This window comes from Pseudomonas sp. LPB4.O, assembly GCF_038383825.1.
Taxonomy (GTDB): domain Bacteria; phylum Pseudomonadota; class Gammaproteobacteria; order Pseudomonadales; family Pseudomonadaceae; genus Aquipseudomonas; species Aquipseudomonas putida.
In genome coordinates, this window is sequence record NZ_CP151298.1 from 4,439,714 (window position 1) to 4,553,318 (window position 113,605).

Annotated in this window: 109 protein-coding genes (2 of these 109 cut by a window edge); 18 read left to right on the top strand and 91 right to left on the bottom strand. The window is 62.5% G+C overall.

All coding sequences use genetic code 11. The features are described 5' to 3' along the window. Both MRBLPB4O_RS20110 and MRBLPB4O_RS20115 read left to right on the top strand, forming a co-directional pair. Positions 1–117, top strand: partial view of a sulfate ABC transporter substrate-binding protein gene (locus MRBLPB4O_RS20110; RefSeq protein ID WP_341796395.1) — the final stretch only. 882 nt of this gene lie to the left of the window's left edge; the window shows 117 of its 999 coding nt (coding positions 883–999); the start codon falls outside the window, past its left edge; the stop codon is at positions 115–117. 173 nt (positions 118–290) lie between these two features. Next, entirely contained in the window at positions 291–2,315 is a 2,025-nt protein-coding gene (locus MRBLPB4O_RS20115; RefSeq protein WP_341796396.1) for a mechanosensitive ion channel domain-containing protein, read from the top strand. Positions 2,316–2,434: 119 nt separating this feature from the next. Here MRBLPB4O_RS20115 and MRBLPB4O_RS20120 read toward each other — a convergent pair whose 3' ends face one another. Together MRBLPB4O_RS20120 and MRBLPB4O_RS20125 are read right to left on the bottom strand one after the other, a co-directional pair. Next, positions 2,435–3,361 carry a class I SAM-dependent methyltransferase gene (locus tag MRBLPB4O_RS20120; protein WP_341796397.1) on the bottom strand — a complete coding sequence of 309 codons (927 nt, stop codon included), beginning with the start codon at positions 3,359–3,361 and terminating at the stop codon, positions 2,435–2,437. 145 nt (positions 3,362–3,506) lie between these two features. Beyond that, entirely contained in the window at positions 3,507–4,403 is an 897-nt protein-coding gene (locus MRBLPB4O_RS20125; protein WP_341796398.1) for a DMT family transporter, read from the bottom strand. Between the two features lie 133 nt (positions 4,404–4,536). Here MRBLPB4O_RS20125 and MRBLPB4O_RS20130 point away from each other — a divergent pair, with 133 nt between their 5' ends. The 3 genes from MRBLPB4O_RS20130 (at position 4,537) to MRBLPB4O_RS20140 (ending at position 7,746) form a co-directional block, all read left to right on the top strand. Next, positions 4,537–4,974 (top strand): Lrp/AsnC family transcriptional regulator, encoded by a 438-nt coding sequence (locus MRBLPB4O_RS20130; RefSeq protein WP_043197208.1) that lies wholly within the window; start codon positions 4,537–4,539, stop codon positions 4,972–4,974. Positions 4,975–5,468: 494 nt separating this feature from the next. After that, positions 5,469–7,001 (top strand): NCS1 family nucleobase:cation symporter-1, encoded by a 1,533-nt coding sequence (locus tag MRBLPB4O_RS20135; RefSeq protein WP_341796399.1) that lies wholly within the window; start codon positions 5,469–5,471, stop codon positions 6,999–7,001. Between the two features lie 16 nt (positions 7,002–7,017). Continuing rightward, positions 7,018–7,746, top strand: a complete 729-nt coding sequence (locus MRBLPB4O_RS20140) for an aspartate/glutamate racemase family protein (protein ID WP_341796400.1) — start codon at positions 7,018–7,020, stop codon at positions 7,744–7,746. A gap of 58 nt (positions 7,747–7,804) precedes the next feature. Here MRBLPB4O_RS20140 and MRBLPB4O_RS20145 read toward each other — a convergent pair whose 3' ends face one another. The 17 genes from MRBLPB4O_RS20145 to ccmA form a co-directional block, all read right to left on the bottom strand. Continuing rightward, complete coding sequence (locus MRBLPB4O_RS20145) at positions 7,805–8,998, bottom strand: D-amino acid dehydrogenase (protein ID WP_341796401.1); 1,194 nt, start codon at positions 8,996–8,998, stop codon at positions 7,805–7,807. A gap of 44 nt (positions 8,999–9,042) precedes the next feature. After that, positions 9,043–9,705 carry a histidine phosphatase family protein gene (locus MRBLPB4O_RS20150; protein WP_341796402.1) on the bottom strand — a complete coding sequence of 221 codons (663 nt, stop codon included), beginning with the start codon at positions 9,703–9,705 and terminating at the stop codon, positions 9,043–9,045. A gap of 233 nt (positions 9,706–9,938) precedes the next feature. Further along, on the bottom strand, positions 9,939–10,172 hold the full coding sequence (locus MRBLPB4O_RS20155; protein WP_341796403.1) for a hypothetical protein: 234 nt from the start codon (positions 10,170–10,172) through the stop codon (positions 9,939–9,941). Between the two features lie 289 nt (positions 10,173–10,461). Next, positions 10,462–10,800, bottom strand: a complete 339-nt coding sequence (locus tag MRBLPB4O_RS20160; RefSeq protein ID WP_016488389.1) for an FKBP-type peptidyl-prolyl cis-trans isomerase — start codon at positions 10,798–10,800, stop codon at positions 10,462–10,464. Between the two features lie 81 nt (positions 10,801–10,881). Next, positions 10,882–11,289 carry a GFA family protein gene (locus MRBLPB4O_RS20165; protein ID WP_016498587.1) on the bottom strand — a complete coding sequence of 136 codons (408 nt, stop codon included), beginning with the start codon at positions 11,287–11,289 and terminating at the stop codon, positions 10,882–10,884. 79 nt (positions 11,290–11,368) lie between these two features. Further along, positions 11,369–12,157, bottom strand: coding sequence for a PhzF family phenazine biosynthesis protein (locus tag MRBLPB4O_RS20170; protein ID WP_341796404.1), 789 nt, complete (start codon positions 12,155–12,157; stop codon positions 11,369–11,371). Positions 12,158–12,206: 49 nt separating this feature from the next. Further along, entirely contained in the window at positions 12,207–13,145 is a 939-nt protein-coding gene (locus MRBLPB4O_RS20175) for a 2-hydroxyacid dehydrogenase (RefSeq protein ID WP_341796405.1), read from the bottom strand. A 415-nt stretch (positions 13,146–13,560) separates the two neighbouring features. Next, entirely contained in the window at positions 13,561–13,977 is a 417-nt protein-coding gene (locus MRBLPB4O_RS20180; RefSeq protein WP_016488394.1) for a hypothetical protein, read from the bottom strand. 12 nt (positions 13,978–13,989) lie between these two features. Continuing rightward, positions 13,990–15,186 (bottom strand): c-type cytochrome biogenesis protein CcmI, encoded by a 1,197-nt coding sequence (gene ccmI / locus MRBLPB4O_RS20185; RefSeq protein ID WP_341796406.1) that lies wholly within the window; start codon positions 15,184–15,186, stop codon positions 13,990–13,992. Further along, positions 15,179–15,655, bottom strand: a complete 477-nt coding sequence (locus tag MRBLPB4O_RS20190) for a cytochrome c-type biogenesis protein (RefSeq protein ID WP_341796407.1) — start codon at positions 15,653–15,655, stop codon at positions 15,179–15,181. The genes ccmI and MRBLPB4O_RS20190 overlap by 8 nt, the downstream gene beginning before the upstream one ends. Next, positions 15,652–16,188 (bottom strand): DsbE family thiol:disulfide interchange protein, encoded by a 537-nt coding sequence (locus tag MRBLPB4O_RS20195; RefSeq protein ID WP_341796408.1) that lies wholly within the window; start codon positions 16,186–16,188, stop codon positions 15,652–15,654. Before MRBLPB4O_RS20195 ends, MRBLPB4O_RS20190 begins: the two co-directional genes overlap by 4 nt. Further along, positions 16,185–18,173, bottom strand: a complete 1,989-nt coding sequence (locus MRBLPB4O_RS20200; protein ID WP_341796409.1) for a heme lyase CcmF/NrfE family subunit — start codon at positions 18,171–18,173, stop codon at positions 16,185–16,187. The genes MRBLPB4O_RS20195 and MRBLPB4O_RS20200 overlap by 4 nt, the downstream gene beginning before the upstream one ends. Further along, positions 18,170–18,625: a cytochrome c maturation protein CcmE gene (ccmE, locus tag MRBLPB4O_RS20205; protein WP_341796410.1), complete on the bottom strand. Its 456-nt coding sequence runs from the start codon at positions 18,623–18,625 to the stop codon at positions 18,170–18,172. Before ccmE ends, MRBLPB4O_RS20200 begins: the two co-directional genes overlap by 4 nt. Continuing rightward, positions 18,622–18,798 carry a heme exporter protein CcmD gene (gene ccmD / locus MRBLPB4O_RS20210; RefSeq protein WP_012273475.1) on the bottom strand — a complete coding sequence of 59 codons (177 nt, stop codon included), beginning with the start codon at positions 18,796–18,798 and terminating at the stop codon, positions 18,622–18,624. The genes ccmE and ccmD overlap by 4 nt, the downstream gene beginning before the upstream one ends. Further along, positions 18,795–19,562: a heme ABC transporter permease gene (locus MRBLPB4O_RS20215; RefSeq protein ID WP_016498579.1), complete on the bottom strand. Its 768-nt coding sequence runs from the start codon at positions 19,560–19,562 to the stop codon at positions 18,795–18,797. The genes ccmD and MRBLPB4O_RS20215 overlap by 4 nt, the downstream gene beginning before the upstream one ends. A 46-nt stretch (positions 19,563–19,608) precedes the next feature. After that, complete coding sequence (ccmB, locus tag MRBLPB4O_RS20220) at positions 19,609–20,277, bottom strand: heme exporter protein CcmB (RefSeq protein ID WP_341796411.1); 669 nt, start codon at positions 20,275–20,277, stop codon at positions 19,609–19,611. After that, entirely contained in the window at positions 20,274–20,906 is a 633-nt protein-coding gene (gene ccmA / locus MRBLPB4O_RS20225; protein WP_043197171.1) for a cytochrome c biogenesis heme-transporting ATPase CcmA, read from the bottom strand. Before ccmA ends, ccmB begins: the two co-directional genes overlap by 4 nt. 203 nt (positions 20,907–21,109) lie before the next feature. On the opposite strand from ccmA, the gene MRBLPB4O_RS20230 reads away from it, so the two are divergent. From MRBLPB4O_RS20230 to MRBLPB4O_RS20240, 3 genes are all read left to right on the top strand, one after another. Next, positions 21,110–22,666, top strand: coding sequence for a flagellar hook-length control protein FliK (locus tag MRBLPB4O_RS20230; protein ID WP_341796412.1), 1,557 nt, complete (start codon positions 21,110–21,112; stop codon positions 22,664–22,666). Beyond that, positions 22,663–23,004, top strand: coding sequence for an EscU/YscU/HrcU family type III secretion system export apparatus switch protein (locus tag MRBLPB4O_RS20235; RefSeq protein WP_341796413.1), 342 nt, complete (start codon positions 22,663–22,665; stop codon positions 23,002–23,004). The genes MRBLPB4O_RS20230 and MRBLPB4O_RS20235 overlap by 4 nt, the downstream gene beginning before the upstream one ends. Positions 23,005–23,073: 69 nt before the next feature. Then, on the top strand, positions 23,074–25,758 hold the full coding sequence (locus MRBLPB4O_RS20240; protein ID WP_341796414.1) for a DUF6543 domain-containing protein: 2,685 nt from the start codon (positions 23,074–23,076) through the stop codon (positions 25,756–25,758). Between the two features lie 85 nt (positions 25,759–25,843). On the opposite strand, the gene MRBLPB4O_RS20245 is transcribed toward MRBLPB4O_RS20240, so the two are convergent. The 68 genes from MRBLPB4O_RS20245 to MRBLPB4O_RS20580 form a co-directional block, all read right to left on the bottom strand. Next, a complete protein-coding gene (locus MRBLPB4O_RS20245) occupies positions 25,844–26,239 on the bottom strand; it encodes a DUF2802 domain-containing protein (protein WP_016498573.1) in 396 nt (131 codons plus the stop codon). A 1-nt stretch (position 26,240) separates the two neighbouring features. Continuing rightward, entirely contained in the window at positions 26,241–26,720 is a 480-nt protein-coding gene (locus tag MRBLPB4O_RS20250; RefSeq protein ID WP_003254393.1) for a chemotaxis protein CheW, read from the bottom strand. 43 nt (positions 26,721–26,763) lie between these two features. After that, positions 26,764–27,657 carry a chemotaxis protein CheW gene (locus tag MRBLPB4O_RS20255; RefSeq protein WP_341796415.1) on the bottom strand — a complete coding sequence of 298 codons (894 nt, stop codon included), beginning with the start codon at positions 27,655–27,657 and terminating at the stop codon, positions 26,764–26,766. Further along, the gene (locus tag MRBLPB4O_RS20260) at positions 27,657–28,445 is read right to left on the bottom strand and encodes a ParA family protein (RefSeq protein WP_016488407.1); all 789 of its coding nucleotides are present in this window, start codon (positions 28,443–28,445) and stop codon (positions 27,657–27,659) included. The genes MRBLPB4O_RS20255 and MRBLPB4O_RS20260 overlap by 1 nt, the downstream gene beginning before the upstream one ends. A 219-nt stretch (positions 28,446–28,664) precedes the next feature. Continuing rightward, entirely contained in the window at positions 28,665–29,522 is an 858-nt protein-coding gene (gene motD / locus MRBLPB4O_RS20265; protein WP_063423084.1) for a flagellar motor protein MotD, read from the bottom strand. Between the two features lie 3 nt (positions 29,523–29,525). After that, positions 29,526–30,266, bottom strand: coding sequence for a flagellar motor protein (locus MRBLPB4O_RS20270; RefSeq protein WP_043197155.1), 741 nt, complete (start codon positions 30,264–30,266; stop codon positions 29,526–29,528). After that, the gene (locus MRBLPB4O_RS20275) at positions 30,266–31,390 is read right to left on the bottom strand and encodes a chemotaxis response regulator protein-glutamate methylesterase (protein ID WP_063423083.1); all 1,125 of its coding nucleotides are present in this window, start codon (positions 31,388–31,390) and stop codon (positions 30,266–30,268) included. Before MRBLPB4O_RS20275 ends, MRBLPB4O_RS20270 begins: the two co-directional genes overlap by 1 nt. A 46-nt stretch (positions 31,391–31,436) precedes the next feature. After that, on the bottom strand, positions 31,437–33,680 hold the full coding sequence (locus MRBLPB4O_RS20280; protein ID WP_341796416.1) for a chemotaxis protein CheA: 2,244 nt from the start codon (positions 33,678–33,680) through the stop codon (positions 31,437–31,439). Between the two features lie 12 nt (positions 33,681–33,692). Further along, positions 33,693–34,481 (bottom strand): protein phosphatase CheZ, encoded by a 789-nt coding sequence (locus MRBLPB4O_RS20285; protein WP_016498567.1) that lies wholly within the window; start codon positions 34,479–34,481, stop codon positions 33,693–33,695. Between the two features lie 20 nt (positions 34,482–34,501). After that, on the bottom strand, positions 34,502–34,876 hold the full coding sequence (locus tag MRBLPB4O_RS20290) for a chemotaxis response regulator CheY (protein WP_162489843.1): 375 nt from the start codon (positions 34,874–34,876) through the stop codon (positions 34,502–34,504). Between the two features lie 120 nt (positions 34,877–34,996). Next, positions 34,997–35,737 (bottom strand): RNA polymerase sigma factor FliA, encoded by a 741-nt coding sequence (fliA, locus tag MRBLPB4O_RS20295; protein ID WP_019472908.1) that lies wholly within the window; start codon positions 35,735–35,737, stop codon positions 34,997–34,999. Then, on the bottom strand, positions 35,734–36,567 hold the full coding sequence (gene fleN, locus MRBLPB4O_RS20300; protein WP_012273492.1) for a flagellar synthesis regulator FleN: 834 nt from the start codon (positions 36,565–36,567) through the stop codon (positions 35,734–35,736). The genes fliA and fleN overlap by 4 nt, the downstream gene beginning before the upstream one ends. Before the next feature lie 93 nt (positions 36,568–36,660). Further along, positions 36,661–37,968 carry a flagellar biosynthesis protein FlhF gene (gene flhF, locus MRBLPB4O_RS20305; protein ID WP_059394800.1) on the bottom strand — a complete coding sequence of 436 codons (1,308 nt, stop codon included), beginning with the start codon at positions 37,966–37,968 and terminating at the stop codon, positions 36,661–36,663. Between the two features lie 11 nt (positions 37,969–37,979). Next, the gene (flhA, locus tag MRBLPB4O_RS20310) at positions 37,980–40,109 is read right to left on the bottom strand and encodes a flagellar biosynthesis protein FlhA (RefSeq protein ID WP_341796417.1); all 2,130 of its coding nucleotides are present in this window, start codon (positions 40,107–40,109) and stop codon (positions 37,980–37,982) included. Positions 40,110–40,332: 223 nt separating this feature from the next. Continuing rightward, positions 40,333–41,475 (bottom strand): flagellar biosynthesis protein FlhB, encoded by a 1,143-nt coding sequence (gene flhB / locus MRBLPB4O_RS20315; protein WP_016498562.1) that lies wholly within the window; start codon positions 41,473–41,475, stop codon positions 40,333–40,335. A 2-nt stretch (positions 41,476–41,477) separates the two neighbouring features. Further along, positions 41,478–42,254 carry a flagellar biosynthetic protein FliR gene (gene fliR, locus MRBLPB4O_RS20320; RefSeq protein ID WP_016498561.1) on the bottom strand — a complete coding sequence of 259 codons (777 nt, stop codon included), beginning with the start codon at positions 42,252–42,254 and terminating at the stop codon, positions 41,478–41,480. 7 nt (positions 42,255–42,261) lie between these two features. Next, positions 42,262–42,531, bottom strand: coding sequence for a flagellar biosynthesis protein FliQ (gene fliQ / locus MRBLPB4O_RS20325; RefSeq protein WP_012273497.1), 270 nt, complete (start codon positions 42,529–42,531; stop codon positions 42,262–42,264). Positions 42,532–42,552: 21 nt separating this feature from the next. Then, entirely contained in the window at positions 42,553–43,320 is a 768-nt protein-coding gene (gene fliP / locus MRBLPB4O_RS20330) for a flagellar type III secretion system pore protein FliP (protein ID WP_341796418.1), read from the bottom strand. After that, on the bottom strand, positions 43,320–43,754 hold the full coding sequence (gene fliO / locus MRBLPB4O_RS20335; RefSeq protein WP_264360260.1) for a flagellar biosynthetic protein FliO: 435 nt from the start codon (positions 43,752–43,754) through the stop codon (positions 43,320–43,322). The genes fliP and fliO overlap by 1 nt, the downstream gene beginning before the upstream one ends. A gap of 12 nt (positions 43,755–43,766) precedes the next feature. Further along, the gene (gene fliN / locus MRBLPB4O_RS20340; RefSeq protein WP_341796419.1) at positions 43,767–44,231 is read right to left on the bottom strand and encodes a flagellar motor switch protein FliN; all 465 of its coding nucleotides are present in this window, start codon (positions 44,229–44,231) and stop codon (positions 43,767–43,769) included. A 47-nt stretch (positions 44,232–44,278) separates the two neighbouring features. Next, the gene (gene fliM, locus MRBLPB4O_RS20345) at positions 44,279–45,247 is read right to left on the bottom strand and encodes a flagellar motor switch protein FliM (RefSeq protein WP_013973595.1); all 969 of its coding nucleotides are present in this window, start codon (positions 45,245–45,247) and stop codon (positions 44,279–44,281) included. 9 nt (positions 45,248–45,256) lie between these two features. Beyond that, entirely contained in the window at positions 45,257–45,754 is a 498-nt protein-coding gene (gene fliL / locus MRBLPB4O_RS20350) for a flagellar basal body-associated protein FliL (protein WP_341796420.1), read from the bottom strand. A gap of 185 nt (positions 45,755–45,939) precedes the next feature. After that, entirely contained in the window at positions 45,940–47,196 is a 1,257-nt protein-coding gene (locus MRBLPB4O_RS20355) for a flagellar hook-length control protein FliK (RefSeq protein WP_341796421.1), read from the bottom strand. 72 nt (positions 47,197–47,268) lie between these two features. Continuing rightward, positions 47,269–47,616, bottom strand: a complete 348-nt coding sequence (locus MRBLPB4O_RS20360) for an Hpt domain-containing protein (RefSeq protein ID WP_341796422.1) — start codon at positions 47,614–47,616, stop codon at positions 47,269–47,271. Between the two features lie 48 nt (positions 47,617–47,664). Beyond that, positions 47,665–49,356 carry a fused response regulator/phosphatase gene (locus tag MRBLPB4O_RS20365; RefSeq protein WP_341796423.1) on the bottom strand — a complete coding sequence of 564 codons (1,692 nt, stop codon included), beginning with the start codon at positions 49,354–49,356 and terminating at the stop codon, positions 47,665–47,667. An 8-nt stretch (positions 49,357–49,364) separates the two neighbouring features. Continuing rightward, positions 49,365–49,670 carry an STAS domain-containing protein gene (locus MRBLPB4O_RS20370; protein ID WP_016488428.1) on the bottom strand — a complete coding sequence of 102 codons (306 nt, stop codon included), beginning with the start codon at positions 49,668–49,670 and terminating at the stop codon, positions 49,365–49,367. Positions 49,671–49,902: 232 nt separating this feature from the next. Further along, entirely contained in the window at positions 49,903–50,355 is a 453-nt protein-coding gene (gene fliJ / locus MRBLPB4O_RS20375; protein WP_016498552.1) for a flagellar export protein FliJ, read from the bottom strand. Between the two features lie 6 nt (positions 50,356–50,361). Beyond that, positions 50,362–51,717, bottom strand: a complete 1,356-nt coding sequence (gene fliI / locus MRBLPB4O_RS20380) for a flagellar protein export ATPase FliI (protein ID WP_059394792.1) — start codon at positions 51,715–51,717, stop codon at positions 50,362–50,364. Next, positions 51,707–52,501 (bottom strand): flagellar assembly protein FliH, encoded by a 795-nt coding sequence (gene fliH / locus MRBLPB4O_RS20385; RefSeq protein ID WP_341796424.1) that lies wholly within the window; start codon positions 52,499–52,501, stop codon positions 51,707–51,709. The genes fliI and fliH overlap by 11 nt, the downstream gene beginning before the upstream one ends. A gap of 178 nt (positions 52,502–52,679) precedes the next feature. Next, positions 52,680–53,699, bottom strand: coding sequence for a flagellar motor switch protein FliG (fliG, locus tag MRBLPB4O_RS20390; protein WP_016488432.1), 1,020 nt, complete (start codon positions 53,697–53,699; stop codon positions 52,680–52,682). Further along, positions 53,692–55,470, bottom strand: coding sequence for a flagellar basal-body MS-ring/collar protein FliF (gene fliF / locus MRBLPB4O_RS20395; protein ID WP_341796425.1), 1,779 nt, complete (start codon positions 55,468–55,470; stop codon positions 53,692–53,694). Before fliF ends, fliG begins: the two co-directional genes overlap by 8 nt. 15 nt (positions 55,471–55,485) lie before the next feature. Then, the gene (gene fliE, locus MRBLPB4O_RS20400; RefSeq protein WP_341796426.1) at positions 55,486–55,818 is read right to left on the bottom strand and encodes a flagellar hook-basal body complex protein FliE; all 333 of its coding nucleotides are present in this window, start codon (positions 55,816–55,818) and stop codon (positions 55,486–55,488) included. A 194-nt stretch (positions 55,819–56,012) separates the two neighbouring features. Further along, positions 56,013–57,368 (bottom strand): sigma-54 dependent transcriptional regulator, encoded by a 1,356-nt coding sequence (locus MRBLPB4O_RS20405; protein ID WP_341796427.1) that lies wholly within the window; start codon positions 57,366–57,368, stop codon positions 56,013–56,015. Then, entirely contained in the window at positions 57,368–58,585 is a 1,218-nt protein-coding gene (locus MRBLPB4O_RS20410) for an ATP-binding protein (protein WP_341796428.1), read from the bottom strand. Before MRBLPB4O_RS20410 ends, MRBLPB4O_RS20405 begins: the two co-directional genes overlap by 1 nt. Positions 58,586–58,797: 212 nt before the next feature. After that, a complete protein-coding gene (locus MRBLPB4O_RS20415) occupies positions 58,798–63,660 on the bottom strand; it encodes a glycosyltransferase (RefSeq protein WP_341796429.1) in 4,863 nt (1,620 codons plus the stop codon). An 81-nt stretch (positions 63,661–63,741) separates the two neighbouring features. Continuing rightward, positions 63,742–65,148 carry a glycosyltransferase family A protein gene (locus MRBLPB4O_RS20420; RefSeq protein ID WP_341796430.1) on the bottom strand — a complete coding sequence of 469 codons (1,407 nt, stop codon included), beginning with the start codon at positions 65,146–65,148 and terminating at the stop codon, positions 63,742–63,744. Continuing rightward, the gene (locus MRBLPB4O_RS20425; protein ID WP_341796431.1) at positions 65,145–66,092 is read right to left on the bottom strand and encodes an FkbM family methyltransferase; all 948 of its coding nucleotides are present in this window, start codon (positions 66,090–66,092) and stop codon (positions 65,145–65,147) included. Before MRBLPB4O_RS20425 ends, MRBLPB4O_RS20420 begins: the two co-directional genes overlap by 4 nt. Next, positions 66,092–67,258 carry a class I SAM-dependent methyltransferase gene (locus tag MRBLPB4O_RS20430; protein ID WP_341796432.1) on the bottom strand — a complete coding sequence of 389 codons (1,167 nt, stop codon included), beginning with the start codon at positions 67,256–67,258 and terminating at the stop codon, positions 66,092–66,094. The genes MRBLPB4O_RS20425 and MRBLPB4O_RS20430 overlap by 1 nt, the downstream gene beginning before the upstream one ends. 74 nt (positions 67,259–67,332) lie before the next feature. Further along, positions 67,333–68,676 carry a polysaccharide pyruvyl transferase family protein gene (locus tag MRBLPB4O_RS20435; protein ID WP_341796433.1) on the bottom strand — a complete coding sequence of 448 codons (1,344 nt, stop codon included), beginning with the start codon at positions 68,674–68,676 and terminating at the stop codon, positions 67,333–67,335. Further along, positions 68,673–69,752, bottom strand: a complete 1,080-nt coding sequence (locus tag MRBLPB4O_RS20440; RefSeq protein WP_341796434.1) for an NAD-dependent epimerase/dehydratase family protein — start codon at positions 69,750–69,752, stop codon at positions 68,673–68,675. The genes MRBLPB4O_RS20435 and MRBLPB4O_RS20440 overlap by 4 nt, the downstream gene beginning before the upstream one ends. Next, complete coding sequence (locus MRBLPB4O_RS20445; RefSeq protein WP_341796435.1) at positions 69,703–70,686, bottom strand: class I SAM-dependent methyltransferase; 984 nt, start codon at positions 70,684–70,686, stop codon at positions 69,703–69,705. The genes MRBLPB4O_RS20440 and MRBLPB4O_RS20445 overlap by 50 nt, the downstream gene beginning before the upstream one ends. Before the next feature lie 47 nt (positions 70,687–70,733). Next, positions 70,734–71,369: an HAD hydrolase-like protein gene (locus tag MRBLPB4O_RS20450; protein WP_341796436.1), complete on the bottom strand. Its 636-nt coding sequence runs from the start codon at positions 71,367–71,369 to the stop codon at positions 70,734–70,736. Beyond that, the gene (locus MRBLPB4O_RS20455; RefSeq protein WP_341796437.1) at positions 71,369–73,198 is read right to left on the bottom strand and encodes a thiamine pyrophosphate-binding protein; all 1,830 of its coding nucleotides are present in this window, start codon (positions 73,196–73,198) and stop codon (positions 71,369–71,371) included. Before MRBLPB4O_RS20455 ends, MRBLPB4O_RS20450 begins: the two co-directional genes overlap by 1 nt. A 1-nt stretch (position 73,199) precedes the next feature. After that, complete coding sequence (locus tag MRBLPB4O_RS20460) at positions 73,200–74,726, bottom strand: N-acetylneuraminate synthase family protein (protein WP_341796438.1); 1,527 nt, start codon at positions 74,724–74,726, stop codon at positions 73,200–73,202. After that, positions 74,726–76,051, bottom strand: a complete 1,326-nt coding sequence (rfbH, locus tag MRBLPB4O_RS20465) for a lipopolysaccharide biosynthesis protein RfbH (RefSeq protein ID WP_016498536.1) — start codon at positions 76,049–76,051, stop codon at positions 74,726–74,728. The genes MRBLPB4O_RS20460 and rfbH overlap by 1 nt, the downstream gene beginning before the upstream one ends. Next, a complete protein-coding gene (gene rfbG / locus MRBLPB4O_RS20470; protein WP_341798917.1) occupies positions 76,044–77,111 on the bottom strand; it encodes a CDP-glucose 4,6-dehydratase in 1,068 nt (355 codons plus the stop codon). The genes rfbH and rfbG overlap by 8 nt, the downstream gene beginning before the upstream one ends. Then, the gene (gene rfbF, locus MRBLPB4O_RS20475; protein ID WP_341796439.1) at positions 77,102–77,872 is read right to left on the bottom strand and encodes a glucose-1-phosphate cytidylyltransferase; all 771 of its coding nucleotides are present in this window, start codon (positions 77,870–77,872) and stop codon (positions 77,102–77,104) included. Before rfbF ends, rfbG begins: the two co-directional genes overlap by 10 nt. Before the next feature lie 333 nt (positions 77,873–78,205). Continuing rightward, positions 78,206–79,681, bottom strand: a complete 1,476-nt coding sequence (gene fleQ, locus MRBLPB4O_RS20480) for a transcriptional regulator FleQ (RefSeq protein ID WP_016498533.1) — start codon at positions 79,679–79,681, stop codon at positions 78,206–78,208. Positions 79,682–79,849: 168 nt separating this feature from the next. Continuing rightward, positions 79,850–80,143 carry a flagellar protein FliT gene (locus MRBLPB4O_RS20485; RefSeq protein WP_341796440.1) on the bottom strand — a complete coding sequence of 98 codons (294 nt, stop codon included), beginning with the start codon at positions 80,141–80,143 and terminating at the stop codon, positions 79,850–79,852. Positions 80,144–80,159: 16 nt separating this feature from the next. Continuing rightward, the gene (gene fliS, locus MRBLPB4O_RS20490; RefSeq protein ID WP_016498531.1) at positions 80,160–80,561 is read right to left on the bottom strand and encodes a flagellar export chaperone FliS; all 402 of its coding nucleotides are present in this window, start codon (positions 80,559–80,561) and stop codon (positions 80,160–80,162) included. Positions 80,562–80,688: 127 nt separating this feature from the next. Then, entirely contained in the window at positions 80,689–82,077 is a 1,389-nt protein-coding gene (gene fliD, locus MRBLPB4O_RS20495; RefSeq protein WP_341796441.1) for a flagellar filament capping protein FliD, read from the bottom strand. 83 nt (positions 82,078–82,160) lie between these two features. Further along, complete coding sequence (locus MRBLPB4O_RS20500) at positions 82,161–82,517, bottom strand: flagellar protein FlaG (RefSeq protein ID WP_341796442.1); 357 nt, start codon at positions 82,515–82,517, stop codon at positions 82,161–82,163. 76 nt (positions 82,518–82,593) lie between these two features. Further along, positions 82,594–84,036, bottom strand: coding sequence for a flagellin (locus MRBLPB4O_RS20505; protein ID WP_341796443.1), 1,443 nt, complete (start codon positions 84,034–84,036; stop codon positions 82,594–82,596). 403 nt (positions 84,037–84,439) lie between these two features. Beyond that, positions 84,440–85,369 carry a ketoacyl-ACP synthase III gene (locus tag MRBLPB4O_RS20510; RefSeq protein ID WP_043197112.1) on the bottom strand — a complete coding sequence of 310 codons (930 nt, stop codon included), beginning with the start codon at positions 85,367–85,369 and terminating at the stop codon, positions 84,440–84,442. A gap of 280 nt (positions 85,370–85,649) precedes the next feature. Further along, a complete protein-coding gene (locus MRBLPB4O_RS20515; RefSeq protein ID WP_341796444.1) occupies positions 85,650–87,212 on the bottom strand; it encodes a flagellar hook-associated protein 3 in 1,563 nt (520 codons plus the stop codon). A gap of 13 nt (positions 87,213–87,225) precedes the next feature. After that, positions 87,226–89,268, bottom strand: a complete 2,043-nt coding sequence (gene flgK / locus MRBLPB4O_RS20520; RefSeq protein ID WP_341796445.1) for a flagellar hook-associated protein FlgK — start codon at positions 89,266–89,268, stop codon at positions 87,226–87,228. Positions 89,269–89,280: 12 nt separating this feature from the next. Then, positions 89,281–90,435 carry a flagellar assembly peptidoglycan hydrolase FlgJ gene (flgJ, locus tag MRBLPB4O_RS20525; RefSeq protein ID WP_341796446.1) on the bottom strand — a complete coding sequence of 385 codons (1,155 nt, stop codon included), beginning with the start codon at positions 90,433–90,435 and terminating at the stop codon, positions 89,281–89,283. Between the two features lie 11 nt (positions 90,436–90,446). Continuing rightward, the gene (locus MRBLPB4O_RS20530; RefSeq protein ID WP_016498524.1) at positions 90,447–91,562 is read right to left on the bottom strand and encodes a flagellar basal body P-ring protein FlgI; all 1,116 of its coding nucleotides are present in this window, start codon (positions 91,560–91,562) and stop codon (positions 90,447–90,449) included. A 6-nt stretch (positions 91,563–91,568) separates the two neighbouring features. After that, a complete protein-coding gene (flgH, locus tag MRBLPB4O_RS20535; protein ID WP_016488460.1) occupies positions 91,569–92,264 on the bottom strand; it encodes a flagellar basal body L-ring protein FlgH in 696 nt (231 codons plus the stop codon). A gap of 36 nt (positions 92,265–92,300) precedes the next feature. After that, complete coding sequence (gene flgG, locus MRBLPB4O_RS20540) at positions 92,301–93,086, bottom strand: flagellar basal-body rod protein FlgG (RefSeq protein ID WP_016498523.1); 786 nt, start codon at positions 93,084–93,086, stop codon at positions 92,301–92,303. Positions 93,087–93,133: 47 nt separating this feature from the next. Further along, a complete protein-coding gene (locus MRBLPB4O_RS20545; RefSeq protein ID WP_019471397.1) occupies positions 93,134–93,874 on the bottom strand; it encodes a flagellar basal body rod protein FlgF in 741 nt (246 codons plus the stop codon). 159 nt (positions 93,875–94,033) lie between these two features. Further along, entirely contained in the window at positions 94,034–94,216 is a 183-nt protein-coding gene (locus MRBLPB4O_RS20550) for a hypothetical protein (RefSeq protein WP_016498521.1), read from the bottom strand. Positions 94,217–94,371: 155 nt separating this feature from the next. Next, on the bottom strand, positions 94,372–95,694 hold the full coding sequence (flgE, locus tag MRBLPB4O_RS20555) for a flagellar hook protein FlgE (protein WP_341796447.1): 1,323 nt from the start codon (positions 95,692–95,694) through the stop codon (positions 94,372–94,374). Between the two features lie 28 nt (positions 95,695–95,722). Further along, positions 95,723–96,424 (bottom strand): flagellar hook assembly protein FlgD, encoded by a 702-nt coding sequence (gene flgD, locus MRBLPB4O_RS20560; protein WP_341796448.1) that lies wholly within the window; start codon positions 96,422–96,424, stop codon positions 95,723–95,725. A 12-nt stretch (positions 96,425–96,436) separates the two neighbouring features. After that, positions 96,437–96,880 (bottom strand): flagellar basal body rod protein FlgC, encoded by a 444-nt coding sequence (gene flgC / locus MRBLPB4O_RS20565; protein WP_016498518.1) that lies wholly within the window; start codon positions 96,878–96,880, stop codon positions 96,437–96,439. A 2-nt stretch (positions 96,881–96,882) separates the two neighbouring features. Continuing rightward, entirely contained in the window at positions 96,883–97,293 is a 411-nt protein-coding gene (flgB, locus tag MRBLPB4O_RS20570; protein ID WP_016498517.1) for a flagellar basal body rod protein FlgB, read from the bottom strand. 346 nt (positions 97,294–97,639) lie between these two features. Beyond that, positions 97,640–98,467 (bottom strand): protein-glutamate O-methyltransferase CheR, encoded by an 828-nt coding sequence (gene cheR, locus MRBLPB4O_RS20575; protein ID WP_016498516.1) that lies wholly within the window; start codon positions 98,465–98,467, stop codon positions 97,640–97,642. 50 nt (positions 98,468–98,517) lie between these two features. Continuing rightward, on the bottom strand, positions 98,518–99,447 hold the full coding sequence (locus tag MRBLPB4O_RS20580) for a chemotaxis protein CheV (RefSeq protein ID WP_016498515.1): 930 nt from the start codon (positions 99,445–99,447) through the stop codon (positions 98,518–98,520). Between the two features lie 77 nt (positions 99,448–99,524). Between MRBLPB4O_RS20580 and flgA the strand changes: the two genes are divergently transcribed. From flgA to MRBLPB4O_RS20600, 4 genes are all read left to right on the top strand, one after another. Next, a complete protein-coding gene (gene flgA, locus MRBLPB4O_RS20585; RefSeq protein WP_341796449.1) occupies positions 99,525–100,277 on the top strand; it encodes a flagellar basal body P-ring formation chaperone FlgA in 753 nt (250 codons plus the stop codon). Positions 100,278–100,439: 162 nt separating this feature from the next. Next, positions 100,440–100,754 (top strand): flagellar biosynthesis anti-sigma factor FlgM, encoded by a 315-nt coding sequence (flgM, locus tag MRBLPB4O_RS20590; RefSeq protein WP_059394767.1) that lies wholly within the window; start codon positions 100,440–100,442, stop codon positions 100,752–100,754. A gap of 49 nt (positions 100,755–100,803) precedes the next feature. Then, the gene (locus tag MRBLPB4O_RS20595) at positions 100,804–101,271 is read left to right on the top strand and encodes a flagellar protein FlgN (protein WP_019471387.1); all 468 of its coding nucleotides are present in this window, start codon (positions 100,804–100,806) and stop codon (positions 101,269–101,271) included. Positions 101,272–101,350: 79 nt separating this feature from the next. Continuing rightward, complete coding sequence (locus tag MRBLPB4O_RS20600) at positions 101,351–102,094, top strand: flagellar regulator YcgR PilZN domain-containing protein (RefSeq protein WP_341796450.1); 744 nt, start codon at positions 101,351–101,353, stop codon at positions 102,092–102,094. Between the two features lie 68 nt (positions 102,095–102,162). Here the strand turns inward: MRBLPB4O_RS20600 and MRBLPB4O_RS20605 are convergent, their stop codons facing one another. From MRBLPB4O_RS20605 to bkdR, 3 genes are all read right to left on the bottom strand, one after another. After that, on the bottom strand, positions 102,163–103,503 hold the full coding sequence (locus MRBLPB4O_RS20605) for an MFS transporter (protein WP_341796451.1): 1,341 nt from the start codon (positions 103,501–103,503) through the stop codon (positions 102,163–102,165). 128 nt (positions 103,504–103,631) lie between these two features. After that, positions 103,632–104,873 (bottom strand): glutamine synthetase family protein, encoded by a 1,242-nt coding sequence (locus MRBLPB4O_RS20610; protein WP_341798918.1) that lies wholly within the window; start codon positions 104,871–104,873, stop codon positions 103,632–103,634. A 267-nt stretch (positions 104,874–105,140) separates the two neighbouring features. Continuing rightward, a complete protein-coding gene (gene bkdR, locus MRBLPB4O_RS20615) occupies positions 105,141–105,626 on the bottom strand; it encodes a Bkd operon transcriptional regulator BkdR (RefSeq protein WP_012273540.1) in 486 nt (161 codons plus the stop codon). A gap of 198 nt (positions 105,627–105,824) precedes the next feature. Between bkdR and MRBLPB4O_RS20620 the strand changes: the two genes are divergently transcribed. From MRBLPB4O_RS20620 to lpdA, 4 genes are read left to right on the top strand one after another with little or no spacing between them, the layout of a single operon-like run. Continuing rightward, positions 105,825–107,057, top strand: a complete 1,233-nt coding sequence (locus tag MRBLPB4O_RS20620) for a 3-methyl-2-oxobutanoate dehydrogenase (2-methylpropanoyl-transferring) subunit alpha (protein ID WP_016498508.1) — start codon at positions 105,825–105,827, stop codon at positions 107,055–107,057. A gap of 1 nt (position 107,058) precedes the next feature. After that, entirely contained in the window at positions 107,059–108,117 is a 1,059-nt protein-coding gene (locus tag MRBLPB4O_RS20625) for an alpha-ketoacid dehydrogenase subunit beta (RefSeq protein WP_016488476.1), read from the top strand. After that, the gene (locus MRBLPB4O_RS20630) at positions 108,118–109,389 is read left to right on the top strand and encodes a dihydrolipoamide acetyltransferase family protein (RefSeq protein WP_341796452.1); all 1,272 of its coding nucleotides are present in this window, start codon (positions 108,118–108,120) and stop codon (positions 109,387–109,389) included. A gap of 2 nt (positions 109,390–109,391) precedes the next feature. Continuing rightward, on the top strand, positions 109,392–110,771 hold the full coding sequence (gene lpdA, locus MRBLPB4O_RS20635; RefSeq protein WP_341796453.1) for a dihydrolipoyl dehydrogenase: 1,380 nt from the start codon (positions 109,392–109,394) through the stop codon (positions 110,769–110,771). 114 nt (positions 110,772–110,885) lie between these two features. Here lpdA and MRBLPB4O_RS20640 read toward each other — a convergent pair whose 3' ends face one another. Next, positions 110,886–111,884, bottom strand: a complete 999-nt coding sequence (locus MRBLPB4O_RS20640; protein WP_341796454.1) for a diguanylate cyclase — start codon at positions 111,882–111,884, stop codon at positions 110,886–110,888. 215 nt (positions 111,885–112,099) lie between these two features. Here MRBLPB4O_RS20640 and MRBLPB4O_RS20645 point away from each other — a divergent pair, with 215 nt between their 5' ends. Together MRBLPB4O_RS20645 and MRBLPB4O_RS20650 are read left to right on the top strand one after the other, a co-directional pair. Beyond that, entirely contained in the window at positions 112,100–112,624 is a 525-nt protein-coding gene (locus MRBLPB4O_RS20645) for a hypothetical protein (protein WP_341796455.1), read from the top strand. A gap of 312 nt (positions 112,625–112,936) precedes the next feature. After that, on the top strand, positions 112,937–113,605 hold the start of the coding sequence (locus tag MRBLPB4O_RS20650; RefSeq protein ID WP_341796456.1) for an amino acid permease. Its footprint extends 744 nt past the window's final position; the window shows 669 of its 1,413 coding nt (coding positions 1–669); the start codon lies at positions 112,937–112,939; its stop codon lies off the right edge, out of view.

A 113,605-nucleotide genomic window follows, 5' to 3' on the forward strand; every position in this document is an offset into this window, starting at 1 on the left:
CGTTTCCCTAAAGTGGACTTCCTGTCGGTAGAGAAGACCTTTGGTGACTGGCGCACCGTGCAGAAGACCCACTTCAACGATGGTGGGGTGTTTGACCAGATCTATACCGGTCAATAACTGATGCAGGCAGGTACTGCACAATGCCCGAGGCGTGTGCAGTACCTGTGGGAGCTGGCTTGCCGGCGATAGCGCCAGTCGTTTTGACACACCTCTTCGAACTTTCTCCACCAACCTGCAATCAGTTCCTTGAGTAACCCTGCCCCGCTCACCCCGGCCCAAGGAGTACTCCAGTGCTGCGTTTTCTCTCTACCCTGCTGCTCGGCTGCCTGCTGAGCACCCACCTGTTGGCCGCTGACCCCACCCCTACTGAAGAACAACCCGCCGAACCCGAACCGGTATTGCAAGGCGGACTGCTTGGGGCCCTGGCCGACGGCCTGGACAGCGCCGCCCAGGAGCTGGACCTGGACGCCCACCTGGTGGATGCCTGGCGCCTGCGCACCGACCGCGCCGCCAAGGAAGTCGAGCGCCTGGTCGACCGGCACTCGTCCGACGATTCGCTGCAACTGGTCGGCAACTTCCTCCTGCTCACCCTGACCTGGGCCGCCAGCTTCGCGGCACTCACCAGCCTCGGCCGCTGGGTCGCCAAACGCACTTCCGGTACGCCCTGGCTACGCGAACGCAAACGCGCCAGCAGCCTGCTCGGCTACCTGCTGCCCTACACCCTGCCGGCGCTGGCCAGCCTGCCGCTGACGCTGTACGCCAGCCGCTTTCTCGACCCGTCAGTGGCCCGCGCCCTGGGCCTGAGCCTGGCTTACGCCACCAGCAGCGGCCTGTTCTCGACTTCGATCATCCTCTGCCTGGTGACCCTGTTCGATGCCGGGCACAAACGCGACGCCGTGGCGGTCATCAAACGCCTGGCCCCCCGTCCGCTGTTCATGATCGGCTTCCTCGCGGCCTGGAGCGACGCCCTGACCAGCCCACAGATCGCCCGCCAGCTGGGCGGCAACATCACCGCCAGCATCGCGGTGGCCACCGGCCTGATTGCCACCTTCATCTTCGCCAGCCTGGTGATCCGCCTGCGCCGCCCGGTGGCGCACCTGATCCGCAACCGCGCCTTCAAGGACCGCGTGCAGCATCGCGCCGTGCAGGAGACCCTGCGGATCTTTTCGGTGCTGTGGTATCTGCCGATCCTGCTGATGATCCTGGTGTCGGCCATTCACCTGATCGGCGCCGGCGAAGAAAGCCAGAAGGCCCTGCAGAAAGCCTTGCTGACCACTGTACTGCTGGTCTGTACCGTGTTCCTCAGCACCTTGCTGCAACACTTGCTGGCCCAGCGGGAAACCGACCCGGCACAGCGGGTACGCCCTTACAAGGAGCTGCTGCGTAGCCTCGCCCATGCGCTACTGCGCATCGCCATGGCGGTGACGTTCATCGAACTGCTGGGGCGCATCTGGGGCTTCTCGGTGGTCGATTTCGCCCTGAGCAACAGCCTGGGCCAGGCGATCAGCAATTCGCTGTCAAGCATTGGCCTGATCCTGCTGGTCACCTGGCTGCTGTGGGTGGTACTCGACACGGCCATCCAGGAAGCACTCAAGCCACCCGTCGGCCGCCGCAGCGCACGCCAGCCGAGCACCCGGGTACGGACCATCCTGCCGATGCTGCGCAATGCGATCAAAGTGATCCTGATCGTCATCTGCACCATCACCACCATGGCCAACCTGGGCATCAACGTCGCGCCACTGCTGGCCGGTGCCGGAGTGATCGGCCTGGCCATCGGCTTTGGCTCGCAGCAACTGGTGCAGGATGTGATTACCGGGCTGTTCATCCTGATCGAGGACACCATTTCAATCGGCGACTGGGTGGTGCTTGATTCCGGCCATGCCGGTACCGTCGAAAGCCTGACGATCCGTACCTTGCGCCTGCGCGATGGCAAAGGCTTTGTGCACTCGGTGCCGTTCGGCCAGATCAAGGCGGTTACCAACCAGTCGCGGCAGTTCGCCTATGCGTTCTTCTCGGTGCAGTTCACCTACGACAGTGATGTGGATGCGTCACTGGCGCTGATCCATGAGGTGGGCAAGTCGATCAGCGAAGACCCGCTGCTGCGCATCAACCTGCAAGGGCCGCTGCAAGTGTTCGGGGTGGACCGCATGGACTTGAACGGGTTTGTGCTGACGGCGCAGTTCCGCACCATCTCCGGCGGGCAATATGCGGTGAGCCGAGCGTTCAACGAGCGGCTGAAGAAGCGGGTGGACCAGACCGACAACGTGAGTTTTGCCCAGGTGTACCCGCTGCCGCTGCAGGCCCTGGGGGCTTGATGCTGTCAGCACCGGCCCTATCGCCGGCAAGCCAGCTCCCACAGGCCCCCACAACATTCAGGGTTGTGCTGAGCCCTGTGGGAGCTGGCTTGCCGGCGATAGGGCCGGTACTGGCAACCTCAGGTCTGACGGAATACCAAGGCTTTCAGCCCCCCGGCCGGGTCCACATCCGGAAACTCCGGCGGGTTCTCCAGCCGCTCGACAAACGCCAGCGACGGCGACTGCTCAGCCATCCCCTCGATCAGAAACTCCGGCCCGACACCCGGGTCGTTGACACAGGCCAGCACCGTCCCACCCGCGCTCAGCAACTCCGGCAAACGCCGCAGGATCTTCGCGTAATCCTGGGTCAGCACAAAGCTGCCACGCTGGAAGGTCGGCGGGTCGATGATGATCAGGTCGTAAGGCCCGTACTTGCGCACCTTGCCCCATGACTTGAACAGCTCATGCCCCAGGTAGGCCACACGCGATGCATCGTGGCCATTCAGGCGATGGTTATCGCGCCCGCGGGACAACGCCGATTTGGCCATGTCCAGGTTCACCACCTGCTCGGCGCCTCCGGCAATCGCTGCCACCGAGAAGCCGCAGGTGTAGGCGAACAGGTTCAGCACGCGCTTGCCCGCCGCCTGCTCGCGCACCCAGCGCCGGCCGTAGCGCATGTCGAGAAACAGGCCATTGTTCTGCCGCACGCCCAGGTCCAGCAGGTAAGTCAGGCCGTCTTCGACCACCTCGCGTTGCTGGCACGGCTCGCCCAGCAGCCACTGGCCCGGGCTGTCGGGCAAATAGCGGTGCTGGATGAGAATGGCCTGGCCGGCCCATTGCGGGGACTGGGCCACGTTGCGCAGCATGGCTTCCAGTTCGGCCAGTTGGCCCTCGGGCAGCTCACGGAACAGGGCTACCGAGAGCACGCCTTGCAACCAGTCGACAGTGACCTGCTCCAGGCCTGCCCAGCAACGGCCACGGCCATGGAACAGGCGGCGGGTTTCCTGCGGGGCAGGGTCGAGGGCGGCGAGCAGGTGCTGCTCCAAGGTGTGAATCGGGGAAGTCATGGTGGGTCGCAGGCTGGCAAAAGCGGCATTCTACCTTGCCGGCCTCTTCGCGGGTAAACCCGCTCCCACAGGGACCCCACAGTATTCAGAGCTACGGTGATCCTGTGAGAGCGGGTTTACCCGCGAAGAGGCCCACAAGGTCACTTCAATTCTTGACTGCAAGCCGCGCCGGCCGGAACCACCACCCCTGCTGCATCCCCGCCGCTGCCAGCAGAATCAGCCCTACCCCCAGCCATTGCAGCGGCGCCAGCCGATGACCGAAGGCCACCCAGTCCACCAGAATCGCCGCAATCGGGTAAATGAACGACAGCGCCCCGGTCAACGCCGTGGGCAAACGCTGGATGGCACTGTACAGCAGCACATACATGAGGCCGGTGTGGACCATGCCCAGCGTCAACAGGCTGGCCAGCGCTGGCGCTTCACCCGGCAATCCGCCGAGCTTGACCCACGGCGCCAGCAACAGCACACCCGTCGCTACCTGGATCAACGCGATCAGGTGAGGCGGGGTGCCTTTCAGCCGCTTGATGATCAACGCCGCAATGGCATACAAAAACGCCGCGCCCAGTGCCAGGCCAATGCCCAGCAAGTATTCCTCACCACCGCCCTGCCCCACACCATGGGCGCTGACGATGGCCAACATGCCGAGGAACGCCACGCTAAGCCATGTAAGCTTGGCCAGTGTGATCTTTTCGCCCAGAAACAGCGCTGCCAGCCCCACCAGCATGAACGGCTGCACGTTGTACACCGCTGTCCCGATGGCGATCGACGCACGGGAATACGAGGCAAACAGCAGCAGCCAGTTGCCGACAATGGCCACGCCGCTGGCGATCGCCAACAGGAACGCCGTACGGCTGATGACTCCGGCCCGCAAAAAGCCGAAAGCGGCGCAAATCACCAGCAGGGTTACGGCGCCGAAAACGCAGCGCCAGAACACCACCTCGAGCACCGGCTGCCCCGACACCAGCACGAACCAGCCGATGGTCCCGGAAATCAGCATGGCGGCGACCATTTCCAGCGAGCCACGGCGCAATGAACTGTCCATCTCACACCTCCCATTGACGATGACAACAGTATGCAAAGGTTACAGCCTTGCCTTCCAGCGGATTACCAAGGCAGATTTGCAGCCTTGCCTTTACTATCAAGGCAAATAACGCGAATTACCTGACGAGGTGACCATGACCGATGCCATCGACCAACTGCTGATCAACGCACTGATGGAAGACTCGCGCCGCTCGCTCAAAGCCTTGGCGCAAGTCAGCGGGCTGTCCGCGCCCAGCGTCAGCGAGCGCCTGCGCCGACTGGAAGAGCGTGGGGTGCTGCGCGGTTACACCGTCGAGGTCGACCCGCGCGCCTTTGGTTACCAGTTACAGGCCATCGTGCGCATCCGCCCACTGCCGGGCCAGCTGCAGGAGGTAGAACGGCAGATCATTGCCATCCCCGAGTTCACCGAGTGCGACAAGGTCACCGGGGAGGACTGTTTCATTGCCCGGTTGCATGTGCGCTCGATGGAGCAACTGGACACCCTGCTCGACCGCATCAATGTGCTGGCCGAGACCAACACCGCCATCATCAAGAAAAGCCCGGTGAAGCGGCGATTGCCGCCGATGGATTGATTTGCTCCTGTTACGGCCTCTTCGCGGGCGTGCCCGCGAAGAGGCCAAAGCAGGAAAAGCTGACTATTTTTTGTACACAAGAACGTCACCTTAAGTGCCATTTTTGTGTGCACTTTATCCAGTAGAGCCCCATTTCGTTACACACTTCCCACCGCTTAATTTGACCAATTGATCAACTAACTAATCCTCCAAAAAATAAACCTGTTCATTAGGTCAACTTATAATCAATTTATTTCATCAACTTATCTTTGAACAAGATAGGTTTGAAATGATGACCTGTTGAAACTTGCTCTTTCCTTGGCATGGAACTCGCTTTTGTGTGGTCGTGTTTTGTATACAACTCGAACAAAACATAAATACACAAGAACCCGCGACGCCGGTCCAAAGCCGGCCGCCGCGCCCAGAACCCTGTGATGCCAAGCTGCACCGACGAGATGGCGAGCCCGTGCGCATGCCCGCTCATCGCAGTCAAAGTGCATCAGGAGCCCGCCGGAATGAGTAGCAGCCTCGACCTTGCCCCTGAACTATCCGTCGCCAGCACCCACCCCGCTTCCAGCCTCGTCGGCAGTGCGCCAGAACTGGCCCTGAGCCCGCGCCTGCACAACCGCGACCTTGCCCCGACACGCACCGCAGGGCGGCGCTGGGGTGGCTATAGCATCTTCGCGTTGTGGACAAACGATGTGCACAATATTGCCAACTACTCGTTCGCCATGGGCTTGTTCGCCCTTGGTCTGGGTGGCTGGCAGATTTTGCTGTCGCTGGCCATTGGCGCGGCGCTGGTGTACTTCTTCATGAACCTGTCCGGCTACATGGGGCAGAAAACCGGGGTGCCGTTCCCGGTCATCAGCCGCATTGCCTTCGGCATCCATGGCGCACAGATACCGGCGCTGATCCGCGCAGTCATTGCCATCGCCTGGTTCGGCATCCAGACCTTCCTGGCCTCAGTGGTGCTGCGCGTGCTGCTTACCGCCGTGTGGCCCCAAATGGCGGCCTACGACCACGACAGCATCCTCGGCCTGTCGAGCCTGGGCTGGGTGTGCTTCGTGTCAATCTGGCTGGTACAGCTGGTGATCCTGGCCTACGGCATGGAGATGGTGCGCCGCTACGAGGCCTTCGCCGGCCCGGTGATCCTGCTGACCGTGGCCGCCCTGGCAGTGTTCATGTACTTCAAGGCCGACGCGCGCATCGCCTGGTCGGTCGCCGAGCCACTGACCGGCATCGATATGTGGCGCAACATCTTCGCCGGCGGGGCATTGTGGCTGGCCATCTACGGCACCCTGGTGCTGAATTTCTGTGATTTCGCCCGCTCCTCGCCGTGCCGCAAGACCATCCGCGTCGGCAACTTCTGGGGCCTTCCGGTGAACATCCTGGTGTTTGCCGTGATCACCGTGGTGCTGTGCGGCGCGCAGTTCCAGATCAACGGCCAGATCATCGACAGCCCGACCCAGATCGTCGCCGCCATCCCCAGCACGTTGTTCCTGGTACTGGGCTGCGTAGCCTTCCTGATTGTCACCGTGGCGGTGAACATCATGGCCAACTTCGTCGCCCCGGCCTTTGTGCTCAGCAACCTGGCGCCACGCCACCTGAACTTCCGTCGCGCGGGGCTGATCAGCGCCACCCTGGCGGTGCTGATCCTGCCGTGGAACCTGTACAACAGCCCGCTGGTGATCGTGTACTTCCTGTCCGGCCTGGGCGCCCTGCTCGGCCCGCTGTACGGGGTGATCATGTCCGACTACTGGTTGCTGCGCAAAGGCTGCATCAACGTGCCAGAGCTATACACCGAGCACCCGACCGGCGCCTACCACTACAGCAAGGGCATCAACCTGCGCGCCGTGGCCGCCTTCGTGCCTGCTGCGTTGCTGGCCATCGTGCTGGCCCTGGTACCCAATTTCCACAGTGTGGCCCCGTTCTCCTGGCTGATCGGTGCCGGCATCGCCGCCGTCCTGTACCTGCTGATCGCACCACGCAACCGCCACTACCACGACGTCAGCGGCGAATGCATCGCCGTCGACCACAGCAGCCATTAATCAGGGAGGACTGCCCATGCGTATTCTGATCGCCAACGTCAACACCACCGATGCCATCACCGAAGCCATTGCCCAGCAAGCCCGGGCCGTAGCAGCGCCCGGTACCGAAATCGTCGGCCTTACCCCTTGGTTCGGTGCCGAGTCGGTGGAAGGCAACTTCGAAAGCTACCTGGCCGCCATCGCCGTGATGGACCGGGTGCTGGCCTACGAGGGCCCCTACGACGCCGTGATCCAGGCCGGTTATGGCGAACACGGCCGCGAGGGCCTGCAGGAATTGCTGAACGTGCCCGTGGTGGACATTACCGATGCAGCCGCCAGCACCGCGATGTACCTGGGCCATGCCTATTCCGTGGTGACCACGCTGGACCGCACCGTGCCACTGATCGAAGACCGTCTGAAGCTGTCTGGCCTTTATGACCGCTGTGCGTCGGTGCGGGCCAGCGGGCTGGCGGTGCTGGAGCTGGAAGCTGAGCCACAACGGGCTGTGGAGGCGATTGTCGAGCAGGCCGAACGCGCCGTGCGTGACGACAAGGCAGAGGTGATCTGCCTGGGTTGCGGTGGGATGGCCGGGCTGGACGAGCAGATCCGCCAGCGCACCGGCGTGCCGGTGGTGGATGGCGTGAGCGCGGCGGTGACCATCGCCGAATCGCTGGTGCGCATGGGCTTGAGCACCTCCAAGGTGCGCACCTATGCCACGCCGCGGGTGAAGAAAGTGGTGGGTTGGCCGATGCGCCTGGGCCGCTGATCCTTCATTGGCCTGTACTGGCCTCTTCGCGGGCTTGCCCGCGAAGAGGCCAGTGCTATCAACCCATCATTTCGACCAGGCGCTGCGCACTGCCACAGGCCAGGGTAAACCCCAATGCCCCATGCCCCAGGTTCAGCCACAGGTTGCGATACACCGTCCCCCCTATGATCGGCACCCCGGTCGGTGTCGCCGGGCGCATGCCCGCCCACTCCACCGCCTGGCCATAATCCGCAGCCATGGGCAATGTCTCCAACGCCAGCCGCCGCATGCTCTGCAACCTGCGCTTTTCCACCGACTCGTCGAAGCCGACAATGTCCACCATCGCCGCCACCCGTAGCTGCTGCCCCAGGCGGGCATAGACGATCTTGCGTTCATAGTCGGTAAGGCTCACCTCCGGCGGCCGATGCCCGGCGCTGATGGGTGCCGTCAGGCTGTAGCCCTTAAGCGGATACACCGGTATCTGCACCCCCGGTAATGCCAAGCCTGGGCCACGATGCCCCGCACACAGCACCAACTGCTCCACGTCCAGTTGCTCATTGCCTAGTTGCAGCGCTACGACCTGGTCCTGGCGCCGTACCAGCTGCGTCACTGGCCGACCAAGCAGGAAACGGCATTGCCCCGAAGCGCGCAACAGTGCCTCCAGGCGCTGGCAGAACAAGTGACAGTCGCCAACCTCTTCATCCGCTGTGAACACGCCACCCACAAACGGTGCGCCCTCCAGCGCAGGGTCCAGCGCGCGCAACTCGGAGGCCGCCAGCACCCGCTGGCTGGCCGGGTCGGTCAATTGCGCCCGGCCATGGGCAAAGGCCCGTTCGCTGCGAAAGGCCACCAGCTTGCCATTGCGCCGCCAGGCAAAATCACCAAAGTTCTGGCTGTCGCGCCACTGCGCCAGAACGGCTTGGCTGCGCAGCGCCAGCTCCAGCAGTTGCCCGGCATTACGGCGATTGACGCTGCGCCGGCATGCCAAGGTGAACGCCAGCAGCCAGCGCCACTGCGCCGGGTCCAGACGCAAGCGCAGGCGCAGCGGCGACTCGCCCTGCAATAGCCAACCCAGTGCCTGCCAAGGCACCCCGGCATCAGCCAGCGGTGCCACATAGCGATAGGACAATTGCCCGCCATTGGCGAAGCTGGTGGCCGACGCCAGGCTGTCACGGGCCTCGATCAAATCAACCGACCACCCTTCACGAACAAGCGCGTAGGCCGTTGCCAGGCCAACCACCCCGCCACCGATTACCGTTACCCGCTGCTTCATCACCCTTCCCTGTTCCGGCTTCCTGGCCAAACAGTACCAGCGGATCAGGTCGGGCAGCTATGCGCACCGTCATTCAGGCCCTGGCGTACGTTGCGGCTGAGCAGGCTGGCCTTGCCGTCGTGCCAGGTCAGGGTCAGTACATAGAGGGTGTCGAAGTCATCGCCGCTCCAGTCCTGGGTGATCACCTGCTCTTCACCCAAGGCCTTGCCGGCCACCGTGTTGATCAGTTCAGGCAGGTAGCCGTGGGACCAAGCGGTATAGACGGTCGCATTGCGGTATTTGTCGCTCAGCAACTCATCGGCCAGTTCCTCGGTGTCGTTGGCACCGTAGTCGATATTCACCGGCAAGCCGAGGCGGATGGCGCTGGGGGTGATGGTCATCAGCGGGCGAATGTAGCTGTAGCTCTCGTCCTTGCTGCCTTCTTCGACTTGCCGCGAAGGGTTGGCGGCAAACACGTAGTCGGCATTGCCGAAGCGCTCCGGCAGCAAGGTTGCCAGGTCCAGTGCGCGGTTGAGGCCCTGGCAGTTCAATTGGCCAAGCCCCTCACCCGGTTTCTCGGCATGGCGCAAGAACACCAGGGTCTGGGTGCCATCCACCGGTTCAGCCCGGCTTTCGACAGCCTCCAGCGCCAGCGGCACGGCGACGGCCGTGAGTACCAGGCTCAGCAGCAAATGGCGACGACGGCGGAAGAATGTTGGCAACTTCATCAAGGCAGGCTCGTGTGGCAGAGAAAATCGGGTTGACCCGCCACATCGCCCTGTCAGCGGCAGGGCGCCCTTGTAGTGAATGCCATCCTTGGCAACGAGTGAGGGTCAGAGTGCCCTGAACCCGTTTGGTTCCTCCCTGGAGGTGGATGCCGTTCCCTGGGCAAGGCCTAGGTTAGGGGATGGGTGTTGCTGAATTATGTCCAGTCTCGACTAATCACTCTGAGGAGTAGCCGTCACAGTGCTCCTGCAGCTTCGCTCGCAGGGACAGAGTCGATGATGGTGACATCAAACACCTGTTCGATGAGAGCCAAGTCTTCATCTTTGGGCTCCCGATCATGCTTTGTTTTGAAAGCCTGGATGAATTCGATTTTCTGCCGCTTGTATAACGAATAGGCAATGATACCGAGCGTATCTTGCTCATTTTCTACAAGCACAGAGTAGATGTGGTTGTAGCAGCCGTCCGCCATAAGGCTTTCACCCCCTTGCGCAGGCGGAAGTACGCGGCTGTAAAGGCTGCCTTCAGTTCCGAACGGGTCTTCCGCGGGTTAGTGATCACGCTGGCCAGTTCACGCGGTAGCGAAATTTCCATACGTGCACCTGATGCAACTAGCAAAGCGTTAGCTTCGCGTACCACCCTCGAGGAAAAATGCGACTTCATGGAATTGCTCCCCTCTCGCTTGTTGAGTGGGCAAGCTTAACTGGCTGTGAATCGCCCCTCAATCAGACACGCGCCGACAGCGCGTGTAGTCCTTTTCCTCAATCATCCCGCGTCAGCACTTCCAGCAATTCGATCTCAAAGGTCAGGTCCGAGCCAGGCGGTATCGCCCCCACACTGCGCTCGCCATAGCCCAGGTGTGCAGGAACCTGCAGTTTGCGCTTGCCGCCAACGCGCATGCCCATCAGGCCCTGGTCCCACCCCTTGATCACTCGACCGGTACCAATCACGCACTGGAACGGCTTGCCGCGTGACCAGGATGAATCGAACTCGCTGCCATCGGCCAGCCAGCCGGTGTACTGGGTGGTGATCAGGGCGCCTTTGACGGCAGCTTTGCCTTCACCCTCGACCAGGTCGATTATCTGCAGTTCTTGGCTCACGGGCACACTCCAACGCTGGAAACAAAGCCGCCCTTTTCTCAGGAATGCACCGGTTTGGCAAGCAGGATCGACGGCACACGATTAGCTGTTCTGCTCAAACACCTCTTGGCCGGTCAGCTCTTTGGTGTGGTTGGCAAAACAGTACCAGGCGGGCTTCTGCTCGACAAAAATCTGAAGATCGAAATCCCATTCCTGATCCCCATCCAGCAGGCCGACCGGCACTGCATGGAAGTCGTTGGCCTTCAGCCGGTAATACAGGTGCGTGCCGCATTGGCCGCAAAACCCTCGCTGGGCCCAGTCGGACGAGTCATAGACACTGGGGGCACGCCCTTCGATCACCGGTGGCTGGCTGCAATGCACCACCAGCAACGGCCCGCCGGTCCACTTGCGGCACATGCTGCAATGGCATGCGCTGATATGAGTGTTGTCGACGGTGACCTTGAGCGTGGTGGCGCCGCACAGGCAGGTACCTTGTTTTTCCATGGCCATGGCTGGTTCCTTTAGCGAGGGTTGGGCCAGCAATTATAGATGCCAGCTGCAACGCGCCTACAAAGGATCGCGTGAAGCTTCAGATGTACACAGTGCCGCGCAGGTACAACGCCGCTCGCCCGCTGATGATCACCCGGCCATTGCCCGGTACCTCACACAGCAGCTGGCCTTTGCGTGCCCCGCCCTGCTCGCAGCTCAGCAACTGCTTGCCCAGGCGGTCAGCCCACACTGGCGCCAGCGAGGTGTGTGCCGAGCCGGTGACCGGGTCTTCATTCACGCCAACCCGTGGGCCGAACCAGCGGGTGACGAAATCAAAGCCACGCCCTGCCGCCGTCACGGCAATACCACGCACGTCGAAGGCCGACAGCGCTACAAAGTCCGGCTTCAGCGTATCGAGCAACAGGGCGTCATCAATCACTACTACATAGTCATCGCTGCGGTACACCGCCTGTGCCTGGGTCAGGCCTAGCGCTTGCAGCAGGCCCACCGGGGTTTCCACGACGGCCGGCTGCTTGGCCGGGAAATCCATGGCCAGCAGCCCGTCAGTGCCACGGCTGACACGCAATTCACCACTGCGGGTGTTGAAGCGCAGTACCTGCGCCTGCTCACCCAGCTGCTCGAACAGCACATAAGCCGACGCCAGGGTGGCGTGGCCGCACAGGTCGACTTCTACGGTCGGGGTGAACCAGCGCAGGTCGAAGGTTTCGCCGTTGCGCACGAAATAGGCGGTTTCCGACAGGTTGTTTTCTTCGGCAATGCGCTGCAGCACATCGTCCGGCAGCCAGGCTTGGAGCGGGATCACCGCCGCCGGGTTGCCACCGAACGGTTCAGCGGAAAAGGCATCGACCTGGAAGATTTCGAGTTGCATGCACACACTCCTTGTTGCCCGGGATTTGCCAGGCAGATGTCTGAAAGGGTTACCGGCTCACCGGGGTCAGTACTGGTTCACCGGCAAAGAATGCCTGCAGGTTGTGCAGCACCAGGGTCACGGTATCGCGCGCGGCCTCCGGCGACTGGCCGGCCACGTGGGGTGTGAGCACCGTGTTGGCCATAGCCTTGAGAGCATCCGGCACCGCCGGTTCGTCGTCGAATACGTCCAGGGCGGCGCCGGCCAGCTTGCCTTGCTCCAGGGCGGCCACCAGGGCGTCGGTGTCGACCACGCTAGCCCGGGCGATATTCACCAGATAGCCCTTGCCGCCCAGCGCCTCTAGTACCTGGGCATCGACCAGATGCTGGGTATTGGCGCCACCGGGAGTGGCCACGACCATGATGTCGACAGCTTCGGCCAGGTGGAGCGGGCTGTCGTACCAGGTGTAAGGCACATCTTCGCGCGGCGTGCGGCTGTGGTAGCTGACGGGCATGTCGAAGCCCAGGTTGGCGCGCTTGGCAATGGCTTGCCCCACCGCCCCCAGGCCAAGAATGCCCAGGCGCTTGCCACTCACCGACGGGCTGATTACCCGGTTCCACTCGCCGCGGCGGGTGCTGGCGTCAGCACGGGGAATGTCGCGCAGCAGCGCCAGCAACAGCGCCAGGGTGTGGTCGGCGACCGCGCTGGCATTGGCACCCGCGCCGTTGGTAACGGTGATGCCGCGGGCGGTGGCGGCAGCCAGGTCGACTTGTTCGTAACCGGCACCGATCACGCAGATGATCTGCAACTTGGGCAATGCGTCGATTTCTGCGGCAGTCAGCCCCAGCGGGCCGCGAGTGAGCACGGCATCGATTTCACTGGCGTGGCGCTGGATGGCGTCGGCGCGCAGTTGCGGCGAGGGGGCGCGGATCAGGCGGTAACCGGCCTGCTCCAGCATGGGCAGGTAATCGTCGACGGTTTCTACCAGTACCAGGACTGTCTTGCGCATGCCACCTCCCAATGTTGAAGGGGCATTATGCGGAATCACCGTGCAGTACAGTCAATCGGTAATTGCGCGGAAAATTGTACTGTATTGGTGGAGTGGGAAATGAGATAGCGTAACGGCCGGGAGTCCGGCGTTAGAGATGCGGTGCATGGGAGATCGAGCGCCGCCCGCGCGGCGCATCGCGAGCTGCGCTCGCTCCTACGTTTGTTTCGGGCCAGTTACGCCTGTGGCAGGCGCGCGCGACCGCCTTGTTTGTACAACGCGATATCGAGCCATGCACCAAGGCGTTCGCGCGCAAATCCCACAGGAATAATTGGCCCGAAACAAACGTAGGAGCGAGCTTCGCTCGCGATGCGCCGCGCGGGCGGCGCTCAATCTCGAACACCCAAATAACTCAAGACGGACCCGGAAAAGCCCACTACTGGGCGAACGCTCGCCCTAACCCACCCGGCACGCCACTGCTGTCAGTATCCTGCCAGGGCCCATTGGGGCTCAGCGACCAGCTCCAGCCATTATCAAACCGATAGTACGTACGCTGCCGGTAGAAGGTATTGGGCTGCTTCTCCAGTACATACACACCCAGCTTGGGGTCCCAGTGGCTCGCCCCGCCAGGTGGTGGCGCAAAGCTGGCCGAGGTGCGCGGCATCGGCTTGGGTATCGCCGCCGGTTTGCTCGGCTGGGTGGACGGCTGCCCACCCGGCAACGGCTTGACCACCGGCCCTTGCGGCGGCACGCGCTCGATCGGTGGTGCCGGCTGTTCATACGGCTGGTGCACCGTACACGCAGACAAACCCAGGGCCAGGGTGATCAGGGTCAGGCGGACGGTGCTATGCATGGCTTTGCTCTCTTACGGGTCTGGGCTGTCGATGGTCAGGTGCTGGGTAGCCTGGGTGGCACTGGGCAACGGCGCGCCCTGGCCAATCCACTCGCCGCGGGTAGGCTGGCCAGCGCGGGAAACACGTGCAACCAGTTGGACTTCGGCAAATTGCGACAGTTTCATCTGCGGCATCATCGCGTCAGCATCGGACAACTCCACTTCGATCGGCAACTGCGCCACCGTCACCCGCTTGGCTGCCAACGGCATGGGCGGGCCATTGCTGGCGCGAGCGAAGATGAACACCGTATCGTCCGGTTTTACCTTGTCCTTCAGTGCCGCCGCCAGTTCCACCCGTACTTTCAGCCGCGCAGCCACCGGCGCGGGCTCTGCAGCCTGCCCTGCCGGGCCACCCAGGCGTTCGGCAGCGCGGTCGATGCCGCCTTGAAGGGCCGCACGCGAGGCATCGCCTTCCGGCAGTTGCGCCAGCAGGCGCTTCCAGTAGTCGATGGCTTCCTGGTAACGCTCGCCTTCGAAGGCAGCAATACCGCGCAGGCCCAGGCTGGTCACTTCGTTGGGGTCGGCCTTCAGCGCTTCATCCGTCAGTGCCTGCAACTGCGGGTTCCACTGCTTGTCGGCGGCAAAGTACAGGGCCTGGGCCCACTGGCCGAGCAGCTCGGGCTGGCGGCCAGCCAAGGCGACCGAACGCTCGAAGGTACGCGCAGCATCGGCCGGGCGCTGCTCGGCCATGTAGGCACGGCCCAGGAAGTACAGGGCCTCTGCAGACTCCGGCTGGGCCTGGACCACACGCTCCAGGCGCGTGGTCATTTCTTCCATCGACTTGGGCGCCTCGGCGAATTCCTGGGTCAGCGCCACTTTGTCTGCGGCGCCAAAATGCAGGTACAGCCCCAGCGCCATCAGCGGTACCAGCACTGCAGCCAGCAGCGGCAGGGCTTTGCCCAGATGGCCCTGGCGCGGGGCTTCGGCGCCTTCGGTATCGGCCAGCAGCTCACGGGCAGCCTCGTCACGGCCCTTGGTCAACTGCGCCGCATCGAGCACACCGGCAGCCTGCTGGGCAGCCAGTTCGGCGACGCGCTCCTGGTACAGGGCCACGTTCAGGGCGGTACGGTCTTCTTCCTGCTGGCGGCCACGGCCACGCAGGATCGGGATCAGCAAAAAGCTGAGGGCGGCGAGCAGCAGCAGGCCCGCGCTAAGCCAGAATTCAGTCATGGGTCTGTTCTTTTTCCAGCAGTTTGGCGAGTCGCTCGCGTTCTTCGACGGAAAGCTCATTGTTGCCCGGCAAAGCCGTACCACGGCGTCGGCGTACGATCACCGCCAGCACCGCAAAACCACCGACCAACAGGATGCCCGGGCCGAACCACAACAGCCAGGTACGCCCGCTGAGTGCCGGTTTGTAGCGCACAAAGTCACCATAGCGGTCGACCATGAAGTCGACGATCTGCTGGTTGCTCTTGCCTTCGCCAAGCATGCGGAAGATCTCACGGCGCAGGTCGGCAGCAATCGGCGCGTTTGAGTCGGCAATGTCCTGGTTCTGGCACTTGGGGCAACGCAGTTCCTTGGTCAACTGCTGGTAGCGTTCGCGCTCGGCGTCGTCGCGGAACTGGTACGTGTCGATGGCCGCCTTGGCCATGCCGGCCAGGCTCATGCCCAGCACGGCAGCTGCCAGCCAGCGCCTCATGGCCTGGCCTCGTCGACCAAGCCCTGGTACAGCGGCGCCAGCTGCTCACGCCAGACAGTTGCATCGACAATGCCTACGTGCTTGTAGCGGATGATGCCCTTGGCGTCGATCAGGAAGGTTTCCGGCGCGCCGTACACCCCAAGGTCCAGGCCCAGGCTGCCCTGCTCGTCACGGATGTCCAGCTGGTACGGGTTGTGGAACTCGGCCAGCCATTTCTGCGCGGCGGCGTTGTCGTCCTTGTAGTTGACCCCGTGGATCACCACGCCCTGCTGCGCCAGCTGGTTCAGGTACGGGTGCTCGACCTTGCACGACGGGCACCAGGTGGCCCACACGTTGACCAGTGCGGGGCGACCCCGCAAGTCGGCCTGGGTCAGGGTGCGGTCGCCCTGGGTCGAAGCCAGGGAAAACACCGGGAACGGTTTGCCGATCATTGCCGACGGCAGCTCGTCGGGCTTGAGAAACAGCCCCTTGTAGAGAAACACCGCCACCAGCAGGAACACTGCCAGGGGGACTACCATGATCCAACGCTTCATGCAGCTGCTCCAGACACGCCCAGGGCATCACGCACCCGGGTCTTGACCTTGACGCGGTAGCGCCGGTCGAGCGCCGCCAGCAACCCGCCCAGGCCGGTCAGCAGACCGCCCAGCCAGATCCAGCGGACATAAGGCTTGATGTGCACACGCACCGCCCAGGCGCCGTTTTCCAGCGGCTCGCCCAGGGCAACGTAAAGGTCGCGGGTAAAGCCGGCATCGATGCCAGCTTCGGTCATCATCGACTGCTGCACGGTGTACAGGCGCTTTTCCGGGTGCAGGGTAGTCACTTCACGGCCATCACGGCTGACCACGACGGTACCTTTGTCGGAGATGAAGTTCGGCCCCTCGAAGTGCTTGGCGCCCTGGAACAGGAAGTGATACCCACCCAGCTCCACGCTTTCGCCCGGAGCCATGCGCAGGTCGCGTTCGGCGCTGTTGTTGCTCGACAGCACCACGCCCAGGGCACACACCGCCAGGCCCAGGTGTGCCAGTTGCATGCCCCAGTAGCTACGCCCCAGGCCAGGCAGGCCCCTCAGCAGGCCTTTGTGACGGGTCTTGTCGAGGATGTCGCGCAGCCCGCCGAGTACCACCCAGGCCGCCAGGGCGAAGGCGGTCAGGGTCGGCCAGTCGAAGTCGTCAACGATAAAACCGGCAACCGGGGCAAGGATGGCACTGCCGATCAGCACAGGGGTGATCATGCTGATCAGCCATTTGCCCGGGGTGTCCTTCCAGCGCACCAGCACGCCCACGCTCATTACCACCATGAGCAGCGCCATCAGCGGCAGGAACAAGGCATCGAAATACGGCGGACCCACCGACAGCTTGGCCCCGGTCAGGGCATCAAGCACCAGCGGGTACAGCGTGCCGAGCAGAATCATCGACGCGGCCACCACCAGAACCAGGTTGTTGGCCAGCAGCAGCGTCTCGCGGGACCACAGGGCGAAGCCGACCTGGCTCTTGACCACCGGTGCGCGCAGGGCGAAGAGGGTGAGCGAACCACCGACCACGAACAACAGGAAGAACAGGATGAAAATGCCCCGCGACGGGTCGGCGGCAAACGCGTGCACCGAGGTCAGCACGCCAGAGCGCACCAGGAAGGTACCCAGCAGGCTCAGCGAGAATGCGGCAATAGCCAGCAGCACGGTCCAGCTTTTGAACACCCCACGTTTTTCGGTCACCGCCAGCGAGTGGATCAGCGCCGTGCCCACCAGCCAGGGCATGAACGAGGCGTTTTCCACCGGGTCCCAGAACCACCAGCCACCCCAGCCCAGCTCATAGTAGGCCCACCACGAGCCCAGGGTGATGCCAACCCCCAGGAAGGCCCAGGCGACGATGGTCCAAGGCCGCGACCAGCGCGCCCAGGCAGCGTCCAGGCGGCCACCGAGCAAGGCGGCAATGGCGAAGGCAAAGGCCACCGAGAAGCCCACGTAGCCCATGTACAGCATCGGCGGGTGAACGATCAGGCCGAAGTCCTGCAGCAGCGGGTTGAGGTCGCGGCCGTCGGTGGGCACTTGCGGCAGCAGGCGCTGAAACGGGTTGGAGGTGATGATCAGGAAGCTCAGGAAGCCGACGCTGATCATGCCCATCACCGCCAGCACGCGAGCCAGCATCACCTGCGGCAACTGACGCGAGAACACCGACACGGCAAAGGTCCAGCCGCCCAGGATAAACGCCCACAGCAGCAACGAACCTTCGTGGGCGCCCCATACGGCGCTGAACTTGTAGTACCACGGCAAGGCGCTGTTGGAGTTGCTGGCCACATAGGCGACGGAGAAGTTGTCGGTCATGAAGGCATGGGTCAAACAGGCGAAGGCAAAGGCCAGGAAGGCGAATTGCCCCCACGCCGCCGGGCGCGCCAGGCTCATCCACAGGCTGTCGCCACGCCAGGCGCCGAGCAGCGGCACACTGGCCTGCACGGCGGCAAAGCAGATGGCCAGAATCATCGCCAGCTGGCCGAGTTCAGGGATTACCAGTGCCGCATTCATGGCTTGGCCTCCGTACCGGTGGCGGCCTGGCCGCTTTCCTTCAGGGCCTTGCTGACCTCGGGCGGCATGTACTTCTCATCGTGCTTGGCCAGTACTTCATCGGCCACCACCACGCCTTCAGCGTTGACCTTGCCCAAGGCGACGATGCCCTGCCCTTCGCGGAACAGGTCGGGCAGGATGCCGCGGTAGGTGATTGGCACCGACTTGTTGAAGTCGGTGACCACAAAGCGCACGTCCAGCGAGTCGGACGAGCGCTGCACCGAGCCCTTCTCGACCATGCCGCCAGCACGGATGCGGGTGTCCAGCGGCGCTTCGCCGTTGGCGATCTGGGTCGGTGTGTAGAACAGGTTGATGTTCTGCTGCAATGCGCTCAAGGCAAAGCCGACGGCAACCCCGACGCCGGCCAGCAGGCCGACGATGAGCAACAGGCGTTTCTTGCGCTGCGGATTCACTGGTTGTTCTCCCGGCGCAAACGGCGCGCCTCTTCTTGCAGGTAGCGACGGCGGGCCAACAGCGGCGCAGCGACATTCAGCGCCAGCACCGCCAGGCAGATGCCATAGGCCGACCACACGTACAGGCCATGGTGGCCCATGGCGAGAAAATCACCGAAGGTGGCAAAGCTCATTGTGCGCTCCTCCGCCCCAGGCTGTTCAACACTTCGTCCCTGACCCAACTGGCGCGCGCCTCGCGCTTGAGCACTTCAAGGCGCATGCGAAGCAACAGCACAGCACCGAAGAAACAGTAGAAACCCAACGCCGTGCACAGCAGCGGCAACCACATTTCTGCGGGCATCGCCGGTTTTTCGGTCAGGGTGAAGGTCGCGCCCTGATGCAGGGTGTTCCACCACTCCACCGAGTACTTGATGATCGGGATGTTGACCACTCCGACAATCGCCAGCACCGCACAGGCCTTGGACGCACTGTCACGATTACTGATTGCCTGGCCCAGCGCAATAATGCCGAAGTACAGGAACAGCAGGATGAGCATGGACGTAAGGCGGGCGTCCCACACCCACCAACTGCCCCAGGTCGGCTTGCCCCAGATGGCGCCGGTAACCAGCGCCACGGCGGTCATCCAGGCGCCGATGGGCGCGGCACATTGCAGGGCGACGTCGGCCAGTTTCATCTTCCACACCAGCCCCACTACCCCGGCGACCGCCAGCAGCACGTAGCAGGACTGCGCCAGCATCGCCGCCGGCACATGAATGTAGATGATGCGGAAGCTGTTGCCTTGCTGGTAGTCCTGAGGGGCGAACGCCAGGCCCCAGGTGATACCGACCAGCAACAGGAGCACGGCAGCGCCGGCCAGCCATGGCAGCATACGGCCGCTGATGGCATAGAACCATTTCGGGGAGCCCAGCTTGTGGAACCACGTCCAGCTTATTTTCATCAGGGTACATCCAGGGTATTTGCCGGGCTTGAAAGCCCGGGACTCGTTATTCGCCGACGCTGATCTTCAGGCCGGCCGCTATCGCAAAGGGTGCCAGGGTAACGGCCAGGGCCGTCAGGCTGGCGAGCCAGAGCAGGTGGCCGGTTGCGGGCATATTTTGCAACGCCGCTTGCAACGCGCCACTGCCCAGGATCAATACAGGGATATACAACGGCAGAATCAGCAACGCCAGTAACAAACCACCGCGCTTCAGACCGACTGTCAGCGCCGCACCTACCGCGCCCAGCAGGCTCAGTACCGGTGTGCCCAGCAGCAGGGAGCCGAGCAGCACCGGCAGGCAATGGCTCGGCAGCCCCAGCATCAGCGCCAGTAGCGGTGCCAACAATACCAGCGCCAGCCCGGAAAAGATCCAGTGCGCCAGCACCTTGGCCAGCACCAGCAGCGCCAGCGGGTGCGGCGACAGCACCCACTGCTCCAGCGAGCCATCCTCGAAATCGCTGCGGAACAAGCCGTCCAGCGACAGCAGCACTGCCAGCAGCGCCGCTACCCAGACCAGGCCCGGCGACAAGGTTTGCAACAATTGGCTTTCGGGGCCGACTGCCAGCGGGAACATGGCCACGACGATGGCGAAGAACACCAGCGGGTTGGCCAGCTCGGCAGGACGACGGAACAGCAGGCGCGCTTCGCGACGCGACAACAGGATGAATACGCTCATGCCGCCCATTGCCCCAGGTTCAGTTCACGGTAACCGGAGGGCTTGCGTTCCAGCGTATGGTGGGTGGTCAGCACCACCGTGCCGCCCTGCTCGCAGTGGGCCGCCAGGTGCGCTTCGAGCTGCGCTACGCCTTGCTTGTCCAGGGCAGTGAACGGCTCGTCGAGAATCCACAGCGGCGGGCTGGCCAGGTGCAGCCGGGCCAGGGCCACGCGGCGCTGCTGACCGGCCGACAGGGTATGGCAGGGTACGTCTTCGAAACCGCGCAAACCGACAGCCTCCAGCGCCGCCCAGATCGCCTCGCGGCTGGCCGGCTGGTGCAGGGCGCACAGCCAGGTGAGGTTTTCCTCGGCGGTGAGCAGGTCCTTGATGCCTGCGGCGTGACCGATCCACAGCAGAATGCTGGCCAGGGCATGGCGCTGCTCGGCCAGGGGCTTGCCGCCCAGCAATATCTGCCCGGCGGTGGGTTGCATCAACCCGGCCAGCAGCCGCAGCAAACTGGTCTTGCCGCTGCCGTTGGGGCCGCTGATCTGCAGCATGTCGCCGGCGCCCAGCTCGAAATCGAGCTGCTCGAACAGCAGGCGCCAGTCGCGCTCGCAGGCCAGGCCCGCAGCTTGGAGGTGAAGGGTCACGGTTTCGCCTTATCTTTGTAGGGCTTCGGGCCGGCGTCGCCTGTTTCGCGGGCTTGCCCGCGAAGCAGGCGACGCCGCTCCAGAACCCTTGTGTCTCAAGTCGCCCCGCGCGCTGCCGTTATACTGGCAACCACGGGCGGTCGGCATTATTACACGCGCCACCGCGCTGCCAAGAGGCCGGGTCCGACAGGTTGTATACAATCATGACTGAAATCAATAGTCTCGGCGCACAAACCGCGATCAACAGCCAAGCCATGAAGGCGGGCATGACCGGCGAACTGCTGCGCCTGATCCAGGCGCAGCCCGGCCTGCTGGCACCCGGCGAGACCGCACAGGCCGAGGTCGTGTCGTTGCGCCAGACGGGCCAGGACTTCCAGCTGGTGCTGCGGTTGATACAGGCCAACGGCGTACAGACCCAACTGCAAGCCAGCGCCAGCCAGCCCTTGCCCCAAGGCAGCCAGGTCACTGTCAGCCAGACCGAAAGCAACCGCCTGGCAATCATGCTGCAGCAGGCCAACGCCAGCCAGATCGCCACCCTCACTCGCCTGGATACCAGCAAAGTGCCCGTCGGCACGCTGCTGCAAGGCAAGGTCCTGACCAACCAGGCATTGGCCCAGGCGCCTGGGCAACCGGCGAGCTACCGGGCGCTGGTCAGCCTGCTCAACACTGCCCAGGCCGGCTCCACCCTTAGCATCGACAGCCCGCGCCCGCTGGCCATTGGCAGCCTGCTCAGCGCACTGGTGCAGGGCGACCAGTCGCTGCGCTTTGTCCCGCTTAGCGGCAGGCAGGACCAGCTCAGCATTGCCCAGCAACTGCTGACCCAGCAAAACCGCCAGGCCTCGCTGCCCGGCCTGCTCAACGCCCTGCAACAGCTCACCCGCGACCCGGGCGTCGATGGCGACCTGCGTGCCAGCGCCGAGCGCCTGCTGGCCGGCCTGCCAGACGCCCGCCAGCTGGGCGACGCCAAGGCCGTGGCCCAGGCCCTGAACAACAGCGGCACTTTCCTTGAAGCGAAACTGCTGGGCGGCTTTCCTGCCAGCGTGGCCACAGACCTGAAGGCCCACCTGCTGCGCCTGATCACTCAGGCCCCGGCCAACGCACCCGGCACGCCCAACCTCGCGCCCGCCAGCCTGGCCGTGACCATGCCGGCGCTGGCCCGCAGCGCGCTGGGCATGCTCGAACGGGTCAGCCCCAAGCCGCAGCCAGGGGCGTTCCCCCTGCCCTCGCGCCTGCTCAAGGCCATGGAAGACGAAGGCGACCTGCAACAACTGCTGCGCCTGGCCGCTGCGGCCATCTCGCGCCTGCAAAGCCATGCCATGAGCAGCCTGCAACAAACCGGCACGCTGGAAAACGGCAATCTGCAGACCACCTGGCAAACTGAAGTGCCGATCCGCCACGGCCAGGAGTTCATCCCATTGCAGGTCAAACTGCAGCGTGAAGAAACCCCGCAACAGCAGGCAGACCGCCAACCCGAAGCACAGGACCCTCTGCAAGCCCTGTGGCGCATCGAACTGGCCTTCGACCTTTCACCTCTCGGCCCACTGCAAGTACAGGCGCAGTTCAGCCAAGGCCGCCTGAGCGGGCACCTGTGGGCAGAGCGCGAACAAACCGCAAAGCTGATCGACAGCCAGCTCGGTGCCTTGCGCCAGCGCCTGCTGGAGCGGGGTCTGGAGGTTGGCGACCTGGAATGCCACCCGGGCATCCCCCCTCAAGGCCCGCGCACACGGGTTGAGCAACGCTGGGTAGACGAAAACGCATGACACAGAAACCACTCCGCCAGGCCATTGCCCTGACCTACGACGGCCAGCAGGCCCCAACCCTCACCGCCAAAGGTGACGATGCGCTGGCCGAGGCCATCCTGGCCCTGGCCCGCGAGCATGACGTGCCGATCTACGAAAACGCCGAACTGGTGCGCCTGCTGGCACGCCTGGAACTGGGCGAGCAGATCCCGGAGGCACTGTACCTGACCATTGCCGAGATCATTGCCTTCGCCTGGCAACTGCGGGGCAAGGTGCCCGCCGGTTTCAGCGACGAAGCCGAGGCGCCGCGCGACATCACTCCGGTCACCGCACTGCTGCCGCCGGCAAACCACCGGTAGTTATCTACCACCGCCGTCGGCGTCAGCCGTTCAGCCTTGCCATTCCTGTCAATGAGCAAGGTGAACACCATGTCCACAAGCCGCATCAACGCCGCCGCCGTGCAGTACGTTCGCAACCACCTGAGCCATATCCCCCGCCCTGACCGCGAAGCCAGCCGTGCGATCCACCAATGGCTGACGCAGCAGGGCCATGACCTTGACCCCGACCAGACCGACGTAGTCACCCTGCACTACCGTGGCAATCAGGCAGTCATCGTCCAGCGCCTTTCACTTACCCAAGCGACGCTTTCAGACTGGCAGGGTGAAACAGCCAAGAACCTGATCGGCCAGTTGCTCCCTGGCCACTGGGCAGGCACGTTGCCAGATGGCCCGCTGACTATCGTCGAGCGCCTGCCCGAACCTGGGGTGTTTGACAACAGCGCCCGTTTCTCGGTGTTCAACGGCCTGTTCCCACGCACGACCCCGGCCCGCTACGACAGCAGTACACACCTGGCGGTCGACGTCGAGGCCATGCAGCAATTCATCTGGGACCTGGACTTTCACACCCGCTTCGTCGGCATGCTCGACAATTACTGGCAACAGGCTGAACAAACCCACCGGCAGTCAATGCAGATCAGCTTCATGGCCGCCTGCAACAAGCAGGTCCAGGAAGGCTCGTTGAGCGATGCAGGCCGCCAGATGGCCTGGCAAGTGGCGGGGCTGATGGCAAAAGCACCCGGTTTGCAGGCAAGGCCTTTGAACGTTTACGGCTACGCAGCCACCGACCTGATCTGCATCACAGACGAGGCACAGCCAAAAGTACTGCTGTACCTGCCAGGCAATGCATCGCCCTTGCATGAGTTCGACGGTATGGCTGCCATGCAAGACTGGTTCGCCGAACAGTGCCGCGACGACGAAAAACGCCTGCGCCTGCGCCAGTACTTCAAACTGGCCGACACCCCCGATGGCCTGGACTTCAGTGGGCTGGATACCGCGCTGGCGGGCCTTGGCGCCTACCCCGGTTTTCACCACCGATCGCCCAACCGCGCAGGCTTCACCGTCGACGGCCCCTGGCCCCCCCGCGAGTACATCAACTACAAGGCCGGCCACTACAGCCCGTTGTTCGCAGGTGATCTGTTCACAGCCCTCACCCAACGCCAGCGCGAGCGCAGCTATGCCGATGCCGATTTCATCATCACCAGCGATGCGCAGGTGACCAAGGCTCGCTGGCGCGGCTACCTGGTGGCGTCGATCAACCTGCTGGCACCACTGGCGCTGGTGGTTCCCGAGCTGATCCCGCTGCTGGCAGCCGGCGGTGTCGCGCAATTTGGCCTGGGGCTCGATCAGGCGATCAACGGCAAGACCCTTGCAGACAAGGACGCTGGTGTGAGCAACATCGCCTTCGGCCTGCTTAATGCCGCCCCACTGGCCTTGCTCCCTGCAGACGACCTGCGAATGCTGTTCCCAGGCAAAAGCTCGCGCTTCGTCCTGCCCACGCGTCTTAACGATCAATGGGGCTACCCCCTGAGCCCCAACAGCCCTCCCCGGCTACCTGAAGAAATACTGGCAGATTTTTTCGTGCCAGCCGAGCCACCTGTGGAAGCCACGCGGATTGCCAGGGGACCCTTGAATCGGGCAACGGGTACCAACCCGCTGCTGGCGCTCAAGGACGGCAACGAAGTCCAGGTACTGTATGACACTGAAAACGATGCCTTCATCCTCCAGGAGGATGCCAACGAAGTCCTGCCGAATTACTATCAGGTACACGCGGGCACGCGCGATCTGTATCAGGTCAACCCGGCCACGCGTGGCGCCAGCGATGCAATGCGCATGTACACGCTACGTAATCTGGACGTCGACCTGCAACTGCCGCTCAGTGTGCCTGTGGTCAACAGCTCGGAAGTAACCCCACTGCCCAAGAAAATCCTCAGCATCTGGGTCGGCGGGAAGAGCATCCCCGATGAGCTGGTGGAGAACATCGCGAGCAATGCCAAACGCCTTGAGGGTACAGGCTTTACCTATGAGTTCTACCTGTCGAAGTCCAACCCTAAAGCCTTCATGAAAAACCGCGCAAAGTTGACCGCTGCTTCGAACGTTCAGATCAAAACCCTGGAAGAGCAGCCCTTCTACGCGGCCTTCGAGCAAACTGACTACTACCATCAGTACCGCCAGGCACTGGACAGTAACGGGGCAAACTTCGCGTCTGCCTCCGACGTACTGCGCTACCCGTTACTCCATTCGGAGGGCGGAATCTACATGGACGTCGACGACACGCTGCGCAGCTTCGAAGACAACCCCGACAGCTTCGCCATGATCAGCTCGGTAGCCTTGAAAACCACGCCTGATGGCCTGGTCCTCGGCAGCCCGGTGAACAACGAGCTGCTGGGCATGCATTGTGACTACAACAGCAACATGATCGGCAGCCATGCCAACAACCCGACCCTGCGCGCAATTTCTGCAGAGATGGATGCACGCTACCGCAGCAATCTATCGTTCTACGACATCAGGCCACTGGCAGGCACCCACGGTTACGCAGCCTACGCCAAGGAATTGAGCAGGATGACCGGGCCTGGCTTGCTCAACGATGTAGTTGCTCGGCATCTACCCAGGCTGCAGTTCCTGCGGCAACTAAGCAAGCTGGAGTCGATTCCGCAGACCACTTATCGCGCCCTCACGGAAAACCTGGCCTTCCCCATTGCCCAGGCGCGCAACAACGACCAGGCACTGGGTAGCGTGGCAACCATCGGCAACTACCACTCTTGGGGCAAACCCTGAGGTCGGCGTCCTGAGTTACCTGACCCGCAGCGCGATACAGGATCAGCCCCTGCTCCGGTGCGCCCAGGCAGGCCTGTAACCCAGGTCAGCCGCTGCGGTGCAGCTTGCTCATCAGCTCTGCCTCGGCCTGGGTAAGGCCGCAGCTTTCGGTCAGCTCGGCCACGCTGGCGCCCATGCCAACCAGCTTGGCCGCCTGGGAGAAAGTGACGTTGTTGGGGTCGCGCTGCTCCAACTGCTGGAGCCTGTCAGGCAGCGGAGCCATCGTAACGCTCAGTTCGTGCAGCGCCTCGCCCATGCGCACGGTACCGTTCTGGTAGTCGTCCAGGCGCTTGGCCAGGTCCTTGATGCGCTGGTCACGCAGCGCATCGCCCTCGGCTTGCTGCGCAGCCAGCTCGCGCTGGCGCTTGCTGTAGTTGAGGAAGAACCACAGGCTCAGCGCCCAGACCAGCGCCAGGAAGATGACAGCAACCTGTAGGATCAACTCAGATATTCTCCAGCTCGGACCACTCTTCCTCGGTCATCATCTTGTCCAGCTCGACCAGGATCAGCAGTTCGCCATTCTTGTTGCACACGCCCTGGATGAACTTGGCCGACTCTTCGTTACCCACGTTCGGTGCGGTTTCGATTTCGGACTGGCGCAGGTAAACCACTTCGGCCACGCTGTCGACCAGAATGCCGACCACTTGCTTGTCGGCTTCGATGATGACGATACGGGTGTTGTCGGTGACCTCAGTCGGCATCAGGCCAAAACGCTGACGGGTGTCGATCACGGTCACCACATTGCCGCGCAGGTTGATGATGCCCAGCACGTAGCTTGGAGCGCCCGGTACCGGGGCGATCTCGGTGTAGCGCAGCACTTCCTGTACCTGCATCACGTTGATGCCGTAGGACTCGTTGTCCAGACGGAAGGTAACCCACTGCAGGATCGGATCTTCGGAACCTTGTGCAGACGACTTTTTCATTCCCCTACCCTCAAAATCCGCTGTTTGGCGGTTGTGTTCTGTGTCATTTCTGTTTGGCGTGCATCTGCTTGACCGCGCCGCTGGCGATCAGCTCGGCCAGTGCGGCGACGTCGAGCAGTGCACACATGTGTTCAATCACCGTGCCGGCCAACCACGGGCGCTGGCCGCGTTGGCTACGCCATTTGATCTCGGACGGGTCCAGGCGCAACGAGCGGCTGACCTGATGCACGGCCAGCCCCCATTCGTAGCCTTGCACGGAAATCACGTAATTCAGGCCTTGACGAAAATCGTCGCGGTAGCGGTCGGGCATTACCCAACGCGCGGTGTCCAGCACCTTCAGGTTGCCGGCCTGGCAGGTCAAAATACCCAGGAACCAGTCAGGCTGGCCGAACAGCGGCGTCAGCTCCTGGCCGGCCAGGTTGTAGATCGAGCCCAGGCACACCAACGGCACCGCCAGGGTCAGGCCGGCGACATCGAACAGCAGGCACTCGAACGGCTCCGCCGCCCACACCGGGCGGCCGTCGACGGTCGCCGGGGGCACCGGGAGATTGGGCGCTGGCAGGTGCACGTCGACCAGCGGCACTGCGGGTTCCACGGTTTGTTCTTCGACCAGCACCGGAATGGCGGCCTCGGCGAGCACCTCCTGCTCGACCACCGTCACCACCGGCGCCTCTACTGGCACGACGCTGGGCAGCACCGCCAGCCTGGGTTCGGCAAACGGCCGCGGGGCAAGGCTGGCAGGGGCTTCGGCGGGTACCGGTCGGGCCAGCTGACGGGCATCACGTGCCTGTTCCTCACGCACCGCCTCGGCGAACGCGTCCTGCGCGGCTGGCGGCTCAAACAGGTCTTCGGCCTCGGTGGCTTCCTGCAGCAGGCCATCGAGGTACGACTGCAAGGCCATCTGCGGCCGGGTGCTGGTGTGTCGGGTCTGGGTCATCAGGCCACCTGCACTGCAGTCTTGTAGGTCAGCAGGTGCTTGAGCAGCGCCCGGTAAGCAATCAACCCGCGGCTCTTGCTGTCGAACTGCGAGGGCGTGACGCCCTTGCGGCTGGCATCGCGCAGGCGCGTATCCACCGGAATATAGCCCTGCCAAACCTGTTGGCCGTAGGTGTCACGCAGTAGCTTGAGTGTGCCCAGGGAGGCCTGGGTGCGGCGGTCGAACAGCGTTGGCACGATCTGGTACGGCAGCGCCTGCTTGCGCGAGCGGTTGATCATGGCCAGGGTGCCGACCATGCGTTCCAGGCCCTTCACCGCCAAAAACTCGGTCTGCACCGGAATCACCAACTGCTGGCTGGCCGCCAGGGCATTGACCATCAACACGCCCAGCAAGGGTGGGCTGTCGATCACGGCATAGTCGAAATCCTGCCACAGCTGCGCCAGACTCTTGGCGATCACCAGGCCCAGGCCATTCTGCCCCGGCGACTGACGCTCCAGCACGGCCAGTGCGGTGCTCGACGGCAACAGCGAAATGCGCTCGTCGCTGGTGGGCAGCAGCAACTGCCCGGGCAGGCCGTCTGGCACTGCGCCCTTGTGCAGGAACAGGTCGTAGCAGCTGTGCTCCAGCGCATCGGGGTTGTGCCCGAAATAGCTGGTCATCGAACCGTGCGGATCGAGGTCGACAACGACCACGCGCTTGCCTGCCTCAGCCAGCAGGCCAGCCAGGGCGATGGTGGTGGTGGTCTTGCCGACGCCACCTTTTTGATTGGCTACTGCCCAGACTCTCATCAAGCAAACTCTATCTATTGATTTGGCAGGGACACTGTAGAAACTACTATCCAAGATCCGGCACGATCCCTGGGGGGAGCGGGCTCATCGAAGCGTCGAACCGCCGCGAACACCGGCGCAGCCGGTGTCATCCACCGCGTCGTCTACTTCGCGGGCATGCCCGCTCCCACAGGGGACGGAGTCACTTTCAATACAATGCAGCGACGGGGAATTGACGGATCACTGCCCCGCCACCGTTGCTGGCGTTGCAGGTGCACTTTGTGTGCCAGCCCGGCGCAACGCGGCATCCGGCGTGGCATGGGCACTGCCCGAGCCGGTCAGGCTGCGGCGCACTTCCAGATTACGCGAAATCACCAGTACCACCCGGCGGTTACGTGCGCGGCCTTCGGCGGTGTCATTGCCGGCTACCGGCTGGTACTCGCCGTAACCCACCGAGGCCATGCGCGCCGGGTTGACCCCTTCCATGGCCAGCAGGCGTACGATACTCGCCGCCCGCGCCGACGACAGCTCCCAGTTGGTCGGGTACTGCGCCGTGCGGATCGGCAGGTTGTCGGTAAAGCCTTCGACATGCACCGGGTTGGCGAACGGCTTGAGGATGTTGGCCACCTTTTCGATGATGGCAAATGCCTTGTCGCTGGGCATGGCATCGCCACTGCCGAACAGTAGCGACGAATTCAGCTCGATCTCGATCCACAACTCGTTGCCGCGCACAGTCATCTGGTTGCTGTTGATCAGGTCGCCAAAGGCATCGCGCACATCATCGCTGATGGTTTTCAGCGGGTCGACATTGGTCGCTGCCAGGCCCGCTTCGGTCTGCTCGCTGTCTTTGACCAGCGGCTCTGCCGGACGCACACTCAACGGCTGCTCATCGCCGATGGGGATCGGTTTCATGCTGCGCTCAGGGTCGTTGAACACCCCGAGCAAGGCCTGGGAAATAACCTTGTACTTGCCCTCGTTGATCGAGGAAATCGAGTACATCACCACGAAAAAGGCGAACAGCAAGGTGATGAAGTCGGCGTACGACACCAGCCAGCGTTCGTGGTTTTCGTGTTCCTCGGTATGACGACGGCGACGCATGGGTTACTCCATGAAGCCTTGCAGCTTCAACTCGATCGAGCGCGGGTTTTCACCCTCGGCAATCGACAACAAGCCTTCAAGCAGCATCTCGCGGTAGCGCGACTGGCGCATGACGTTGGCCTTGAGCTTGTTGGCGACCGGCAGCAGGATCAGGTTGGCGCTGGCCACGCCGTAGATGGTGGCAACGAAGGCCACGGCGATGCCGTTGCCCAGCTGCGAGGGGTCGGCCAGGTTGCCCATCACGTGGATCAGGCCCATTACCGCACCAATGATGCCGATGGTCGGCGCATAGCCGCCCATGCTCTCGAACACCTTGGCCGCCTGGATGTCACGGCTTTCCTGGGTCAGGAAGTCGACTTCAAGGATGCTGCGGATGGCTTCTGGCTCGGCGCCGTCCACCAGCAACTGCAGGCCCTTGCGCGCATACGGGTCTGGCTCGGCATCGGCCACGCCTTCCAGGCCCAGCAGGCCTTCCTTGCGCGCGGTCAGGCTCCAGTTCACCACGCGGTCGATGCCACCCGCCAGGTCGACCCGCGGCGGAAACAGGATCCAGCGCAAGATCTGCAAGGCGCGCTTGAAGGAGGACAGCGGCGACTGCAACAAGGCAGCCGCCAGGGTGCCACCCAGCACGATCAGCGCCGCCGGGCCGTTGACCAGAGCGCCGACATGGCCGCCTTCGAGGAAGTTGCCACCGACGATGGCGACAAAGGCGAGAATCAGGCCGATCAGGCTGAGGACGTCCATCAGACGCAGGCCTCCACCAGGTGCTTGCCGATTTCGTCCAGGCTGTACACCGCGTCCGCCAGGTTGGCTTTGACGATAGCCATGGGCATGCCATAGATCACGCAGCTGGCTTCATCCTGGGCCCACACGGTGCTGCCGCCCTGCTTGAGCAGGCGCGCACCTTCGCGGCCATCGGCGCCCATGCCGGTGAGCACCACCGACAGCACCTTGTCACCGTACGACTTGGCTGCCGAGCCGAAGGTGATGTCCACGCACGGCTTGTAGTTCAGGCGCTCGTCACCGGGCAGGATCTTCACCGTGCCACGGCCGTCGATCATCATCTGCTTGCCGCCGGGGGCCAGCAGGGCCAGGCCTGGGCGCAGCATGTCACCGTCCTCGGCTTCCTTCACGTTGATGCGGCACAGCTTGTCCAGGCGCTCGGCAAAGGCCTTGGTGAACGCCGCCGGCATGTGCTGGATCAGCACGATCGGCGCCGGGAAGTTGGCCGGCAGCTGGGTCAATACCCGCTGCAGGGCCACCGGGCCGCCCGTGGAGGTGCCGATGGCCACCAGCTTGTAAGGTTTGCGCTTGGGGGCTGGCGAGTGCGACGCCGCCGGGGCCGCTGCACGGGCAGTCGCCGCAGGGCGGGCCGGCGCCGGGCTTGCGAAGCTGCTGGCCGGCGCAGGGCTGCTGGCGGGCACAGGGGCGGCGACCGGCGCCGGCCTGGCATAGCTGCCGAGGCGGCGGTTGCTGCGCGAAATGGTATGCACCTTCTCGCACAGCATCTGCTTGACCTTGTCGGGGTTGCGCGAGATGTCCTCAAAGTTTTTCGGCAGGTAATCCACCGCGCCAGCATCCAGCGCGTCGAGGGTGACGCGAGCGCCTTCGTGGGTCAGCGAGGAGAACATCAATACCGGCGTCGGGCAGCGCTGCATGATGTGCCGCACCGCGGTGATGCCGTCCATCATGGGCATTTCGTAGTCCATGGTGATGACATCGGGCTTGAGCGCCAGCGCCTGGTCGATTGCTTCCTTGCCATTGGTCGCGGTACCTACTACCTGGATCGTCGGATCCGCAGAGAGGATTTCCGAGACACGGCGGCGGAAGAAACCGGAATCATCCACCACCAGGACCTTGACTGCCATAAACACTCCATTAGGCGGCGCCACCCGCCAGGGTGCGCCACCGAAATCAAATACGCCGCGCGGCGTAACGCTTGAGCATGCTCGGGACGTCGAGAATCAACGCAATGCGACCGTCACCGGTGATGGTGGCCCCGGACATGCCCGGGGTGCCCTGCAGCATCTTGCCCAGCGGCTTGATTACCACTTCTTCCTGGCCAACCAGTTGATCGACGACAAAGCCGATGCGTTGCGTGCCGACCGACAGGATCACCACATGACCCTCGTGCTGCTCTTCGTGCACCTGGCCCTGTACCAGCCAGCGCTTGAGGTAGAACAGCGGCAGCGCCTTGTCGCGCACGATCACCACTTCCTGGCCGTCGACCACGTTGGTGCGCGACAGGTCGAGGTGGAAGATCTCGTTGACGTTGACCAGCGGGAAGGCGAACGCCTGGTTGCCCAGCATCACCATCAGGGTGGGCATGATCGCCAGGGTCAGCGGTACCTTGATGACGATCTTCGAGCCCTGGCCCTTGGCCGAGTAGATGTTGATCGAACCGTTGAGCTGGGAAATCTTGGTTTTCACCACGTCCATGCCCACACCACGGCCAGACACATCGGAAATCTCGGTCTTGGTCGAGAAGCCCGGGGCGAAGATCAGGTTGTAGCAGTCCGACTCGCTCAGGCGCTCAGCGGCATCCTTGTCCATCAGGCCTTTTTCCACGGCCTTGGCGCGCAGGATGTTCGGGTCCATGCCCTTGCCGTCGTCAGAGATCGACAACAGGATGTGGTCACCTTCCTGTTCGGCCGACAGCACCACGCGTCCGGTGCGGGCCTTGCCCGAAGCTTCACGCTCGTCGGGCATCTCGACACCATGGTCGACGGCGTTGCGCACCAGGTGCACCAACGGGTCGGCCAAGGCCTCGACCAGGTTCTTGTCCAGGTCGGTTTCTTCGCCGACCAGCTCCAGGTTGATCTCTTTTTTCAGCTGGCGGGCAAGGTCGCGTACCAGCCGTGGGAAGCGGCCGAACACTTTCTTGATCGGCTGCATGCGGGTTTTCATCACCGCCGTCTGCAGGTCGGCAGTGACCACGTCGAGGTTGGACACGGCCTTGGACATGGCCTCGTCGCCGCTGTTCAGGCCCAGGCGCACCAGGCGGTTACGCACCAGCACCAGTTCGCCGACCATGTTCATGATCTCGTCCAGGCGCGCGGTGTCGACGCGAACGGTGGTTTCCGCTTCGCTGACGGCATGCTTCTCGGCAGCCTGCGCCGGCGCACGGGGGGCCGGCGCAGGCTTGCTGGCGGCCGCAGGCGCCGGCGCAGCAACGGCTGGTTTGGCCACCGGCTGGCTGTCGGCCAAGGCCTGGGCAGGCGCTTGCGCCTTGGCGACAACCGGGGCCTCGACCGCAGCAACGTCACCACCAAACTTGCCCTTGCCGTGCAACTGGTCCAGCAGGGCCTCGAACTCGTGCTCGCTGATTTCGTCGCCAGCGGCGCTGTTGTCAACCGCGACTGGCGCCGGTGCTTTGACGGCAGGCAAGGCATCAGCCTGGAACGTTCCCTTGCCATGCAACTGGTCGAGCAGCGATTCGAATTCTTCGTCGGTAATTTCGTCGCTTACCGCTTCTGCGGGTGCGGCAACCGGCTGTACCGCAGCTTCGACACTGAACTGGCCTTTGCCGTGCAGCTGGTCGAGCAGCGACTCGAACTCGGCGTCGGTGATTTCGTCACCTGCACCACTGACAGCCTCGCCCTGCATCTGCTCATCGACCGCGGCTTGCGCCTTGACCGCATCGAGCGAATCGAGCAGCTGTTCAAACTCGCTGTCGGTGATGTCCTGCTCATCGGCAGGGCCCATGGCCGCAACCGGCGCCTCGGCTACCGGTGCCGCTGGCGCAGGCGCTTCAGCGGCCTCGGCACCACCGGGTTCGGCCAGACGCGACAAGGCCGCCAGCAACTCGGGGGTGGCCGGGGTTACGTCGGCGCGCTCGCGCACCTGGCCAAACATGCTGTTGACCGTATCCAGTGCTTCAAGCACCACGTCCATCAGTTCCGCATCGACCCGGCGCTCACCTTTGCGCAGGATGTCGAACACGTTCTCGGCGATATGGCAGCACTCCACCAGCTCGTTCAGCTGGAGGAAGCCGGCGCCCCCTTTTACAGTGTGGAAACCGCGAAAGATCGCATTGAGCAGGTCGGCATCGTCAGGTCGGCTTTCCAGCTCGACCAGTTGCTCGGACAGTTGCTCAAGAATTTCGCCGGCTTCTACCAGGAAATCCTGGAGGATTTCTTCATCGGCGCCGAAGCTCATCAAACGTGCTCCTTAAAAACCCAGGCTGGACAGCAAATCATCGACATCGTCCTGACCGGACACAACGTCTTCACGCTTATCGGCATGAATCTGCGGACCTTCACCCCGAGTCGGATGTTTTTCTGCATCTTTTTCTGCGCGCAGTTGATCGTGGTCATGCTGGATACCGGCAAAGCGGTCGACCTGGCTGGCCATCAGCACCAGTTTGAGCAGGTTGCTTTCCACCTCGGTCACCAGGCTGGTGACGCGCTTGATCACCTGGCCGGTCAGGTCCTGATAGTCCTGAGCCAGCAGAATGTCGTTGAGATGCCCGGCAACCTTGCGGTTACCTTCAGCGCTGTGCGTCAGGAAACTGTCGACGCGCTTGACCAGGTCACGGAACTCCGGCGCAGCCACTTCGCGGCGCATGAAGCGCTGCCAGTCGGTGCTCAGGGCCTTGGCTTCGCTGGCCAGGTCGTTGAGCACCGGGGTGCTTGCCTCGACCAGGTCCATGGTGCGGTTGGCCGCGCCCTCGGTCAGCTTGACCACGTACGACAGGCGCTCGGTAGCGTCGGTAATCTGCGACACCTCCTCGGCCTGCGGGATGGTCGGGTCGATCTGGAAGCTGACGATAGCGCTGTGCAACTCGCGGGTCAGCTTGCCGACTTCCTGGTACAGGCCGCGATCGCGGGTCTGGTTCAGCTCGTGAATCAGCTGTACCGCCTCGCCAAAACGGCCCCGTTCCAGGCTTTCGACCAACTCCTGGGCATGTTTCTTCAGGGTCGATTCGAACTCCCCCAAAGACGTTTGTGATGAATCCATGGCGCGCCCCCTGACGTGACTCAGCCGTTGACGCGTTCGAAGATCTTCTCGATCTTTTCTTTGAGCACCTGAGCGGTGAACGGCTTGACCACATAGCCATTGACGCCGGCCTGGGCCGCTTCGATGATCTGGTCGCGCTTGGCTTCAGCGGTCACCATCAATACTGGCAAGGTCTTCAGCTGATCGTCGGCACGCACTTTGCGCAGCAGGTCGATGCCGGACATGCCGGGCATGTTCCAGTCGGTCACCAGGAAGTCATAGGCGCCCCTTTGCAGCATCGGCAGCGCCGTGATGCCATCGTCGGCTTCGTCGGTGTTGGTGAAGCCCAGGTCACGCAACAGGTTCTTGATGATCCGCCGCATCGTCGAAAAGTCGTCAACGATGAGGATTTTCATGTTCTTGTCCAATTAGACCTCCAAGCAGTCTCAAACGCGCCCGGTCTACCGGGCACGCACTCATTCAATTCGGTACAACGTGGATAACGCACGCGGAAAACGACTGCAACGACACCGGGCTCAACGTGCCCGCCATTCCCCCAGGCGGCTACGCAGGCGCGCGGCGCACTGGCTGTGCAACTGGCTGACCCGCGACTCGCTGACCCCAAGCACCTCGCCAATTTCCTTGAGGTTCAGCTCTTCGTCGTAGTACAGCGCCAGTACCAGGCGCTCACGCTCCGGCAGGTTGGCAATGGCCTCGGTCAGGGCAGCCTGGAAGCGTTCGTCTTCCAGGCCACGCGCAGGTTCGACATGGCCACTGGCGCCATCCTCATGCAGCCCTTCGTGCTCGCCGTCCTGCAACAGGTCGTCAAAGCTGAACAGGCGGCTGCCCAAGGTATCGTTCAAGATCCCGTAGTAATCATCGAGACTCAATTGGAGTTCGGCAGCAACTTCATGATCTTTAGCGTCCCGGCCTGTTCTGGCTTCAACGGCACGCATCGCGTCACTGACCATGCGGGTATTGCGGTGCACCGAACGCGGTGCCCAGTCGCCCTTGCGCACCTCGTCCAGCATGGCCCCGCGGATGCGGATGCCGGCATAGGTTTCAAAGCTGGCGCCTTTGCTGGCGTCATATTTGTTGGCCACTTCAAGCAGGCCGATCATGCCGGCCTGGATCAGGTCCTCGACCTGCACGTTGGCCGGTAACCGCGCCAACAGGTGGTAGGCAATGCGCTTCACCAGCGGGGCGTAGCGTTCGATCAGCTCGTACTGGGCGTCTTTCGCCGCCCGGCTGTACATCTTGAAGCCGCTGGCGTTCATAGCACGGGTCCCGCGCTGGTGGGTTGCACCAGACGCTCGACAAAGAACTCCAGGTGGCCGCGCGGATTGGCCGGCAGCGGCCAGCTGTCGACCTTCTGGGCGATCGCCTTGAAAGCCAGCGCGCACTTGGAGCGTGGGAAGGCTTCGTAGACGGCGCGCTGCTTCTGCACCGCCTTGCGCACACACTCGTCGTACGGCACGGCGCCCACGTACTGCAGGGCAACGTCGAGGAAGCGGTCGGTGACCTTGGTCAGCTTGGCGAACAGGTTGCGCCCTTCCTGCGGGCTCTGCGCCATGTTGGCCAGCACACGGAAACGATTCATCCCGTAGTCGCGGTTGAGCAGTTTGATCAGGGCGTAGGCATCGGTGATCGAGGTGGGCTCGTCGCAGACTACCAGCAGCACTTCCTGGGCGGCGCGAACGAAGCTGACCACCGACTCGCCAATCCCCGCCGCAGTGTCGATCACCAGCACGTCGAGGTTATCGCCGATTTCGCTGAACGCCTGGATCAGCCCGGCATGCTGGGCCGGGGCCAGGTGCACCATGCTCTGGGTGCCCGAGGCCGCCGGTACGATGCGCACACCGCCGGGGCCCTGCAGCATCACGTCACGCAGCTCGCAGCGTCCCTCGATGACATCGGCCAGGGTACGTTTGGGGGTAAGGCCCAGCAACACGTCGACGTTGGCCAGGCCCAGGTCGGCGTCCAGCAGCATGACCCTGCGGCCAAGCTCGGCCAGCGCCAGGGACAAGTTCACTGAAACGTTAGTCTTGCCGACGCCACCTTTGCCACCGGTCACGGCGATCACCTGTACGGGATGCATGCTACCCATGTCTGTTCTTTACCTTGTCTCGCTGGGACTCAGGCCACACGTGGGGCAATTCTGCGTACCCCTTGGCATAGCTACTTTGCACACGCTTCATGGTCAACCCGCTCGCCGGGGGTTGTGATAGAGATCAGCGAACATGTCGGCCATGGCCTCCTCGCTGGGCTCGTCCTGCTGCTGCACATTGACCGCACGGGACACCAATTGGTGGCCACGCGGCAGATGCAGGTCGTCAGGAATGCGCGGGCCATCGGTGAGGTAGGCCACGGGCAGTTCATGACTGATGGCAAGGCTCAGCACATCGCCAAGGCTTGCCGTTTCATCCAGTTTGGTCAGGATACAACCGGCCAGGCCACAGCGCTTGTAGCTATGGTAGGCGGCGGTCAGCACCTGCTTCTGGCTGGTGGTAGCCAGCACCAGGTAATTCTTCGCGGCAATGCCACGCCCGGCCAGGGTTTCCAGCTGCATGCGCAGTGCCGGGTCGCTGGCCTGCAGGCCAGCGGTATCGATCAGCACGACGCGTTTGCGCAGCAGTGGCTCCAGTGCCGCAGCCAGCGACTGGCCCGGGTCGACGTAGGTGACTGGCACGTTGAGGATGCGGCCCAGGGTCTTGAGCTGCTCCTGGGCGCCGATACGAAAACTGTCCATGCTCACCAGTGCCAGGTTCTGCGCGCCGTACTTGAGCACGTAGCGGGCAGCCAGCTTGGCCAGGGTGGTGGTCTTGCCCATGCCGGCCGGGCCGACCATGGCAATCACCCCACCCTCTTCGATCGGTTCGATTTCGGGGATTTCGATCATCCGCGCCAGGTGCGCCAGCAGCATGCGCCAGGCCTGGCGTGGCTCTTCGATCTCGGCGGTGAGGTCGAGCAACTCACGGGCGATAGGCCCGGACAGGCCGATGCGCTGCAGCCGGCGCCAGAGGTTGGCCTGCTGTGGCTTGCTGCCCTGCAACTGGCTCCAGGCCAGCGAACCGAGCTGCACTTCCAGCAGCTCGCGCAGGCCCGACAGCTCGGAGCGCATGGCATCGAACAGGCGCGGGTCGACCGGCGCCGCAGCAGGGGCAGCGGCAGCCTCAGGGGCATCGACGTGCGGCTCGATCAACGGCTCGGCGGCGGTCAGCGACTGCCCGGCAAACAATTGGCGGTTGTTGTCGCTGCTGTCCTGGCGGTGGTCCAGCTCGGCCTGGGCAGTGGCGATGCGCGTATGGGTCTTGCGCAGCTCTTCTTCCAGCTCGGCGTTGGGCACGCGCGGAGCCAGGGCGGACAACTTATAGTCCAGCGCGGCCGTCAGTTCGACACCACCGGCAATGCGGCGGTTGCCAATGATCGCGGCATCGGCGCCCAGCTCGTCACGGACCAGTTTCATGGCCTGACGCATATCGGCGGCGAAAAATCGCTTAACTTGCATTATCCACTACCTCAGCCGTTAGGGCCCACGGTGGCAACGATGGTGACTTGCTTGTTGTCCGGTATTTCCTGATACGCCAGAACATGCAAATTCGGTACAGCCAGGCGACCGAAACGCGACAGCATGGCGCGGATCGGGCCGGCGACCAGCAGGATGGCCGGCTGGCCCTGCATTTCCTGGCGCTGGGCCGCTTCGATCAGCGAACGTTGCAGCTTCTCGGCCATGCTCGGTTCCAGAAGAACACCATCTTCCTGACCCTGCCCGGCCCTTTGCAGACTATTGAGCAAAATCTGTTCCAACCTTGGTTCCAGGGTAATCACTGGCAGCTCCGACTCAACGCCGACAATGCTTTGCACGATGGCGCGACACAATCCGACGCGCACCACCGCCACCAGCGCGGCGGTATCTTGACTCTTGCCGGCGTTGTTCGCGATGGCTTCGGCAATACTGCGAATATCGCGCACCGGCACCTGTTCCGACAACAGCGCTTGCAGCACCTTGAGCAGGCCCGACAAGGAAATGACACCCGGCACCAGCTCTTCTGCAAGTTTAGGCGATGCCTTGGACAGCACCTGCAGCAGTTGCTGAACCTCTTCGTGGCCAATCAGCTCATGGCAGTGCTTCTGCAGGATCTGGTTGAGGTGGGTGGCCACCACGGTGCTTGCGTCGACCACGGTGTAGCCCAGCGACTGCGCCTGGGAACGCTGGCCGACGTCGATCCACACCGCCTCCAGGCCAAACGCCGGGTCGCGCGCGGCAATGCCGTTCAGGGTGCCGAACACTTGCCCGGGGTTGATCGCCAGCTCCCGGTCCGGGTAAATCTCCGCTTCGGCCAGGATCACCCCCATCAGGGTCAGGCGATAGGCGCTGGGCTGCAGGTCGAGGTTGTCACGAATGTGCACGGTGGGCATGAGGAAACCCAGGTCCTGGGACAGCTTCTTGCGCACACCCTTGATCCGCGCCAGCAACTGGCCGCCCTGGTTGCGGTCGACCAGCGGGATCAGCCGGTAACCGACTTCCAGGCCGATCATGTCGATGGGCGTCACGTCGTCCCAGCCCAGCTCCTTGGTATCAAGCGCACGCTGCGGCGAGGGCAACAGGTCTTGCTGGCGCTGCGCCTCTTGTAGCGCATCCAGCTTCACCTTGTTCTGCTTCTTCCACACCAGGTAGGCGCCGCCGCAGGCCAGCAGGCCAAGGCTGAGGAAGGCCACGTGCGGCATGCCCGGCACCAGCCCCATGACGATCATCAGCCCGCCGGACACCGCCAGGGCCTTGGGCGAATCGAACATCTGCCGGTTGATCAGCTTGCCCATGTCCTCGGAGCCCGAGGCGCGGGTGACCATGATCGCGGCGGCGGTGGACAGCAGCAGTGATGGCAATTGCGCCACCAAACCGTCACCGATGGTCAGCAGGGCGTATACCTTGCCGGCATCGCCGAAGCTCATGCCGTGCTGCAGCATGCCGATCAGCATGCCGCCGATCAGGTTGATGAACAGGATCAGCAGGCCGGCAATGGCATCACCGCGGACGAACTTGCTGGCACCGTCCATCGAGCCGTAGAACTCCGCCTCTTGCGCCACTTCGGCACGGCGGTGCTTGGCCTGGGCCTGGTCGATCAAGCCGGCGTTGAGGTCGGCATCGATGGCCATCTGCTTGCCGGGCATGGCATCGAGGGTGAAACGCGCGCTTACCTCGGAAATACGCCCGGCACCCTTGGTCACCACCACGAAGTTGATGATCATGAGGATGGCAAACACCACGCCACCGACCACGTAGTTGCCGCCGATCACCACCTCGCCGAAGGCCTGGATCACCTTGCCGGCAGCGCCGTGGCCCTCCTGGCCATGCAGCATGACCACACGGGTGGACGCCACGTTCAGGGCCAGGCGCAGCAGCGTGGCCACCAGCAGGATGGTGGGGAAGGCGGCAAAGTCCAACGGGCGCAGGGCGTACACGCAGACCAGCAGCACGACGATCGACAGGGCGATGTTGAAGGTGAAGAACACGTCGAGCAGGAACGGCGGTATCGGCAACATCATCATTGCCAACATCACCAGCAGTAGCAGCGGCACGCCCAGGTTGCCCCGACCGAGACCGGCCAGGTTGTTGCGGGCGTTGCTGATTAACTGAGTGCGATCCACCGCGAGTCCTCTTGATGCAAAACTTTGACGCCCAGGGGGCGCCTGGGCGTGGCTTTGCAAGAAGCCTTCCAACTTTGCACGGGAGAGGATGCTGTTTTTGTAGGAGCAGCCTTTTGCTGCGAAGATGCCATTGCAAGCGAAGATCAACTTCAGCCTTACCGGCCTCTTCGCAGCACAAGGCTGCTCCTACAGGCACCGCGCCGCCTTTAAGGATAACAAGAGGTCAACTGTCGCGGCGCAGGTCCGGCGGGATCGGCAGGTCTTCTTTCAACGGCTCTGGCCGCTTGCCCCTGCCAGCGCGGTACTGGCGAATCTGGAACACATAGGCCAGCACCTGCGCCACGGCCAGGTACAAGCCGGCGGGGATCTCCTGCTCTGGCTCGGTGGAGTAGTAGATCGCCCGCGCCAGCGCCGGCGATTCGAGGATCTGGATCTTGTGCTCCACGCCAATCTCCCGAATCTTCAAGGCCATGAAGTCGGTACCCTTGGCCAGCAGCAACGGTGCCGCCCCGCCCTTCTCCGGATCGTACTGCAGGGCCACCGCATAATGCGTCGGGTTGGTGATGATCACATCGGCCTGCGGCACCGCCGCCATCATGCGCCGCTGCGACATCTCGCGCTGCAGCTGGCGAATGCGTTGCTTGACCTCTGGCTTGCCCTCGCTGTCCTTGTACTCGTCGCGCACTTCCTGCTTGGTCATCTTCATTTTCTTGTGCGTCTGGTACAGCTGGATGGGCACGTCCGCCGCCGCGATCAGCAGCAACCCGGCCGACATCCACAGCGCACTCCAGCCCACCACCTGCAGGCTGTGAATGATCGCCTGCTCCAGCGGTTCGTTGGCAATCGACAGCAATGCCTGGCGGTCGTTGATCAGCACCACCACCGCCACCGCCAGGATCACGAAAAACTTGGCCAACGCCTTGAGCAGCTCGGTCAGGCCATGCATCGAGAACATGCGCTTGAGCCCGGCCAGTGGGTTCATGCGGCTGAATTTTGGCTGCAGCAGGCTGCCAGAGAACAGGAAACCACTGAGGGCAATAGGTGCCACGAAGGAAATCACGAACAGCAGGATCAGCACCGGCTGCACCGCCCATATGGCCATCTTGCCCGAGGCCAGCAGGAAGGCGCCCATGGCCCGCTCGTCGACAATGATGTCGCGGGTCAGGCTGAAGTTGATGCGCATGATGCTCAGCAACGTCTCGGCCATATGACCGCCGAATGCCAGCAGGCCACCCGCGCCAGCCAGGGTCACCGCCACCGTGTTCAGCTCCTTGGAGCGGGCGATCTCACCTTTCTCGCGGGCATCGCGCTTGCGCTTGTCGGTGGGGTCTTCTGTCTTGTCCTGACCGCTCTCGCTTTCTGCCATGCTCAGCGCGCCCTCGCCAGTTCACGCAGCCATTGCAGCGCTTCGCTGGCCAATGCCTGGTAGTGGGACAGCACATCGGCCAGGCCGACCCAGAAAATGAACATACCCATGACCAGGGTCAGCGGAAAACCAATGGAGAAGATGTTCAACTGCGGCGCGGCGCGGGTCATCACGCCGAAGGCAATGTTCACCACCAGCAACGCAGCGATCACCGGCAGGATCAGCAACAGGCCGGCAGAAAATACCCAACCCAGCCGCCCGGCCAGCTCCCAGAACTGGTTGACCACCAGCGCATTGCCCACCGGCAAGGTGGTAAAGCTTTCGGTCAGCACCTCGAACACCACCAGGTGGCCGTTCATCAACAGGAACAGCACGCTCACCAGCATGGTCATGAACTGGCTGATGACCGTGACGTTAACGCCGTTGGCGGGATCGACCATCGAGGCGAAGGCCATGCCCATCTGCACCGCGACGACCTGCCCGGCGATCACGAAAGCCTGGAACAACAACTGCAAGGCCAGGCCGAACAGCGCACCGACAATGATCTGTTCGGCGCACAGCAGCAGGCCGCGCAGGCTCAGCGGGTCGAATTCAGGCAACGGCGGCAGCGCCGGCACGATCACCACGGTAATGGCCACCGCCACGTACAGGCGCACCCGCGCCGGCAGCATGCGCGTGCCAAGGATCGGCATGGTCATCAGCACCGCAGTCACCCTGAACAACGGCAGGATGAAGGTGGCAACCCAAGTGCCGATCTGCGCGTCGGTCAGCTCCAGCATATCCGCGTCAACCGATCAGTTGCGGGATGTTGGTGTAGAGGGTGGTGATGTACTCCATGAACTTCTGCACCAGCCATGGCCCGGCGACGATCAGCGTGATCAGCATCACCAGCAGACGCGGCAGAAAGCTCAGGGTCTGCTCGTTGATCTGGGTGGCGGCCTGGAACATCGCAACCACCAGGCCCACCAACAGGCTCGGTACCACCAGCACGGCGACCATCAGGGTGGTCAGCCACAGGGCATCACGAAACAGGTCGACAGCTACTTCAGGTGTCATCGGCGGCTCTCCTTGACGGCGTCAGACGCCGCCGAAACTGCTGGCCAAGGTACCCATGATCAGCGCCCAGCCATCCACCAGCACGAACAGCATGATCTTGAACGGTAGCGAGATAATCAGCGGCGACAGCATCATCATACCCATGGCCATCAGTACACTCGCCACCACCATGTCGATGATCAGGAACGGGATGAAGATCATGAAACCGATCTGGAACGCGGTTTTCAGCTCGGAGGTGACGAATGCCGGCACCAGGATCGTCAGCGGCACCTGGTCGGGGCCGGCAATGTCGGTGCGCTTTGAAAGGCGCATGAACAGGTCGAGGTCGCTTTGCCGGGTTTGCGCCAGCATGAAGTCCTTGAGCGGAACCTGGGCCTTGTCGATGGCCTGCTGAGCGGTCATCTGCTCCTTGAGGTACGGCTGCAGGGCGTCCGTGTTCACCCGGTCGAACACCGGCGCCATGATGAACATGGTCAGGAACAGTGCCATGCCGGTCAGGATCTGGTTGGACGGTGTCTGCTGAAGGCCCAGGGCCTGACGCAGGATCGAGAACACGATGATGATGCGGGTAAAGCTGGTCATCAGGATGACGAACGCCGGGATGAAGCTGAGCGCCGTCATGATCAGCAGAATCTGCAGGCTGACCGAATACTCCTGCTGCCCGTCCGCCCCGTTGGACAGGGTAATGGCCGGGATCGACAACGGGTCGGCGGCCAGGGCGAGCGGCGCAGCCAGCAGCAGCGCCACACCCAATAAAGAGTTCAACAACGTACGCAGCGGGCCGCTCATCACAACTTGTCCTTAGGGTCCTTGCCCATCAGCTCCATCAGCCGCTGGGCAAATTCCGGCGTTGCCTGACGTGCGCCAGCCGGCACTTCCACAGGTTCGGCCAGCACATGCAAGGCCTCGATGCTACCGGGGGTGTGGCCAATCAGGATCTGCTCCTTGCCCACCTGCACCAGCAGCAGGCGGTCACGCGGGCCGATGGCCCGGCTGCCGACGATCTCGATCACCTGCCCGCCCTTCACCGCCGTGCTCTGCATACGCCGCAGCACCCAGGCCAGGAAGAAAATCAGGCCCACCACCAGCAGCAGGCCGAAGACCATCTGCGCCAACTGGCCGCCAAGGCTGCCAGGCGCCGTCGCCGGGGTCGCCGCGGGCGTGGCCGCGGCCAGGCACGCCTGGCTGGCCAGCAGTGCAGCGAACGCCGCAATGGCGCGCATCGTGCCCTTCACTCAGCGCAGCTTCTTGATACGTTCGCTGGGGCTGATCACGTCGGTCAGGCGAATGCCGAACTTCTCGTTGACCACCACCACTTCGCCATGGGCGATCAGCGTGCCATTGACCAGCACATCGAGCGGCTCGCCAGCCAGGCGGTCCAGCTCGATCACCGAGCCCTGGTTGAGTTGCAGCAGGTTGCGAATGTTGATCTCGGTGCTGCCCACTTCCATGGAGATGTTCACCGGGATGTCCAGGATCACGTCCAGGTTCGGGCCCTCGAGGCTGACGTTTTCGTTCGGCTTCGGCGAGCTGGCGAACTCTTCCATCGGCATGCGGCCACCGCCGCCGTTGCCGGTGTCACCGCCCAGCAGCGCATCGATGTCGGCCTGCCCGGCCGAGCCGGTTTCCTCAAGGGCCGCAGCCCACTCATCGGCCAGCGCCTGGTCCTCTGCGGAGGTGATCTCGTTTTCGTTAGCCATGGTTTCCTCGACAGGCATTCAATTCGTTGTGAGCGACCGGCACGCCGTCAGCGGCGTTCGATCGGGTCGATGATCTGCAGGGCCAGGTTGCCCTTGTGCGAACCCAGCCGCGCCTTGAACGACGGCACACCGTTGGCGCGCAGCACCAGGTGCTCGGGCAGCTCCACCGGGATCACATCACCGGGCTGCATGTGCAGGATGTCGCGCAGTTTCAGCTGGCGGCGAGCGACCGTGGCGGTCAGTGGCACGGCCACATCCAGCACGTCCTCGCGCAGGGCCTTGACCCAGCGCTCGTCCTGGTCGTCCAGGTCGGACTGGAACCCGGCATCGAGCATTTCCCGCACCGGCTCGATCATCGAGTACGGCATGGTCACGTGCAGGTCGCCGCCGCCACCGTCCAGTTCGATGTGGAAGGTGGACACCACCACTGCCTCGCTGGGGCCGACGATGTTGGCCATGGCCGGGTTGACCTCGGAGTTCATGTACTCGAAGGTGACCGGCATGATTGCCTGCCAGGCTTCCTTCAGGTCGACGAAACACTGGTCCAGCACCATGCGCACCACGCGCAGCTCGGTAGGGGTGAATTCGCGGCCTTCGATCTTGGCGTGGCGGCCATCGCCACCGAAGAAGTTGTCCACCAGCTTGAACACCAGTTTGGCATCGAGGATGAACAGCGAGGTGCCGCGCAGCGGCTTGATCTTGACCAGGTTGAGGCTGGTCGGCACGTACAGCGAGTGCACGTATTCGCCGAACTTCATCACCTGTACGCCACCCACGGCCACGTCGGCGGAACGGCGCAGCAGGTTGAACATGCTGATACGGGTGTAACGGGCGAAGCGCTCGTTGATCATTTCCAGGGTCGGCATGCGACCCCGTACGATACGGTCCTGACTGGTCAGGTCGTAGCTTTTGATACTGCCAGGCTCGGATGCACTTTCGGTCTGCACCAGCCCGTCGTCGACGCCGTGCAACAGGGCATCGATTTCATCCTGGGACAGCAGGTCCTGTACGGCCATTGCGGACTCCTACTGCAATACGAAATTGGTGAACAGCAATTGGTCGATGACCGGCTTGCCGACTTCCTTCTGCGCCACTTCCTGGACCACTGCGGTAGCCTTCTGGCGCAACATCTCCTGCCCGACCGGGCTGCTGGCCAGGGTGTCGAAACCTTGCCCGGAGAACATCATCACCAGGTTGTTGCGGATCACCGGCATGTGCACCTTCAGGGCATCCAGGTCAGCCTGGTTGCGCGCCTGCATGGTGATGCTCAGCTGCATGTAGCGCTGGCGGCCATTCTGGTTGAAATTCACCACAAATGCCGGGGTCAGCGCCTCGTAGATCGCCGCTGGCTTGACGTTGCCGGCCACAGGCTCGGCGGCCGGGGCCGAATCGCTCTTGTGCATGATGAACCAGGTAGCGCCCACCGAAAGGCCGATCGCCAGCAACAGGCCTACGACGGCCAGCAGGATCAGTTTGAGTTTGCCTTTAGTGGCGGGGTCTTTGACTGTTTCGCTCTTCGCCATGCCAATAATCCGTCGTCCATCGGGGGTTCAAAGGTGGATGGCTTGGCTTGAGCAAGTGTTATGCCAGAATGAGCCTGGACAGCCTGCGCCGGCTTCTTCGCAGCACAAGGCTGCTCCTACAGGGATTGCATTCCCCTGTAGGAGCAGCCTTGTGCTGCGAAGAGGCCGGTACAGGCGAATGAGTTTCAGGCGTAGTAATCAACCGCACTGTCGCCAACAACCACCTGCTGCTCCACAGGCCGGGCGCCTTCGACGGGCTCGCCCCCGCCCTGCTCCGCCTGCCGCGCCGCCACCCCGGACAGGTTGCTGCCCTGCGCCTGCCCCTGCTGCTGTTGCTGCCCGCGCGACTGGTCGGCCACGTTGACGTCTGGCTGGGCCAGCCCCTGCTGGGCGAACAGTTCGCGCAGGCGGTGCACCTGGCTGTCGAGGGCATCACGCACACCAGCGTGACCGCTGATGAAGGTGACCTGGGTCGACTGGTCCGTCGCAACATTGACGCGAATGTCCAGGCGGCCCAGCTCCGCCGGCTCCAGCTGGATATCCGCCGACTTGAGGTTCTGGCTGGACAGGTACATGACCCGGTTGACCAGGCCCTCGGCCCAGGCACCCTGGTTCATCGGCAATGGCTGGTGTAACGGGCTGGCATTGGCCGGCACGGCGTTGGCGGTCTTGGCCGTGGCCGCCTGGGTCAGGCTGGCCAGGCGATTGGCGAAATCATCGATGCGGGTGTCGCTGCTGGCGCTCTTGGTGTCTTTCAGGCCATCTTCAAGCAAGGCACCAAAGGCCTTGTCACTCGACTCACCCGCTTCACCCTCGCTATTGTCCACCAGATTCGCCAAGGTATTGACGGCCGCCTGCCCATCCTCGCCCTGGGCCCGGGACGGATCCAGCGCATGTGCCGAGGTGCCACCCTTGGCCTGGGCGCTCTGCTCCAAGGCCAGGCGCAAGGTTGGCAGGTTGGCCAACGGGTCGGCATCGGGGTCGAAGGCTTCTTCGGCAGCGGGTTCTTCGGGCAGCGCAGCAACCTGCGCCGTGGCAGCCTGCAGTACCGGCGCAACGGCCTCGGCCTGGGCCTGGATCAGTTGCGCACCAGGCTGGGCGTCGGTGACCTGGCCGGCCACCAGGCTGGCATCACGCAGCCCGGTATCGGCCTGGGCAGCGTCGTCAGCTGGCAATTTATTGCCGTCATCGGCAACCGCAGTTTTGTCGGCGGGGTCTTTCTTGCCACCCGCTGCCGACTCAGGTTTGTCCTTGGGCTTGGCCGAGGCGACCCTGTCATCCTGCCCGGCGGCCTTGTCACGCCCCTGCCTGGCCATCACCTGGCCAAAGCCGTCGCCCTTGTCACCCAGCGCCTGCAGCGGTTTATCCGCCTGCGCGGTGGCCGAACGCGAGGTGCTGGTAATGGCGTTGGCTTGCAACAAAGGGTTGGGTGCGACAGGCATTGAGCGGTCTCCGCGCCAGGAACAGAAAGATCATCCAGCCATAGAGAGGCAAGACTCGCGCCAACTCACACATCAGCCTGCAGAAATACGCTGCTGCTCATCGCGGTAGAAGTGCTGCACCTCGACATATTCCAGATCGATGCGGTTGATCAGGTCTTCGATCCCATACAGCGGGCGCTGCCGCGCACGGTCTTCCAGTTGCTGGCACAGGCAAGCCAAGGCCACGGCGCCCATGTTGCTGCTGCTGCCCCTGAAGCTGTGGGCGGCCGCACCGAGCTCTTCGGCGCTTTTGGCCGCATGCAGCTGGCTCAGGCGCCGTTCAGAGTCGTCGAGAAAGGTTTGCACCAACTGCAGGTAGCCATCCTCCATGACTTCACGCAGGTCACTGAGGACCTTGTGGTCAATATGCATGTCAGTCACTTGTTCACTCCTTGATCAAGCCAGATTATGTCCGAGCCAGCCTGTGGCTCACCATACGAACTCCACATGTGCGCAACGCCCGCCTTCGCTCCAGCGGGCATTGCTGGCCAGCCGCTGAATCAGGTTCAGGCCACGCCCGCTCAGGCCCTGCGCCAGCGACGGCCGCGACAGCACACGCTGCACATCGAACCCGACGCCACTGTCGAGCACCTCGATCATCAGACGCCCGCCCTCGGCGTGCGGTTCAACCCTGAAGTCGATGCGCACGAAACCGTCGCTCAACGCACCCAGCCGCCGGGCGCGCTCCTGATAATAGTCGGCGAACCCCTGCACATCGCGCTTGAGCTGCGAATCCAGGCCCAGCACACCATGCTCCAGTGCATTGGAATACAGCTCGCTGAGCACTGCGTGCAGGCTGCCGGTGCGCGCCCGCAGGCCGTGAATTTCCTGCAACAACTGCACCAGATACGGCACCGGGTTGAAGCTCTTGAGGCTCTCACCACGTACCTCGAACCTCAGCGACCAGTCCAGCGGGCTGGAACGGCCGCTATCAGAGTAGATCATCGGCGCCGGCACCCGCTCCTCAGCGCTGAACATGCGGATATCGCACAGGCTGATGTCATCACGCGGGTGCCCGCCAAATTGCTCCAGCGCCTGCATGACTTCATCGAACAGCTGCGCAGGGTCGCGATTGTCGGCCAGCACCGCACGCAAACGCTCCACGCCGAATAACCGTTCCTGGTCATCGGCGGTGTCCAGCACGCCGTCCGACAACAGCAACAAGCGCTCGCCCGGTGCCAACGGCAGCACTTCAGTGCTGTCATCGAAACGCTCTGCAGCCAGGATACCCAGCGGCAGGTGCCGAGAGCTCAGTGATGATAGCATATGGCCATTTACCGACAGGCGATAGCCATCGGGCATGCCCCCGTTCCACACCTCGACCGAACCGCGCTGCAAACTGAGGTCGAGCAGCAGTGCACAGCAGAACATGTCCACCGGCAGGATGCGTTTGAGCTTGGCGTTCATCTCGCGCAGGATCTGCGCCATGCCGTAGCCCTTGGCGGTCATGCCGTAGAACACTTCGGCCAGCGGCATCGCCCCTACCGCCGCTGGCAGACCATGGCCGGTGAAATCGCCAAGCAGCACACGCATGTCACCGGCCGGCGTGAACGCGGCCAGCATCAGGTCGCCATTGAACAGCGCATAGGGCGATTGCAGGTAGCGGATGTTAGGGGAAGAAAGGCAGCCGGAGTGGGCCACCTTGTCGAATACCGCCTTGGCCACCCGCTGCTCGTTGAGCAGGTAATGGTGGTGCCGGGTAATCTGGTCACGCTGCTCCAGCACGGTAGCCTGCAGCCGGCGCAGGCGGTCCATGGCGCGGATCTTGGCACCGAGGATCACCGCACTGTAGGGCTTGGCCATGAAGTCATCGCCCCCGGCCTCCAGGCAGCGCACCAGGCCCTCTTCCTCATTCAGCGACGTCAGGAAAATGATCGGCACCAGCGCCTCGCCGGCCAGAGCCTTGATCTGCCGCGCCGCCTCGAAGCCATCCATCACCGGCATCAGCGCATCCAGCAGCACCAGCTGCGGGCGCCGCTCGACGAACAGCGCCACCGCCTGCTCGCCGTTTTCTGCGGTGAATACCTGATGGCCCTGGCGGCGCACGATCTGCGCCAGCAGCATTCTGTCGGCGGCCCCGTCTTCGGCGACCAGCACGGTCAACGCCTGTTGGGGCGGCATGTCGGCGCTCAACTGATGTCGAACAGTTTTTCGAAATTGGAGATGGCGAGGATCTTGCGCACATCGGAGCTGGCATGCACCACGCGCACATCCGACTCATCGCCGCCCGCATGGTCCCTCAGCAACAGCAGCATGCCGAGCGCGGAACTGTCGAGGTAGGTGGTGTCTTTCAGGTCGACGATTACCGAATCGGGCCGATAGGGCTGGCGTTCGTAGGCGTCACGAAATTCCTGATGTTTGCCGAAATCGAAGCGCCCCTTGATCTTGATCGTCAGCTTTTTCCCTTCCTGCGAAAAATCAGTCTCGACTGCCATGCTAGCGATTCCTTCGATGATGGCGGATGCAACTCCATTAAGGTTTAGCAGGCGATGGCATGGGTGGCAAGCACATGGTTCCAGCAGGCGACGCGACCCCTTGTAGGAGCAGCCTTGTGCTGCGAAGAGGCCGGTAACGCCAAAGATTATCTTTGGCTGCAATGGCCTCTTCGCAGCACAAGGCTGCTCCTACAGGGGCACGCGGTAGCCTGATTGATGGTGCAAGACAGGATTAAAAATGGTTTTGGCGGGGCAGGCGCTGCGACAGTTCGTCCAGCAACCGCTGCTCACGCTTGTCTTCGGCGCGCCGGGCTTCGTCCATGTAGCGCTGCACCAGCTTGCGCAAACCCTCTACCCGGGCATAGGCCTGCTGCCAGGTGCCACGGGCGTTGTTGAGGTTGTTCTGGTGCCACACCAGGCTCTGGCGCTGCTGGGTCATGGCCGTTTCCAGCTGCCCCAGAAAACGCTGGTAGTTGACCAGCCAGCTGCCATTGACCCCCTGCCCGCCGCGGTTGATCCACTGCAGCTGGTAATCCTCACGAAACCGTTCGAGTTCAGCCAGCTTGGCCTGGGACGTGGCCACCTGCTGCTGGAAATGCCCCAGGCGCTGGGCTGCCTTGCGCTCGGCTTCCTCGGCCATGTCCACCACCGGCGCCAGGCGCGCAGCGCGTCCGGGCAGCGCCATGGCCTATCAGCCCGCCGGGGGCGTGAAGATCGCCCCCAGCTGTTCGCGGCTCTGCGCCATGCCCACATTCTCCTGCAGGCCTTGGCGCAGAAACTCCACCAGCTTCGATTGCAAGGCAATGGCCAGGTCGGTTTCCGGGTCGCCGCCGGCCACATAGGCGCCCACGCTGATCAGGTCGCGGCTTTGCGACAGGCGCGACCACAATTGCTTGAACTTCTGCGCCTGGCGCAAGTGGTCGGCATCGACCACCTGGGGCATCACCCGGCTGATCGAGGCTTCGATGTCGATGGCCGGGTAATGGCCCTCTTCGGCCAGCCGGCGCGACAGCACGAAGTGGCCGTCGAGCACACCGCGCGCCGAGTCGGCGATCGGGTCCTGCTGGTCATCACCTTCGGACAACACGGTATAGAACGCGGTAATCGAACCACCGCCCGCCTCGCCATTGCCCGCCCGCTCCACCAGCTTGGGCAGCTTGGCGAATACAGACGGCGGGTAACCCCGGGTGGCCGGCGGCTCGCCGATGGCCAGGGCAATTTCACGCTGGGCCTGGGCGAAACGGGTGAGCGAGTCCATCAGCAACAGCACGTTCTTGCCCTTGTCGCGGAAGTACTCAGCGATGCGCGTGCAATACATGGCAGCGCGCAGGCGCATCAGCGGCGCATCGTCGGCAGGCGAAGCCACCACTACCGAACGCTTGAGGCCCTCTTCACCCAGGATGTGCTCGATGAACTCCTTCACCTCACGGCCCCGCTCACCGATCAGGCCAACCACGATGATTTCGGCTTCGGTGAAGCGGGTCATCATGCCCAGCAACACCGACTTACCTACGCCAGTACCGGCAAACAGGCCCAGGCGCTGGCCGCGACCGACGGTCAGCAGGCCATTGATGCTGCGAATGCCCACGTCCAGCGGCTTGCTGATGGGGTCACGGTTGAGCGGGTTGATCACAGGGCCGTCCATCGGCACCCAGTCCTCGGCCTTCATCCCGCCCTTGCCATCCAGCGCGCGGCCGGCGCCGTCCAGCACACGGCCGAGCATGCTCATACCCATGGGCAGCCGACCGCCGTCATCCAGCGGCACCACCCGGGCGCCGGGGGCGATACCGACAATGCTGCCGACGGGCATGAGGAACACCTTGGGCCCGGCAAAGCCCATGACTTCGGCTTCTACCTGGACCGGGTGGTAGCTGTCGTCGTTGATCACCAGGCAGCGGCTTCCCACCGCGGCGCGCAGGCCTTCGGCCTCCAGGGTGAGCCCGACCATGCGCAGCAGGCGGCCTTCGACGATGGGCTGGGACGGCAGCTCGATGGCCTCGGCATAACTGCCCAGGCGTTTGCCGAAGCTGGTGCGCTTAAGGTGCATCAGGGCTTTCCACCGAACGCTCTACGGGGGCGTCCAGGTCTACCGACATGTCTGGCGCCGCCGGGTGCAGGGAATGGTCGTGCAACTGGTCGAACAGCTGCGCCACGGTTTTCTCGATGCGCGTTTCCATGGTCGCATCGATGCGGCTATGGGCAGTTTCGATACGGCAGCCCCCCGGTAGCAGTGCGCTGTCTTCCAGCAACCGCCAGTTTTCCTCGTGGCGTTCGCGCAGGGCCTTGGCCAGCTCGAAGTCCTGCGGGTTGAGGTGGATGCGGATATTGTCCGCGCCCATGGGCAGCAGCTTCAATGCTTCGCGCAGCACCTGGGTAATCTGGCTGGAGTCGTTGTGCAATTCGCGGCCGATCACCTGGCGAGTCATGTGCGCCACAAGGTGCACGAGGGTTTTCTCGATCTGGGTGTCTTGCTCGGCGATCGGCTCCATCAGGTTGGCCATCAGTTGCTCAAGGCTGTCGAGCTTGGCCTTCAGGGCCGCTTCGGCCTCTTGGCGCACCTTGAGCTGGGTGCTGTGAAAGCCCTCTCGCTCGCCGGTGGCGAAACCTTCGTTGTAGGCTTCCTGGCGGATGGCCTCGAGCTCTTCCAGGGTGAGCGGCTGGACTTCTTCCAGCGGCACTTCCTCGATTTCTTCCTCGACCGGCTCGGGCTCCGGCTCAGGCTCGGGTACGGGCTCTGGCTCCGGGTCGAAGCTGGGCAGCGTCCACACATCCACGCCCTCGAGGTCGCGGGCGCGGATCAGGTCGCTGGGGTGATGTTCTTTGCTGGACATGTTTTAAAGTACTCAACAAGCATGTTCGACCCATAAGGGCCTTGTGGGAGCTGGCTTGCCGGCGATCAAGGGCGCAGCCCTTGCCATGCAACGACTCTGCCTGGGCTGGCCTCATCGCCGGCAAGCCAGCTCCCACAATGACCGCACCAGCCCCACCATTTTTTCCTGACCTGATGGATCAGATCATTTCCTCGGCACCCTTGCCGCCGAGCACGATCTCGCCGGCCTCGGCCATGCGGCGGGCGATGGTGAGGATTTCCTTCTGCGCCGTTTCCACGTCGCTGACCCGCACCGGCCCCTTGGCCTCCAGGTCGTCGCGCAGCAGTTCGGAGGCACGTTTGGACATGTTCTTGAAAATCTTGTCCTTGACCCGCTCGTCGGCGCCCTTGAGCGACACCACCAGCACGTCGGATGACACTTCGCGCAGCAGCGCCTGGATGCCACGGTCGTCGACGTCGGCCAGGTTGTTGAAGACGAACATCAGGTCTTCGATCTGTTCCGACAGGTCGCTGTCGACTTCGCGGATCGCATCCATCAGTGCACCTTCCACGGAGCTGTCCAGGAAGTTCATGATGTCGGCAGCGCGCTTGATGCCGCCCAAGGTGGTGCGCGCGGCGTTGGAGTTGCCCGAGAACTGCTTCTCGAGGATCTGGTTCAACTCTTTCAGCGCCGCCGGCTGCACGGTGTTCAGCGACGACACGCGCAAGACGATGTCCAGGCGCACCTTGTGGTCGAAGTTGCTCAGCACTTCGCCGGCCTGGTCAGGGTCGAGGTAAGCGACCACGATTGCCTGGATCTGCGGGTGCTCGTAGCGGATCACGTCGGCTACCGCGCGCGGTTCCATCCATTTCAGGCTGTCCAGGCCACTGGTGTTGCCACCCAGCAGGATGCGGTCGACCAGGCCATTGGCCTTGTCCTCGCCCAGGGCCTGGTTGAGCATCTTGCGGATGTAGGCATCGGACCCCACGCCCAGGCTGGTCTGGTCGCCGACAATGTCGACGAACTCGCTCATTACCTGCTCGACCTGGTCACGGTGCACATTACCCATCTGCGCCATGGCCACACCCACCCGCTGCACTTCCTTGGGGCCCATGTGGCGCAGCACCTGGGCCGCATCGGTCTCGCCCAGCGAAAGCAGCAGGATTGCCGCCTTGTCGACACGGCTCAGCTTGGCGGTAACGGCTCGGTTATCACTCATCGGCGTTGATCCAGTCTTTGACGACCTGGGCTACACGGCCCGGGTCTTCGGCCACCAGGCCTTTGATTGCGTTGAGCTGTGCCTCGTAACCCTCGCTCGGGCTAGGCAGCAGAATGCTTGTCGGGCCACCCAGGCTGACGCGGTCGTTGGCCAGTTCGCCATCCAACCCCACCATGCCGCCCAGCTCCATGTCGCTATCCGAAGCGGCCTGCTTGCCGCCCCCTGTGATGTTGTTGAGCACCGGCCGCAGCACGCCGAACACCAGTACCAGAATGAACACCACGCCCAGCACTTGCTTGACGATGTCCCAGAACCACGGCTGCTGGTAGAAGGCGATATCGGCAATTTCTTCGTTACGGTCGGCGGCAAATGGCACGTTGATCACCGTCACGCTGTCACCACGGCTGGCGTCGAAGCCGACCGCGTCCTGCACCAGGCGGGTGAAGCGCGCCAGGTCTTCGGCGGCCCACGGTGCACGGCTGGTGTTGCCGGTGGCCGGGTCGATCTTGACCTGGTCGTCTACCACCACTGCCACCGACAGGCGGGTCATGCGCCCCTGCTGCTGGCGGGTGTGGCTGATGGAGCGGTCCAGCTCGAAGTTCTTGGTGCTTTGCTGGCGTTTGTCCGACGGGTACGGTGCGAGCATCGGCTGGCCGGTGGCCGGGTCCATGATCTGCTGGCCGTTCGCATCCACCAGCGGCTGGCCAGGCTGAATGGCTGCGGCCGGGGTAGCGGCGCCACCGGTGGTTTGCGGTGCCGAAGCGGCGCCTGGCGGCTGGTTGCTCAGCGCGCCAGGCACACCTTGCGGGCCCTGGGTGCTGGCGCGTTGCTCGTCAACCGACTGCTCGCTGCGCAGCGCCGGCTGGTCGGGGTTGAACTGCTCGGCAGTCGACTCGACGGCACTGAAGTCCAGGTCGGCGGACACTTCGGCCTTGTATCGGTCATTGCCCAGGACAGGCTGCAAGATGTTGCGCACGCGCTGGGTAAGCATGCTTTCCATACGGCGGCTGTAGTCGTACTGCTTGCCGGCCTCAGTCAGGGCAGAGTCCTGCAGCTGCTCGGACAGCAAGTTACCTTTCTGGTCGACCACGGTGACCTGGGATTTGTCCAGCTCCGGCACACTGGTCGCCACCAGGTTGACGATGGCCGACACCTGACCGGCTTCCAGGGCACGGCCCGGGTACAGCTCGACCAGTACCGAGGCGCTAGGCTTGCGGTCGTCGCGCACGAACACAGAGCTTTTCGGGATGGCCAGGTGCACGCGTGCGGCCTTGACGTTGTTCAGGCTGGAAACGGTACGCGCCAGCTCGCCTTCCAGGCTGCGGCGGTAGCGAGTGGCTTCCATGAACTGGCTGGTGCCCAGCCCCTGCTCCTTGTCGAGCAGTTCGAAACCGACGTTGCCATCGCTGGGCGCCACGCCGGCGGCCGCCAGTTTCAGGCGGGCACGGGAGAGGTCGTCGGCCTTGACCAGCAGAGCACCGGAGTTGGGCTCGACGTTATAGGGGATGTCAGCAGCACCCAGGGTGTCCATGACCTGCTTGGTGTCCATGCCCGACAGGCTGCCGTACAGCGGACGGTAATCGGGTTGTTGCGACCACAGCACCACGGCAAAGCCGATTGCCACGCTGGCCGCCAGGCCGACCATGAGGCCGACTTGGCGCAGCATGGGCATCTGCGCGATGTTTTCCAGGAACGACATACCTGGCAGCGGGCGCTTGGCCGCTGCCGGGCCCGTCTTGGCGGGGGGGTTGTCGACGACTGCTTCAGCCATGGTCTACTTCCGTCCTCAAACCGGCATCTGCATAATGTCCTGGTACGCCTGTACCAGTTTGTTGCGTACCTGGGTCATGGCCTGCATCGACACACTGGCCTTTTGCGAAGCGATCATCACGTCGGTCAGGTCGACGCCGCTCTTGCCGATCTCGAAGGCATTGGCCAGCTGGGTCGATGCCTGCTGGGTCTCATGCACCTTGCCGATGGCCTGGCCAAGCATGTCGGCAAAAGTACTCTGCCCCGGCGCCAGCTCGGGGGCGGCGGCGACCTTGGGCAGCGACATGGCATCGGCCTGCATGGCCCGCATGTCCAGCATCAGACGATTGAATTCAACACCTTGGCTCATGACCCTTCTCTCTCCTGCGGCCGCATTTTTTTGACACTCATGCGGCGAATAGCCTACGTAAAGCAACAAAGGTGCCAGCCTTTGCGACTAATTTCCCAGGCATCACACAATTCCTGTGGGAGCGGCTTCGCGCCCCTTTCGCGACACAAGGCCGCTCCCACAGAGGTCCGCGCCAGTTGCAGATGATTTGCCTGTCAGCCGAACAGGCTGGCCTCGACGTCGAACCCGGCATCGCGCATCTGCGCCAGCTTGTAACGCAAGGTGCGCGGGCTGATGCCCAGGCGCTCGGCCGCCTCTTTGCGCCGACCGCGCTCGGCGCGCAGGGTATCGATGATCATCTGGTACTCATGGCGGCGCATGTCATCGCCCAGCCCGCTGGCCTCGGCAGTGGCTTCAAGTGATGGCGACGTGCCAGCCGACAAGGGAATGGCGCCTGCCAGACAAAAATCCGCCGCCTCGATCACCCCACCCTGCTGCAGGATCAGCGCCCGCTGAAGCGCGTTGTCCAGTTCACGCACGTTGCCCGGCCAGGCATAGGCCTGCAGGCAAGCCCGGGCCTGCGGCGACAGGCGTACCGGGGCGTGTTTCATCTTGGCCGCATGGCGCGCCAGCAGGCGCTCGGCCAGTTGCAGGATGTCGCCCGGGCGCTCACGCAACGGGCACCAAGCCAGGGGGAACACTGACAGGCGGTAGAACAGGTCTTCACGGAAGCGCCCGGCCGCTACTTCGCCGGCCAGGTCGCGGTTGGTCGTGGCCAGCACGCGGATATCCAGGCTGATCGGCTTGCGCCCGCCCACCCGTTCCACTTCGCGCTCCTGCAGCACACGCAGCAGCTTGGCCTGCAAGGCCATTGGCATTTCCGAGATTTCGTCGAGCAGCAGGGTACCGCCTTCGGCCTGCTCGAACTTGCCGGCCTGGGCGGCGATGGCACCGGTGAAGGCACCCTTTTCATGGCCGAACAGGGTGGCTTCGAGCATGTTGTCGGGGATGGCCGCGCAGTTGATTGCCACAAAGGGCTGCGCCGCCCTCGGCGACTGCTGGTGAATGTAGCGCGCCAGCACTTCCTTGCCGGTGCCCGACTCACCAGAAATCAGCACGGTCGAGTCACTGCGCGCCACGCGTGCGGCCAACTCCAGCAACTGGCGGCTGGCCGGCTCACAGGCCACCGGGCCCTCGTCAGCGGACACCCGCCCGGCGGCATGCCGCTCGACCAGGCTGAGCAGCGCCTTTGGCTCGAACGGTTTGACCAGATAGTCGGCAGCACCTTGGCGCATTGCTTCGACGGCACGCTCGACGGCGGCGTGCGCCGTCATCAACAGCACCGGCAGCTGAGGTTGCTGGCGGCGCAACTGGCTCAACAACTGATGCCCGTCCATACCGGGCATGTTCACATCGCTGACCACCAGGCTGAAGGCATCATCCACCACCGCCTCCAGCGCTTCTTCGGCACTGCCCACTGCCTGGTAGGCGAAACCGCCGATTTCCAGGGTATCGCCCAGCGCCTGGCGCAATACGCGGTCGTCCTCGACCAGCAGCACCTTGATTGCCATTACACCCCCTCCGCCAATTGCCCGTCGATCAACGGCAGCTCTACCCGCACGCAGGTGCCTCGGCCCACCTTCGAGCGCAGGCTGATAGCGCCCTGATGCGCACGCACCACAGCCTTGACCACCGCCAGGCCGAGGCCGGTGCCAGTGGCCTTGGTGGTGAGAAACGGCTCGCCAAGGCGCGCCAACAACTCGGCGGCGATACCGCTGCCGGCGTCACTGACACACAGATGCAGGGTGCGCTCGCGACGGAACAGGTGCACCTTCAAGCGCGCTGGGCCGTCGCTGGCCTGCAGGGCATTTTCGATCAGGTTGAGCAAGGCGCCGACCAGGGTGTCGCGATTGCACAGCAGCTCACCCAGATGGCTGTCGCACTGCCAGCGCACGGTGTGCCCCTGCACATGCGCCTGAGCCGCCTGCTGCAGGGCCTGGAAAAGGGCTTTTGGGGTAACCCGATCACCCAGCGGCAACTCGCCACGGGCGAACACCAGCATGTCACGCACCTGGTGCTCCAGCTCGTGCAGGCGCTCCTTCAAGGTACCGGCGAAGCGCTGGCGGGTTTCCGGGCTCAGCTGTTGCTCGCTGTCAGCGAGGTGGCTGGCGTAGAGCATGGCGGCCGACAGCGGCGTGCGGATCTGGTGCGCCAGCGAGGCGACCATGCGCCCCAACGACGACAGGCGCTCGTGGCGGGCCAGTTGGTCTTGCAGGCGACGGGTTTCAGTCAGGTCGTTGAGCAGCACCAGCTGGCCGGGTTCGGCATCCAGCGAGCGGGTGGCGATGGACAGCCGGCGGCCGTCGCGCAGCGAGATTTCATGGCCATCGTCCTTGCGTGGTGCAAAGCTGCGGGCGATCACCTGACGCCATAACTCGCCGATCAGCGGTTCGCCGAGCAGTTCGCAGGCAGCCGGGTTGGCTTCACGTACAAGGCCATGGCCATCGATCACGATCACCCCGCCAGGCAGCAGGTCCAGCAGGTTCTGCAGACGGTTGGCCAGGCGTTCCTTTTCGCTCAGTTCCTCGATGCGCTGGGCACTGACCACGGCCAGCTCGCCTTTGAGTTCACTGACCCGGGCTTCGAGCAGGCTGTAGGACTGGCTGAGTTGGCTGGATACCTGATTGAACAGGGCGAAGGCTTGCTCGATACCCTGGTGGCTGTCCTGCTCGATCGGGGTCTGCCCCTGATGATCGGGGGCTCGGGTTACGTGGGCGGCCTGGGGCATCGTGCTCTCTCGCGTGGCTGACCGTCATAAAAACGGTGTGTTGCCAGCGGTGTAGCAATAGCCGTGCCGGAGATGGGGATTTGTGTTGCCTGTGCCGGCCTCTTCGCGGGCTTGCCCGCTCCCACAGGGCCAGCATAGGAGTCAAGCCCTGCGCTGTACCTGTGGGTGCGGGCAAGCCCGCGAAGAGGCCGATCCAGGCCTACGACAATGTATCAGTCCGGCAGCCAGGCCTTGCGCCAGTTGCTCAGGTTGTCGCCTTCGAGCATCCAGCCGCCCAGCACTGCATTGCGCAGTGCATCGCCCGCCTTCGCCGTGGCATCCAGATCAGAGATGTGCATGCGAATGGCATCTACCCAGCCTCGGAAACGGTTCTTCACCAGTGTGACCGGCAAATCGCTGTAGCCCTGGTAGCAACGCAGGTCGCTGGCGATCACCGGGAAACCACAGGCGCCGTACTCCAGCAAACGCAGGTTGCTCTTGCACTCGTTGAACAGGTTCTGCTCGACCGGCGCCAGGGCCAGGTCCAGGTTCATCCTGGCCAGCGTCGCGGGGTATTGCTCAATCGAGACACTCGGGTGGAACTCATGAACATAAGGCCGCAGCTTGTCCGGGCACATGCCGAAGAACACCCATTCCACCTCGTTGGCCAATTCCTTGACCACGTCCGCGATCACTTCCAGGTCGCCCGTGTGGCTCGCCCCACCCGCCCAGCCGACACGCGGCTTGCGCGACTGCCGGCGCAGGGCCTTGAGGCCGCTCCAGTAGCGGGTATCCAGCGTGTTGGGTACCACGCGGATATCGCCATGTACGCCGGCGAAGGCCTCGGCCAGCGGCTGCGTGGAGACGACAAAGCGGTCCACATAGGAAAGACTGCGACGTATGGACCGCAGAATGTCCTTGGGCATGTGCGCCCTGTGCACGCTCTTGAGCGGCAGGTTGGGCAGGTAGTCGTCCAGCTCGAAGACCTTGAAAGCCCGCGAAAACGCGTGCATCCGGCGTATATGCTCAATCTGCTCGTCGCCAACCTGGCGCTGCAGGATGATGCTATCCGGCTGATAACGCTCAAGTTCGGCAGGCGCCAGATAATTCCACGCCACCACCCCCTCGGCCAGCCCCTCGCGGTTGAGCGTATCCAGCGGCTGGATGACCCGGTAGTTGCCACACCCTCCTCTGTCCGCCGCATGGGCGAGGATCGTCGGCAGCGGTTTCCAGGACGACAACGGTCGCCAGCTCAGACCGGAGGGCGCCAGGCCGAGGCCATTGTCGGAAGACAGCGAGAAGTTCGGGTTGTGGAGCGGGTCGCGTGCCAGTACAGGCAGCCAGCGGTCATACAAGGCATCTTCTTCTGCGGCGGTGGCCGGCGTTACAGCATCCTCACTTAGCAGCAACTGAACACGCGGCGTCCACACGTTCAGGTAGCCGCCACGGTGCAGGCGCAGGCACAGATCAACATCCGTCCAGCGCTGCAACTCGGGGGACTCGTCGAAACCGCCCGCCTCCAGGAACAGGCTTTTGTTCACCAGCAGGCACTTGCCGCTCACGGCGACATAGTTCTGGTCCACTTGCAGGCGCTGCAGATAGCCGGACGCGTCCATCGGCTGACCGGCAAAAGCTTCGCCAACAGGGCCATTCAGGCCGAGCACGAAACCGGCATGGCTGATGGTAGCGTCCCCCGCCACCAGTTTGGCCCCCACCACGCCGACTTCCTGGCGCATGCCGTGGTTGAGCATCTGCTGCAACCAATCGTTATCGAGCACCGCAGCGCCTTCGTCCAGCCACAGCAGGAAATCACCACGGGCCTGCCCGGCGGCCTGGTTGCGCATTTGCACAGGCGCCATGCCGGCAGGGAATCGCAAGCAACGAATGGCATCGGTGCCAAGCCGGGCAACGTTGTCGAGCCAGCCGTTTACTGCCGGGCCGGCATTATCACGCGCCAGCAGCAGCACCTCGTAGTTTCGATAGGTTGTCTTCTCCAGAATGGTTTCCATGCAGCGCTGCACCCGCTCGGTGCTGTTGCCCTGGAGCAGGATCAGGATGCTGACCGGTGCGTCGCCGGGGGCGCCATAGTCCAGATCATAACGCCCGGGCAGACGAGACCCGATGCGCGCCTGTGCAAAACCGCGGGCATGCAGATGGCGCTGGATGACCCCGCGCTCGTCCGGGCAGTCGCGCAGCGACGGGGCATCGCAGACCAACAACGGCTCGCTGATATGCCCCAGCCCCTCGAAACCGGCAGACTCGATCAGGCGCAGGATGTAATCCAGCTCGAATGCCTGGCCCGCCTCCTGGCGGAAGCCGCCCATTTCCAGCCACACCTGCCGGTTGAACAGCCAGTGGCGTGACAGGCTCGCCGGCAAACTGAGCAGTAGATCAAGGTTTAGATCAGGGCGCAGCACAGCGCCCATTTCTGACCCATCGGAACGCAAACCCTCATCACCATAGACGGCCCGACAGCCCGGCGCCGCCAACAGGTCAAGCGCGGCAATCAGCAAGCCACTTGCAGTGAACTCACTCCCCGCGTCTACCAGCATGAACCAGTCAAATTCACCCGCCTGAGCTGCCTGGTTCAGCTGATCGCTCAGGCTGGCATCGGTCAGACGCACGAAATGCAGCTTGTCCTGCGCCGAAGTCGCGGGAGCCTCGCCCGGCGTCAGCGCCACAATTTTCAAAGTGGAATAAAGGCAGTGATCGCTACCCAGGCTTTGCAGAGAAGCTTTCAATGCATCGGCGCGCCCGTCAGCGTCCACCACGATTACCCCGATCACAGGGCCACCCTGATGGGCGCGCAGACGCTGTTCGATCAGGCGACTCTGCATGGCATCCGGAACGCGTTCGGCCAGCCAGGTTTGCAGTGTCAACGCCTTGGGCTTGCCACCCAGATGCTCCAGCATTTGCTGGCGCCCGCGCTGTACTTCTTCGCTGCCAACGTCGCCATGGCGCGCATACAACTCGCGATAAAGCGCTGGGTAATCTTTCAGTGCCTGCTCGGAGCGTCGTGCAGGTGCATTGTCGTCCCGCCGCATACGGACTTCCACCGTCTCGCTGCGCACATGATGAAAGGCGCTTCGCGCGCTCAGGCGCATGAGGAAATCCCAATCCTCCAAGCCTGCCAGCGACTCGTCGAAGTCGCCCACGGCAAGTGCAAGCGCGCGTGGGCAGGCAAAGGTGTTGATCGGGATGTAGTTGTTTACCAGCAAACGCTCCCGGGAGTAGGCCTCGTGTGGATAGCGTTGTTCACGCGCCACCTCGGTCCGCTTGCCCGCCGCAATCGTTTCCTGAATGAACACTGCATCCGTGTACACCACACTGTCGGGGTGGGTATCCAGCGCTTTGGCCAGTGTTTCAAGGTGGTCAGGCAGGTACAGGTCGTCATCGTCCAGATAAACGACATACCGGCCACGGGCCAGATGCAAAGCGGTATTACGGGCAGCGGCCGGGCCGCGATTGCGGCCTTGGCGGATGTACGTGATCGGGAAATCGTACTCAGCCAGCAGCGACTCGACCGGCTCGCCATTGTCATTGACCAGGATGACGTCAAAGTCCTTGAAGGACTGATGCGCAATGCTGTTCAGCGCATCCTTGAGCAATTGCGGGCGGTTGAAGGTTGTCAGGATAACAGAGAACAACGCCTGCTCTTGCTGCCGCGCTTGTTCTTCCAGGCGCTCGCAAAGCCGGCGTGCCCGGGCCCCCAGCTCGGAACCCTGCTCGTCAGGATACAGATCCAGACGCCGCTTGAGGTGCCCGGCCACCTCGCGCTCACGCCCGTGAAGATGATGCTGCGCATTGCGCTCGAATACCCCCTCGACAATGGCAAGGTGCCCCATCAATGGCTCGCTGGAGGCATAAAACCCGCTCGAATACTGCGCACCATGCCAGCGATAGCTGACACCCGGCATATCGACGTAGGCGAAATCGGGGTAACGCTCCGCCATCTGCACGACCATTTCCCAGTCGCCGGCACCGTAGCTGTTGCCTGGATTCCAGACCCGGCAAAAAATCTCACGCCGGTAGATGACGGCCGAAGGCGTCATGTAGCTGTCGTAGATGAGCAGATCAGCGACTTCATTACGCCCGCCGACATAGTCGCCATTGCGGTAGCCGGGGTGACGAGGCTGGTTCAATGCCTGCCCCGAACCATCGACCCAGCGAATGCCGGTATAGCCAACCGCCACGTTGGGCTGGCTCTCCAGCGTAGGCAACAGACGCGACAGATGGCCCGGATTGAAATAGTCGTCGGCGGAAAGGAACGTGAAGTAACGCCCCTGCGCGATACGCAGGCCATTTCGCCAGTTGTAACCCGGGCCGTAATTGTATCGGTTACGGATGTATCGCACTTTCGGGTTGCCCGCGAATGCCGCCATTACCTCGGCGGTATCGTCCGTGGAAGCGTTGTCCAGCACCAGGATCTCGATATTCTCCACACCCTGATCGAGCACCGACTGAACACACTGGGCAAGATAGCGCCCATAGTTGTAGGTCGGAATAACGACACTCAGCAGCGGCTCGAACTGCCGTACGGCAGCAGCATCATCAGCGATTGCAGTGGTGACTTTATAGAGCCAGAAGTCCGCCGAACAATGGTAATTCCTGGAATGGTCGCGGTCTTCAGCTTCTCGCGTCAGTGGCCACGCTTGCGCATCGGATCCGGGCGCATCGGGAAGTTTCAAGTAATCGATGTGCACCCTCGAAGTACTGACAGGCTCTCCCTTCGCCGGAATCAGAACCTTGCTGAAGCAGGTATCGTCCTGTAGCGCCCCAAATTGCTCGGAAGAACGTAGCAGCAGATAACGCCGCACCTGTGACGGCAACGCGAACAAGGCATTGGCTTGACGAGGGTGGGCAATCAGAAAGACGCCGTCGCACTCTCCGGCGGCTTCGGTAGCTCGCTCGAACACCAGCCCATTGCTCAGGCCATAGGCCGCCAGGGGCTGCAGCGGCAATTGCCGTTGTAGTTCTTGCCAGTGCGCATCGGACAGCAGGAAGGCCTGCTCATCGTCCAGGCAAAACCCGGCAACCAGCACTCGCCAAGGTTGCCCGGTACAACGCCCACCCGCGATCAAAGCCCAATTCGTCATGCTGTCACTTCCCCCAAAAAATGTTGCTCGCTTGCGTCAAGCGACACGGCGCCTGTCGGCACGAAGCCTCTATGCCCTGAATCACGCAGATTCCGTCAGCTCTTTCCACGACACGATGCGTGCCGGCGCCGTGAGATGTTGGCGGACAAGCGCTTCGATGTAATGTTCATGGTCCCGCTCGGAGCTGATGATCACGACATCGTCCTGTTCCACTTGCTCACTCATCCAGGCCAAGGGCTGGATGGGCACGCCGAGCATTTGCGTGCCCTGGCGATTGAGGTTGGAGTCTATACAGGCGACGACCTGTCCACCTTTGTTTCTGGCTTCAAGAATCAGCAATGCGGCGATGAAGGCGCTACCAAAGATGATGATCCTGCGCCCCTCCAGGCCGGCCAGAATGCTCGAGCCTGGGTTTTCAACGGTTTTGCGCGTCCATTTCAGAAGTTGCCGGGTAGCGCTGGCATGCCCGGAAACCGACAACTTGTCCAGCGGGCACACCTGGTCCCCCAGCAACAGAAGCTGGGCTAGCAGGAAGACTGGCAAGCCCGCCAGAAAGGCGTCGGGGGCTTGCTCCAAGTTGCGCAGCAGGCTGTCGGCCGTTTTACCAATCTTCTTCAGAATGTGCTTGTCGATTGCCTGACCCACCTGGGTGGTAATGGCTTCCTGAATCGCGAAGCGCGCCACGTAGGCATCAAAATGAAGGGCCTCTACCTCCAGACCAGGCACGCCCCTGGCAATGTGCTTCAGGTCTCGATAGAGAGCGACCCCTGGTAGCGACAGGCTTGCCACATGGGAGAACTGCCTGGTGTGCAGCCGACGGCGCAGCAACGGCTGATCGAGGAAGCCGATAGCATGCCGGCGGTTGATACGCGCCGGCATCAGCACGTCCTCGATGCCTGCCGTCTCCAATGTTTTCTTGTGGGCAGCCGCGTCGCCGAGGCACGCGTGTACCGCATAGAAGCTGGGCAGTACGGCCCGCTCCAGCATCACGCCGCTGGGCATAGGCCACAACCGCTCCTTGAGAAAACTGCTGATGTATTCCCCTGGAGCGAAGACTCGCTCCGATTCAGGCAGGGTGTGCTCGCCGACTAGCGCATCCCCATCCTGATCAATGTCACTGACGCGAGTCCACACCAGCCGCACTTCTGGATGGCAATCCATGAAACGCATCTGCCGTTCAAGCATGTCTCGCTCCATGACATCATCGTCATGGGTCACGATCACCCGTCGCCCAAGGGCAAGGTGATAAGCCGAACGGCAGTTGAACTCCACACTGGAGATGTTGCGGGAATTCCTGACGTAGCGGATTCGCGGGTCCTGCAAGCGCAGGATAAACTCCGCAGTCCCGTCACTGCTGCCATTGTCGAGTACCAGCAGCTCGAAATCCTCATAGCTCTGGGCCAGGACGGCAGCGATGGACTGCTCGAGGTAGTGCAGTCGATTGTAGGTCAGCAGCGCAACGGTCAGCGACGGAATGGCTGGGTTCATGGCAACGACCGCACCAGATCAGGGATCTCACGGTGCTTCTGCCCGTGGAGAAAGACAAAGTTGGTTTCCTGGGTTTCCTCGTCAATGCCAGGGCACGGGCGTAGCCCCTCTTCGCTCAGGGTGTAAGCCTGGTAGCCAAGACCATCGAGCCGCTCCACCACCTCGTTAGGGTGGTAATCGAACTTCCTGGCCCACTTTCTCAACAGCTCGATCAGAATCACCGGTTTGTGTTGAGCGAGCATCGCCTCGCCACCCTGGATCACCATCAACTCCGCCCCTTCCACATCGCACTTGATGATCTGGGGCGCCAGCTCATGCTGCGCGCAGAAGCTATCCAGCGTCGTGGCCGGGCAGGACACCTTCTGCAGGCTTTCCTGGCGGCCCGGTTGCCCGGCCAGGACCTGGGAAGTGGCGCCGGAGCAGTTGGGCGTGTAGAGAAACTCCAGCGTCGCCTGCTGGTTTGAAAAGGCCAGCCGGTGCGCCTCTATGTTGAACAAGCCGTTGTGGCGGATGTTGCGCTCGAGAATCTCATAGGTATGGGGGATTGGTTCGAAGGCGTGAATCCGCGCCGACGGGCAATGCCGAGCCAGCGCCAGGGCATACCAGCCGCAATTGGCGCCGATGTCCAGAATCACCGCGTTTTCCTGGGTGATGGCTTTGAGGAACTCGGTTTCCTGTGTTTCATAGGCACGGAAGTTCATCAGGGTACAGGGCACCAGGTGCTGGTCCTGGGGATCCAGAAACAACTCGACCTGCTGCGAGCGGGAACGCACGAAGATGCCCTCTGGCAGAATGCGCAAAGACTCCACATCGGTACCGGCGATAAACTCAGGGTACTCGAACAGGCTGGCGTGCCGCGCGTGAATGGCCTCGATGTAATCCTGCTTGGCAGAGCCCCCGGCCTCATAGGCCGTACGGATGTGGTTGAGCGTGTTCATCGGCATTACCGGGCTCCGGTTGCGAGGCTGAGGATTCTGCCGCGCCAGTGATGTTGCTGGGTCAGTGTGTCGCGGATCTCTGCAGCGTAAGTGGTACTGGCAATGAAGACCGTGGCCCCCTGGTGCTGCGCCAGCTCATCGGGGCCGGTAATGGTCACACCGAGCAGGGATTTGCCCTGCAGGTTCCTGTTCCGGTCGACGATGCCGCAGACATTGGCCTTGCCCAGCCGGGTATCGCAGAGCAACCGGCTGGTAAGCGCGCCAGCGCCCCAGATCAGCACCGGCTCAGCACTGGCCTCCAGTTGCTGGGCCAGCGCTTCCACCGGGCGCAATACCTGCCGTGAAAGCTCGACATAACTGAGCAGGCTGGCAGCCGCCACAGCATCAACCGTGAAACGCTTCGCTGCCGGGCTGGTCTTGCGGTACATGGCCAGCAGGTAATGGTTGTCGTAGAAATCGTTGTGCTGGGAGATCACCGTCACTTTCTCGAAGCCGTTAGCCGCCAGCAGGTTGTCGAGGCTGGCAGCACTGAAGAAGTTGATGTGTTCCAGTGCAAACTCGAGGAAGGGCTCAGCCGGCGGCGTCTTGCCGAAGGCTTCGGCATCGGGAACAGCGATGAACAGATAGCCGTCATCCGCCAGCAGCGCCGCAATCTTCGCCAGGCTGTTGCGCAGGTCGGCAATATGCTCCAGCACGCCGCAAAGACTGATCAACTGGAAGCGCTCTTCAGTGACGAAAGCATCCACGGTCGCGCTTCTGATCTCTACTCCGTAGATTTCGTGCGCCAGCTTGGCTGCAGCTGGGCTGGGCTCCATGCCTAGTAAGCGCTGGAAGCCTGCCTGTTTGAAATGTGCAAGGAAATGACCCATGCCCGAACCGATATCGAGAATGCGAGCGTCGCTTGCCAAGTCTGCATGTTGCTGGACGAAGTGGAAGAAATCGCCATGAATACGTGCCAACCCGGGCGGCAGGTCGGTATGCAGGTGATGCTCGACGTTCTGATAGAACTGATCGAGCGCCGACTGATCCGGAATGTCGCTGGCGTAGGCAAAACCGCAGTTGCGACAGGCCACCACATCGTAATGGACTGCCTGGGGAAGCCCCGGGAACAGAAAATGCTGACGGTGCAGTTGCTCCGGATGGCTTGCGCCACAAATTTCACACGCTCTCATATCGCCTACCCTGAACTTTACGAACGGCCTTGCCAAAACGGAAGACGCAACAATAACTGGCCAAAAGAGCGGTCTTAGCCCGCCTGTGTATTGAGGCGAGAACGGTACCAACTTTGAGAAATATCACGGATCTGGGCAAGCCTCACAAAGGCCTCGTCCGGAATCCCGGCGCAAATGGCAAGTTGCTGTTCCAGGTTAAACATTTCTTCGGGTGAGTAACGGGGAACTCGCTCCTCGCCGGCCACCTGCACGTCAGGCGCGGGCTCCCAGCAGTCAATAATCGAACCCGCTGCATCGATATTGCCGTCCAGCCCAAGCGCGCGCAGCGTCTGAACGAATCGCGCATACGCGTCCTGATACTGCGAAAGCGTTGCGGTGTAGTCACAGCGTGACAAGAAGAAGTTGATATCCATTGATGCGGGCAGTTCATGTTCCGCCACAAACGGCAGTGAAAAAAACTCGCACATTTCCCGCACCCTTGAATCGTGCGCAATGAAAACGGCAGGTTTTCCGGCATGGATCGCCGGCGTCAAACCGTGCATTCTGGCCCCGAACACAAAATCCATCGACCCGAGGAATTCCTTCCACAGGCTGTAGTTTGTAAAGTAGCGAACGCGCTTTTTTTTCAACAAGGCAAGCACAGGCGCCAAGTCTTTATAGAACCGCCGCGCCGCATGGATATCGGCCCCGCTGACCTTCCCGGGGTAATAGAGCGCCTGCGCAAGCAGGCCAAAGACCTGCTCGACATAGTAATAATCCTGCTCACTGGCCAGGCGAAGAAAGTCGTCGATCCGGCTATGCCGATTGCCCTGGTAGTTCGAGTAGCACACCGCAACCTTTTCAGGGTTGCTCGGCACCTCCATCAAGGATGTGCGCAGCGCAGGGCCATTCAAGTAGAGGGATGGGCAGCCTAAGGGAACGGCATTCTTGATCCCGAGGCTATTCAGCACGTCCGCTGAATAATAGCCGCGCGTCCCCACCACCGGCGATCTATCGGCGATCACACTCAGATAGCGGACCACCGCAGGGGAAAGCTGCTTGTGGAACCCGGGCTGATAATCGTACTCCCTGGCTTGAATGGATTCGCCAAGACTGAAAAAAGGAATCTTCAGTTTTTCGATAAAGTCCGTGACGTAGGCGTAAGGATAACCATCCTGGTCATACGGAGGCGGCGCAATCCTGCAAGGGATGAAAAATATCACCTTGGAAAATCGCTCATTGACCTCTTCTGCGGTCATCCGAAAGTTCCAGGCCTCAAAATTGCGCCCCGAAGTCAACAGCGCGCCGGCATGGGCGTAAACAATGTCCCCAATATTGATAAATTGGGAATGATACTGGTAATTGGCCCCTGTCTTTCTAATCCCCTCAGGCGGGGGGAGGTAACCAATCAGAGTCGGACGCGAATCGGGAGCGTTCATGTATTGGCCTGCAAGAGTCTGGTTAAACCCACATCCAGAGATGTGAGTGGCGCCCACCCCAAAGCGCGGATCTTGTCGATATTGAAATGCCCAGCGCTTCTCACGGCGGGCGCCGGACCACTGCGCGCCTTCGGCCTGACCATGAGCTGCCCTGCCTTACCGGCTGAGGCAATCAACTTTTCGGCCAATTCCAGGATGCTGGTTTCCTGCGTTTCACCAACGTTATAGGCATGGCCTGCTTCACCCTGAAACAGAATGTGGAACAGCCCGAGCACGGTATCGGAGACGTAGCAGAACGGACGCGAGGCGCTTCCATCGGAATCCAGCTGGATATCCCGATTGTGAAGTACATCGGCAAGCAGATCGGAAATCGCCCGGCCATCATCCAGACGCATACCCGGCCCATAGCAATGGGAAATTCGCGCGATCCTGGCATCCACACCGTACTGGGTGTGGTAGGCCCGGCACAGGGTTTCGGCCAGGCGCTTGCTCTCGCCATAGCAGGCCCGTGGAGCCAACGGGTCTTCACGGCCAAAATCACCTTCCGCGATCGCATCGGTTTGCCAGGGATTGTCGCCGTACACCGCACCGCTGCTGAGGAACAGGAAACGTGCCTGCTTTTCCAGGGCCAGCTCAAGCAGTGCCCCGGTGCCATCGGTATTGGCGCGAATCGTATCGACCGGGCGCTGCAGATAGTCCTTGGGGCTGGCAGGGCTGGCGGCATGGATGATGAAATCCAGTGGCGCAGCAAGGCCGCAGGGCTGGGTGACATCCTGGATCAGAGGCGTCACTTCACCAGGCATATCCAGCCAGGGCATGCGTTGACGCAGTTTTTCCAGGTCCCGAGCCAGGGCATACACATGCAGGTTCGCCTGGGGCTGAAGGCGATTGAGCCAGGCCAGGGCCTCGACTACATGCCCCCCGATAAAACCCGAGGCGCCGGTGACCAGGATGTGACGACCGTACAGGGCCTCCCAAGGCAACGGGGCGGCGAGAATACCGCTCAAATCCCCGGCGAGAATGGAATCAGGCGTCTTCATAGATGCTATCCAGACCGATGATACGCTGCGCTGCAATCCCGAGGTTGAGCAGGTGCTGACGGATTTCTGCGGCGAAGCGGATGGAGCAGATGACGATGGGTAATTCCGCATGCGCTTGCGGGTCGTAGGCACACACCACGTGTTTACCCAGGCGTTGCCCCCATTTCGCTTCGGATGAGTCCAGCAAGGCGTGGATATCCAGCGACTCGGCTAACGGTGCCAGGTAATTGAGGTAGTCGCCGCCAATTCCGTACACCAGGAACGGGCCGCCGGTTCTTTCACGAAAACGCTGCAGCAGAAGCTGCTCGCGGCGCTCTGCCCCAAGTTGCAGGCGGGCGACGATGCGGATCGAGTCCGGGTAGACCGGTGATTCGTAATGCCCCACGGACACCCCATCACAACTAAAGCCGCAACGTGCAAGCAGCAGGGTCAGCGACGCCGGGGTGAACTGGTGCAGGTGCTCGAGATTGCGATCACTGGCCAGCAGCGGATGCCCCGCCTGGTTCGGCACCTCGATCAGCACACGCCCGTCTGCACCAAGAAGACTCGACCAGGCAGCAAGCTCCTGCTCGGGTCGGGCGATATGCTCCAGCACATGAAAGGACACGATCAGCTGGTACGGCGCTGCCTCGATCTGGCTGGTCGGCGTATGGAAGACGCGGTCAAGCTTCTGCTCGGCCAGCACCCTGTCTTGCGACAACTCCACACCCTCATAGGTGACGGCAAAGCGCGCCTTGATCTCACGCCCGAGTTCACCTTCCGCACAGCCGACTTCGAGCACACGCTCCCTGCCCGTCTGCAGCAAGTCAGAAACCGCAGCGACGCGCTCACGCATCTTGCGCTTGAACCAAGGTGTGTTCAGATCGTTACGTGCAACCAGGGTTTCATAGTAGCCCGCCTGGTCCATCGGCAGCCGCCAACGATGCCCGCACAGCCGGCAGGGTGTGTACGCAGGGCTGGGCAACTGCATCTCGATGGATCCGCAGCAGGGGCATGCACTGGCTGTCGTGGTTGTCATCATGCGCGCACCAGGCGTTCCAGCAACTTTTGCGGCGAAGGCAATGGCTGCTCATGACTGGCAAATTGACCATAACCCCAAGCGACGGGCCAGAACTCGACACCATTGGCAGCCGCTGCACGACCGTCTGCGACGGTATCGCCAATGTAGAGAGCCGATTGCGCTGCAATGCCGCCATCCTCCAGCAAGGCAGCGATCATGCCGGCCTTGTCCGAATAGCGATCAGGGTAGGAGTCACTGGCATACACTTCGCTGAACAGCCCTTGCCAACCTAATGCCGCAATGATGCGCTGGGTTGGCAGCAACCGCTTATTGGTCGCGATGGACAGACTGAAGCCCTGCTCATGTAGCTGTTCCAAGGCCGCCTGGCACCCGACATAGGCGGCCGTTTCCAGGCAGGCTTCGGCGTCGTAGATGTCCTTGAACGAAGCGCTCAGGGCATCAAGCAATACTGCGTCGCTACTACCGCTGAGTGTCGCCAGCGTCTGGCGCAAAGGCGGCCCGATCAGGCTGGCGTCTATAGGGCACATGGCCTGCAGGCCGTGTGCCTTCAGCGCACGGGCAAAGCAGGCCAGAATGGCCGGCGCGGAGTCAACCAAGGTGCCGTCGAAGTCGAACAGGACGTGGCGCTTCATCACTTGACCTGCTGCCGAACCTGGCGCGATACCGGGGCGATGTTGCCAGCCATTTCTTCCTCCAGTACTGCCAGCGGCAGCAAGGGGGACATATCTTCCAGCGGCATGGAGGTCATCGAACCATCGGCCTGCGGAATCGCGGCGACTTTCGGGCTCAATGCCTCATCCTTCATCAACAGGACTTCCAGAATCATCGGCCGCGGCATTTGCATGGCCTCGGCCAGGCCCTGGTCCAATTCGGCGGCATCGCTGATACGCTTGAACGGCAAATGGTAGGCACGCGCCAGTTCTTCCAGGTCCGGCATCCACAAGCCTGCTTCAGGGCCTGTGCCGACATAGCGGCTTTCGAAGTAGTTGCGCTGGGTATTGCGGATCGAGGCATAACCGCCGTTGTTCATCACCACCAGGCAGATCGGCAGGTTGAAACCGCGAAGCGTGGCCAGCTCCTGAATATTCAGTTGCAGGCTGCCATCACTCTCCACCGCCACCATCGGCTTGCAGCCGTTGGCGAAGCAAGCACCAATCGCAGCTGGCAGGCCGTAACCCATCGCACCCAGACCCGAGGTCAGGAATACACGCTGGCCTGGACGATTGCGGAATACGGTGTAGAACACTTCGACCGCCAGCCCGGAGCTGCCGGTGCTGACCAGCGTATTTTCCGGCACTGCATTGGAAAGCGAGTCAGCAAACTGGAAGTGGCTGATCGGCCCGCTGGCGGCGAAGGGCTTGCCGTCGTTGACGCCATAGCGTGACTTCCAGTCGCGGCAACGTTCCAACCATTGTGGCCGGCTGAACGAAGCACCTTTCAGAGAAGCAGCCAGTGTGTCGACGAAGCTGGCGGCGTCGCAGGTAACGGCGACATCGATAGCCATGTCGAGCTTGGCGATCTCGTTGGCATCCACATCAACGACGATCTTGCGTGCATTGCGCGCAAAGTCTCGTGGTGCATAGGCGGTGATGATGTTGTCCAGACGACAGCCGAGAGTGATCAGCAGGTCGGCATTCTGTACCGCGAAGTTCGGTGCACGCAGCGCTACCACACCTGGCCGGCCCACATACAATGGGTGCTCATGCGGCAGCAGGTCCATTGCATTCCAGGTGGTCACCAGCGGCACGCCCATGGACTCGATCAGATCACGAAAGGCTGCGGCCGCGCCGCTCAAGCGAACACCATGGCCGGCGAGGATCAGCGGTCTCTCGGCACCCTCAAGCAAGCTGCGGATCTGCGCCAGCGTTTGCGCCTCCAGCGCTGCAACGGGTGCAGCGGCCTCGTCCCACCCCACCAGGTTGTCGGGATCGATCGGCGCGCCCTGCACGTCCAGCGGTACGTCGATCCACACCGGGCCGGCACGGCCATCTCGTGCCACAAAGACCGCGCGCTCCAGCTCCCGGCGAATGTCTTCTGGCTGCTGGATGGTTACCGCGTACTTGGTGATCGGCTCGACCACACTGACGATGTCCACTTCCTGCACGCCTTTCTGCCGCAGGGGCGCGCCACGCAGCAGGTCGGCACGCTTGACCTGGCCGGAGATGACCAGCAACGGCACCGACTCGATCCACGCGCCCGCAACGGCAGTCACGGCGTTGGTCGCACCCGGGCCGGTGGTGACCATGGCCACACCGATATTCTCATTGATACGGCAATAGGCTTCGGCAGCAATCGCGGCGGCCTGCTCATGGTGGCAGGCCACTACATCCAGGTTGGGGTGCTTGCCGACCGCGTCGTTGAGGTGCATGGCACCTCCGCCCGGCAACAGGAAGACGTGCTCCACCCCCAGATCGGCGATGAAGTCAGCAATGTAGTCAGCAACACGATAGGGGGTAGGCACGTCAGTCCATCCAATAGCTCAAGAGGGTTTTACGGTCGCGATTGGCATTGATCGCTTCGTCGGTATAGAACGAATCATTGCTGAAATGCGTGGAAGACAGCTCTTCGATGATTGCCCCTTCCTGACTGTGGAAGGCATGGCGAACACCTGGCTCGACAGTGACCACATCGCCCGGGCGGCAGGCACGACTTACACCGTCCAGCTGCAGCGTCAGCTCGCCATGCAGGACGTGGAAGGTCTCTTCCTTGCGCTGGTGATATTGCTCCGGGTGCTGCTGACCCGGCAGGAGCATCAGCAGCTTCTTGCAGTAACCCCTGTTGACCACCGTGAGCATGGTCAAACCGACCTCGTCGAAATGATCCAGGCCATAGTGGTGGGATATTTCCAGGTCGACCCGGCCCGGCACCACCACGTGGCTGCTGCTCAGCTGCGCCCGAACGCGCTGGACAATCTCCCAGACCTTGTCACGCACATCGCGCCGCGTGCTGTTCTGCGTGCTCAGCGCTGCATGCTCGGGAATATCCGCCTGGGCTGTGAAGGTGGCGTATTTCGACCAGTCATTGGCAGTGATCTGCCCATCCTGCGGCGGGAAAGCGAAATACACATCGTCTGCCTGTACCACCTCGCCCGCAGCAATGGCCCTGCGCGCAAATACGCCACGACGTAGGGAGCGCAGGCTGGCGACTTCACTCTCGTTTACCGGCAAACGCTGCTCGCCTTCACCGCAGAGCAGCAAGGCATATTGCGCGGCTTCCAGCCAGCGTCGAACCTGCTCCGGGCTTGCCGAATAGGCGTTGAGCGGGAACTGCTCGGTGGGCAAGCCGACGTGCTTTTCGAAAATGCGCGCGCCCTTGGCGAGTGCAATCTTGACGATATCGGTATTGTCCGGATTTTCATGCGTTGAAAAGCCCACGCGCACACCCGGATAACGCCGGCGCAGAAAATCCACCTGCGACAGATGCATGTTGGCATCGGCGGTCGGGTACTCGCCTACACAATGCAGGATGGCGAAGTTCTTTTCCCGATGGGCAAGGAAACTGACCAGGCGATCGAGCTCTTCCAGGGTCGATCCGGCAGTGGAAACGATCAGCGGATGCTGAGTTTGTACCACGCGTTCCAGCAATGGCCAGTCGCTCATGGAGCAACTGGCGATCTTGATCGCATCCAGCTGCTGCTCTTCGATCACCTCCACCGATGCTTCATCGAACGGCGTGGACAGGCAGAGGAAACCGTTGGCACGGATTTCCGCCACCAGGCTATCGAACTGCTCACGGGACAGGCGCGTCTCGCTGAAGCGCTTGATGTACTTCACATCGTCACGGCCACGCATCGCCGGGTGAATGAAGGTGTCCAGATCACGGTATTGCAGCTTGAAAGCGAAGCGGAACGGAAATGCCTTGCACACCTCGGCAAAGGCGCGGATCAGCGCCACGCCATGCGCCACATCGCCCATGTGGTTGTTCGCCATTTCCAGGATGAACAGCGGTTTGTCGAACAAGGTACCCGCGCTGGCGGTAGGGGTGCTCATCATTGGGATCCTCGGTTGAGCCAGGCTTCGATGTGACTGGCCGCATGTTCCAGGTGGGCGTCGCTCAAGCCCGGCCACAGGCCGATCCAGAACGTGTCGTTCATGATCTTGTCGGTTACCGGCAACTCGCCGGAAACCCGGTAGTTCAGCCCCTGCATGTAGGGCTGGCGGGTCAGGTTGCCGGCAAACAGCAAGCGTGTGCCCACGCCCTGTTCATCCAGATAGCGCACCAGCTCGACGCGGTTGATTCCACAGCCATCGCGCAGGGTGATCGGATACCCGAACCAGGACGGGTCGCTGTCGCGGGTGGCCTGCGGCAGGATCAGTTGGTCCGCACAACCGGCCAGCCGGTCGCTCAGCCAGGCGAAGTTGCGCTTACGGGCGGCAACGAAATCATCAACCCGGTCCATCTGCGCCAGGGCGCAGGCGGCCTGCATGTCGGTGATCTTCAGGTTGTAGCCCAGGTGCGAGTAGGTGTACTTGTGGTCGTAGCCTTGCGGCAGGTCACCCATTTGCCAGCAGAAGCGCTTGCTGCAGGTGTTGTCCTCGCCCGGCGCGCAGTAGCAATCGCGGCCCCAGTCGCGGTACGACTCGATGATGCGCTTGAGCAACGGCGAGTCGGTAAACACCGCACCGCCCTCGCCCATGGTGATGTGGTGCGCCGGGTAGAAGCTGAGGGTGCCGATATCGCCAAAGCCGCCAACCATACGGCCCTGGTAAGTGGAACCCAGGGCATCGCAGCAGTCTTCGATCAGCCACAGGCCGTACTTGTCGCACAGGGCGCGCACAACGCCCAGATCGAAAGGGTTGCCCAGGGTGTGGGCCAACATGATGGCCTTGGTCTTCGGGCCGATGGCCGCTTCGATCAGCGCCGGGTCGATGTTGTAGGTGCCCATCTCGACATCGACGAACACCGGTACCGCGCCGAACTGCAGGATCGGGTTGACGGTGGTGGGGAAGCCGGCAGCAACGCCGATCACCTCGTCACCCGGCTTGATCGCCCGGTCGCCGAGGCGTGGCGAGGTCAGTGCGGAAAACGCCAGCAGGTTGGCCGACGAGCCGGAATTGGTGGTGAGTACACAGCGACGCCCCAGGTACTTGGCCAGGCGCTTCTCGAACGCCTCGTTGAAGCGGCCGGTGGTCAACCAGCCATCCAGCACGGCCTCGGTCATGGACTGCAACTCGCCGGCGCCGATCACCTTGCCGGAGGGCGGCACGCTGCTCTGCCCTGCGACAAAAGGTTTGGGTGCCATCTGCAGCTCGGCATAGCGCCCGACCAGTTCGGCAATCTGTTGGCGCAACTGCTGCGCCGTACTGTCACTCATGGGTTCCGCCTTGGTGAGCCGCGATCTGCTCGCGGGTAACGATGTTCATGTCACGCCCTGCGCGCCAGGCCAGGTGCCAGTCCAGGGTATGTTTCAGGGTGTCATCCAGCGACCAGCGCGGCAGCCAGCCAAGCTGTTGACGTGCTTTGCTGGAATCGAGCGCCAGCAGGCCGGCTTCATGCGGCTGGGCATCGCCGGCAATCGACCAGCGCGCCTCGCCGGGCCAGCGCTCGGCAAGCCGCTGGACGATGTCGCCGACAGTGGCCAGCCCTGCGCTGTCAGGGCCGAAGTTCCAAGCGGTTGCGTGTGCCTCGGCATCCGTGAGCAAGCCCTGCGCCAGTTGCAGGTAGCCCATCAGCGGATCGAGCACGTGCTGCCAGGGGCGTGTGGCATGGGGATAACGCAGGACCACTTCTTCCCCGCCCTGCCAGGCGCGGAACATATCCGGCAGCAAGCGCTCGGCAGACCAGTCCCCGCCACCCAGAACATTGCCAGCACGTGCCGTGGCCAGGGCCACGCCGGCGGAACGCAGGAAAGAGTCGCGGTAGCTTGCGCACAGTAGTTCGACGCAGGCCTTGCTGCTGCTATAGGGGTCGAAGCCGCCCAGGGCATCCTGCTCGCGGTAGGGCCAGGGCCACTCGCGGTTGTCGTAGCACTTGTCAGTGGTCACCACCAGCACCGCACGTACCGAGGGCGTGGCACGCACGGCCTCCAGCAGGTTCAGCGTACCCATGACGTTGGTAGCGTAGGTGTCGGCCGGCGCCCGGTACGACTCGCGCACCAGCGGCTGAGCCGCCAGGTGCAGCACCAGTTCGGGTTGGAAATCCTGCAGGCCACGGGCCAGGGCCGAGGCATCACGGATATCGGCGAAATCACCTGGAATCTGCTGTTGCAGTTGCGCGACCTGCCACAGCGATGGCGTAGTGGCGGCAGGCAAGGCGAAACCGCGCAGCTCGGCGCCAAGCTGGCGCAGCCACACGGCCAGCCAGCCGCCCTTGAAACCGGTATGCCCGGTCAGCAGGACGCGGCGCCCTGCCCAGAATGCCGGGCTCAACGCCATAGCTGCCATGCTGCGTCGCCGTTCTTCCAGTGTGTTTCAAGCAGCGTGCGATCACGCAGGGTATCCATCGGCTGCCAGAAGCCACGGTGCAGGTGGCTCATCAACTGGCCGTCTTCGGCCAGGCGGCGCATGGGCTCGTCTTCCCAGGTAGTGGCATCGCCCTGAATGTATTCGAGCGCGGCCGGTTCGAGCACGAAGAAGCCACCATTGATCCAGCCACCGTCGCCTGCCGGCTTTTCCTGAAAGCCGCGCACCTGCTCGCCGTGCACATCCAGGGCGCCGTAACGGCCCGGCGGTTGTACGGCGGTAACCGTGGCCATCTTGCCGTGCTGGCGGTGGAATTCGATCAGGCGCGGAATATCGACGTCGGACACACCGTCGCCGTAAGTAAGGCAGAAGGTTTCATTGCCAACGTAATCGCGAACTCGCTTCAGGCGGCCACCGGTGGCGGTGTTTTCACCGGTATCCACCAGCGTCACCCGCCATGGCTCGGCGTGGCGGTTGTGGATATCCATACGGTTTTCCGCCATGTCGAAAGTGACGTCCGACATGTGCAGGAAGTAATTGGCGAAGTACTCCTTGATCACGTAGCCCTTGTAGCCCAGGCAAATGACGAAGTCGTTGATCCCGTAGTGCGAGTAGATCTTCATGATGTGCCAGATGATCGGCTTGCCGCCTATCTCGATCATCGGTTTGGGGCGCAGGTGGGATTCTTCGCTGATGCGTGTGCCCAGCCCACCGGCCAGAATGACTGCTTTCATTGTACTGTTGGTCCGCATTGGTCGGAGGGGCGGCGACAAAAAACTGGCCCTTGGCCCTTTATGCTAGGCAAAGCAAAACGCATGCCTGCTTTAGGATCGCACTGGCTGCGAAATCGGTTTTGTTACTGGGGGGTTTCCGAGAAGGCTCAACCCATGCCGGGGCCGGCCCTGACCGACTGGCGAGCGGGGAAGAATAAATAATGGAGGGAATTTTGCTTGCCTCTTCGCGGGTAAACCCGCTCCCACAGGTGTCGCGCAATACTTAAAACTTGCGCCATTGCTGCGGGAGCGGGTTTATCCGCGAAGAGGTCATTTCAGGGGTGCCACCAGGCGTCAATCCTCCGCCTGGTCCTCGCCACCTTGGCGGCTCATGCCGTACTTGCGCATCTTCTCGACCAGGGTGGTACGGCGAATACGCAAACGTTCAGCCGCGCGGGCAACGATACCGTTGGCATCGTCCAGCGCCTGCTGGATCAGGCCCTGCTCCAGGCTACCGAGGTAGTCCTTCAGGTCCAGGCCTTCAGGTGGCAGCATCGCAGGGTTGCTGAAGTTTGGCGTGTGGCCGTTGATGGCCACGCGCTCTTCCAGATCGCTGCGCAGGCTGTCGACCATCTGCTCGTCTTCGTCATCGACGTAGCGGAATTTCTTCGGCAGCTCGGACACGCCAATCACCCCGTACGGGTGCATGATCGCCATGCGCTCGACCAGGTTGGCCAGCTCGCGCACGTTGCCCGGCCAGCCGTGCCGGCACAGCGACATGATCGACGCGGAGTTGAAACGGATGGAACCGCGCTTCTCGTGCTCCATGCGCGAAATCAGCTCGTTCATCAGCAACGGGATGTCTTCCACCCGCTCACGCAGCGGCGCCATCTCGATGGGGAACACGTTCAGACGGTAGTACAAGTCTTCGCGGAAGGTGCCGTCCTCGATCATGGTCTCGAGGTTTTTGTGCGTTGCAGCGATGATGCGCACGTCGATGCTTTGGGTCTTGTTGCTACCCACACGCTCGAAGGTACGCTCCTGCAGCACACGCAGCAGCTTGACCTGCATCGGCAACGGCATGTCGCCAATTTCGTCGAGGAACAGCGTACCGCCGTTGGCCAGCTCGAAACGCCCGGCGCGGCTGGTGATCGCCCCGGTAAAGGCACCCTTCTCGTGGCCGAACAGTTCGCTTTCCAGCAGCTCGGCCGGGATCGCGCCACAGTTGACGGGTACAAACGGCGCTTCGCGGCGCTTGGAATGGTAGTGCAGGTTGCGCGCCACCACTTCCTTGCCGGTGCCCGACTCACCCAGGATCAGCACGCTGGCGTCAGTATCGGCCACCTGCTGCATCATCTGCCGCACGTGCTGGATGGCACGGCTGGTGCCGACCAGGCTGCGGAACAGGTTAGGCTCGCGCTGACGGCCGCGCTCGCGCGCCTGGTCGTACATCTCGCGATAGACCTGGGCACGGTGAAGTGAATCCAGCAACTGGCTGTAGCTTGGTGGCATTTCCAGGTTGGAAAGCACCCGGCGGCGAAGGTCTTCCGGGAACTCCGCAGAAGAAATTTCACCTAATAGCAGCACCGGAAGGAACTCATCCCACCCGGCCACTGTCTTAACGAGCCCAAGGAGATTGCCCGGAGCGTCTACGCTGCCGATGAGCACGCACAATATTTCACGGCTCGAAGACAACGACTCGACCGCTTGCTGCCAGTCATGGCTCGAGCAAGCGAGGTTTTCTTCACCGAGGAAATTCAGCACCACCGCCAGATCGCGGCGGCGCGCGCTGTCGTCATCAATCAGCAGAATCTTGGTTTCACGCCACATGCAATAGCAACTTCCCTAGTCATATCGCCGCCCTGCAGGGGCATGCTCGACATCATTCCGACTGAATGGTCAGTGTTCGGACGTCTGGAATTCGAGAACAGACACTAGTAAAGTCAAAAAGGCCCACACAGTCAAATTTATGGCGCCTTTTGTCAAGTTGTGCGCATCTTAACTGAACAGATGGTAAACCTTCGAAGCATTTTTCGCTTGGTTGATCTGCATCATCTCTTCGGCAATTGCCTGGCGTTCCCCGGTTGTCACGTCGATCAGGTTGCGGTAGACCAGCAGCACCCCTTCCAGCTTCTCGCGCAGCAACGCCTGGTCCACCGCGTGGGTTTCCAGCACCTCGTCGATGCAAGCGCGGCACGCCACATCCAGCTTGGCAATGGCTTCCCAGTCACGCTCGCTCAGGGCGCCGACCAGGGCATCACGGGTGTCATCCAGGCGTTGCAGTGCGGTCACGGTAATCTCCTTGCCGTCAGCTGGCAGGCTGGGCGTCGGCAATGCCGTCCCAACCGCTTTTCACGGTAATCAGCAGCTGGGCAACTTCGTCGATAATGCCGGCATCGTTGTCGACATTGGCCTGCATAAGCCGATTAGTCATGTAGACATAGAGCGCGTCGAGTTTCTCGACAGTCTCCGGGTTTTCACTTTTTTCGGGCTGCAGGCCGTCGCGAAGGCCGATGATGATGTCGATCGCCTTGCCGAGCATCAGGCCCTTTTCCGCGATGTCGCCACGCGCCATGGCACCCTTGGCCTGGGCCATGCGATCGAGGCCACCTTCCATCAGCATCTGCACCAGGCGGTGCGGCGTGGCTTCGGAAATCTGGGCATGGGAATTGACCTTCTGGTACTGACGAAGGGCTCTCATGGGATTCATCTTGCGACCTCGTGACGGGCAGGCTTAAGGGAGAGATATTCCTTGTATCGGGCAGGCGGTGAAAAACTTTACCGGCCGACGACATGAAGCCGGGCATCATGCCCGCACTTCATGCAATGTTCACGTTTTAATCGTCACTGCTCGACTTGTTCAGCGCATTAAGGGTACTCAGCACGGAATTCTGCTGCTGGCGCAGCTGGGTGACCAGCGTATCCATGTTGTTGTACTTGTCCTGCAGGCTCTTCTGCAGGGCTTCCATCCGGGTATCCAGGGTGTCCTGCTCGCTCTTGAGCTTGGTCAGGCTTTCACTCAGGACCTTGGAGCGCTCGGCCAAGGTACCGGTACTGGCTTTGGCAAACGGCTCGGTCACCTTTTGCAGGCGCGCCAGCAGGCCATCCTTGCCATTGAAGATGCTGGTCAGGTCCGCCGCATTGGTGGAGGCAACCTTGTCCCATTTCTTGTCATCCAGGCTGAGCGCACCGCCATCCTGGGCAGAAGTGACACCAAAGGCAGCGAGCGATTTCAAGGTGCCGCTGCCCGACACCGCATTGAGCTCCTCACGAATGGAGGACATCAACGTACGCATCGTGGCATCACCGGTCAGCGCCGCAGACGTCATGGTGCCATCAGCGTTTTTGGTGACCTTGGTTTCAGCATTCATGACTTTGAGCAGGGCGTTGTAGGTATCAATGAAACCCTTGAGGCCCGACTTCAACGTAGTAGAGCTGGTAGTCAGCGAAAGTACCGTCGCTGTTACCTCGCCACTTGTCGCGTTTTTAGGCGACGTACCCACCAGCTTGATGTTGAGACCACTCACGGCATCGGTGATGTCGTTGGTCTTGGACTTCATGGCGATACCGTCCAGCGTGTACTCGGCGTCCGCCGGTTCATCGACAACGGTATAGCCAGTATCAATGCCCGAATTGCCCGAAAGGGTGATGTCGGAGTCGTCACCCATTTTGGTCGAGGTGATGATCAGACGCGAACCCGTGGCGTCGGTCAGTACGTTGGCACTCAGGCCTGCCGTACTGAACTGGCTGTTGATGCTATCGCGCACCTGCTGCAGCGTTGCGCCAGCAGGAACACTCAAATCGTAGGCCTTGCCATTCTGAGTCATGGTCAACGTGGTCGGACTGCCAGTGGCGTTGACTACAGAGCCGGCGCCATTTGCGTAGACCTTCGTTGACACCTTCGACGCAGTCGCCAGCTTGTCGACAATCAACTTGAACGAACCGTTGGCAGCCCCGGTACCCATGGTGACGGTGGCAACCTTCTCATCCGAAGACTTCAGGCTAAGGCCACCAAAACTGTTGGTGTCGGTCATGTTGGTCAAGGCGCCGCGGAAGGCATCCAGCGCCGACTGGATCTTGCCGATAGAGGACAACGTGGTGGTTGCCTTCAGCGTTTGGGTATTGATCTGCGCCTGCTTCGGCGCCTTCTGCGCGGCCACCAGGGAATCGACGATCGCCTGGGTATCAATGCCCGAGCCAATACCGCTGACTGTTGTACCTGCCATCATTGCTCTCCTTGTTCAGTAGCTGCCGGATCCTTGGCGGATAAATCCATCAATCGGCCGACAGCAACAAAAATCATGCCAGCCTATGCCTGATCATCGAACAGCAGGCTGCTGGCTTCACTGAGGCTCTGCGCCAATTTCAGCGCAGTTTCCGACGGAAGCTGCCGGATCACCTCACCGGACTGGGTGGCAATTACCTTGACCACAACCCGACCAGTGGAATCATCAATGGAAAAATCCAGCTGACGCTGGCTTGACTGGACGAAATCACGGATCTCGCCAACCGCTTTTTCCAGGTCTTCGCGCGAGTGCGGCTGGTTATCGGGGGCCGCAGCGTCCTGCACCTTGGCAGGCAATGCCGGATCCCGATCCCGATCAGCGACTGGCGCCTGGGGTAACACCGACGGATACACCTGGCTCAGCTTGACACTCATGTCCATGTTTCGAACTCCTCATGTCAAAAAGGGTGAAAGGGCACGTAAACGCGCCCTTTCACCCTTTACTCAGGCGCCTGAATTACTGGAGCAGTTTCAGGACCGAAGATGGCAGCTGGTTAGCCTGCGACAGGATCGCAGTCGAAGCCTGCTGCAGAGTCTGCTGCTTGGTCAGCTCGGCAGTTTCCGAAGCGAAGTCCACGTCCTGCACGGTGGAGCGGGCAGCGGTGGAGTTCTTCTGGATGTTCTGCAGGTTGTCGACGGTGGTTTGCAGACGGTTCTGGGTAGCACCCAGGCCCGAACGGACGCTGTCGATCGAACCGATGGCCTTGTCGATAACGGCCAGAGCGTTCTGGGCGTTGGTGGCCTCGGTGACATCGGTGTCGGCGATGGTGGTCTTGGCCGAAGACTTGGAAGCTGCACCGAACAGGTCAGTAGCGCCAGTACCGGTTGCACCGTTAGCCACCGAGTAACCTTTGGCAGAGTCCAGAGAAATCTGGCCAGTAACGGTCGATTTGTCGTTAAGGGTAGCGGAAAGCGTGGTCAGAGTACCTGGGAAATCACCGTTGCCGTCGCGTGCACCCACCGAGATGGCGTCTGCGCCGGCCTTGGAGGTGAAGGCCAGGTTCTCGCCAGTGTCCGACTTCACCGACAGGCTCTTGGTCGATTCGTCGTAGTTAACGCTGATACCCAGCTTGGCGGCGTTGGACTTCAGCTGATCAGCCAGGCTTGCGGTGTCAGTAACACCGATGAAGCTGACGGTGCTACCGCCTACAGTCAGGTCAAAGTTGGCTGGAGTAGCTGCAGCGCCACTGGCAACAGCCAGTTTGACTTCGGTGCTGGCAGAAGCAGTCAGGCCACCGATGGAGCCATTGAGTTTGGCAGCGATGTCTTTGGCCGAGGAGCCCGCATCATAGCTGACGGTTTTGCTCTGACCGTTGCCAGTGACAACCAGATCAGCTGCGGCCACACCGCTGGCGCTAGGCGCGATAGTGCCCGACTTGATCTGCTGCGAGCCGATGCTCTTGGCCGAAACGTTGTCCAGCGCCAGGTTGATGGTTTCGTTGGCGTTGGCGCCGACCTGGATGGCCTTGGTGCCGTACGAACCGTCCAGCAGCTTCTGGCCACCGAAGGTGGTGGTTTCCGAGATACGGTTCAGCTCAGCGGTCAGAGCCTGGTATTCGTCGTTGTTCGACTTACGGTCGTCGTTGCTCAGCGAGCCAGTAGCCGAGGACAGGGCCAGGGTACGCATTTTCTGCAGGATGTCGGTCGAAGCCTGCATTGCACCTTCAGCGGTCTGAGCGATCGAGATACCGTCGTTGGCGTTCTTCACAGCCTGGCCCAGGCCATTGATCTGGCTGGTCAGACGGTTGGCGATCTGCAGGCCGGCAGCGTCGTCTTTAGCGCTGTTGATACGCAGACCCGAGGACAGACGCTGCATCGAAGTGGTCTGAGCGTTGCTAGCCTTGGTCAGGTTGCCCTGGGTGGTGATCGACGCAATGTTGGTGTTTACAGTTAAAGCCATGACGAAATCCTCGTTGGATGGGTACTGCGGCTTCCGGCCTTGGCAACCGCCGGACTGGCCTAGAGAACCTTCGTAATAGTTATCGTCGGGTGCGCGGGATGCTTGAGGGGTTTTTCGAAAAAAAAATGCTGGCATGGGGCCAGCCCCGAGAAATCAAGGGGTTAAGGGCAGTTTATTGGCGTCAAAAACCACTCCAAATCCAGCTTAATTTCACCAGCCAGCCACTCCATCTGTGGGAGCGGGCGCGCCCGCGAACACCGGCAAAGCCGGTGCCATCCACTGAGTCGCCTTCTTCGCGGGCATGCCCGCTCCCACAGAAAGCGGCGCCAAGCCACAGAATTTTGCAGGCAAAAAAAAAGCGCCGGGCGGGGGCCGCCGGGCGCTTTTGGGGACTGCTGGGGGATCAGTCGCGGTACAGGATGGCCGAGCCCCACGACAGGCCCACGCCAAAGCCGCTGATCGCCACACGCTTCCAGCTGCCGTCGAGCATGTGCTTCTGCAGCAGCAGCGGCACACTGGAGGACACGGTATTGCCGGTTTCCAGCATGTCCTTGACGAACTTCTCCGGGTGCTGCTCTTCGAAGCGCCGGGCCACGGCGTCGACAATCGCCGCACTGCCCTGGTGGATGCAGAAGGCGTCGATATCGGACGAGGTCAGGCCGCTGGCATCCAGCAGCTCGTGCAGGTGCGCCGGCACCTTGACCAGGGCAAAGTTGAACACTTGGCGGCCGTTCATGAAGAACTTGCCGTCAGTGACTTTCAGGTGCTCGGCACCGGAGCCGTCAGTGCCAAAGCGCGCCTGGCCCAGGTTCCATACCGCGTCTTCACCCATCCAGGTGGCTGTGGCGGCATCGCCGAACAGCATGGTGGTGTTGCGGTCTTCCGGGTCGACGATCTTCGAATACGGGTCGGCCGTGATCAGCAGGCCGTTTTTCAGTCCTGCCGCTTCCATGAAGCCTTTGATCGCGTACAGGCCATACACGTAGCCGGAGCAACCCAGCGACACGTCGAACGCCGCCACGCGGGTCGACAGGCCGAGCTTGCTCTGGACGATGGCGGCGGTGTGCGGCAGGCCTTCTTCGTCACCGTTCTGGGTGACCACGATCAGCGCATCGATCGACTGCGGATCAAGGTCAGGGTTACTGGCAAACAGGGCCCGGGCGGCTTCTACGCACAGGTCGGAGGTTTCTTGCTCTTCGGCCTTGCGCGGCAGGAACGACGCGCCGATCTTGCCGAACATGAACTCTTCGTCCTTGCCGAACTTCGCACCCTGGACGTAGTTGTCCAGGCCAGCGGTAGGCACGTAACTCGCAATGCTTTTGATGCCAATCATTCTGGCTTCCCAATGAAAACAGCCAAAGACCACCACTCGATGAATTGAGGGCGCCAAATACCGGGGCGCGTCACCGCCAGAGGTTGAAGGCAGGGCTCACCTGCGCACCGGTAACAAAATGCTGCAACAGCTGCTGCATAGAATACAGGGAAGATGATCGTTTTGACTCATTGGTCACATTGAAATGCTACGAAAGCCGTGCCGAGGGTGTGAGAAACCGGAATTTTCGCGGGCATGAAAAAGCCGGGGCCGCTTTGCGCCCCGGTTTCAGCAAGACAGATCAGAGCTTGTTGAACAGGCTCAGCTGCGAAATGCGCGAGAAGGCCAGCTGCGAGGCCTCCAGCATGGCCTGCTGCAAGGTCAGGGTGATGGCCGCCTGCGACATGTCGGTGTTGCCGATGGCGTTCTGGGTGGTCTTGTTGGCCAGGCCCAAGCTGGTGTTCTCCTGGCGCTGGATCTCCAGCGAATTGCCCCGGGCGCCGATCGAACCACGAGTGATATCGACCTGCTCACGGGCACTGGCGAGGTTGGCGATCGCCGAGGCCGCCGCATCCTTCAGCGCATTGGCCTGGCCTACACCCGTTACCGGCGTATCCAGCGCAGCACGCAACTGGCTGAGGGTTTCCAGCACATTCTGGTTCTGGTGCGTATTGGCGGTAACCGCGAACTGGTCACCCGCCTCCGGCGAACCGCTCACCTGATACGTGACACCCGCCACCGTCAGGGCTGGTGCGGTGTAGGTACCCGTGGCCACTGCCTTGCTGTCAGCCGTCAGCGGCTGGGCGTAGAGCTCGTAGGCGCCAGGCCCGGTGAACTTGATCACAGCCCCATTGCTGGGGAAGGTGCTGCGATAAGCCGCTTCGTCGGTCACGCTGCCGCTGGTGACCTGGGCGCTGGAGGTGTTGCTGGCGTTGCGGGTGGTGTTGAACGAGTCCGGGCGCGCCGCCAGGGAAAACTCGCGCCCTGCCACCGCGGCGTCGGCATCGGCGCCCTCCTCCACGGTAACGGTGATTTCAAACTCGACGCCACGCAGGGCAATGCTGTTGGCGCCTTCGGTCTTGCTGTCGAAGGTACCGTTGGTGGCGGTTTCAGAGGTGATGTCCCTGCCACTTGCATCGGTGATGGTGTACTGGGTCGCGCTGGTGAAGGTCAGCTTGTACGGCTGGCCGGCAGTAAAGCTGTTGTTGTAGCTGGTACTCGAGGTCATCAGGCCAGACGATACCCCGACCACGCCATCGTCAGTGGCGGGCACCACCAGGGTCGACTGCGTGCGGCTCTTGTTGCTGGCGGAATCGAAGATGGTGAAGCCGGTGTCGTTGGTGGCCAGATTCAGGGTGTCGGACACCTGCAGACTCAGCTGGGTCTGGTCACCGTTGTAGCTGTAGGTGCCGTCGGAGTTGCGCACATAGGGTGGCGTGGTGCTCTTGGAGCCGCCGAACATGTAGTCGCCGTTGGCATCGCGCGAGTTGAGCAGGCCGAAGATGTTCGCCTCGATCTCTTTCAGCTCGGTACTGATGGCCACACGGTCAGAGTCGGTAACCCCTGGGCCGCCAGCACGGATCGCCAGCTCGCTGGCGCGCTGCATGGCGTCGTTGATGGTGGAGAGTACGCTCTCCTCCTGCAGCAGGGCGTTGCTCACCGTGTTGATGTTGCCGCTGTACTGGTCCAGCAGCGACTGCTGCTGTTGCAGCAGCAGCAGACGCGCCGCGCCGACCGGGTCATCGGCCGCGGTCTGGATGCGAATACCCGACGTGACCTGATCGTTGGTCTTGTTCATGGTGGAGAAGTTCTTGGAGTAGCTACTGGCGCTGGCCTCATAGAACTGAGCAGTGGAAATACGCACGAGAGTCTACTCCTTACAAGGCATTGATCAGGGTGCTGAAGGTTTCTTGCGCCGCCTTGATGATTTGCGACGAAGCCGTGTAGTAGTGCTGGAATTTCACCAGGCTGGCCGCCTCGTCATCGAGGTTGACGCCAGATACCGCGCTGCGGCTTTCGCTGGCGGACTTGAGTACCGCCTCGGTCGCCGTGGTGTCGATGGTCGCCTGGTTGGCTTTGGCACCCACGCGCTCGACCAGCGATGCATAGGCCGACGTGAAGCTGGTGCCACCGCCGGAACCGGTGTTCACCGTCGACTTGGTCTGCAGGCCCAGCAGCGCCGTGGCGTTGCGGTTGTCGGCCTTGCCGTCGGCATTGAACGACAGGGTAAAGCTGTCATTGGCCGCCGGGCTGCCGCCGATGGTGGTCTCGACGCTGAACGTGCGCGGGTTGCCGCTGCCATCGAGAATCGGCTGCCCGGCAGCATCCAGCATTGGCACAGCCACCGACAGCTTGTTGTCGGTACCCGGGACCACGCTGCCGGTGCCGATCTGGGTGCCCTTGGCATCGAACAGCTTGTAGCCTTGGGAGCCACCACTGGCGGCGTCGAACACTACGCGCACCGGCATCGAGTCGCGAATCGACTGCTGGATCAGTGCGGTGTCGGCACCGCCATATATATCCAGCGATTCGCCCAGCGTGGGCTGGGTGATGGTGCCGGTACCGCTGTTGCCACTGCCTGCCGCCGCACTGATCGGCCCGGCGAAGGCCAGCTTGTTGGCATCGGTCAGGGTGGTGGTGATGCTGCCGGCCGCCGCACGGGTAGGGATCACCTTGAAACTGTCGCCGGCCGCCAGGCCACCGCCTTTCAGCGACAGGCTGAAGCCGTCGATCACCGGCGCCGGGTCGGTGCTGAGGTCGAAGCTGCCCATGTCGGTGCCGTCGGAGCGGCGCACGCTGTACTGGTTGGCGCTGGTGAACTTCACCTCGTAGTCGTAGGTGGTCAGCTCACCACTGTTGGCGACGGTCACGTCCAGGTTGCCGGAGCCGGTGCTGTTGTTCGACGAAGCCAGGCTGCGCTGGGCAACGGCAGTGGCGCTGTTGATGCTGGAGAACAGCGAGCTGCCAAACTGGCCATTGGCATCCAGGCCCTGCCCCAGCTGGCTGTTGATGCTGTCCGACACCACCAGGGCAACACGGCCAAGCTCGTTCATGGACGGTATCAGCACGTCCTGGCGGTAACGCACCAGGCCGCCGATCGCGCCACCGGCCACCACCGAGGTCACGTCGGAGCTGAACGACTCATAGTTGATGCGCAGGCTGGCCTGGCTCTTGTCGGCAGTACCAGGCTGCACCGACAAGGTGTTGGCCTTGTTGCCGGTAACCAGCGACTGGCCGCTGCCCAGGTACACGTCGTAGTTGCCGTCACGTTCCTGTACGGTCACGCCGACCAGCTCGTTGAGCTGGCGCACTGCTTCGCTGCGCGCATCCAGCAGGCTGTTGGGCGTGTTGCCGGTGCCCGAGGCCGCCGCGATCTGCTTGTTGTACTCGGCGATGCTGGCGGTGAGCTTGTTGACCTGGCCAGCCATGGTGTCGAGCTGGGAGTTGATCGTTTCGTTCTGCTGGGTCAGCTGAGTGCTCACCGCGTTGAAACGGTTGCTCAGGGTTTGCGCCTGGGTCAGCAACAGCTGCCGGGAGGCAACGTCACCGGGCTTGGCCGCTGCCGTCTGCAGGGCCGAGAAGAACGCGGTAAGGACCGAGCTGATGCCGGTATCGCGGTCGGCCAGCAGCTTGTCGATGCTGGTGATCTGGTCCTGGAAGGCAACCGAGTCCGCCTGCAGCGACGTAGCGGTCTGCAGCTGGTTGTCCAGGTAGGAGCTGTAGATGCGGCGCACGTCCGCCAGCGTGGTACCGGTACCCAGGAACCCCGCGCCGATGTTGTGCGAGGGCCCCGCCGCCTGAACCGTCTGCTGGCGCGAGTAGCCACTGGTCGCGGCGTTGGCGATGTTGTTACTGGTTACCGACAAGGCCGCCTGGCTGGCACTCAGGCCACTCAGGCCGATGGAAATCAGGCTCGACATGATTTAGTCCTTTTATAGATTCGTGGTTCTGCCAGCCATGGCGTATTGCGGGGTTGACTGCATTTGCTGGGCGATGCTGATGATCTTCTTCGCATAGCCCGGGTCGGTCGCATAACCTGCCTTCTGCAGCTCTCTTGCAAACTGCTCAGGGTTATCGGCCGAGTCCAGCGCATCTTGATAGCGAGAATTGCCCTGCAGCAGGTTCACCAGGTCGTGGAAGCTGTCCTGGTACGAGTCATAGCTGCGGAACGCTGCGGTTTCCTTGACGAACTGGCCATCGCGGAACTCGCTGGTGATCGCCCGTGCCTGCTCACCCTGCCAGTTGCCGGTGGCCTTGATGCCGAACAGGTTGTGGCTGCTGCTGCCATCGGTATTGCGCATCACCGATTTGCCCCAGCCGGTTTCCAGCGCGGCCTGGGCCACCAGGTAGCGTGGGTCGATACCAATGCGCTTGGCCGCTTGCTCGGCCATCGGCAGCATGGTGGCGACGAATTCGTCACTGTCGGTAAAGGCCTTGTTCGGCGCCAGCGGCGGCTGGGCCACGGCGCGGCCGACAATGCGCAGGCCGTTATCCGGCACAGCGAAGGCCTTGGCCACTTGCTGGCCGTCACGGGCCGGCACAGCGGCGTTATTGGCCGTGGCGGCCGACGGCACGATGCCAGCCAGCAGGCGGTCGGTAAGCTTGCTCGGCAAGGCCAGGCGCCGCGAGTTGAGCGCAGCGACGTCGTTGCGGGTAGCGGTCGATTCCGTCGCATGCACCGGCTCCGCCACCCTGTTGCCCCACAGCGCCGGGCCACTGCCGTCGGCACGCGGGAACGGGCTGGTGTTGATCGACGCACTGCGGCCCTTGGTCAGCTGGCGCACCAGCACATCCTGCAGACCGATACCACCACCTTCGCGGGACATGCTCACGGCCAGCTGCTGGTCGTACATGTCGCGGTACTGCTTGACCGTTTCGGTGTTCATCGGGTTGTCATCAGCCAGCACGTCGCTGGCCTTGCGCGAGGCCTTGAGCATTTCGCTGATGAACAGCGACTCGAACTCCTGGGCCACCTTGCGCACGTTGGCTTCGCTGTCGCGGTCACCGTGCTTGAGCGCACTCAGGCGGTTGAGGTCGGTGTAGGCGCCGCTGTCGGCACTGCCGGAAACCTGGCTTTTGATGTTCATCCGCGCCGTCCTCAGATCACGATCAGGTCGGCCTGCAAGGCGCCGGCCTGTTTCAGGGCTTCGAGAATGGCCATCAGGTCGCCGGGCGCTGCGCCCACCTGGTTCACCGCGCGGACGATCTCATCCAGCGTGGTGCCCGGGCCGAACTTGAACATCGGCTTGGCTTCCTGCTCGGCGTTTACCCGCGAGCGCGGCACCACGGCCGTCTGGCCATTGGAGAAGGCCCCCGGCTGGCTGACGATCGGGTCTTCGGTAATGGTCACGGTCAGGCTGCCGTGGGTCACCGCTGCCGGCGACACCTTGACGTTCTGGCCGATGACGATGGTACCGGTACGCGAGTTGATGATGACCTTGGCCACCGCCTGGCCCGGGTCGATCTCGAGGTTTTCCAGGATCGACAGGTAATCCACGCGCTGGCTGGGGTCCATCGGCGCACTGACCCGCACCGAACCACCGTCCACAGCCTGGGCCACACCCGGGCCGAGCAGGTCGTTGACCTTGTCAACGATGCGCTTGGCGGTGGTGAAGTCGGGGCGGTTGAGGTTCAGGGTCAAGGTGTTGCCTTGATTGAAGCCGCTCGGCACTGCCCGCTCGACACTGGCACCCCCGGGGATGCGACCGGCCGACGGAACGTTGACGGTGATCTTCGAGCCGTCACGGCCTTCGGCGTCAAAGCCCCCCACCACCAGATTGCCCTGGGCGATGGCGTAGACGTTGCCGTCGATACCCTTGAGCGGGGTCATCAGCAGGCTGCCGCCACGCAGGCTCTTGGAGTTACCGATCGACGACACGGTAATGTCCACCACCTGGCCGGGCTTGGCGAACGCCGGCAGGTCGGCATGCACCGACACCGCCGCGACGTTCTTCAGTTGCACGTTGCCGGAGCCGGCCGGCACCTTGATGCCGAACTGCGACAGCATGTTGTTGAAGGTTTGCAGGGTGAACGGCGTCTGGGTGGTCTGGTCACCCGTGCCGTTCAGCCCCACCACCAGGCCGTAACCGATCAACTGGTTGGAACGCACGCCAGAAATGCTGGCGATGTCCTTCAGGCGCTCTGCGTGCGCACCGAAGGCACAGGACAGGAGCAGGGTTGCGGCAATCAGCTGCCTCACGTTGAACATGGTCATCCGTACTCAGAAAGGCCAAAGCGGGCTGATGAAGAAGCGGTCCAGCCACCCGGGCTGGCTGGCATCGGCGAACGAGCCGGTACCGGAATAGGTGATGCGCGCGTCGGCCACACGGGTGGACGGCACGGTATTGTCGGTGGCGATGTCGTCGGCGCGGATCATGCCGGCAATGCGCACCAGCTCTTCGCCGGTGTTCAGGGTCAGCCACTTCTCGCCGCGCACGGCGATGATGCCGTTGGGCAGCACTTCGGCCACGGTCACGGTAATGGAACCGGTCAGGGTGTTGCCCTGGGTGGCCTTGCTGTCGCCCTTGGTGGCGCGCTCGCCGTTGTAGCCGGCCTCCAGCGACAGGTCACCGCCACCGAACGGGTTATTGGTGTTCGGTGTGCTGCCGAACAGCGAGGTCAGGCCGATGTCGGCCTTGCTGTTCTTCTGGATCTGCGAACCTGCGTTCTTGCTGGCCGACGTTTTCTCGTTGAGGGTGATGGTGATGATGTCACCCACCCGGAACGCCTTGCGGTCGCTGTACAGGTTCTGCTCGAAACCGGCCTGGTAGATGGAACCGTTGTTGGCCGCTGCCGGCAACGGGGTGCGCGGCAGTACCGGCGCGTAGTACGGGTCGTTGGGCTTGGGCGTCGGGCCGACGCAACCTGCCAGCAACACCGCCCCCCCCAGGGCGAACACGGACAACAGACGATTCATGGTGCATACCTCACGGGTGTAACGAAGCGACAGGGCTTAGAGCTGTTGGGTCACGAACGACAGCATCTGGTCGGCGGTGGAGATGACCTTGGAGTTCATCTCGTAGGCGCGCTGGGTGGTGATCATGTTCACCAGCTCTTCCACGGTGCTGACGTTGGAGTTTTCCAGGGTCTGCTGTTGGGTGGTACCGAAACCGTTCAGGCCCGGGGTGCCCACTTGCGGCGCGCCACTGGCGGCAGTTTCCAGGAACAGGTTGTCGCCGATGGCCTGCAGGCCAGCCGGGTTGATGAAGTCGGCAGTCTGGATGTTGCCGATCACCTGCGCTGCAGGGTTGCCGGCCGTGGTGATCGACACGGTGCCGTCCTGGCCGACGGTGAAGGTTTGCGCGTCGTTCGGCACGACAACGGCAGGCTCCAGGGCGTAACCGTTGGCGGTGACGATCTGGCCGTCGGAGTTCAGGTGGAAGGTGCCGTCACGGGTGTACGACACCGTGCCATCCGGCTGCAGGATCTGGAAGAAACCACGGCCGTTGACGGCCATGTCCAGCGGGTTTTCGGTGGTCTGCAGGCTGCCGGCGACGAAGCTCTTCTGGGTGCCGACAATGCGCACACCGGTACCGACCTGCAGGCCCGAAGGCAGCTCGCTGTCCTGAGTGGACTGGGCGCCGGGCTGGCGGCGGATCTGGTACAGCAGGTCAGCGAACTCGGCACGGTCACGCTTGAAGCCGGTGGTGGAGACGTTGGCCAGGTTGTTGGAAATGACCGTCAGGTTGGTGTCCTGGGCGGACAGGCCGGTTTTAGCGACCCAAAGAGCCGGAAGCATGTAGTTTCTCCTCGTGCGCCTGTTTTACGGCACCCGTTCAAAAGTGATTAGCCGATTTGCAAAACCCGAGCCATGGCTTCGTCGCCTTCCTTGGCCGTGTTCATCATCTTGACGTGCAGTTCGAACTGGCGGGACAGCGCCAGCACCGAGGTCATTTCCTCGACAGCGTTGACGTTGCTGCCTTCCAGGAAGCCCGCCACCACCCGCACGTTGACGTCGGCGTCGGCCGGCTGGCCAGAGGTGGTGTGGATCAGGCCGTCCAGGCCTTTGGTCAGGCCTTTGGTGTCCGGGTTGACCAGCTTTATGCGGTCGACCTCGGCCATCACCCGCGGGTCTTCACCCATGGAGCGAATGCTGAGGGTGCCGTCGGCGCCGACCTCAACCTTCTGCTCCGGCGGGATGGCAATAGGGCCACCGTTGCCGATCACCGGCATGCCGTTGCCGGCACGCAGCACGCCGAGGGCGTCGATGTTCAGGCTGCCGGTACGCACGTAGGCTTCACTGCCGTCCGGTGCCTGCACAGCGATGAAGCCCTTGCCGGTCACGGCAACATCCAGGTCACGACCCGTCTCGACCAACGGGCCTTCGCTGAAGTCGGTGGCCGGGCGCTCGGTCATGGCAAAGGCGCGCGCCGGAAAGCTGTCGCCGAACACCGGCATCGAACGCGCCTGTTCCAGGTCACGCTGAAAGCCGTTGGTGGAAATGTTCGCCAGGTTGTTGGCGTGGGCCTTTTGCGCCAGCGCGTTCTGGCTGGCGCCGGTCATGGCCACATAAAGCAACTTGTCCACAGTATCTCCTCTGCGCGTCGCTGCCGCGCTGTCACTGGGCAGGTTCGAAGCAATAATCGAACCAAGTCTGAAACCGCCTGTTTACGGGGGTTTCAGCGCGGCAAGGGGCAACAAACGTCAGTTTGTCGGCGGATGTTTGCCGCCTGCGGCAAGGGCTTGTCAGAAGGTGCGGCACGCGGCGTTGTTGTAGGGGCCGGAATGGCGGACCCAACCCTCCCCCGGATTGCTGGCCGAGCACAGGTAGCGGCCGGTGGCCAGGCTTTGCCATTGGTAGAACGGGGCGGGAGCGGCCGAGAGCGGCAAGGCCATGGCCAGGAGGGCGGTAAGCATTAGCCGTTTCATGGGCGTGAACCTTGAAGAACCTGGGGCCGCTTTGCGGCCCATCGCCGGCAAGCCAGCTCCCACAGGGAATTGCAACCTCCTGTGGGGGCCGGCTTGCCGGCGATGGGCTGCAAGGCAGCCCCAATTACAGACAAAACCACACTAGCAGGCGACCATCAGGTCATCTGGATGATGGTCTGCATGAGGGTGCTTTCGGTGGAAATGGTCTTGGCGTTCGCCTGGTAGTTGCTCTGCGCCTTGATCAGGTTGACCAGCTCGCCGGTCAGGTCGACGTTGGAGTCTTCCAGTGCGCCGCCGGTGATCTGGCCCAAGGTACCCGTGTCCGGGGCGCCGATCACCGGCACGCCCGAGGCGTAGGACTCTTTCCAGTTGGTGCCACCAATCGGGGTCAGGCCCTGCAGGTTGGCAAAGTTGGCGATAGCCACCTGGCCGATCACCTTGTCCTGGCCATTGGTGAAGTTGGCGAACATGTTGCCGCTTTCGTCGATGGTCAGGCCCGACAGCTCACCGGTGGCAAAGCCGTCCTGGCTCTTCGCGGTGGTGGCGGAGGCGGCGTTGTACTGGGTGGTACCGAGCATGTCCAGGTTCACCCCCGCAACGTTGGCGGTAGCGCCGTTGGCACCCCATACACCGGCGGCGTTCTTCTGTGCCGGGATCCAGTTGCTGAGGGTGAAGGTCTTGTTGGCGGCGATGGTCATGCCGCCGGCTACCGGACCTTCCGTCATCGAGGCGGTGTCCAGGGTGCCGTCAGACTTGAACGGCAGCTTGTTGGACAGCGGCGTGGTCGAGGTCGGATCGGCCGGGTTGCGCCCGTCGATAGTGGTGTACATGGTCCAGGAGTTGCTGGTGGCGTCCTTGACGAAGTACTGGTTCAGCTGGTGCGCGTTACCCTGGCTGTCGTACACGTCGGTATTGAACGTGTAGTTATAGGTGCCGGTATTGGTCGGATCGAACGGCGTCTGGGTGGGTGCAGTCGCGGTGGAGTTGAGGTTGACGTTCTCGGAGATGCGACCGGTCGGGTTCGGCGTCAGGTTCGAGGTGTCGATCTGCAGGTTGGTCAGCACACCCTGGATGATCTTGCCATTGGCATCCACTGCATAACCTTGCAGGTTGGCCCCCGACGAGCTGACCACGTAGCCGTCCTTGTCGCTGTAGAAGGCACCGGCACGGGTGTAGATCTTCGAGCCGTTGTCGTTCATCACGAAGAAGCCGTTGCCATCGATGGCCATGTCCAGCGCCTGGCCGGTGCCATTGATGTTGCCCGGGGTGAACATCTGCGACACGGCGGCAGTCTTCACGCCAGTGCCCACCACGTTCTTGCCGGCACTGGTGCCGCGAATGGAGTTGGAGTACTGGTCGGCGAACTCGGCGCGCGACGACTTGAAGCCGGTGGTGGCAACGTTGGCAATGTTGTTGCCGGTAACGTTCAGGGCCTTGTTTGCTGCATAGAGGCCGCTAAGGCCGATATTGAAAGACATGTGTAACTCCTGTCGTTTTGCTCAGGCCCTAGATGCCGATGCTTTGGATTTTGGAAAGCGCAACACTGCCCAACCCGGCCAGGTTGAGTGTCATCTCCGAACCGTTGGTGCCCATGGTCACGCTGGTGACCGAGGCGGGCAGATTGGTGGTCATGGCCGTGGCCGTGCCATCGATCGAAGCAGTGGCCTTGAAGGTGTAGGTACCGGCTGGCGCTGCTTCGCCGTCGTCGTTCAGGCCATCCCAGGTAAAGTCGATCTTGCCGGCTTTCTGAGTACCCAGATCGAGGGTGCGCACCAGCTTGTCGTCCTTGTCGTAGATGCCCACCGAGGTGGCGGTGCTCGACGACGTCAGGTTGACAGTGCCTTTCATATCCTTGCTGGTGTCGACCACGGCCTTGTCGGTCTGGACAATCACATTGCGCCCGACCAGCGACGAAGCCTGCAACGCCTGGGAGGATTGCAGCCCAGCCGCGATGTAGGTCACCGAGTCATTGAGCGACTGCATGCTCTCAAGGCTGCTGAACTGCGCCAGCTGCGCCACGAACTCGCCGTTTTCCTGCGGATCGAGCGGGTTCTGGTTCTTCATCTGGGTAACCAGCAACTGCAGGAAAGCATCTTTGCCCAGCGCGCTGCCGGCAGCACCGGTACTGCTGTCGGTCTTCGACGTCTGCTTCTGCAGCGATGTCAGGTACGCGCTGCTGACGTCAGAGGTTGAATTGGTAGTGGTCATGTCGGCTTCCTATCACTGCCCCAGGGTCAGGACTTTCTGCATCATGCTCTTGGCCGTGTTCATCAGCTCGGCGTTGGTCTGGAACGCACGGCTGGCGGAGATCATGTCAGCCATCTCCTCGACCACATTGACGTTCGGGTAGTAGACGTAGCCGTCCTTGTTCGCTGCCGGGTGGTTTGGCTCGTAGCGAGCCTCCAGGGTGCTCTGGTCTTCGACGATGCCTTTAACCTGCACGCCCTGCCCTGCTTCACCCTGGTCGTCGAACAGCGACTGGCTGGTGCCAGCCTGCGCATCCTGGAAGGTGGTGGCGAACACCGGGTGGCGAGCGCGGTAGGTCTGATCGATGCTCGACGAGACGGTTTCGGCGTTGGCAATGTTGGAAGCCACGGTGTTCAGGCGCGTGTTCTGCGCGCTCATGCCGCTACCGGCAATGTTGAAGACGCTGGAAAGGGACATGGTCATTCTCCCCGCAGGGCCGATACCAGCCCCTTGAATTTGCTGTTGAGCAAGGTGAAGCTGGCCTGGAAGCCAATGGCGTTTTCGGTGTAGTTCGATTGCTCGATCTGCGCGTCCACGGTGTTCTGGTCAATCGATGGCTGCAGCGGCGTGCGGTACTTGAGGGTATCGTCGGCCGCGATGGCGAGGCCTTCGGCTTCGATGTGGCGGCTATTGGTGCGGTCCATGGCGAAGCGGCCGCTTTGCTGCTTGTCGCTTTCGGCGGCCAGCACAGAGGCGAAGTCCATGTCACGCGCCTTGTAATTGGGCGTGTCGGCGTTGGCGATGTTGTTGGCCAGCACTTCGGCGCGCTGGGCGCGGAAGCCCATGGCCTTTTCGTGAATACCAAGCGCCTTGTCGAAGCTGATGCTCATGTCGGGGAAACCTTCAGAGGTTGACCGGAATTTCGTTGAGCAAGGTATAGCAAGGGCTGTGCCAATCATTGCAAAGCCCGGAAACATGGGCTTTCGAGGTGGCGTGGCGTCAGGGTGATGCCAGAAAAGCGGCAAAGACCTTCCGCCTTGGGCGGCGAAAGCGGCAATTGCCGGGCGGCAAAAGCGGCAAAACAAAAAATTGACGTCAGACTATCTGAGATCCATACCGGCCTCTGTAGGAGCAGCCTTGTGCTGCGAAGAGGCCGGTGAAAGAACAGTTGATCAACTGCGCTTGCACCGGCCTCTTCGCAGCACAAGGCTGCTCCTACAAGGACCGCGCCTGTGTCTACTTGGCCTGGTAGATGATCCCCGGGCTGCACTGGACCATCTGGTAATGGTCCGGCAACCCGTTCAGCGCCTCCGAGGCGCCAAGGAACAGGTAGCCACCTGGCTTCAGTGTGCTGTGAATGCGCAGCAGGATGTCGCGCTTCACCTGTGCCGAGAAGTAGATCAGCACGTTGCGGCAGAACACGATGTCGAACTTGCCCAGGCTGGCATAGCTGTCAAGCAGGTTGAACGAGCGGAACTCGACGCGGCTGCGAATCGCCGGCTTGACCGCCCAGCGCCCCGCCCCCTTGGGGTCGAAGTAGCGTTGCAGGCGTTCCTGGGACAAACCGCGGGCAATGGCCAGGCTGTCGTACTCACCGGTCTTGCAGTTGGTGAGCATGGTGCCGGACAGGTCGGTGGCAACGATCTGCGCCCCCATCTTCAACTGGCCAAGGTTGCTGCGCTCGAACTCGTCGATTGCCATCGAGATGGAATACGGCTCCTGCCCCGACGAACAGGCCGCCGACCACATGCGCAGGCGCTGGCCGGGGTTGTTGCGGATGAACTCGGGGATCACCTTGTTCTTCAGCACTTCGAACGGGTAGGTATCGCGAAACCACAGGGTCTCGTTGGTGGTCATGGCATCGACTACCTGCTCGCGCAACCCACTGCGCGGCTGGGCCTGGATGCGCTGCACCAGCTCGCCCAGGCTCTTGATGCCCTGTTGTTCCATCAGCTTGTTGAGACGGCTGGAAACCAGGTACTGCTTATTTTCGCCCAGCAGGATGCCACAGGCTTTCTCCAGGAATACCCGGAACTGTTCGAAATCCAAATTACCCGTAGACACTACTGCCGCCTCTTTTCAATCACTGGTGCCGGGGGCTTGCCCCGGCTGCTTCAATGCGCTGCCTTGATCCGGTCGACCACCCGCTGGGCCAGGTCGTCCGGCTTGAACTTGGCCAGGAAGTCATCGGCGCCGACCTTCTTGACCATTGCCTGGTTGAACACCCCGGAAAGCGAAGTATGCAGGCAGATGTGCAATTTTTGCATGCGCGGGTCGCTGCGGATCTCCGCCGTTAGCGTATAGCCGTCCATTTCCGGCATTTCAATGTCCGAGATCATCATAAGGAACTCTTCTTCCGGCTTTTTGCCCTCATCCACCAGCTGACGCAGGTAGTTCAGGGCCTGACGGCCATCATTGAGTGCCACGACTTCCACCCCCACGGTCTGCAGGCAGCGGCTGACCTGTTTGCGCGCCACCGACGAATCATCGACGGTCAGCACCCGCATCAGCACCGCCTTGTCCTGCACCTCGGCATCGATCACCCCGGCCGACACCGATTCGGACGACGGCGAAACCTCGGCCAGCACCTTCTCCACGTCGATGATTTCGACCATGCGGTTGTCCACCCGGGTGACCGCAGTCAGGTAGTGGTCACGGCCGGTGCCCTTGGGTGGCGGATGGATCTCTTCCCAGTTCATGTTGACGATGCGCTCCACCGAGTGCACCAGGAAGCCCTGGGTCTTGGTGTTGTACTCGGTGATGATCACGAAGCTGTTGCGTGTTTCTTCCTGCAGCGGCCGTAACCCGGTGGCCATCGACAAGTCGAGGATCGGGATGGTCGCCCCGCGGATGTTGGCAACGCCACGCACCACAGGGTGCGCCTTGGGCAGCAGGGTCAGCGCAGGGCATTGCAGCACTTCCCTGACCTTGAACACGTTGATGCCATAAAGCTGTTCGCCATTGAGGCGGAACAGCAGCAATTCCAGGCGATTCTGCCCCACCAGCTGCGTGCGCTGGTTGACCGAATCCATAACACCCGCCATGCCAGACTCCTTAATCTTTCAGCCTTTCGTTGCAACTCAAGTTACGAGTCGGCACGGGCTTTGCTTTTTTGAGCGTCATGCATACGAAAACGACATTTTTCCGACGATTGACGCGCCTGCTGACTGGCTCGCTGGCCACGCTGTGCCTGCTGGCGCCCGGCGTTCGCACGGTAGCGGACGCGCTTACCTTGCCTGAACAGCTTATCGGTGTCACCCAAGGGTTTCTTGAATTCACGGTAGAAGATTACCTGGCCACCACCCAGACCCCCGGCCGCTATGAAATCCAGGTCAACCCGCTGGACCCCCGCCTGCGCATGCCGTTGTGCAGCCAGCAGCTGGACGCCTCGCTGGAAAGCCCTTCCCTGCCACTTGGCCGGGTAACGGTACGGGTGCGCTGCGACAGTACGGCCCCGTGGACGGTGTTTGTCCCGGCCACGGTGCGGCTGTTCCGCGACGTGGTGGTGGTCACCCGTCCACTCAAGCGCGATAACACGGTGGGCGAAGGCGACGTGGCCCTGCGCGAGCGCGATGTCGGCACCCTTGGCCAGGGTTTTCTGACCGAACTGGACCAGGCGGTGGGCATGAAGATGCTGCGCCCCACGGTGATCGACCAGGTGCTCACCCCGCAGCATCTGGAGCAGGCCGAGGTGGTGCGCAAGGGCGACCAGGTGGTGATCATCGCCCGTAGCGGCAGCCTCAGCGTGCGCATGCCGGGCGAAGCCCTGAGCAAGGGCGGCCTGAGCGAACAGATACGGGTACGCAACCTGAACTCCAAACGGGTGGTCAAGGCCCGGGTTACTGGCCCGGGCCAGGTCGAGGTGAGTATGTAGCCAGCCACAGATTGCGCTGGCAGTGAGGAACCGCATTTCCTAAACTGTGTCAGAGAACGGGTTCGCGAGCTTGCTGACAGGCGGCTATGCATTTGTGCCTAAAGTTTCTTTCGGGTTGGCCGAAAACAAGGCAAGCGTCCAAATACCCAGAGGTTCCTGATCATGGTCATCGACTTCAGTCGTTTGAATAACTCTCCGTCCGTCACGGGCGGCGTGCGCGGCAATACCGCGCCCGGCAGCGCCGAAAAACCGGCCGCCAGCCAGGAAGCGGCCACCAGCACCAGCGCCAGCGGAGAAGCGGTACACCTCAGCCAAGAGGCACAGCAGTTGCAGAAGATCAGCGACAAGCTGCGCGACGAGCCAGTCGTCAACAGTGCCCGTGTGGCCCAGTTGAAACAGGCGATCGCCGACGGCAGCTATCAGGTCGATGCCGGCAAGATCGCCAGCAAACTGCTCGATTTCGAAGCCCAGCGCTGACCGTTCGGCGCGCTGACTTCACGGACGCTAGAAAAGCCAAGAGTTAGCCATGCACGACACCACCTTGCTGCAACTGATCGAAGATGACATTGCCCCGATGCAGGAACTGCTCGACCTTCTGAATAAAGAAGCGATCGCCCTGCATGGCCGCGACATGCCGCTGCTGGAACAGATTCTGGCGCGCAAGCAGTCGCTGATCATCTTGCTCGAGCAGCATGGCCAGCGCCGCAGCCAGTTGCTCGGCAGCCTGGGCCTAAGTGCCGATCGCACTGGCGTGCAAGCGGTAGCCGCCCAATCGCCCCATGGCGAAGCGATGCTGCAGCGGCTCGACATGCTGTCGAAACTGATGGATGACTGCCAGCAGGTCAACCAGACCAACGGCCGGATCATCCAGGTGCAGCAACACGTCACCAACAACCAGATCAGAATCCTCATGGGCGGCGACTCGCCGTCGCTCTACGACAGCCGCGGCAGCACCTCGCTGCTGGCCAAGCCACGGGCCCTCAGCCAAGTGTGATTTTTCTATCAAGGCACGGAACATACTGGCAAAATGCCGTAACTTGCGTGTGTCGCTTTTGCCTGGAGAACGATAAGCCGTGTTCAATGAAACCGAAGCCCCGCAACCGCCAAAGGTGCTGAACACCCCCTTGGAGATTGCGGCCAACTTGCGGCAACTGCAGGAAAGCCACGACCCCCTGATCATCACCTTCCATGACCGCAGCCAGCGCTTCCAAAGCTACGTGGTGCACGTGGACCGTGAAAGCAACACCCTGGCACTGGACGAGATGATCCCGCGCGACGGTGAAAAATTCATCGAAAACGGCGAGCACTTCCGCGTTGAGGGCTTCCACGATGGCGTGCGCATCGCCTGGGAATGCAACCACGAGCTGAAGATCAGCGAAGTCGACGGCCACCGCTGCTACAGCGGCGCCATGCCTCAAGAGATGACCTACCACCAGCGCCGCAACGCCTTCCGCGCCGCGCTGAAGCTGTCGCAACTGGTCGACATCATCCTCGATGGCACCCACCTGAAGGGTAACGGCGCCCTGCGTGGCAAGCTGCTGGATATCTCGGCCACCGGCTGCAAGCTGCGTTTTGAAGGCGATGTAGAAAGCCGCCTGCAACTGGGCCAGGTGTACGAGCGCTTCAAGGCGGGTAACCCGCTGGGCCTGGTGGACACCATGGTCGAACTGCGTCACCTGCACTATGAAGAGCACATCAACACCACCTTCGCTGGCGTGCGCTTCCATAACCTGAGCGGGCAGGCACAGCGCAAGATCGAGAGTTTTGTGTACCAGCTGCAACGCGAGGCGCGGCGGTTCGACAAGGACGATTATTGATCGTCGGCCAAATGCAAAAACGCCACCTTTTCAGGTGGCGTTTTCATTTGTGTTCTTCCAGTGCCGGCCTACATCGATTTGCTGACCTCACTCTCCGGCTCAAGGCCCTTCTCAGCGCCCTTCTCTTCCTCTTCGGTGTCTTCCGCCGCCACCGGCGCCTGCATCACGTCCTGCACGGTCTGCTCATCCACCCGAGGGTCCAGCGCTGCCGACAAGGGCGAACCGGCCGCCGGCATCGCCACGTGGCCCAGCGGTGCATCCTGCACCTGGTGCAGCCCGGTAACCGCTTTCGGCCGAATGCGCCACACCAGCACCAGGGCGAAGAACACGAAGAACGCATAGAGCATCTGCGGGCCCAGCACTTTCATCAGCACGCCCGCCGCCAGTGGCCCGATACACGCGCCCACGCCATAGGTCACCAGCAGCATGGCCGTCAGCGACACCCGCCGCTCGCTTTCCACGTGGTCGTTGGAAAACGCCACCGCCAGCGGGTACAGGCAGAACTGCAGCAACGAAATCAGGAAGCCGATACCGAACAGCATCTCCAGCGGCACACTGGGCAGTATCGCCAATGGCGCAGCCGCCAGCGCCAGGCCTATTGCCACGCTACGGATCAGCACCGCCCGGTCGTAACGGTCAGACAACCAGCCCAGCGGCCACTGCACCAGCAGGCCGGCAAAAATACAGCTACCCATGAACAGACCGATCTGCTCGGTCGCCATCCCCTGGCTTGAGGCGTACAAAGGCGCCAGGCCGTAGAACGAGCCGACGATCAACCCCGAGCCCAATACCGTACTGAGCGACTGCGGCACGCGCTTGATGAAGAACTTCGGTTCCATCGGTGCCGGGCGCAAGGGCGCCGGGTGAATGCGCCGGGTCATTGCCACCGGCACCAGGCACAGGGCAAAGCACATCGCCACCAGCATCAGCAGCTCCGGGCCAAGCTCAGGGTGCACCACGAGGATCAGCTGGCCGAGCACCAGCCCCAGGTACGAGGCGATCATGTAGCCGCTGAACACCGCACCGCGGTGTTTCACATCGGCCTGCTCGTTGAGCCAGCTCTCGATGACCATGTACTGGCACATCATGCCCAGGCCGACGATCATCCGCAGCCCGACCCAGGCCGGTAGCCAATTGGTCAGTCCATGCCCCAGCACCGCCGCACCGACGATACCGGCGCAAGTGGCATAGGCGCGAATGTGCCCGACCCGGCCAATCAGCCGGTGGCCGACCTTGCCGCCGACGGCCAGGCCAAAGTAGTTGGCCGCCATCAACGCACCCACCCACAGGCTGTCGACATTGTCGGCCGCCAGGCGCAGGGCCAGGTAGGTACTGAGCAGGCCCGAACCGATCAACATCATCAGCGCGGCGAAATACAACGACTGAAACGGCTTCCATACATTTCGCATACGTACCGAGAAGCTCCCTGGTCAGGTGGCGGTAGGTGCTAGCAGCATAAGGGCAAATGCCGGTCAGTGCAGGCCCCCGCCAGCAAAATGCGGTGGCGGGGACGTGTCCGGTGCAGGTCGTGTCGCGATCAGGCCTGTGCCGCCAGCACCCGGCGCTCCCACGGGGTGATCTCGTCGTAGAAATCGGTCAGCTCCAGGGTTTTGCTGGCGATGTAGCCTTCGATGAACTCGCTGCCGAACAGTTCCCGTGCCAGTGCGCTGCGCTTGAGCCGTTCGAGCGCGGCATGCAGGGTACACGGCAGGCTCAGGTGCTCGGGCACTTCAAACTCGCCCTGAATGGCCGGCGAAGGTTGCAGGCGCTGCTCGATACCGTGCAGCCCGGCAGCCAGGCTGGCGGCGATGGCCAGGTATGGGTTGGTGTCGGCACCGGGCAAACGGTTTTCGACCCGCCGCGCTGCCGGCGCACTGGCCGGAATGCGCAGGCCAGCGGCGCGGTTGTCCTCAGACCAGCAGGCATTGTTTGGCGAGGCATAGGGGTGGCAAAGGCGCTGGTAGGAATTGACGTTGGGCGCGAACAGCGCGGTGAAGTCGGCCATGCACGCCTGCAGGCCGCCGATGAAATGGTGGAAGGTGTCGGTCGGCTGGCCCTGCTCGTCGCTGAACACGTTACGCCCGCTGCCGGCCTCGACCAGGCTCTGGTGAATATGCATGGAGCTGCCGGGCGTGCGCGCCAGCGGCTTGGCCATGCACACCACGGTCAGCCCATGCTTGAGCGCCACTTCCTTGAGCAGATGCTTGAACAGGAAGGTCTGGTCAGCCAGCACCAGCGGGTCGCCGTGCAGCAGGTTGATCTCGAACTGGCTGACGCCCATTTCGTGCATGAACGTGTCGCGCGGCAGGCCGAGCGCGGCCATGCAGTGGTACACCTCTTTGAAGAACGGGCGCAGGCCATTGTTGGAACTGACACTGAACGCCGAATGGCCAAGCTCGCGACGGCCATCGCTGCCTACGGGTGGCTGGAACGGCTGCTGCGGGTCGCTGTTGGGGGCAAAAACAAAGAATTCGAGTTCGGTCGCCACCACGGGCGCCAGCCCCAGGGCCGCGTAGCGGGCGATGACCGCCTTGAGCTGGCCACGGGTGGACAGTGCCGAGGGCCGGCCATCCAGTTCAATGGCATCGCAGATGGCCAGGGCGCGACCGTCGCTGCTCCAGGGCAGGCGATGGACCTGGCTGGGTTCGGCCACCAGCGCCAGGTCGCCGTCGTCGCTGCCGTAGAATTTCGCCGGCGGGTAGCCGCCCATGATGCATTGCAGCAACACCCCCCGGGCCATCTGCAGGCGGCGGCCTTCCAGAAAGCCTTCGGCGGTCATCACCTTGCCGCGCGGGACGCCGTTGAGGTCGGGGGTGACGCATTCGATTTCATCGATGCCCTGAAGCGGAGCGGTGCTCATGACGCTTGTCCTTGTTGTTGTACGCTGACAACAACATAGGCTGGGGGTGTTTAAAATATCAAGCACCTACGGGGCACGCCGGGATCCGTAGGAGCAGCCTTGTGCTGCGAAGAGGCCCGCATGGCCGCTGCTTCTCTACTGGTGCTGATGGCCTCTTCGCAGCACAAGGCTGCTCCTACAGATGGGCTACTCGCGCAAGGTCATGCCATTGGCCGGCAACGGCAAGGCGGTCTTGTACCGCACCTGCTTCAAGGCAAAACTCGAGCGGATATTGGCCACCCCCGGCAACCGCGTCAGGTAATCGAGAAACCGCTCCAGCGCCTGGATGCTCGGCAGCAGTACCCGCAACAGGTAATCCGGGTCCCCCGTCATCAGGTAGCACTCCATCACCTCGGGGCGCTCGGCAATCTCCTCCTCGAAGCGGTGCAGCGACTGCTCCACCTGCTTTTCCAGGCTGACATGGATGAACACGTTTACATCCAACCCCAGCGCCTCGGGTGACAACAAGGTCACCTGCTGGCGGATTACCCCCAGTTCCTCCATGGCCCGCACCCGGTTGAAACAGGGCGTGGGCGACAGGTTGACCGAGCGTGCAAGTTCGGCGTTGGTGATGCGGGCGTTTTCCTGCAGGCTGTTGAGAATGCCGATATCGGTACGATCGAGTTTGCGCATGAGACAAAATCACCGGTTTTTTGTGTTTATGCGGAATGTTTATCTGCACCGCTCGGCAAAGGCAATCAACTTGAGAGAAAAATTCTCCTGCCGGGCCACTAAGATGTAGATGACGCTGACCTACCAGTCACAAGCAGGTATTCAGCGGCGGCCGCTTCAGAGCTCACAAAAACAAATACCCGAGCGAGCGTAAAAAGCATGAACGAGTACGCCCCCCTGCGTTTGCATGTGCCCGAGCCCACCGGCCGGCCAGGCTGCCAGACCGATTTTTCCTACCTGCGCCTCAACGATGCAGGTCAAGCCCGTAAACCCCCTGTGGATGTCGATGCTGCCGACACCGCCGACCTGTCCTACAGCCTGGTCCGCGTGCTCGATGAGCAAGGCGACGCCCAAGGCCCGTGGGCTGAAGACATCGACCCGCAAATCCTCCGCCAAGGCATGCGCGCCATGCTCAAGACGCGGATCTTCGACAGCCGCATGGTGGTTGCCCAGCGCCAGAAGAAGATGTCCTTCTACATGCAGAGCCTGGGCGAAGAAGCCATCGGCAGCGGCCAGGCGCTGGCGCTGAACCGCACCGACATGTGCTTCCCGACCTACCGCCAGCAAAGCATCCTGATGGCCCGCGACGTGTCGCTGGTAGAGATGATCTGCCAGCTGCTCTCCAACGAGCGCGACCCGCTGAAGGGCCGCCAGTTGCCGATCATGTATTCGGTACGCGAGGCTGGCTTCTTCACCATCAGCGGTAACCTGGCGACCCAGTTCGTGCAGGCGGTCGGCTGGGCCATGGCATCGGCGATCAAGGGCGATACCAAGATCGCCTCGGCGTGGATCGGTGACGGCGCCACCGCCGAGTCAGACTTCCACACAGCCCTCACCTTTGCCCACGTTTACCGTGCCCCGGTGATCCTCAACGTGGTCAACAACCAGTGGGCCATTTCTACCTTCCAGGCCATCGCTGGTGGCGAGTCGACCACCTTCGCCGGCCGTGGTGTAGGTTGCGGCATCGCCTCGCTGCGGGTTGACGGCAACGACTTCGTCGCCGTATACGCCGCCTCGCGCTGGGCCGCCGAACGCGCCCGCCGCGGCCTGGGCCCAAGCCTGATCGAGTGGGTCACCTACCGCGCGGGCCCGCACTCGACCTCGGACGACCCGTCCAAGTACCGCCCCGCCGATGACTGGAGCCACTTCCCGCTGGGCGACCCGATCGTCCGCCTGAAGCAGCACCTGATCAAGATCGGCCACTGGTCCGAGGAAGAACACCAGGCCACCACGGCCGAGTTCGAGGCTGCTGTGATTGCCGCGCAGAAAGAAGCCGAGCAGTACGGCACCCTGGCCAACGGTCACATCCCGAGCGCCGCCTCGATGTTCGAGGACGTGTACAAGGAAATGCCCGACCACCTGCGCCGTCAACGCCAGGAACTGGGGGTTTGAGATGAACGATCACAACAACAGCATCAACCCGGAAACCGCCATGGCCACCACTACCATGACCATGATCCAGGCCCTGCGCTCGGCCATGGATGTCATGCTTGAGCGCGACGACAATGTGGTTGTCTACGGCCAGGACGTCGGCTACTTCGGCGGCGTGTTCCGCTGCACCGAAGGCCTGCAGAACAAGTACGGCAAGTCCCGCGTATTCGACGCGCCAATCTCCGAAAGCGGCATCGTGGGTACCGCCGTGGGCATGGGCGCCTACGGCCTGCGCCCGGTGGTGGAGATCCAGTTCGCCGACTACTTCTACCCCGCCTCCGACCAGATCGTCTCGGAAATGGCGCGCCTGCGCTACCGTTCGGCCGGCGAGTTCATCGCCCCGCTGACCCTGCGCATGCCGTGCGGCGGTGGCATCTACGGCGGCCAGACGCACAGCCAGAGCCCGGAAGCGATGTTCACCCAGGTGTGCGGCCTGCGCACCGTCATGCCGTCCAACCCGTACGACGCCAAAGGCCTGCTGATTGCCTCGATCGAATGCGACGACCCGGTGATCTTCCTGGAGCCCAAGCGCCTGTACAACGGCCCGTTCGACGGCCACCACGACCGCCCGGTAACGCCGTGGTCGAAGCACCCGCACAGCGCCGTGCCCGACGGTTACTACACCGTGCCGCTGGACAAGGCCGCCATTACCCGCCCCGGCAATGACGTGACCGTGCTCACCTACGGCACCACGGTGTACGTGGCCCAGGTGGCTGCCGAAGAAAGCGGCGTCGATGCCGAAGTGATCGACCTGCGCAGCCTGTGGCCGCTGGACCTGGACACCATCGTCGAGTCGGTGAAAAAGACCGGCCGCTGCGTGGTGGTGCATGAAGCCACCCGTACCTGCGGCTTCGGTGCCGAACTGGTGTCGCTGGTGCAGGAGCACTGCTTCCACCACCTGGAGGCGCCGATCGAGCGCGTCACCGGCTGGGACACCCCCTACCCTCACGCGCAGGAATGGGCGTATTTCCCAGGGCCTTCGCGGGTAGGTGCGGCATTGAAAAAGGTCATGGAGGTCTGAATGGGCACGCACGTCATCAAGATGCCGGACATTGGCGAAGGCATCGCACAGGTCGAGTTGGTGGAATGGTTCGTCAAGGTCGGCGACATGATCGCCGAGGACCAGGTGGTGGCCGACGTCATGACCGACAAGGCTACCGTGGAAATCCCTTCGCCGGTCAGCGGCAAGGTGCTGGCCCTGGGTGGCCAGCCAGGTGAAGTGATGGCGGTCGGCAGCGAGCTGATCCGCATCGAAGTGGAAGGCAGCGGCAACCATGTGGATGTGCCTCAGGCCAAACAGATAGAAACGCCCGCGGCCCCTATGGCAGCCAAGCCAGAACCGCAGAAAGATGTAAAACCCGCTGCGTACCAGGCACCCGCCAACCACGAAGCTGCGCCCATCGTGCCGCGCCAGCCGGGCGACAAGCCGCTGGCCTCACCGGCTGTGCGCAAGCGTGCGCTGGATACCGGTATCGAACTGCGCTATGTGCACGGCAGCGGCCCGGCCGGGCGCATCCTGCACGAAGACCTTGACGCCTTCATGAGCAAGCCGCAGAGCGCCGCCGGGCAAGCCCCCAATGGCTATGCCAAGCGCAGCGACAGCGAGCAGGTGCCAGTGATCGGCCTGCGCCGCAAGATCGCCCAGCGCATGCAGGACGCCAAGCGCCGGGTCGCGCACTTCAGCTATGTGGAAGAAATCGACGTCACCGCCCTGGAAGCCCTGCGCCAGCAGCTTAACAGCAAGTACGGCGACAGCCGCGGCAAGCTGACGCTGCTGCCGTTCCTGGTGCGTGCACTGGTCGTGGCGCTGCGTGACTTCCCGCAGATCAACGCCACCTATGACGACGAAGCGCAGATCATCACCCGCCATGGCGCGGTGCATGTGGGCATCGCCACCCAAGGTGACAACGGCCTGATGGTACCGGTGCTGCGCCACGCCGAAGCGGGCAGCCTGTGGGCCAATGCCGGCGAGATTTCGCGCCTGGCCAACGCTGCACGCAGCAACAAGGCCAACCGCGAAGAATTGTCGGGCTCGACCATTACCCTGACCAGCCTGGGCGCCCTCGGTGGCATCGTCAGCACGCCGGTGGTCAATACCCCGGAAGTGGCGATTGTCGGCGTCAACCGCATGGTTGAGCGGCCGGTGGTGATCGACGGCCAGATCGTCGTGCGCAAGATGATGAACCTGTCCAGCTCGTTCGACCATCGCGTGGTCGATGGCATGGACGCCGCCCTGTTCATCCAGGCCGTGCGTGGCCTGCTCGAACAACCTGCCTGCCTGTTCGTGGAGTAAGCATGCAACAGACTATCCAGACTACCCTGTTGATCATCGGCGGCGGCCCCGGCGGCTATGTGGCCGCCATCCGTGCCGGGCAACTGGGCATCCCTACCGTGCTGGTGGAAGGCCAGGCGCTGGGCGGTACCTGCCTGAATATCGGCTGCATTCCGTCCAAGGCGCTGATCCATGTGGCCGAGCAGTTCCACCAGACCTCGCGCTTCGCCGGGCCGTCGGAACTGGGCATCAGCGTTGCCTCGCCGCGCCTGGACATCGGCCAGAGCGTGGCCTGGAAGGACGGCATCGTAGACCGCCTGACCACTGGTGTGGCCGCCCTGCTGAAAAAGCACGGGGTCAAGGTAATTCATGGCTGGGCGAAGGTGCTCGACGGCAAGCAGGTCGAAGTTGATGGCCAGCGTGTCCAGTGTGAACACCTGTTGCTGGCCACCGGCTCCAGCAGCGTCGAACTGCCGATGCTGCCACTGGGCGGGCCGGTGATTTCCTCGACCGAAGCCCTGGCGCCGAAAGCCCTGCCGCAGCACCTGGTGGTGGTGGGCGGTGGCTATATCGGCCTGGAACTGGGCATTGCCTACCGCAAGCTGGGCGCGCAAGTAAGCGTGGTGGAAGCGCGTGAGCGCATCCTGCCGACCTACGACAGCGAATTGACCGCCCCGGTGGCCGAGTCGTTGAAAAAGCTGGGCATCGCCCTGCACCTGGGCCACAGCGTCGAAGGTTACGAAAACGGTTGCCTGCTGGCCAACGACGGCAAGGGCGGGCAACTGCGCCTGGAGTCCGACCAGGTGCTGGTGGCCGTCGGCCGCCGGCCGCGCACCAAAGGTTTCAACCTGGAGTGCCTGGACCTGAAAATGAACGGCGCCGCCATTGCCATCGACGCGCGCTGCCAGACCAGCATGCACAACGTCTGGGCCATCGGCGACGTGGTCGGCGAACCGATGCTGGCGCACCGGGCCATGGCCCAGGGCGAAATGGTCGCCGAGATCATCGCTGGCAAGGCACGCCGCTTCGAGCCTGCCGCGATTGCTGCGGTGTGCTTCACCGACCCAGAAGTGGTGGTAGTCGGTAAAACCCCGGAGCAGGCCAGCCAGCAAGGGCTGGACTGCATCGTCGCGCAGTTCCCGTTTGCCGCCAATGGCCGGGCCATGAGCCTGGAAGCGAAGAGCGGATTCGTGCGCGTGGTGGCACGGCGGGACAACCACCTGATCCTGGGCTGGCAAGCCGTTGGCGTGGCGGTTTCCGAACTGTCCACCGCGTTTGCCCAATCGCTGGAGATGGGCGCCTGCCTGGAGGATGTGGCCGGCACCATCCATGCCCACCCGACGCTGGGTGAGGCGGTACAGGAAGCGGCATTGCGCGCCCTGGGCCACGCCCTGCATATCTGACACTGAAGCGGCCAAGGCCGATTTGGCCCGCTGCGCCGAGAGGCGCTGCGGGTCTTTTTTCATCCAGGCACTGATCCCCATCACCTGCGCGATCCCTTGTCGGACCGCGTCAGGCTATGGGGCTATGGCATTCTTGCCGGCCGCCTTGGCCCGGTACAGCGCCTTGTCGGCACGCGCCAGCAGCGCATGCTGGTCCTCCCCTTCCTGCCATTGCACCACGCCATAGCTCAGGGTCAGCCGGCAATCGCCCACCGGCTCCAGCTGCTCCATCACCTGGCGCAAGCCCGCCGCCACATCCAGCGCCTCGCCCAGCGTGGTCTGGGGCAGCACGATGACGAACTCATCGCCACCCCAGCGCGCCAACACGTCGAGCTCGCGCAAGCAGGTACGCAAGTTATCGGCCACCAACACCAGCGCCGCATCGCCACGGGCGTGGCCGTAGCGGTCGTTGATCGGTTTGAAATCGTCCATGTCCATGGCGATCAGCGACAACGGCTGACGGAATCGCTGGGCGCGTTCGCACTCCGTCTGCAACGACTTTTCCAGCCGATAGCGATTGGCAATGCGGGTCAACGCATCGCGCTCGGCCAACTCGAGGTTTTCGTCCAGTTGCCGCTGCAACTGCTGGTTCACCCAGGACAGCTCGCGGGTACGCTCGGCCACCTGGCACTCCAGCGACTGGTTCTTCTGCTCCAGCTGCGCCACCAAGCGCTTGCCGGCGTCGATGTTGCGGTGCGCCCCGAGCATGCGCGCCACCGAACCGTCTGCGTTCTGGCCGATGATGTAGCCGCTGTCTTCGATCCAGATGTAATTGCCATCCTGGCAACGGCAGCGGTATTCGATGAGGTAGCGCTCGTTGCGCTGGTTGATATAGGCCTCGAAATGCGCCATTACCCGCGGGTAGTCCTCGGGGTGGATCACACTTTCCCAGGTCAGTACCGAGTTGGCCATGGAGTGGCTGGCGTAACCGAGCATGGCGTACCAGCCGGGGTTGCGATAGACGTAGCCGGTGTTGGCATTCCAGTCCCAGATGCCATCACTGATCAACTCGAACAAGGTGTGCAATTGCTGTTCACTGAAGCTGGCGGGTGCCGGCCTGGTTTCCTGATTCATGGACGCTCTCCCTGATGCCCAGCAACTGCGCTCCGGTCAAGGGGCTGCCGACAGTGGTGGTAATTGCCGCAGGCGGCAAGATCATGCCTTGGACAGGCAAGCATATGCCCGCCAGCGCGCAACCGAAATAGCGCCAAAGCCCTGATTTCGACCGGCACAGCGCTGGCATGGCTTTTGCGCTGGGTAGCTGCCAACGCTATTTCCAAGGAGGAAACATGATAATCGCCCCTAACGGCGTCAGCTGGCAGCCCACGCTCCATCAGCCTCGGCACGCCAACGATGAGCAGACAGTGGCCGAGAGTGCGCCAGCCGGCACGCCAATAACCACCGCCAACACGGCGACCCAACAGCAGCGCCAAGGCAACACCGCTCAGCAAAACGCTGAGGATGCTCGCGAAGAAGCCTTTGCCAAATTCAAGGTGATGCTGCAAAACCTGGGTTCTGCGACCACCGAGCCGGTGATCGGAGAACCACTGCCACCCAAGACTGCCCGGCAGGAGTTTCACGACTTCATGTCCAAGTCACCCGGCGAGATGATCAAGGAAAAACTGCTGCGTGAAATAGGCCTGACCGAAGAAGAGTACGACGCCCTGCCGCCAGAAATGAAAGCAAAGGTCGACGAGTTGATCGCCCAGCGCATGAAAGAGGACATCGAGCGCAAGATCGAGGAGAAAGCGCAAGAGCAGCTCGCCAAGGCGGACGGCCTGGATGAAGAGCAACAAGCGGCCGGCACGGCATGAGGGAGTGGCGGCGGTCGGTAGCGAAAGTGCCGCGGGTCGTGAAAGGCTCCCCAACCTGACCCGTTTGAAGGCGCCCGGCGGTGTCGATGTTCAGGTGGTGCATGCCTTGGTCAACTGCACCGCTACCGGCGCCATAACCGATCTCAGGAAAAATCGGCAGGATGTTGTGCAGAGAATTCGTTTGAGGTCCTTGGCCTTATTGTCCAGGGTGGCAGGCTGGTAGCTATTTGCCACGCGTGGACGCAGGCGCATTACGATGCCTGCGTTGGGGGACGTTGTCAGGTCCCCCCAACAATAAGAGAGGACAAGGAAATGCAATCCAACAGTTTGAAGCAAAGCCTCAAGCAGCGGCACATCACCATGATCGCACTGGGCGGGGTGATCGGTGCAGGCCTGTTCATGGGCTCGGGCTCACTGATCGCATCGGCAGGGCCTGCGGCCATCCTGTCGTATTTGATTGGTGGCCTGGTGGTCACCCTGGTCATGTTCATGCTGGGCGAAATGGCCTGCCGCAACCCGGATGCCGGGTCGTTCTCGACCTACGCCAACACCTGGCTCGGCGACTGGGCCGGGTTTGCAGTCGGCTGGCTGTACTGGTTCAAGTCGATGATGACCATCACCCTGGAAGCAGTCCTGCTGGGCGCCATCCTGCATGACTTCCTACCCTGGCTGCCGATCTGGGCAGGCGCCTTCCTGATGCTGGTGACACTGATGGCCAGCAACGCCTACTCGGTGCGTTCGTTTGCCGAAGTGGAGTACTGGCTGGCGGCGATGAAGGTCGCCACCATCCTCATCTTCATGCTGCTGGGCATCTCGATCCTGCTTGGCCTGCACCACGACATTCCGTCGCCTGGCCTGGTCAACCTCACCGCCCACGACGGCTTCATGCCCAACGGCCTGTCGCCGGTAATGGCGGGTGTCATCGTGGTGATCTTCTCGCTGGGCGGCAGCGAAATCGCCGCCGTGGCCGCAGGTGAGTCG

Excerpts from the sequence above, each read along its gene's own strand:
- MRBLPB4O_RS20120 (WP_341796397.1), bottom strand. The coding sequence starts at position 3,361 with ATGACTTCCCCGATTCACACCTTGGAGCAGCACCTGCTCGCCGCCCTC.
- MRBLPB4O_RS20125 (WP_341796398.1), bottom strand. The coding sequence starts at position 4,403 with ATGGACAGTTCATTGCGCCGTGGCTCGCTGGAAATGGTCGCCGCCATG.
- MRBLPB4O_RS20130 (WP_043197208.1), top strand. The coding sequence starts at position 4,537 with ATGACCGATGCCATCGACCAACTGCTGATCAACGCACTGATGGAAGAC.
- MRBLPB4O_RS20135 (WP_341796399.1), top strand. The coding sequence starts at position 5,469 with ATGAGTAGCAGCCTCGACCTTGCCCCTGAACTATCCGTCGCCAGCACC.
- MRBLPB4O_RS20140 (WP_341796400.1), top strand. The coding sequence starts at position 7,018 with ATGCGTATTCTGATCGCCAACGTCAACACCACCGATGCCATCACCGAA.
- MRBLPB4O_RS20145 (WP_341796401.1), bottom strand. The coding sequence starts at position 8,998 with ATGAAGCAGCGGGTAACGGTAATCGGTGGCGGGGTGGTTGGCCTGGCA.
- MRBLPB4O_RS20150 (WP_341796402.1), bottom strand. The coding sequence starts at position 9,705 with ATGAAGTTGCCAACATTCTTCCGCCGTCGTCGCCATTTGCTGCTGAGC.
- MRBLPB4O_RS20155 (WP_341796403.1), bottom strand. The coding sequence starts at position 10,172 with ATGGCGGACGGCTGCTACAACCACATCTACTCTGTGCTTGTAGAAAAT.
- MRBLPB4O_RS20165 (WP_016498587.1), bottom strand. The coding sequence starts at position 11,289 with ATGGCCATGGAAAAACAAGGTACCTGCCTGTGCGGCGCCACCACGCTC.
- MRBLPB4O_RS20170 (WP_341796404.1), bottom strand. The coding sequence starts at position 12,157 with ATGCAACTCGAAATCTTCCAGGTCGATGCCTTTTCCGCTGAACCGTTC.
- MRBLPB4O_RS20175 (WP_341796405.1), bottom strand. The coding sequence starts at position 13,145 with ATGCGCAAGACAGTCCTGGTACTGGTAGAAACCGTCGACGATTACCTG.
- MRBLPB4O_RS20180 (WP_016488394.1), bottom strand. The coding sequence starts at position 13,977 with ATGCATAGCACCGTCCGCCTGACCCTGATCACCCTGGCCCTGGGTTTG.
- ccmI (WP_341796406.1), bottom strand. The coding sequence starts at position 15,186 with ATGACTGAATTCTGGCTTAGCGCGGGCCTGCTGCTGCTCGCCGCCCTC.
- MRBLPB4O_RS20190 (WP_341796407.1), bottom strand. The coding sequence starts at position 15,655 with ATGAGGCGCTGGCTGGCAGCTGCCGTGCTGGGCATGAGCCTGGCCGGC.
- MRBLPB4O_RS20195 (WP_341796408.1), bottom strand. The coding sequence starts at position 16,188 with ATGAAGCGTTGGATCATGGTAGTCCCCCTGGCAGTGTTCCTGCTGGTG.
- MRBLPB4O_RS20200 (WP_341796409.1), bottom strand. The coding sequence starts at position 18,173 with ATGAATGCGGCACTGGTAATCCCTGAACTCGGCCAGCTGGCGATGATT.
- ccmD (WP_012273475.1), bottom strand. The coding sequence starts at position 18,798 with ATGAGCTTTGCCACCTTCGGTGATTTTCTCGCCATGGGCCACCATGGC.
- MRBLPB4O_RS20215 (WP_016498579.1), bottom strand. The coding sequence starts at position 19,562 with ATGAAAATAAGCTGGACGTGGTTCCACAAGCTGGGCTCCCCGAAATGG.
- ccmB (WP_341796411.1), bottom strand. The coding sequence starts at position 20,277 with ATGAGCGTATTCATCCTGTTGTCGCGTCGCGAAGCGCGCCTGCTGTTC.
- MRBLPB4O_RS20230 (WP_341796412.1), top strand. The coding sequence starts at position 21,110 with ATGACTGAAATCAATAGTCTCGGCGCACAAACCGCGATCAACAGCCAA.
- MRBLPB4O_RS20235 (WP_341796413.1), top strand. The coding sequence starts at position 22,663 with ATGACACAGAAACCACTCCGCCAGGCCATTGCCCTGACCTACGACGGC.
- MRBLPB4O_RS20240 (WP_341796414.1), top strand. The coding sequence starts at position 23,074 with ATGTCCACAAGCCGCATCAACGCCGCCGCCGTGCAGTACGTTCGCAAC.
- MRBLPB4O_RS20250 (WP_003254393.1), bottom strand. The coding sequence starts at position 26,720 with ATGAAAAAGTCGTCTGCACAAGGTTCCGAAGATCCGATCCTGCAGTGG.
- MRBLPB4O_RS20255 (WP_341796415.1), bottom strand. The coding sequence starts at position 27,657 with ATGACCCAGACCCGACACACCAGCACCCGGCCGCAGATGGCCTTGCAG.
- MRBLPB4O_RS20260 (WP_016488407.1), bottom strand. The coding sequence starts at position 28,445 with ATGAGAGTCTGGGCAGTAGCCAATCAAAAAGGTGGCGTCGGCAAGACC.
- motD (WP_063423084.1), bottom strand. The coding sequence starts at position 29,522 with ATGCGTCGCCGTCGTCATACCGAGGAACACGAAAACCACGAACGCTGG.
- MRBLPB4O_RS20270 (WP_043197155.1), bottom strand. The coding sequence starts at position 30,266 with ATGGACGTCCTCAGCCTGATCGGCCTGATTCTCGCCTTTGTCGCCATC.
- MRBLPB4O_RS20275 (WP_063423083.1), bottom strand. The coding sequence starts at position 31,390 with ATGGCAGTCAAGGTCCTGGTGGTGGATGATTCCGGTTTCTTCCGCCGC.
- MRBLPB4O_RS20280 (WP_341796416.1), bottom strand. The coding sequence starts at position 33,680 with ATGAGCTTCGGCGCCGATGAAGAAATCCTCCAGGATTTCCTGGTAGAA.
- MRBLPB4O_RS20285 (WP_016498567.1), bottom strand. The coding sequence starts at position 34,481 with ATGGATTCATCACAAACGTCTTTGGGGGAGTTCGAATCGACCCTGAAG.
- MRBLPB4O_RS20290 (WP_162489843.1), bottom strand. The coding sequence starts at position 34,876 with ATGAAAATCCTCATCGTTGACGACTTTTCGACGATGCGGCGGATCATC.
- fliA (WP_019472908.1), bottom strand. The coding sequence starts at position 35,737 with ATGAACGCCAGCGGCTTCAAGATGTACAGCCGGGCGGCGAAAGACGCC.
- fleN (WP_012273492.1), bottom strand. The coding sequence starts at position 36,567 with ATGGGTAGCATGCATCCCGTACAGGTGATCGCCGTGACCGGTGGCAAA.
- flhF (WP_059394800.1), bottom strand. The coding sequence starts at position 37,968 with ATGCAAGTTAAGCGATTTTTCGCCGCCGATATGCGTCAGGCCATGAAA.
- flhB (WP_016498562.1), bottom strand. The coding sequence starts at position 41,475 with ATGGCAGAAAGCGAGAGCGGTCAGGACAAGACAGAAGACCCCACCGAC.
- fliR (WP_016498561.1), bottom strand. The coding sequence starts at position 42,254 with ATGCTGGAGCTGACCGACGCGCAGATCGGCACTTGGGTTGCCACCTTC.
- fliQ (WP_012273497.1), bottom strand. The coding sequence starts at position 42,531 with ATGACACCTGAAGTAGCTGTCGACCTGTTTCGTGATGCCCTGTGGCTG.
- fliP (WP_341796418.1), bottom strand. The coding sequence starts at position 43,320 with ATGAGCGGCCCGCTGCGTACGTTGTTGAACTCTTTATTGGGTGTGGCG.
- fliO (WP_264360260.1), bottom strand. The coding sequence starts at position 43,754 with ATGCGCGCCATTGCGGCGTTCGCTGCACTGCTGGCCAGCCAGGCGTGC.
- fliN (WP_341796419.1), bottom strand. The coding sequence starts at position 44,231 with ATGGCTAACGAAAACGAGATCACCTCCGCAGAGGACCAGGCGCTGGCC.
- fliM (WP_013973595.1), bottom strand. The coding sequence starts at position 45,247 with ATGGCCGTACAGGACCTGCTGTCCCAGGATGAAATCGATGCCCTGTTG.
- fliL (WP_341796420.1), bottom strand. The coding sequence starts at position 45,754 with ATGGCGAAGAGCGAAACAGTCAAAGACCCCGCCACTAAAGGCAAACTC.
- MRBLPB4O_RS20355 (WP_341796421.1), bottom strand. The coding sequence starts at position 47,196 with ATGCCTGTCGCACCCAACCCTTTGTTGCAAGCCAACGCCATTACCAGC.
- MRBLPB4O_RS20365 (WP_341796423.1), bottom strand. The coding sequence starts at position 49,356 with ATGCCGCCCCAACAGGCGTTGACCGTGCTGGTCGCCGAAGACGGGGCC.
- MRBLPB4O_RS20370 (WP_016488428.1), bottom strand. The coding sequence starts at position 49,670 with ATGGCAGTCGAGACTGATTTTTCGCAGGAAGGGAAAAAGCTGACGATC.
- fliJ (WP_016498552.1), bottom strand. The coding sequence starts at position 50,355 with ATGGCGCTGCCCGGACGCGCTGCGCGCCTGGCGCCGGTGGTGGACATG.
- fliI (WP_059394792.1), bottom strand. The coding sequence starts at position 51,717 with ATGCACCTTAAGCGCACCAGCTTCGGCAAACGCCTGGGCAGTTATGCC.
- fliH (WP_341796424.1), bottom strand. The coding sequence starts at position 52,501 with ATGTCCAGCAAAGAACATCACCCCAGCGACCTGATCCGCGCCCGCGAC.
- fliG (WP_016488432.1), bottom strand. The coding sequence starts at position 53,699 with ATGAGTGATAACCGAGCCGTTACCGCCAAGCTGAGCCGTGTCGACAAG.
- fliF (WP_341796425.1), bottom strand. The coding sequence starts at position 55,470 with ATGGCTGAAGCAGTCGTCGACAACCCCCCCGCCAAGACGGGCCCGGCA.
- fliE (WP_341796426.1), bottom strand. The coding sequence starts at position 55,818 with ATGAGCCAAGGTGTTGAATTCAATCGTCTGATGCTGGACATGCGGGCC.
- MRBLPB4O_RS20405 (WP_341796427.1), bottom strand. The coding sequence starts at position 57,368 with ATGGCAATCAAGGTGCTGCTGGTCGAGGACGACCGCGTATTGCGCCAG.
- MRBLPB4O_RS20410 (WP_341796428.1), bottom strand. The coding sequence starts at position 58,585 with ATGCCCCAGGCCGCCCACGTAACCCGAGCCCCCGATCATCAGGGGCAG.
- MRBLPB4O_RS20415 (WP_341796429.1), bottom strand. The coding sequence starts at position 63,660 with ATGACGAATTGGGCTTTGATCGCGGGTGGGCGTTGTACCGGGCAACCT.
- MRBLPB4O_RS20420 (WP_341796430.1), bottom strand. The coding sequence starts at position 65,148 with ATGAACCCAGCCATTCCGTCGCTGACCGTTGCGCTGCTGACCTACAAT.
- MRBLPB4O_RS20425 (WP_341796431.1), bottom strand. The coding sequence starts at position 66,092 with ATGCCGATGAACACGCTCAACCACATCCGTACGGCCTATGAGGCCGGG.
- MRBLPB4O_RS20430 (WP_341796432.1), bottom strand. The coding sequence starts at position 67,258 with ATGAGAGCGTGTGAAATTTGTGGCGCAAGCCATCCGGAGCAACTGCAC.
- MRBLPB4O_RS20435 (WP_341796433.1), bottom strand. The coding sequence starts at position 68,676 with ATGAACGCTCCCGATTCGCGTCCGACTCTGATTGGTTACCTCCCCCCG.
- MRBLPB4O_RS20445 (WP_341796435.1), bottom strand. The coding sequence starts at position 70,686 with ATGCAGTTGCCCAGCCCTGCGTACACACCCTGCCGGCTGTGCGGGCAT.
- MRBLPB4O_RS20450 (WP_341796436.1), bottom strand. The coding sequence starts at position 71,369 with ATGAAGCGCCACGTCCTGTTCGACTTCGACGGCACCTTGGTTGACTCC.
- MRBLPB4O_RS20460 (WP_341796438.1), bottom strand. The coding sequence starts at position 74,726 with ATGAGCACCCCTACCGCCAGCGCGGGTACCTTGTTCGACAAACCGCTG.
- rfbH (WP_016498536.1), bottom strand. The coding sequence starts at position 76,051 with ATGAGTGACAGTACGGCGCAGCAGTTGCGCCAACAGATTGCCGAACTG.
- rfbG (WP_341798917.1), bottom strand. The coding sequence starts at position 77,111 with ATGGCGTTGAGCCCGGCATTCTGGGCAGGGCGCCGCGTCCTGCTGACC.
- rfbF (WP_341796439.1), bottom strand. The coding sequence starts at position 77,872 with ATGAAAGCAGTCATTCTGGCCGGTGGGCTGGGCACACGCATCAGCGAA.
- fleQ (WP_016498533.1), bottom strand. The coding sequence starts at position 79,681 with ATGTGGCGTGAAACCAAGATTCTGCTGATTGATGACGACAGCGCGCGC.
- fliS (WP_016498531.1), bottom strand. The coding sequence starts at position 80,561 with ATGAATCCCATGAGAGCCCTTCGTCAGTACCAGAAGGTCAATTCCCAT.
- fliD (WP_341796441.1), bottom strand. The coding sequence starts at position 82,077 with ATGGCAGGTACAACAGTCAGCGGTATTGGCTCGGGCATTGATACCCAG.
- MRBLPB4O_RS20500 (WP_341796442.1), bottom strand. The coding sequence starts at position 82,517 with ATGGACATGAGTGTCAAGCTGAGCCAGGTGTATCCGTCGGTGTTACCC.
- MRBLPB4O_RS20505 (WP_341796443.1), bottom strand. The coding sequence starts at position 84,036 with ATGGCTTTAACTGTAAACACCAACATTGCGTCGATCACCACCCAGGGC.
- MRBLPB4O_RS20510 (WP_043197112.1), bottom strand. The coding sequence starts at position 85,369 with ATGATTGGCATCAAAAGCATTGCGAGTTACGTGCCTACCGCTGGCCTG.
- flgK (WP_341796445.1), bottom strand. The coding sequence starts at position 89,268 with ATGTCGAGCCTGATTTCCATCGGCCTGAGTGGCCTGAGTGCCAGCCAG.
- flgJ (WP_341796446.1), bottom strand. The coding sequence starts at position 90,435 with ATGAACATCAAAAGCCAGGTTTCCGGCAGTGCCGACAGCGGCGCCTAC.
- MRBLPB4O_RS20530 (WP_016498524.1), bottom strand. The coding sequence starts at position 91,562 with ATGACCATGTTCAACGTGAGGCAGCTGATTGCCGCAACCCTGCTCCTG.
- flgH (WP_016488460.1), bottom strand. The coding sequence starts at position 92,264 with ATGAATCGTCTGTTGTCCGTGTTCGCCCTGGGGGGGGCGGTGTTGCTG.
- flgG (WP_016498523.1), bottom strand. The coding sequence starts at position 93,086 with ATGCTTCCGGCTCTTTGGGTCGCTAAAACCGGCCTGTCCGCCCAGGAC.
- MRBLPB4O_RS20550 (WP_016498521.1), bottom strand. The coding sequence starts at position 94,216 with ATGAAACGGCTAATGCTTACCGCCCTCCTGGCCATGGCCTTGCCGCTC.
- flgE (WP_341796447.1), bottom strand. The coding sequence starts at position 95,694 with ATGTCTTTCAATATCGGCCTTAGCGGCCTCTATGCAGCAAACAAGGCC.
- flgD (WP_341796448.1), bottom strand. The coding sequence starts at position 96,424 with ATGACCACTACCAATTCAACCTCTGACGTCAGCAGCGCGTACCTGACA.
- flgC (WP_016498518.1), bottom strand. The coding sequence starts at position 96,880 with ATGTCCCTTTCCAGCGTCTTCAACATTGCCGGTAGCGGCATGAGCGCG.
- flgB (WP_016498517.1), bottom strand. The coding sequence starts at position 97,293 with ATGAGCATCAGCTTCGACAAGGCGCTTGGTATTCACGAAAAGGCCATG.
- MRBLPB4O_RS20580 (WP_016498515.1), bottom strand. The coding sequence starts at position 99,447 with ATGGCGGGTGTTATGGATTCGGTCAACCAGCGCACGCAGCTGGTGGGG.
- flgA (WP_341796449.1), top strand. The coding sequence starts at position 99,525 with ATGCATACGAAAACGACATTTTTCCGACGATTGACGCGCCTGCTGACT.
- flgM (WP_059394767.1), top strand. The coding sequence starts at position 100,440 with ATGGTCATCGACTTCAGTCGTTTGAATAACTCTCCGTCCGTCACGGGC.
- MRBLPB4O_RS20595 (WP_019471387.1), top strand. The coding sequence starts at position 100,804 with ATGCACGACACCACCTTGCTGCAACTGATCGAAGATGACATTGCCCCG.
- MRBLPB4O_RS20605 (WP_341796451.1), bottom strand. The coding sequence starts at position 103,503 with ATGCGAAATGTATGGAAGCCGTTTCAGTCGTTGTATTTCGCCGCGCTG.
- MRBLPB4O_RS20610 (WP_341798918.1), bottom strand. The coding sequence starts at position 104,873 with ATGACCGCCGAAGGCTTTCTGGAAGGCCGCCGCCTGCAGATGGCCCGG.
- bkdR (WP_012273540.1), bottom strand. The coding sequence starts at position 105,626 with ATGCGCAAACTCGATCGTACCGATATCGGCATTCTCAACAGCCTGCAG.
- MRBLPB4O_RS20620 (WP_016498508.1), top strand. The coding sequence starts at position 105,825 with ATGAACGAGTACGCCCCCCTGCGTTTGCATGTGCCCGAGCCCACCGGC.
- MRBLPB4O_RS20625 (WP_016488476.1), top strand. The coding sequence starts at position 107,059 with ATGAACGATCACAACAACAGCATCAACCCGGAAACCGCCATGGCCACC.
- MRBLPB4O_RS20630 (WP_341796452.1), top strand. The coding sequence starts at position 108,118 with ATGGGCACGCACGTCATCAAGATGCCGGACATTGGCGAAGGCATCGCA.
- lpdA (WP_341796453.1), top strand. The coding sequence starts at position 109,392 with ATGCAACAGACTATCCAGACTACCCTGTTGATCATCGGCGGCGGCCCC.
- MRBLPB4O_RS20640 (WP_341796454.1), bottom strand. The coding sequence starts at position 111,884 with ATGAATCAGGAAACCAGGCCGGCACCCGCCAGCTTCAGTGAACAGCAA.
- MRBLPB4O_RS20645 (WP_341796455.1), top strand. The coding sequence starts at position 112,100 with ATGATAATCGCCCCTAACGGCGTCAGCTGGCAGCCCACGCTCCATCAG.